The 115,343-nt window shown below is 66.0% G+C and carries 97 protein-coding genes (1 of these 97 running past the window's edge); 46 read left to right on the forward strand and 51 right to left on the reverse strand.

Annotated elements, in window-relative coordinates:
- Nucleotides 1–4: 4 nt before the first annotated feature.
- The 3 genes from LZC95_42440 to LZC95_42450 all read left to right on the forward strand — a co-directional run bounded on the left by LZC95_42440 (nucleotide 5) and on the right by LZC95_42450 (nucleotide 2,918).
- The gene (locus LZC95_42440; GenBank protein ID WXA93098.1) at nucleotides 5–1,426 is read left to right on the forward strand and encodes an MATE family efflux transporter; all 1,422 of its coding nucleotides are present in this window, start codon (nucleotides 5–7) and stop codon (nucleotides 1,424–1,426) included.
- Nucleotides 1,427–1,659: 233 nt separating this feature from the next.
- Nucleotides 1,660–2,130, forward strand: a complete 471-nt coding sequence (locus LZC95_42445; GenBank protein WXA93099.1) for a nucleotidyltransferase — start codon at nucleotides 1,660–1,662, stop codon at nucleotides 2,128–2,130.
- A gap of 68 nt (nucleotides 2,131–2,198) precedes the next feature.
- Nucleotides 2,199–2,918 (forward strand): hypothetical protein, encoded by a 720-nt coding sequence (locus tag LZC95_42450; protein WXA93100.1) that lies wholly within the window; start codon nucleotides 2,199–2,201, stop codon nucleotides 2,916–2,918.
- Nucleotides 2,919–2,951: 33 nt separating this feature from the next.
- Here the strand turns inward: LZC95_42450 and LZC95_42455 are convergent, their stop codons facing one another.
- The 5 genes from LZC95_42455 to LZC95_42475 form a co-directional block, all read right to left on the reverse strand.
- The gene (locus LZC95_42455) at nucleotides 2,952–4,688 is read right to left on the reverse strand and encodes a TRAP transporter large permease (protein ID WXA93101.1); all 1,737 of its coding nucleotides are present in this window, start codon (nucleotides 4,686–4,688) and stop codon (nucleotides 2,952–2,954) included.
- The gene (locus LZC95_42460; protein WXA93102.1) at nucleotides 4,685–6,037 is read right to left on the reverse strand and encodes a TRAP transporter small permease; all 1,353 of its coding nucleotides are present in this window, start codon (nucleotides 6,035–6,037) and stop codon (nucleotides 4,685–4,687) included. Before LZC95_42460 ends, LZC95_42455 begins: the two co-directional genes overlap by 4 nt.
- Nucleotides 6,038–6,135: 98 nt before the next feature.
- Nucleotides 6,136–7,155 carry a TRAP transporter substrate-binding protein DctP gene (dctP, locus tag LZC95_42465; protein WXA93103.1) on the reverse strand — a complete coding sequence of 340 codons (1,020 nt, stop codon included), beginning with the start codon at nucleotides 7,153–7,155 and terminating at the stop codon, nucleotides 6,136–6,138.
- A gap of 320 nt (nucleotides 7,156–7,475) precedes the next feature.
- Nucleotides 7,476–8,483: a TRAP transporter TatT component family protein gene (locus tag LZC95_42470; protein ID WXA93104.1), complete on the reverse strand. Its 1,008-nt coding sequence runs from the start codon at nucleotides 8,481–8,483 to the stop codon at nucleotides 7,476–7,478.
- A gap of 9 nt (nucleotides 8,484–8,492) precedes the next feature.
- Nucleotides 8,493–9,836 (reverse strand): HEAT repeat domain-containing protein, encoded by a 1,344-nt coding sequence (locus tag LZC95_42475; GenBank protein ID WXA93105.1) that lies wholly within the window; start codon nucleotides 9,834–9,836, stop codon nucleotides 8,493–8,495.
- A 35-nt stretch (nucleotides 9,837–9,871) separates the two neighbouring features.
- Between LZC95_42475 and LZC95_42480 the strand changes: the two genes are divergently transcribed.
- Complete coding sequence (locus LZC95_42480; GenBank protein WXA93106.1) at nucleotides 9,872–10,828, forward strand: hypothetical protein; 957 nt, start codon at nucleotides 9,872–9,874, stop codon at nucleotides 10,826–10,828.
- A gap of 14 nt (nucleotides 10,829–10,842) precedes the next feature.
- Here the strand turns inward: LZC95_42480 and LZC95_42485 are convergent, their stop codons facing one another.
- Entirely contained in the window at nucleotides 10,843–12,507 is a 1,665-nt protein-coding gene (locus LZC95_42485) for an ABC transporter ATP-binding protein/permease (protein WXA93107.1), read from the reverse strand.
- 745 nt (nucleotides 12,508–13,252) lie between these two features.
- On the opposite strand from LZC95_42485, the gene LZC95_42490 reads away from it, so the two are divergent.
- Nucleotides 13,253–14,812, forward strand: coding sequence for a sigma-70 family RNA polymerase sigma factor (locus tag LZC95_42490; protein WXA93108.1), 1,560 nt, complete (start codon nucleotides 13,253–13,255; stop codon nucleotides 14,810–14,812).
- Nucleotides 14,813–14,819: 7 nt separating this feature from the next.
- On the opposite strand, the gene dacB is transcribed toward LZC95_42490, so the two are convergent.
- Entirely contained in the window at nucleotides 14,820–16,304 is a 1,485-nt protein-coding gene (gene dacB / locus LZC95_42495; protein ID WXA93109.1) for a D-alanyl-D-alanine carboxypeptidase/D-alanyl-D-alanine-endopeptidase, read from the reverse strand.
- A gap of 15 nt (nucleotides 16,305–16,319) precedes the next feature.
- Between dacB and LZC95_42500 the strand changes: the two genes are divergently transcribed.
- Nucleotides 16,320–17,786, forward strand: coding sequence for an ABC transporter substrate-binding protein (locus LZC95_42500; GenBank protein ID WXA93110.1), 1,467 nt, complete (start codon nucleotides 16,320–16,322; stop codon nucleotides 17,784–17,786).
- An 8-nt stretch (nucleotides 17,787–17,794) separates the two neighbouring features.
- Here LZC95_42500 and LZC95_42505 read toward each other — a convergent pair whose 3' ends face one another.
- Genes LZC95_42505 through LZC95_42515 form a run of 3 tightly spaced genes read right to left on the reverse strand, consistent with a single transcriptional unit; the run spans nucleotide 17,795 to nucleotide 20,926 of the window.
- Nucleotides 17,795–18,481: a Uma2 family endonuclease gene (locus LZC95_42505; protein WXA93111.1), complete on the reverse strand. Its 687-nt coding sequence runs from the start codon at nucleotides 18,479–18,481 to the stop codon at nucleotides 17,795–17,797.
- 43 nt (nucleotides 18,482–18,524) lie between these two features.
- A complete protein-coding gene (locus LZC95_42510) occupies nucleotides 18,525–19,700 on the reverse strand; it encodes a homogentisate 1,2-dioxygenase (GenBank protein WXA93112.1) in 1,176 nt (391 codons plus the stop codon).
- A 2-nt stretch (nucleotides 19,701–19,702) separates the two neighbouring features.
- The gene (locus LZC95_42515) at nucleotides 19,703–20,926 is read right to left on the reverse strand and encodes a VOC family protein (protein ID WXA93113.1); all 1,224 of its coding nucleotides are present in this window, start codon (nucleotides 20,924–20,926) and stop codon (nucleotides 19,703–19,705) included.
- Nucleotides 20,927–21,101: 175 nt separating this feature from the next.
- On the opposite strand from LZC95_42515, the gene LZC95_42520 reads away from it, so the two are divergent.
- A complete protein-coding gene (locus LZC95_42520; GenBank protein WXA93114.1) occupies nucleotides 21,102–22,772 on the forward strand; it encodes a CTP synthase in 1,671 nt (556 codons plus the stop codon).
- Between the two features lie 9 nt (nucleotides 22,773–22,781).
- Nucleotides 22,782–23,411 (forward strand): YkgJ family cysteine cluster protein, encoded by a 630-nt coding sequence (locus tag LZC95_42525; protein ID WXA93115.1) that lies wholly within the window; start codon nucleotides 22,782–22,784, stop codon nucleotides 23,409–23,411.
- A gap of 20 nt (nucleotides 23,412–23,431) precedes the next feature.
- Here LZC95_42525 and LZC95_42530 read toward each other — a convergent pair whose 3' ends face one another.
- Together LZC95_42530 and LZC95_42535 are read right to left on the reverse strand one after the other, a co-directional pair.
- Nucleotides 23,432–25,255 (reverse strand): PQQ-binding-like beta-propeller repeat protein, encoded by a 1,824-nt coding sequence (locus LZC95_42530; GenBank protein WXA93116.1) that lies wholly within the window; start codon nucleotides 25,253–25,255, stop codon nucleotides 23,432–23,434.
- On the reverse strand, nucleotides 25,252–26,124 hold the full coding sequence (locus tag LZC95_42535) for a HEAT repeat domain-containing protein (GenBank protein ID WXA93117.1): 873 nt from the start codon (nucleotides 26,122–26,124) through the stop codon (nucleotides 25,252–25,254). The genes LZC95_42530 and LZC95_42535 overlap by 4 nt, the downstream gene beginning before the upstream one ends.
- A 106-nt stretch (nucleotides 26,125–26,230) precedes the next feature.
- Between LZC95_42535 and LZC95_42540 the strand changes: the two genes are divergently transcribed.
- The 4 genes from LZC95_42540 (at nucleotide 26,231) to LZC95_42555 (ending at nucleotide 30,141) form a co-directional block, all read left to right on the forward strand.
- Entirely contained in the window at nucleotides 26,231–26,914 is a 684-nt protein-coding gene (locus LZC95_42540) for a hypothetical protein (GenBank protein WXA93118.1), read from the forward strand.
- Nucleotides 26,911–28,677 (forward strand): DNA mismatch repair endonuclease MutL, encoded by a 1,767-nt coding sequence (gene mutL / locus LZC95_42545; GenBank protein ID WXA93119.1) that lies wholly within the window; start codon nucleotides 26,911–26,913, stop codon nucleotides 28,675–28,677. The genes LZC95_42540 and mutL overlap by 4 nt, the downstream gene beginning before the upstream one ends.
- On the forward strand, nucleotides 28,667–29,590 hold the full coding sequence (gene miaA, locus LZC95_42550; GenBank protein WXA93120.1) for a tRNA (adenosine(37)-N6)-dimethylallyltransferase MiaA: 924 nt from the start codon (nucleotides 28,667–28,669) through the stop codon (nucleotides 29,588–29,590). The genes mutL and miaA overlap by 11 nt, the downstream gene beginning before the upstream one ends.
- Before the next feature lie 68 nt (nucleotides 29,591–29,658).
- Entirely contained in the window at nucleotides 29,659–30,141 is a 483-nt protein-coding gene (locus tag LZC95_42555) for a hypothetical protein (protein ID WXA93121.1), read from the forward strand.
- 18 nt (nucleotides 30,142–30,159) lie between these two features.
- On the opposite strand, the gene LZC95_42560 is transcribed toward LZC95_42555, so the two are convergent.
- Together LZC95_42560 and LZC95_42565 are read right to left on the reverse strand one after the other, a co-directional pair.
- On the reverse strand, nucleotides 30,160–31,230 hold the full coding sequence (locus tag LZC95_42560; protein WXA93122.1) for a hypothetical protein: 1,071 nt from the start codon (nucleotides 31,228–31,230) through the stop codon (nucleotides 30,160–30,162).
- Nucleotides 31,227–31,775, reverse strand: coding sequence for a hypothetical protein (locus LZC95_42565; GenBank protein ID WXA93123.1), 549 nt, complete (start codon nucleotides 31,773–31,775; stop codon nucleotides 31,227–31,229). Before LZC95_42565 ends, LZC95_42560 begins: the two co-directional genes overlap by 4 nt.
- Nucleotides 31,776–31,855: 80 nt before the next feature.
- Here LZC95_42565 and LZC95_42570 point away from each other — a divergent pair, with 80 nt between their 5' ends.
- On the forward strand, nucleotides 31,856–33,055 hold the full coding sequence (locus tag LZC95_42570) for a hypothetical protein (GenBank protein ID WXA93124.1): 1,200 nt from the start codon (nucleotides 31,856–31,858) through the stop codon (nucleotides 33,053–33,055).
- Here LZC95_42570 and LZC95_42575 read toward each other — a convergent pair.
- Both LZC95_42575 and LZC95_42580 read right to left on the reverse strand, forming a co-directional pair.
- Nucleotides 32,982–35,483, reverse strand: a complete 2,502-nt coding sequence (locus LZC95_42575) for a S8 family serine peptidase (protein WXA93125.1) — start codon at nucleotides 35,481–35,483, stop codon at nucleotides 32,982–32,984. The genes LZC95_42570 and LZC95_42575 overlap by 74 nt on opposite strands.
- Before the next feature lie 52 nt (nucleotides 35,484–35,535).
- On the reverse strand, nucleotides 35,536–37,068 hold the full coding sequence (locus LZC95_42580) for an acyl-CoA carboxylase subunit beta (protein ID WXA93126.1): 1,533 nt from the start codon (nucleotides 37,066–37,068) through the stop codon (nucleotides 35,536–35,538).
- Nucleotides 37,069–37,195: 127 nt separating this feature from the next.
- Here LZC95_42580 and LZC95_42585 point away from each other — a divergent pair, with 127 nt between their 5' ends.
- From LZC95_42585 to LZC95_42595, 3 genes are read left to right on the forward strand one after another with little or no spacing between them, the layout of a single operon-like run.
- Nucleotides 37,196–38,149: a hypothetical protein gene (locus LZC95_42585; protein WXA93127.1), complete on the forward strand. Its 954-nt coding sequence runs from the start codon at nucleotides 37,196–37,198 to the stop codon at nucleotides 38,147–38,149.
- A 25-nt stretch (nucleotides 38,150–38,174) separates the two neighbouring features.
- Nucleotides 38,175–38,843 carry an RNA polymerase sigma factor gene (locus LZC95_42590; GenBank protein WXA93128.1) on the forward strand — a complete coding sequence of 223 codons (669 nt, stop codon included), beginning with the start codon at nucleotides 38,175–38,177 and terminating at the stop codon, nucleotides 38,841–38,843.
- Nucleotides 38,840–39,625, forward strand: coding sequence for a hypothetical protein (locus tag LZC95_42595; protein WXA93129.1), 786 nt, complete (start codon nucleotides 38,840–38,842; stop codon nucleotides 39,623–39,625). The genes LZC95_42590 and LZC95_42595 overlap by 4 nt, the downstream gene beginning before the upstream one ends.
- 145 nt (nucleotides 39,626–39,770) lie before the next feature.
- On the opposite strand, the gene LZC95_42600 is transcribed toward LZC95_42595, so the two are convergent.
- The gene (locus LZC95_42600; protein WXA93130.1) at nucleotides 39,771–40,553 is read right to left on the reverse strand and encodes an enoyl-CoA hydratase-related protein; all 783 of its coding nucleotides are present in this window, start codon (nucleotides 40,551–40,553) and stop codon (nucleotides 39,771–39,773) included.
- The gene (locus tag LZC95_42605; GenBank protein ID WXA93131.1) at nucleotides 40,550–43,282 is read right to left on the reverse strand and encodes a HEAT repeat domain-containing protein; all 2,733 of its coding nucleotides are present in this window, start codon (nucleotides 43,280–43,282) and stop codon (nucleotides 40,550–40,552) included. The genes LZC95_42600 and LZC95_42605 overlap by 4 nt, the downstream gene beginning before the upstream one ends.
- Before the next feature lie 68 nt (nucleotides 43,283–43,350).
- Between LZC95_42605 and LZC95_42610 the strand changes: the two genes are divergently transcribed.
- Together LZC95_42610 and LZC95_42615 are read left to right on the forward strand one after the other, a co-directional pair.
- The gene (locus tag LZC95_42610; protein ID WXA93132.1) at nucleotides 43,351–44,265 is read left to right on the forward strand and encodes a DUF882 domain-containing protein; all 915 of its coding nucleotides are present in this window, start codon (nucleotides 43,351–43,353) and stop codon (nucleotides 44,263–44,265) included.
- A 223-nt stretch (nucleotides 44,266–44,488) separates the two neighbouring features.
- Nucleotides 44,489–45,274 (forward strand): sigma-70 family RNA polymerase sigma factor, encoded by a 786-nt coding sequence (locus LZC95_42615; protein ID WXA93133.1) that lies wholly within the window; start codon nucleotides 44,489–44,491, stop codon nucleotides 45,272–45,274.
- A 1-nt stretch (nucleotide 45,275) separates the two neighbouring features.
- Here the strand turns inward: LZC95_42615 and LZC95_42620 are convergent, their stop codons facing one another.
- Genes LZC95_42620 through LZC95_42630 form a run of 3 tightly spaced genes read right to left on the reverse strand, consistent with a single transcriptional unit; the run spans nucleotide 45,276 to nucleotide 49,933 of the window.
- Nucleotides 45,276–47,897, reverse strand: a complete 2,622-nt coding sequence (locus LZC95_42620; protein WXA93134.1) for a phosphodiester glycosidase family protein — start codon at nucleotides 47,895–47,897, stop codon at nucleotides 45,276–45,278.
- A gap of 51 nt (nucleotides 47,898–47,948) precedes the next feature.
- A complete protein-coding gene (locus LZC95_42625) occupies nucleotides 47,949–48,917 on the reverse strand; it encodes an RluA family pseudouridine synthase (protein WXA93135.1) in 969 nt (322 codons plus the stop codon).
- Between the two features lie 23 nt (nucleotides 48,918–48,940).
- Entirely contained in the window at nucleotides 48,941–49,933 is a 993-nt protein-coding gene (locus LZC95_42630; GenBank protein WXA93136.1) for a hypothetical protein, read from the reverse strand.
- A 101-nt stretch (nucleotides 49,934–50,034) separates the two neighbouring features.
- Here LZC95_42630 and LZC95_42635 point away from each other — a divergent pair, with 101 nt between their 5' ends.
- The gene (locus LZC95_42635) at nucleotides 50,035–51,426 is read left to right on the forward strand and encodes a protein kinase (protein ID WXA93137.1); all 1,392 of its coding nucleotides are present in this window, start codon (nucleotides 50,035–50,037) and stop codon (nucleotides 51,424–51,426) included.
- Between the two features lie 5 nt (nucleotides 51,427–51,431).
- Here the strand turns inward: LZC95_42635 and LZC95_42640 are convergent, their stop codons facing one another.
- The 4 genes from LZC95_42640 to LZC95_42655 are packed head-to-tail and all read right to left on the reverse strand — an operon-like array spanning nucleotide 51,432 to nucleotide 57,183.
- The gene (locus tag LZC95_42640; protein WXA93138.1) at nucleotides 51,432–53,918 is read right to left on the reverse strand and encodes an HAD-IC family P-type ATPase; all 2,487 of its coding nucleotides are present in this window, start codon (nucleotides 53,916–53,918) and stop codon (nucleotides 51,432–51,434) included.
- Between the two features lie 10 nt (nucleotides 53,919–53,928).
- Nucleotides 53,929–55,149, reverse strand: a complete 1,221-nt coding sequence (locus LZC95_42645) for an aspartate aminotransferase family protein (GenBank protein ID WXA93139.1) — start codon at nucleotides 55,147–55,149, stop codon at nucleotides 53,929–53,931.
- Between the two features lie 10 nt (nucleotides 55,150–55,159).
- On the reverse strand, nucleotides 55,160–55,975 hold the full coding sequence (locus LZC95_42650; GenBank protein WXA93140.1) for an HAD hydrolase family protein: 816 nt from the start codon (nucleotides 55,973–55,975) through the stop codon (nucleotides 55,160–55,162).
- Complete coding sequence (locus LZC95_42655) at nucleotides 55,972–57,183, reverse strand: class I SAM-dependent rRNA methyltransferase (GenBank protein WXA93141.1); 1,212 nt, start codon at nucleotides 57,181–57,183, stop codon at nucleotides 55,972–55,974. The genes LZC95_42650 and LZC95_42655 overlap by 4 nt, the downstream gene beginning before the upstream one ends.
- Before the next feature lie 246 nt (nucleotides 57,184–57,429).
- Between LZC95_42655 and LZC95_42660 the strand changes: the two genes are divergently transcribed.
- A complete protein-coding gene (locus LZC95_42660) occupies nucleotides 57,430–58,395 on the forward strand; it encodes a porin family protein (GenBank protein WXA93142.1) in 966 nt (321 codons plus the stop codon).
- A gap of 12 nt (nucleotides 58,396–58,407) precedes the next feature.
- On the forward strand, nucleotides 58,408–59,988 hold the full coding sequence (gene lnt / locus LZC95_42665) for an apolipoprotein N-acyltransferase (protein ID WXA93143.1): 1,581 nt from the start codon (nucleotides 58,408–58,410) through the stop codon (nucleotides 59,986–59,988).
- On the opposite strand, the gene LZC95_42670 is transcribed toward lnt, so the two are convergent.
- Nucleotides 59,972–61,009: an NAD(P)-dependent alcohol dehydrogenase gene (locus LZC95_42670; protein WXA93144.1), complete on the reverse strand. Its 1,038-nt coding sequence runs from the start codon at nucleotides 61,007–61,009 to the stop codon at nucleotides 59,972–59,974. The two genes, lnt and LZC95_42670, sit on opposite strands and share 17 nt — an antisense overlap.
- 95 nt (nucleotides 61,010–61,104) lie before the next feature.
- On the opposite strand from LZC95_42670, the gene LZC95_42675 reads away from it, so the two are divergent.
- Complete coding sequence (locus LZC95_42675) at nucleotides 61,105–62,055, forward strand: LysR family transcriptional regulator (protein WXA93145.1); 951 nt, start codon at nucleotides 61,105–61,107, stop codon at nucleotides 62,053–62,055.
- Nucleotides 62,056–62,254: 199 nt separating this feature from the next.
- On the opposite strand, the gene LZC95_42680 is transcribed toward LZC95_42675, so the two are convergent.
- The 3 genes from LZC95_42680 to fsa all read right to left on the reverse strand — a co-directional run bounded on the left by LZC95_42680 (nucleotide 62,255) and on the right by fsa (nucleotide 64,273).
- Nucleotides 62,255–62,566, reverse strand: a complete 312-nt coding sequence (locus LZC95_42680) for an HU family DNA-binding protein (GenBank protein WXA93146.1) — start codon at nucleotides 62,564–62,566, stop codon at nucleotides 62,255–62,257.
- Nucleotides 62,567–62,941: 375 nt separating this feature from the next.
- Nucleotides 62,942–63,463 carry an rRNA maturation RNase YbeY gene (ybeY, locus tag LZC95_42685; protein WXA93147.1) on the reverse strand — a complete coding sequence of 174 codons (522 nt, stop codon included), beginning with the start codon at nucleotides 63,461–63,463 and terminating at the stop codon, nucleotides 62,942–62,944.
- Nucleotides 63,464–63,619: 156 nt separating this feature from the next.
- A complete protein-coding gene (gene fsa, locus LZC95_42690; protein ID WXA93148.1) occupies nucleotides 63,620–64,273 on the reverse strand; it encodes a fructose-6-phosphate aldolase in 654 nt (217 codons plus the stop codon).
- Between the two features lie 180 nt (nucleotides 64,274–64,453).
- Here fsa and LZC95_42695 point away from each other — a divergent pair, with 180 nt between their 5' ends.
- From LZC95_42695 to LZC95_42715, 5 genes are all read left to right on the forward strand, one after another.
- Nucleotides 64,454–65,179, forward strand: coding sequence for a glycosyltransferase family 2 protein (locus tag LZC95_42695; protein WXA93149.1), 726 nt, complete (start codon nucleotides 64,454–64,456; stop codon nucleotides 65,177–65,179).
- Between the two features lie 12 nt (nucleotides 65,180–65,191).
- Nucleotides 65,192–66,658, forward strand: a complete 1,467-nt coding sequence (locus LZC95_42700; protein WXA93150.1) for a C45 family peptidase — start codon at nucleotides 65,192–65,194, stop codon at nucleotides 66,656–66,658.
- On the forward strand, nucleotides 66,655–67,305 hold the full coding sequence (locus tag LZC95_42705; protein WXA93151.1) for an outer membrane lipoprotein carrier protein LolA: 651 nt from the start codon (nucleotides 66,655–66,657) through the stop codon (nucleotides 67,303–67,305). The genes LZC95_42700 and LZC95_42705 overlap by 4 nt, the downstream gene beginning before the upstream one ends.
- A gap of 85 nt (nucleotides 67,306–67,390) precedes the next feature.
- Entirely contained in the window at nucleotides 67,391–67,717 is a 327-nt protein-coding gene (locus LZC95_42710) for a hypothetical protein (GenBank protein WXA93152.1), read from the forward strand.
- Nucleotides 67,718–67,913: 196 nt separating this feature from the next.
- Nucleotides 67,914–68,426 (forward strand): GNAT family N-acetyltransferase, encoded by a 513-nt coding sequence (locus tag LZC95_42715; protein ID WXA93153.1) that lies wholly within the window; start codon nucleotides 67,914–67,916, stop codon nucleotides 68,424–68,426.
- 160 nt (nucleotides 68,427–68,586) lie between these two features.
- Here the strand turns inward: LZC95_42715 and LZC95_42720 are convergent, their stop codons facing one another.
- The 3 genes from LZC95_42720 to LZC95_42730 are packed head-to-tail and all read right to left on the reverse strand — an operon-like array spanning nucleotide 68,587 to nucleotide 71,567.
- Complete coding sequence (locus LZC95_42720; protein ID WXA93154.1) at nucleotides 68,587–69,177, reverse strand: polymer-forming cytoskeletal protein; 591 nt, start codon at nucleotides 69,175–69,177, stop codon at nucleotides 68,587–68,589.
- Nucleotides 69,177–70,526: a pentapeptide repeat-containing protein gene (locus tag LZC95_42725; protein WXA93155.1), complete on the reverse strand. Its 1,350-nt coding sequence runs from the start codon at nucleotides 70,524–70,526 to the stop codon at nucleotides 69,177–69,179. Before LZC95_42725 ends, LZC95_42720 begins: the two co-directional genes overlap by 1 nt.
- A gap of 48 nt (nucleotides 70,527–70,574) precedes the next feature.
- A complete protein-coding gene (locus LZC95_42730; GenBank protein WXA93156.1) occupies nucleotides 70,575–71,567 on the reverse strand; it encodes a helix-hairpin-helix domain-containing protein in 993 nt (330 codons plus the stop codon).
- Nucleotides 71,568–71,607: 40 nt separating this feature from the next.
- On the opposite strand from LZC95_42730, the gene LZC95_42735 reads away from it, so the two are divergent.
- Together LZC95_42735 and LZC95_42740 are read left to right on the forward strand one after the other, a co-directional pair.
- Nucleotides 71,608–72,210, forward strand: coding sequence for a hypothetical protein (locus tag LZC95_42735; protein WXA93157.1), 603 nt, complete (start codon nucleotides 71,608–71,610; stop codon nucleotides 72,208–72,210).
- 39 nt (nucleotides 72,211–72,249) lie between these two features.
- Complete coding sequence (locus LZC95_42740; GenBank protein WXA93158.1) at nucleotides 72,250–72,453, forward strand: hypothetical protein; 204 nt, start codon at nucleotides 72,250–72,252, stop codon at nucleotides 72,451–72,453.
- Between the two features lie 188 nt (nucleotides 72,454–72,641).
- On the opposite strand, the gene LZC95_42745 is transcribed toward LZC95_42740, so the two are convergent.
- Nucleotides 72,642–73,544 carry a helical backbone metal receptor gene (locus LZC95_42745; GenBank protein WXA93159.1) on the reverse strand — a complete coding sequence of 301 codons (903 nt, stop codon included), beginning with the start codon at nucleotides 73,542–73,544 and terminating at the stop codon, nucleotides 72,642–72,644.
- Between the two features lie 122 nt (nucleotides 73,545–73,666).
- On the opposite strand from LZC95_42745, the gene LZC95_42750 reads away from it, so the two are divergent.
- Genes LZC95_42750 through LZC95_42780 form a run of 7 tightly spaced genes read left to right on the forward strand, consistent with a single transcriptional unit; the run spans nucleotide 73,667 to nucleotide 83,992 of the window.
- Nucleotides 73,667–74,620, forward strand: a complete 954-nt coding sequence (locus tag LZC95_42750) for a phosphatase PAP2 family protein (GenBank protein WXA93160.1) — start codon at nucleotides 73,667–73,669, stop codon at nucleotides 74,618–74,620.
- A 3-nt stretch (nucleotides 74,621–74,623) separates the two neighbouring features.
- Complete coding sequence (locus tag LZC95_42755) at nucleotides 74,624–75,982, forward strand: hypothetical protein (protein ID WXA93161.1); 1,359 nt, start codon at nucleotides 74,624–74,626, stop codon at nucleotides 75,980–75,982.
- Entirely contained in the window at nucleotides 75,979–77,490 is a 1,512-nt protein-coding gene (locus LZC95_42760) for a BamA/TamA family outer membrane protein (protein WXA93162.1), read from the forward strand. The genes LZC95_42755 and LZC95_42760 overlap by 4 nt, the downstream gene beginning before the upstream one ends.
- A gap of 1 nt (nucleotide 77,491) precedes the next feature.
- Complete coding sequence (locus LZC95_42765; GenBank protein ID WXA93163.1) at nucleotides 77,492–79,228, forward strand: hypothetical protein; 1,737 nt, start codon at nucleotides 77,492–77,494, stop codon at nucleotides 79,226–79,228.
- A gap of 36 nt (nucleotides 79,229–79,264) precedes the next feature.
- The gene (locus tag LZC95_42770) at nucleotides 79,265–80,164 is read left to right on the forward strand and encodes a phosphatase PAP2 family protein (GenBank protein WXA93164.1); all 900 of its coding nucleotides are present in this window, start codon (nucleotides 79,265–79,267) and stop codon (nucleotides 80,162–80,164) included.
- Nucleotides 80,165–80,166: 2 nt separating this feature from the next.
- Nucleotides 80,167–83,052: an MFS transporter gene (locus LZC95_42775; GenBank protein ID WXA93165.1), complete on the forward strand. Its 2,886-nt coding sequence runs from the start codon at nucleotides 80,167–80,169 to the stop codon at nucleotides 83,050–83,052.
- Entirely contained in the window at nucleotides 83,039–83,992 is a 954-nt protein-coding gene (locus LZC95_42780) for a cyclic nucleotide-binding domain-containing protein (protein ID WXA93166.1), read from the forward strand. Before LZC95_42775 ends, LZC95_42780 begins: the two co-directional genes overlap by 14 nt.
- Nucleotides 83,993–84,607: 615 nt before the next feature.
- On the opposite strand, the gene LZC95_42785 is transcribed toward LZC95_42780, so the two are convergent.
- The 4 genes from LZC95_42785 to LZC95_42800 form a co-directional block, all read right to left on the reverse strand.
- Nucleotides 84,608–84,949, reverse strand: coding sequence for a hypothetical protein (locus LZC95_42785; GenBank protein ID WXA93167.1), 342 nt, complete (start codon nucleotides 84,947–84,949; stop codon nucleotides 84,608–84,610).
- Nucleotides 84,950–84,990: 41 nt separating this feature from the next.
- Nucleotides 84,991–86,328: a hypothetical protein gene (locus LZC95_42790; protein ID WXA93168.1), complete on the reverse strand. Its 1,338-nt coding sequence runs from the start codon at nucleotides 86,326–86,328 to the stop codon at nucleotides 84,991–84,993.
- Entirely contained in the window at nucleotides 86,325–86,933 is a 609-nt protein-coding gene (locus LZC95_42795; protein WXA93169.1) for a penicillin-binding protein activator LpoB, read from the reverse strand. The genes LZC95_42790 and LZC95_42795 overlap by 4 nt, the downstream gene beginning before the upstream one ends.
- A 321-nt stretch (nucleotides 86,934–87,254) precedes the next feature.
- Entirely contained in the window at nucleotides 87,255–88,280 is a 1,026-nt protein-coding gene (locus LZC95_42800; GenBank protein WXA93170.1) for a thioredoxin domain-containing protein, read from the reverse strand.
- Between the two features lie 89 nt (nucleotides 88,281–88,369).
- On the opposite strand from LZC95_42800, the gene rnr reads away from it, so the two are divergent.
- Genes rnr through LZC95_42820 form a run of 4 tightly spaced genes read left to right on the forward strand, consistent with a single transcriptional unit; the run spans nucleotide 88,370 to nucleotide 93,168 of the window.
- Nucleotides 88,370–90,769: a ribonuclease R gene (gene rnr, locus LZC95_42805; protein WXA93171.1), complete on the forward strand. Its 2,400-nt coding sequence runs from the start codon at nucleotides 88,370–88,372 to the stop codon at nucleotides 90,767–90,769.
- Nucleotides 90,770–90,814: 45 nt separating this feature from the next.
- A complete protein-coding gene (locus LZC95_42810; GenBank protein WXA93172.1) occupies nucleotides 90,815–91,678 on the forward strand; it encodes a hypothetical protein in 864 nt (287 codons plus the stop codon).
- 24 nt (nucleotides 91,679–91,702) lie between these two features.
- Nucleotides 91,703–92,173, forward strand: a complete 471-nt coding sequence (locus tag LZC95_42815) for a hypothetical protein (GenBank protein WXA93173.1) — start codon at nucleotides 91,703–91,705, stop codon at nucleotides 92,171–92,173.
- A gap of 23 nt (nucleotides 92,174–92,196) precedes the next feature.
- Nucleotides 92,197–93,168 (forward strand): DnaJ domain-containing protein, encoded by a 972-nt coding sequence (locus LZC95_42820; GenBank protein ID WXA93174.1) that lies wholly within the window; start codon nucleotides 92,197–92,199, stop codon nucleotides 93,166–93,168.
- 103 nt (nucleotides 93,169–93,271) lie between these two features.
- Here LZC95_42820 and LZC95_42825 read toward each other — a convergent pair whose 3' ends face one another.
- On the reverse strand, nucleotides 93,272–94,204 hold the full coding sequence (locus tag LZC95_42825) for a hypothetical protein (protein ID WXA93175.1): 933 nt from the start codon (nucleotides 94,202–94,204) through the stop codon (nucleotides 93,272–93,274).
- Nucleotides 94,205–94,309: 105 nt separating this feature from the next.
- Between LZC95_42825 and LZC95_42830 the strand changes: the two genes are divergently transcribed.
- The gene (locus LZC95_42830; GenBank protein ID WXA93176.1) at nucleotides 94,310–95,659 is read left to right on the forward strand and encodes a sigma 54-interacting transcriptional regulator; all 1,350 of its coding nucleotides are present in this window, start codon (nucleotides 94,310–94,312) and stop codon (nucleotides 95,657–95,659) included.
- Here the strand turns inward: LZC95_42830 and LZC95_42835 are convergent.
- From LZC95_42835 to LZC95_42865, 7 genes are read right to left on the reverse strand one after another with little or no spacing between them, the layout of a single operon-like run.
- Nucleotides 95,656–96,510: a hypothetical protein gene (locus LZC95_42835; GenBank protein ID WXA93177.1), complete on the reverse strand. Its 855-nt coding sequence runs from the start codon at nucleotides 96,508–96,510 to the stop codon at nucleotides 95,656–95,658. The genes LZC95_42830 and LZC95_42835 overlap by 4 nt on opposite strands.
- Nucleotides 96,511–96,526: 16 nt before the next feature.
- Nucleotides 96,527–97,870, reverse strand: coding sequence for a serine/threonine protein kinase (locus LZC95_42840; protein ID WXA93178.1), 1,344 nt, complete (start codon nucleotides 97,868–97,870; stop codon nucleotides 96,527–96,529).
- A gap of 32 nt (nucleotides 97,871–97,902) precedes the next feature.
- Nucleotides 97,903–98,643 carry a hypothetical protein gene (locus tag LZC95_42845; protein ID WXA93179.1) on the reverse strand — a complete coding sequence of 247 codons (741 nt, stop codon included), beginning with the start codon at nucleotides 98,641–98,643 and terminating at the stop codon, nucleotides 97,903–97,905.
- Nucleotides 98,643–99,605 carry a hypothetical protein gene (locus LZC95_42850; protein ID WXA93180.1) on the reverse strand — a complete coding sequence of 321 codons (963 nt, stop codon included), beginning with the start codon at nucleotides 99,603–99,605 and terminating at the stop codon, nucleotides 98,643–98,645. The genes LZC95_42845 and LZC95_42850 overlap by 1 nt, the downstream gene beginning before the upstream one ends.
- A gap of 1 nt (nucleotide 99,606) precedes the next feature.
- Nucleotides 99,607–101,022: a serine/threonine protein kinase gene (locus tag LZC95_42855; protein ID WXA93181.1), complete on the reverse strand. Its 1,416-nt coding sequence runs from the start codon at nucleotides 101,020–101,022 to the stop codon at nucleotides 99,607–99,609.
- A gap of 34 nt (nucleotides 101,023–101,056) precedes the next feature.
- Complete coding sequence (locus tag LZC95_42860; GenBank protein WXA93182.1) at nucleotides 101,057–101,617, reverse strand: MarR family transcriptional regulator; 561 nt, start codon at nucleotides 101,615–101,617, stop codon at nucleotides 101,057–101,059.
- A 7-nt stretch (nucleotides 101,618–101,624) separates the two neighbouring features.
- Nucleotides 101,625–102,548, reverse strand: coding sequence for a LysR substrate-binding domain-containing protein (locus LZC95_42865; protein ID WXA93183.1), 924 nt, complete (start codon nucleotides 102,546–102,548; stop codon nucleotides 101,625–101,627).
- A 56-nt stretch (nucleotides 102,549–102,604) separates the two neighbouring features.
- Between LZC95_42865 and LZC95_42870 the strand changes: the two genes are divergently transcribed.
- From LZC95_42870 to LZC95_42890, 5 genes are all read left to right on the forward strand, one after another.
- The gene (locus LZC95_42870) at nucleotides 102,605–103,222 is read left to right on the forward strand and encodes a LysE family translocator (protein WXA93184.1); all 618 of its coding nucleotides are present in this window, start codon (nucleotides 102,605–102,607) and stop codon (nucleotides 103,220–103,222) included.
- The gene (locus LZC95_42875; GenBank protein ID WXA93185.1) at nucleotides 103,219–103,626 is read left to right on the forward strand and encodes a DoxX family protein; all 408 of its coding nucleotides are present in this window, start codon (nucleotides 103,219–103,221) and stop codon (nucleotides 103,624–103,626) included. Before LZC95_42870 ends, LZC95_42875 begins: the two co-directional genes overlap by 4 nt.
- Nucleotides 103,627–103,636: 10 nt before the next feature.
- Nucleotides 103,637–104,053 (forward strand): hypothetical protein, encoded by a 417-nt coding sequence (locus LZC95_42880; GenBank protein WXA93186.1) that lies wholly within the window; start codon nucleotides 103,637–103,639, stop codon nucleotides 104,051–104,053.
- A gap of 64 nt (nucleotides 104,054–104,117) precedes the next feature.
- Nucleotides 104,118–105,131 (forward strand): site-specific DNA-methyltransferase, encoded by a 1,014-nt coding sequence (locus tag LZC95_42885; GenBank protein ID WXA93187.1) that lies wholly within the window; start codon nucleotides 104,118–104,120, stop codon nucleotides 105,129–105,131.
- Between the two features lie 15 nt (nucleotides 105,132–105,146).
- Nucleotides 105,147–106,766 (forward strand): methyl-accepting chemotaxis protein, encoded by a 1,620-nt coding sequence (locus tag LZC95_42890; GenBank protein WXA93188.1) that lies wholly within the window; start codon nucleotides 105,147–105,149, stop codon nucleotides 106,764–106,766.
- Between the two features lies 1 nt (nucleotide 106,767).
- Here the strand turns inward: LZC95_42890 and LZC95_42895 are convergent, their stop codons facing one another.
- From LZC95_42895 to LZC95_42920, 6 genes are all read right to left on the reverse strand, one after another.
- Nucleotides 106,768–108,279, reverse strand: a complete 1,512-nt coding sequence (locus tag LZC95_42895; GenBank protein WXA93189.1) for a M20/M25/M40 family metallo-hydrolase — start codon at nucleotides 108,277–108,279, stop codon at nucleotides 106,768–106,770.
- A gap of 41 nt (nucleotides 108,280–108,320) precedes the next feature.
- Nucleotides 108,321–110,213, reverse strand: a complete 1,893-nt coding sequence (gene glmS / locus LZC95_42900; protein WXA93190.1) for a glutamine--fructose-6-phosphate transaminase (isomerizing) — start codon at nucleotides 110,211–110,213, stop codon at nucleotides 108,321–108,323.
- A 212-nt stretch (nucleotides 110,214–110,425) separates the two neighbouring features.
- The gene (locus LZC95_42905; GenBank protein ID WXA93191.1) at nucleotides 110,426–111,235 is read right to left on the reverse strand and encodes a S1 family peptidase; all 810 of its coding nucleotides are present in this window, start codon (nucleotides 111,233–111,235) and stop codon (nucleotides 110,426–110,428) included.
- Entirely contained in the window at nucleotides 111,232–111,759 is a 528-nt protein-coding gene (locus tag LZC95_42910) for a hypothetical protein (GenBank protein WXA93192.1), read from the reverse strand. The genes LZC95_42905 and LZC95_42910 overlap by 4 nt, the downstream gene beginning before the upstream one ends.
- Nucleotides 111,760–112,074: 315 nt before the next feature.
- Entirely contained in the window at nucleotides 112,075–113,154 is a 1,080-nt protein-coding gene (locus LZC95_42915; protein WXA93193.1) for a 3-isopropylmalate dehydrogenase, read from the reverse strand.
- A 17-nt stretch (nucleotides 113,155–113,171) separates the two neighbouring features.
- Nucleotides 113,172–115,343 carry the 3' portion of a S8 family serine peptidase gene (locus tag LZC95_42920; GenBank protein WXA93194.1) on the reverse strand. It continues 1,068 nt past the right edge of the window, so the window shows 2,172 of its 3,240 coding nt (coding positions 1,069–3,240); its start codon lies beyond the right edge, outside the window — the gene reads right to left on this strand; it ends in the stop codon at nucleotides 113,172–113,174.

The following is a 115,343-nucleotide window of genomic DNA, read 5'->3' on the forward strand; positions in this document are numbered from 1 at the left end:
AGCAATGGCGACCGCCCCGATTTCGCAAGTCACCACCACCTCCATCGACTTCGATGCGAATCGGTACAAGACGATCCTTTGGCTCGCGATGCCCACGGTCTTCGCGATGCTGTCCCAGAGTTTCGTCAACGAGATCGATGTCTTCTTCTTCGCGCACCTACCGCACCCCGACAGCTCCAACGGACAAGCTGCACTTTTCCCGTCGCTCATCATCGTCTGGCTTTTCGGCGGCTCGCTGAGCGCATTGAGCGTCGGCACGCAGGCTCTGGCCGCGCGCCGCTTTGCCGAGGGTGACCACGCCGGCGCCGGCGCCGTTCTCACCAACGCCACCTTCTTTTGCGTGGTGATGGGCGCGGTCCTGTCGGTCGTCGGCTACCTCGCCGTCCCGAGCATCCTCGGGTTCATGCTGAAAAACCCGGGGGTTCTGGCCACCGCCACCGCCTATGCGCGCTGGCGCCTGCTCGGGGTCATCGGCATGGCCACGACCATGGCCGTGAAGTCGTTCTTCGATGGCATCGGCAAGACGTACGTCCACTTGGTGGCGGCGCTCATCATGAACGTGTTCAACGTTCTCTTTTGCTGGATGTTCATCTTCGGCCGCCTCGGCGCCCCCGCCATGGGCGCCCCGGGCGCTGGCCTCGGCGCCTTTCTGGCTACCTGGATCGGGCTGCTCATCATGCTCTGGTTCGCGCGCCAGGTCCGGCAGGACTTCTCGCTTTTCCGCCGTGCGCACCTCTCGGCGAAGCTGAATTGGGACATCCTCAAGCTGTCCATCCCGGCGGCGCTGGCGAACATCATCATGATGGGCGGCTTCGCGCTCTTCTCGAAGGTGGTCGGCCAGCTCGACGAAACCGCCATCACCGCCGCCGGCGGCATCGCCGAAGCGGTCAATGGCGCCGCCACGACGGACATCGTGGCCATCCTCAAGCTGACCTTCACCGCCTGCATCGCCTTTGGCACCGCGACGGCGACGCTCGTGGGGCAATCCCTCGGTGCACGCCGCCCCGACGATGCATCGGCCTTCGGCTGGGCCAGCGTCCGACTCGGCCTGGTGCTCTTTGGCCTAATCGGCCTTTGCGAAGGCCTCCTCTTCACCCCGCAGCTGCTGCACTTCCTCAGCCACTCCCCCGCCGTGCGCGAAGCCGCCTTGGTCCCCATGCGCATGATGGGCGTCATGACCCCGATCATCGCCGTCGCGATGATCCTGAGCGAGGCCTTGTTCGGCGCCGGCAACCCGAAGTTCGTTGCCGTCGCCCAGTTCCTCCTCGTCTTCTTCTGCCTCCTGCCCTTCGCCTATGTCTTGGGCATCGTGTTGAATCTAGGTCTCGTCGGCATCTGGAGCGCCGCCTGCATCTACGCCTCCCTCGCCGCCGTCGTCATGACCCTGAAATTCCGCGCCGGCGCCTGGAAGAAGATTCGGCTTTAGCAGGCCCCGCTTCGGAAGGGCCAAGCAGAAATTACGTGCTATTCTCGTGAGCATGGACGACGCGTTTCGCATGCGCGCAGAAGCTCGCCGCCAGCGTGCGATGTGGGGCGGCGTTACACAGTCCCACGACGAACTCGACGAACTCGACCTTGATTTTTGGCTGCAGGTCGAACCAACCGAACGCCTACGCGCGGCATGGCTCATTCACGAAGAGACCCACGCGTTGAAAAACGATGATTCTCCCCTCCGACTTCAGAGATCTATTGGAGGTACTCGGCGCCTCGCGCGTTAAGTACGTCATCCTGGGTGGGTATGCCGTGGTCTTTCACGGACGGCCGCGTGCAACCAAGGATATGGATCTGTTTGTTCGTCTGGATGCGGAGAATCTGCAACACCTTTCGGAGGCACTCGACCAATTCGGTGCCCCGCGTGACGTCGTCGACGCAGCGCGGTCGATGACAGCGAGCGACATCCTCTACTTCGGAGCACCGCCGCTTCGCGTCGACTTTCTGGGCTTCGCGAGCGGCATTGAGTTCGATGAAACGTACGCCCATGCGCTCGTCGTCGACGTGGACGGTGTATCCACCCGCATCATTTCGTTGGACGATCTCATCACGAACAAGCGCGCGTCCGGACGACCTCGCGACATCGAAGACGGTGCCCTTCTCGAACGCATCCGCAGCCGCAAGGCAGCTACGAAATGAGCGCTGCTCGAATCTGAGCCCAAGTCTCGGCTAGCCATGCCGCGCGATATTTGTCTCGTCAAAGTGGGATGTCGCCGAAGGCGCATTCGAACAGCTACGAGATCGTTCAAAGTTACGGTAGCCTTGTCCCCCTTTTCGATTTTTTGTTTCACAATCCAAAGCCCGACGAAATCTGCAGACGCTTGATGGTTGCCTACTACTATAAAGCGCAACTCTTTCAATGGTTTGGCGCTGCCACCGACGGCGTTATCAATGCAATGCACACAATCGTCGGCAGACCACTGGACCGGCGGTTTCCTGTAAATGCCATCAAGGCACATTTCGGCAAATCGCACGACACTGAGCTGAGTGCTGGTCACCTCATAAGCATTCGAAACCGACATATTCTACTGAACGTCGTCTACCTCGACCAATTCGGAACGAGTCCATTCCACGTCAGCTACAAAGCAAACGAACCTCACATCGACCACATCTATCCCCAAAGCGGTCTTCGGAACGACATGGGTCTCTCAGTCGATGAGATCAATCATCTCGGCAACTATCGATTCGTCGGAGCGAAAGATAATCATCGCAAACGCGCAGAGCAGCCTGCCTCCTACTTTGGGCGTCTTAAGGCCGCCGGGATTCCGATCGACAAACATCTACTTCTGACGGCAGAGTCAAACAACCCTAAGCTTCTCGCCTGGGAAGTTACAGCGTATCGCTCATTTCGAGATCGTCGCCTGGAAGCGATAGGCACGATTGCGTCGAGAGTCCTGAATGCCGAGCTGCGAGCTAAAAGCGAATAGAGGACTTCGAGACACCACCGAGTACGCATTGAGTCAGCCGGCATCACCTCCGCCGCCCTGCATTTGCTTGAGCAACTCCTCCTCGTTGATCTCGCCGCTGCCCTCCGACGACGGCGCGGACGGGGCGGGCGCCGCCCCGGCGTCGGCGCCGCGCATCAATTTGAGGAGCTCCTCGTCCTCGCTGTCGGTACCCGGCTCCGACGAGGACTCCGCACCTGCGGCCGGGGCCTGCGGGGTGGCTGCGGCGGGCTCGGGGAGCTGGCCGCCGGGCCACTTTTTGCGGTCCTCCTCCGAGCAAGGCAGAGGATTCGTGCGGTCCTCTTGGACGCACTCGAGGAGCCACGCTTCGCGCGGCGGTGAGTTGACCCGGGCGGCCGTTTCCCGCGCCTCGCGGATGTCGGTCAGAATGGTGACGTCGCTCAAATATGGAATGTAGCTCACCATCACCAGGGCCAAGGCCAGAATGCCCGCAAAGGGCAATACGATTTTGTACAAATCGACCACGGGCCGATTGAAGCGGAAACTCGATATGAACAAATTGAGGCCCAACGGCGGGCAGCAATAGGCAATCTCCAAATTGAGGAGAAAGATCATGGCCATGTGGAACGGCCCCAGAGTGAAGCGCGCCGCGAAGGGCAAAATCAGGGGAACCGCCACCAGAATGGCGCTAAAACCATCCATGAGCATGCCCAATACGAGCAAAAATACATTGAGCACAATCAGGAATTGCCACGTCTTGGTCAAACCCAACTTGACCATGAAATCGAGCACCTGATTCGGAATGTGCTCCTGAATGACATAATTGATCAACGCATTGGCCATGGCCAAAATCAGAATCACGGCCCCGGCCAGCGCCATCGACGACTTCGCAAGACGTGGAAGGTCCTTCTTCAGCGAGAGGTCCTTGTAGATGAACACCTCGATGCCCAACGTGTACAGCGCGGCAAGCCCCGCGCTCTCGTCGAGGGAGGTCAACCCCGTCCCCAGGCCACCCAGGATGATCACCGGAATGAGTAGCTCCCATTTGAGGAGCCACAACGCCGCGAGCATCTCGCGCCCGTTGATCGGCGACAACTTCACCTTTTCGCGCATGCCGACGTAGGCCGCGTAGACGCCCAGCATGACCATCACGAGCACGCCCGGCAGAAGCCCCGCCTTGAAGGTCTTGTTGAAGTCGATGCCGGCGACCAGCGAATAGACGAGAATCGGCAGCGACGGCGGAAGCAGGAGCCCCAAGGATCCGCCCGTGGTCACCAGCCCCAAGGCAAAGGCATCCGAGTACCCCTGCTTTCGCAGCGCCGGATAAAGGAGCCCGCCGATGGCCACGATGGTCACACCGCTGCCGCCCGTCAGCGTCGTGAAGAACGCGCTCGCCACGATGCAGACGATGGCAAGGCCTCCGGGCATCCACCCGAAAAACGCGCTCGACGCCCGCACGATGCGGTCCGGCGTCTTCGATTCGGCCATCACGTAGCCGACGAAGGTAAAGAGCGGAATGGTCACCAAAATGGGCGAGCCCGCGAACCGCTCGTCGAGCACCGTGGGCGCGATGTAGCGCAAATGGTGGTACGCCGCGTCGCGGTGCATGAGCCAGGCAATCTCGCTGGCGCCGCCCATGATGGCGAACAGCGGCGTACCGAGCAGCGCGAGCGCGACCACCAAGGCCGCCACCAGACCGCCGCCCCACGCCACGAGGAGCACGAAGAGCCCCACCAGCGACAAACCGACTTTCGCCCCCGCCGAGGGCTTCGCCTGCGCGACCGCACTCACGACGACACCCCTTTCTCAGCCGACGGCGGGAGGCCGTGCTTTTCGAGCTGCGTCTCCTCCACCTCTTCTTCCCCGTGCGCCGCATCGGGATCGACCCGCACATGGCCGCTCAGCGCGAGGAGCGCGCGAAGGATGAAGCGCAAACCGATCATCAAGAGCCCGAAGGGAAAGATGAAGTTGATGTCCTTCACCAAAAGATCCTGCGCACTCTCCGCCGCGCCGGGAATGCTGATGAGCGGTGCACGCGTGCCCTCCGTCATGCGCATCGTGTCGACGGCATCGGGCGGGTAGTGCTCTTTCCACGACGAGCCAGCGAGCCATTCGTTCCACTCGTTCGCGCCGAGGTAATCATTGTAGTTCTTGCCGCCGAGCACCTTGGGCAGGCTCTTGAAGTCCAGCGAGATCTGCCGCCCCAACAGGAACAAGTCCGTCCCCAGCTCCTTCTCCACGTGCGCGATGCGCTTTCCCGCGGGCACGTCGCACGTCCGCGCCGGATCCTCCGGACATGGCTCGGTCACCGGGGCGTGAAAATCCACGATGGCAATGTTGTCGAAGAACCCCCACACGCCGGCAAAGCACATGAGCGCCGCGGCCAGCCATCCCAGCACGGCCACGGGCACGCGCAGCTTCGGCGTGAGAAAGCGCATCACCACGTCCACGTTGATGTGCTTTCCCTGCGCCGTGGCGAGCGATGCGCCGAGGAGCGCAAGCCACAACGTGAGCCGCGTGGCCACGCCGCGAAGCCCGCCGATGAGCGTCAACGTCGATGCCGACTGCAACCAATTGAGCAAATTGGAGCAATACTCCGCGCCGAAATTGGCCCATGCCCGCGACACGAGCAGCCCGGCGACGACCGCCGCCGTCGTCCCCACGGAATACCGGCGAATGGCCGCCGCATCGGCCTTCAGCGAAACATCGCCCACGCCGCCCGCCGCGGCGCGGTACGGTTCGTCCTTCACCGTGCCCGAGCCCCCACCCGCGTCCTTCGGCTTGAGGGCCTTGTGCGCAATCAACCCGAAGAGAACGGCGCCGACGAGCGCACGCAGCACCAGACCCGATTTGTCCTCGCCGCCGGAATACCCTGCAGCCATCCCCTTCAGGAAGATCCAGATGCAGAGCGCAAGGATCTCCGCCACGAGCACCCATGCACAAAGGCGCGACTCGAACCGCGTCCACACCTTGTCGACCCGCACCAACGGCGCGCCCCAAGGCTGCTTCGGGAGCCCCGGCGGGGCCACGGGGTGCGAGGCTGGTGCCGGCACCATTTCGGGCCCCACGCCATTCTCGACGTGCTCGACGTGCTCCACTCGCTCGACCTCGGCCTGCGGGAGATCCTTCTTCTCGTCCATCGCGAGGAAGCGTAACGATTTCTCACGCGCGCGAACACAAAACGAAAGAGCCCCGCGCCACGAAAGCGCGAGGCTCCTTGGAGCGGGAAGGCTGAAACCTACTTCCCCGCGGCCTCCACCTGGGCCATCAGGTTCGCGTCGAAGGGATTGCCCTTCAACTTGTTCTTCGTCTCGTTGGCCAGCTTGTCCCATTCGGCCTTCTCCGCCGCGGTGGGCGAGTACGGCGTCATGCGCGGCGGGGTGTTGGCCTTCGGGTTGCCGACGGCCAGCCGCTCGTAAGCCGCCTTGTCGGCCGCACGGATGCTGTTCGTCAGTGCCTTGCCGGTGATGGCGCCCGTCTCCTGCAGCGCGGTCTGCACGTCGGCAGGCAGCGACTTCACCTTGGCCGACGAGAACACCAAGGCACCAATCGCATAACCCGACGTCATCGTATTGATGTGCGTGAGTTGCGGCGACCACTGAAGCTGCTCGGCCGCCAGCGACGGGCTCACGATGACGTTGACCGCCCCCGAGGTGAGATTGCCCGTAATTTCGGGGATCTGCACCGCCCGCGGCGTCACCTCGCCAATCAGCGAAAAGAGCATCGGCACGATGGGATCGCCCTGGATGAAACACGTGCCCCGCTTCTTCAAGTCCGCCGGCACCTTGACGGGAAAGCCCTTCGACATGATGTGGGCCACGCCGACGTCGCCCTCACCAATGTTCTTGAAGCCCGCCTTTTCGAACTCCGCATCGATGGTCGGCTTGAATTTCGCACGGGCCGCGTCGAGCTTTTCCCACGACGAAAAGAGGCCGGGGACCTGCAAGATGAGCACTTGCTTGTAAATCTGACCGAGACCGATGGCGGTGACCGCCGCCCCGTCGAGCTGCCCGGTGCGGATTTTCCCGACCATGGCCGCCTCGTCCCCCTGCGTCCCGTTGAAGAAGAATTGAATCTCGGCCGCGCCACCGGTGCGCTCCTTGAATCCCTTCTGCCAAACGGTGAAGACCTTGCCCCACGGGGACTCTTTGGGGGCCAAAGTCCCTATCTTGAGGGTTGTCCCTTCCGCTCGCGCCGAGGTCGCCGCCCCCAAAACGACGGCGAACACCGCGAGCATCACGACCAATCTACGAAGCATCCACTGCACCTCCTTCAGCCGGCACGTTTGTTCTTGGACGAGGATGAAGATCCCGTCATTCATTCGGGCCTGGGGCCCTCCTAGGCCTCATCAGCCATCGATTTTGCATTCTGCGACCGGTTCATTCGGGCCTGGGGCCCTCCTAGGCCTCATCAGCCATCGATTTTGCATTCTGCGACCGGTTCATTCGGGCCTGGGGCCCTCCTAGGCCTCATCAGCCATCGATTTTGCATTCTGCGACCGGTTCATTCGGGCCTGGGGCCCTCCTAGGCCTCATCAGCCATCGATTTTGCATTCTGCGCCGAATACCGCGCTCTGCTTCAGGTCTTCGAGGGATTCGGCTTCGCCGCGGGCGCCGACATATCGAATCCGCAATCCGACATGCGCGTTTTTCCAAGGGCCCGCTTGGCGCGGCGTTTTGCCACGGTGTTGGTCAGGCGCTGTTCCGGATCCGGATCTTCGGCCGAAAGCACTTCATTGATCAGCTTTTCATAAAGCCCCCGGTCGCCCTTCAAACAAGCATAACGCGTTGCGTAATTAAGCTGAACCACAAGCGATTTGTGCTGGGTCTTTGCGAGCACGTCCTCGAATTGCGTTTTCGCCTGGTCCAATTCCGCCACCGCGGAACGCGCGTGGTAGGCCGCAATCGCCGTTTGGGCGCCGTAATGCATGACCGTCGGATCGAGCTTGGCGCTGCGGTCGAGCAGGGCCACCCCGACGAAGAGATCGGCGACGAGCACCGGATCGTCTTTGGCGATGTTCACACGCCCGAGCCAGGCGTAGCCAATCCAAAACAGCGTTTCGGCATCGTCCTTCGAGGTGAAGTTCTTCTCGAGCCACTGGCGCAACGACGCGTCGTTCTTCTTCGCATCGTCGAAGCCGCTCGCCTTGGCTTTCAGCAGCTCGATGCCATAGAAGATGGCCCGCTCGTAGCCCATGCGCGCGCGCTTCTTGTGGTAGTCGGCCAACTCCTCATCGCCCGAGTCCGAGGCTGCCTCGAAGTCGTCCTCCGGAAACGCGAACGCGTACCCGACCCACCCTTTGGTGAGCAGAAACAGCGCATCTTCGTTGTCCGGGGCGAGGACGTGCATCCCCTCGAATTGCGTGAGCCCGGCCGATGCCGCACTCCTGGCCAATTCGTAATCGCCAATCGTGTTGAAGCTCGAAGAGGCCTGCCGGGTGGCGCTGATCTGGCCGTTGGTGAGCATCGATTTGATGCAGCCCGTGCCGAACACGCTCATGGTGGCAATGGTTGCGAGGGGGAGACAGCGCCGGAGGAACGATCGCATCGACGACGAGCTCATGAGCCCCAGGGATACGAGGGACATCGCACTTCGTCAACGATTCGTCGATTTGATTCGTGAAGCCATGATCAGGGTGCACGCGGCGCGGGTACGCACTTCCGGATCGGCATCGGCCAAGAGCGGAGCCCCACGCGCAGCCCGGCCCAGCGCCCCCAGCGAGGCCGCCGCCTGAAGCCGCACCCACGCATCTTGGGCCGTAAGGTCGCGCTCGATCCACGCTTGGATGCGCAGATGCCCGACGCTGGCCAACGCCGACCGCGCATTTACGGCCATGCGCCCGGTATCCTCACCGGCGCGGACCTCGAGCACCTGAATTGCAGCCGCCCGGTCGGGCCCACTTCCCAGTAGCCGCGACTGGGCCGCGATTTCCATTTCGCGATCGCTACCCCGGCTCCCATCCTTCGCGGCCTTTCGAAAGGCCTCCACGATGTCCGGCTCCGCCAACGGCGCGATGGACATCGCGTGAAGGCGATCGCGCCGCGAGCCGCTCACGATGGTGCGCGCCAGAAGGGCCACGGCCGAACTGCGGATGCCTGGATCGATTTCCTTGCGGCGAGCGGCCGCCGATGCCGCCTCGATGGCACCCGGGCCATGCTCCGCAGCCACCAAGAGACGCAGCGGCGCCGCACCGCCGTGCGCATAGACGCGCGGGGAACTCCACGCGACCGCAATCGCCTCGCGCACGCCGTCGTCGCCGTTGGTCCAGAGATCGCGCAGCTTGCCCACGACCTTCTCGCCGCCGATGGATGCGAGCGCCCGCACCGCGTCCGAGCGCACGATGCCCTCCGGATCGACACGGGCCACCGTCGCGAGAAGCTCCACCTCGGCGTCGGTCGCATCGTCGGGATCCGCCTCCGCCGATGCGCGCATCGCCGCACGACGCACCCGCGGGCTTCCGTCGCCCATGGCCGCGAGGCGCGCCTGCGTATCCTTCTTCCGCGAGAGACCGCGTGCCCCCACCGCGCGCCACGCGTCGGTCGTATCGCCGGTGTACGAGCGCGCGCTGCCAAGGCCGAGCTCTCCCGAGTCGATGCGCATCCATGCCGCCTCGGCCCCCGCGTCGTCGTGCGTATCCATGCGGGAGGCCAGCACGCCGTCCAGCTCGCGCGCGCACCCGCCCACGTCGCGCACGCGGGCGACCGCGCGATTCGCGGGTGCCGTCGTGATCTCGCGCCGGGCCACCTTGCGCGCGAGATCGGTCGCCTCCGCGTTGGTCAGCTTGCCCGTACGATGTGCATCCGCAATCCGCGCGCGCAGGGCCGCCCAGTCGCCATGCTCCGCGGCACGCATCGCCGGAGACCCTCCGCAGCCCGCCACGATCGCGAGCACGGCCGTCATCCCCGCGAAGTGCCACCCGGCTCGAACTTTTTCGCTCATCTTTTCCGCGCCATGCTAACGGCGAGGACGCTTTGGTGCACGTCATCGTCAATCGCCTCGCGCGGCACCTTCGGTCCGAGGGCGCGCTTTACCGCACCCTCACCCGAGCCGCCCCGGGCGGAGCGGCGCGGAAGATCTATGAAACGCGCTCTTTCGACGAACTCGACCGCGCCGCCCATGCCATCGCCGCGGCGGCCAACGGCACGGATGACCGCGTCGTCTTGGCCGGCGGCGACGGCTCGTACATGGCCGGCATCACCGCGCTGGAGCGCGCCTTCGGCGAGCGGCCCCTTCCCAGCATCGCCCTCGCGCCCGGCGGCACCGTCGCCACGGTCGCGCGCAACTGGGGCCTGTCCGGCCCCACCGAGCCGTACGCCGCGCGCCTGCTCGCCGCCGTCGACAACGGCGCCGCGCGCACCACGTTGCGTCCCACGTTGCGCGTGCGCGACGCCCAAGGCGGCAACCGCGTCGGCTTTATCTTCGGCACCGGCCTCGTGTCGCAGTTCTTCGACGTGTACTACGCCTCGCCGCAACAGGGGTACGCAGGCGCAGCGCGCATCGTGGCGCGCATCTTCGCCGGCTCGCTCACGGGTGGAAAGCTCGCACGAAAGGTGCTGACGCCGCTGCCCTGCACCTTGTCCGTCGATGGCGAAATGCAGTTGCCCAACGCCTACAGCCTCGTGGTCGCCAGCGTGGTGCGCAACCTGGGGCTATCGATGCGCGTTCTCTACCGCGCCGGCGAGGATCCGAATCGCGTGCACGTTGTCGCCAGCCCGCTGGGCGCCAAGCGCCTCGGTCCACAGATGCCCCTCGTGCTCGCCGGCAAGCCGCTGCGCGGACGCGATCACATCGATCGACTGGCCCGCTCGTTCCGCGTGACCTTCACCGGACCGGTCGATGCGTACGTTCTCGACGGCGATGTGTTGCGCGCCCCCTGGGTCGAGGTCACGGCAGGGCCGACGTTGCGGATGCTGACCGCCCCCTCCTCCTAGAGAGCATCGCGCGTCTAGTTTAGCCGGACGATTGTGTCCGCGACCGCGGTCGGTTCCGTCCGGTGTGTAACGAGAATGACCGTTCGCGTCCCCCGCAGCCGCGCGATCGCGTCGAGCACCCGCGCCTGCGCCTCACGATCGAGCCCATTGGTCGGTTCGTCGAGCAACAGCACGGGCGCTTTCGTCGCCATGGCGCGCGCCAACCCGATCCACTGACGCTCCCCACCCGACACAGGGCGCTCATCGGAGCCGAGCCGGCGCGTTCCAAGCTGCGTCACTAGATGATGCGCGCCCAGCGCATCGAGGCAGGCTTCCGCCCCGTCGGCCTCGGGTGCGACGCATACATTTGCCTCGAGCGTGTCGAGAAGCAACGGCGAGTCCTGCGGCACCCACGCAAACGGCCGCGCCGCCGGCCCGATCGGCGCATCCGTCACATCGGCGCCGCCGTAGATCACGCGACCCGTTACCGCCTTCTCGAGCCCGAGCAACGTGCGCAGCAACGTCGTCTTCCCCACGCCGGTCCTTCCCAAAAGGACGACGATCTCGCCCGCCTTCGCGCAAAACGAAATCGCGCCCGCCTCGCCGCGCCCTAGCCGAAGCCCCTCGATCTGCAGATCCCCCGGCTCGTTCCCCGCTCCCGCTCGCGATTCTTCTCGTTCTGCGCTTGGGAGCGGAGAGAGATCGCCCAGGGTTTCCATCGCGACGCGCGCACGCACCCACGCGAGCCGCGCGTCGGTCAACTCGCGCAGAGGCCGATAGGCCAGGAAAAACGCGATCGCGAATGGCAGCAAGGTCCCGCCACCCGCACCCGCCCCAAGCCAACCCGCCCGGGCGGCGAACAACGCCAGCACCAAGGCCAGCGCTCCCAGAATTTCGTTCGATCCCGACAGCGTGGCCGCGGACATCTCCATGCGCGCTGCATGATCCGTCATCTCGCGTCCCAAACGTGCCATGTGCGCCTGCACCTTCGGCACGGCACCGTACGTGGCCCAAAGATCCGCGTGCCGCACGGCCTCGTCGGCTGCCTCGAGCAGGGCCTCGCCTTGCTGCGCGCGTGTCTTCAAGCCGCGCTTGTACTTTTTGCGCACGTACCCCAGCAACGCGCCAAATGGCGCGAACACGAAGATCGAGGCCGCCGCCAGCCGCGGAGAAATCGCCACGAGCACCACCGCGAGCGGAACCAACTGGGCAATCGCGCGTACTCCACCGAGGAGGCCGAATTCCAAGCCTCGTTCCAGATCATGTACGCGCTCGGTCAACGCAGCGACATGCTGAGCCCAGGGACCACGCATCCCCACGTCGGACACGTCCGTCCCGTCTTTCCCGCCATGATCTCGCTGTCGTACCGCACGCCAACGATGATCACTCAACCACGCGTCGAGCACGCGCTGCCGCACCCAGAGGCCCACCTCTCCCGCAAGTTGCGCCTGCACATAAACCGACGCGCTCTGCCCCGCGACCTTGAGGAGCATCGCACCGAGACCGACCACAGCCGCCACGACAGCGGGATCAGTGGAGACCCAAGCAGTACATCCACGCAGAGCGGCAAAAACGTGTCCACTGGATCCCCCGCCCTCCGGGAGACCGCCCCCAAGAAGTGCCCGTGCCAGCACGCCTGCGGTGAGCGCCACGCTGGCGTGGCCGATGGCGTGCATGACGGCTGCGACGAGAAAAAGCACGACGCGCCCGGGACGCTTCAAAATGACGAGCCCCAAACGGCCATATGGAAGACGAGGGACTGTCACAACTGAAGTGACTCTCGCTTATCGCAGCACACGCCCCTAAATCCAGCGTCGGCTGGAACTCGGCACCATCGTGCATCCCGCCCACGACAGCGGCGCAAGCCGGTCTTACGTTGCCATCAACGCCTTTTGACCCGAGATGCAAACGAAGCGTACCGCCAGGTCCGAATCTCCTTCGGAGCGTGAAAAAAATCACGCAGTCGCTGCACCCAAAACCCTTGCTGCGCCCGCACGTAGCACAAGCCCTAGGGGAACGAAAGTTGCAACCAAAATTGCAAAGGACTCCCCAAAAGAACTCAATGATCTCCGCGCGTCGAGCAAGCCGAGCAAGTCAGATCGGCCGCCGCTCGCCTCAACGTCACGGTCCACTTCAACTTCACGGTCTCTAGAACCGACTTCAGGTCACTCTTCCTCTGAGCCTCGCTCATCTGCAGCCGCAGCCGATCGAGCAGGTTCAGAGGGTGCAGGTCGTCAACCACAGATAGCCGCGTCAGCCAAGAAAAAAACGAAACCGTCGCCGTCACCCCGGCATGCTTCGCGTACTTCGCAGGTTCTGACTCCCAGCAGGTCACTTGTCAAAGATTCTCGTTCGCCCACCCCCTCATCCGCATCGGTCTCGGACCCGCCCGCCGAACCGAGCCACGTCCGGGCCTCGCCCAAGGCCAGCCTCAAGGAAGCGAGCATGAGCAAAAGCAGCCGCGCCGCCGCAGTTGCCACCACCGACGAATCGCCCCCGAGTTCCGCCGCCGAATCCTCTTATGGAAGAGCTGCGACGAAGGAGCGCGTCCATAGTGTGCCGCCCCCCGGATACGGGGGTGATTACGAAACGGAAGAGGCCGAGCCCGCTTCCGAAGGCCCGGCTGCTGCCGGCGCCCTCGACGACGTCGTCGGCGAGGACGAGTTCGAGGCTGACGCCGAAGCGGTCGTCGCCGAAATCGACTCGATGGATCCCGTCAAGCCGCGCACCCCGAAGGAGTTCGAGGATGGCGGCGGCGACTCCATGCTCGCGCGTTATTTCCGCGAGATGGCCACCCACCATGTGATGGGGCCCGAGGAGGAACTCGCCACCGCCATCGAGGTCGAGGAGGCCGAGGTCGATCACTGGGTCGCCATCTTCTCGTACGTCCCCGCGGCCGAGTACACCCTCGACTCGCTCGAGAAGGATCTGCCCACGGCCGAGGACGAAAAGCTCGACCTTCCGCAGATTGCCGAGCTTCGTAAGCTCATCAAAACGTTCAAGAAGCAGCGCAACAAGCTCACGCGCGAGCAGGAAAAGAAGTGGAACGCGTTCACCACCGCGTTGGGTCGTGCCATCCGTCTGCCGGACAGCGATCGCTTGTGGATCGCGCACGCCGAGGAAATCGGCCGCAAGCTCGGAAACGAGCCCGATCCGGATGACGACGCCGTTCTCGGTGGGCCCGGCGCTTCCACCCCAGAACTGGAGCCCGAGTCGAGCGTGCAGCTTCGCGCCCCGGTGCTGCCGATTACGGCGCAGTACAAGCGCTACTGCGATCGGATGACCCAGGCGGCTTTCCACAGCAAGGCGGTGAAGAACAAGTTCGTCAAAGCGAACCTGCGCCTCGTGGTGTCGATTGCGCGCCGCTACAACCGCGGACGATTGCCGCTCATTGACCTCATTCAGGAAGGCAACATCGGCCTGATGAAGGCGGTCGAGCGCTTCGATCACACGCGAGGCTATCGCTTCTCGACCTATGCCTCGTGGTGGATCCGCCACGCCATCAGCCGAGCACTCGCCGACAAGGGTCGCGCCGTGCGCATCCCCGTGCACATGCTCGACACGCACAATCGGGTCGCACGCGCCACACAAGCGGTCATCGCCCGCACGGGCCGTGATCCGACATTGGCCGAGCTCGAGAAGGAGACGGGCATCCCGCAAGAGAAGCTCGACAAGGTGAAGGGCTCCTGGGCAGAGACACCGTTCTCCCTCGATCGCCCCGTGGGTGACGAGGACGGACGCAAGTTCATCGACTTTTTGCAGGACGAGAATTTGCTCTCGCCGTACGAGAGCCTCGTTTCGCAGAAGTGGGGCGAGGAAGTGCGCCGCCTGCTCGGCACGCTCACGCCCATCGAGTCGCGCATCATCCGATGGCGCTTCGGCCTCGACGACGAGGACGAGCTCACGCTCAAGGAGATCGGCGACAAGTACAACCTGTCGCGCGAACGCATCCGTCAATTGCAGGAGCAAGCTCTGGGTAAGATCCGCAAGCACATGCGGGACTGACGAGGACTTACTCTCCCCACTGACGACGTAAGAGGAGTTCGACCAGCTTGTCGGCGGCGGAACGGGCGACGTCTGCCTTGCCGTTCACCTGGTTGAAGAGGATCGAAAACGCGAGCGGACCTTTGCCGGGCGGGCCGAGGACGTAGCCAGAAAGGGCAATCGCGTCTTGCAGGGTGCCGGTCTTCGCGCGGATGGCACCGTGATGGCGGGTGGCGCGGAAGCGTTTGTGCAAGGTGCCGTCGACACCACCGGTTGCGAATTGGGCGACGAACTCCGGTTGGACGGCGGCATCGCGCCACATGGCGCGCAAAAAGAGGACGAGGCTGGTGGGCGTGGTGCGGTTGGCGTCGAAGAGGCCGGAGCCATTCTTGATGGCGAGGCCCGTGTCGCCTGCGCCGATTTTGGTGACCCACCGGCTCACGACCTCGGCGGCGTCGGCGCTCTTGCCAGGGCGGCCTTTGACCTCGCTGCCCATCGTTTTGAAGATCATCTCCGCGTAGAAGTTGTCGCTGTTTTTCCCGAGTGCGTAGAGCAGCTGCGAGACCGGCTCCGACTCGTGGCGGGCGAGCAAGTTCCCCTTGGTGGCGGTGCCGACTTTGACCTCGCCCGCGACCTTGATGCCGACCTTGTCGAGCATCGCGCGCAGCACGTAGCCGGGCAGGAGCGTGGGATCTTCCACGCGGCGCGTGTAGCGCACGACGCGTGCATCGCTTCCCACGGAGCCGGAAACTTTCGCAGCGAGCCGCTTGCCGTTGCCGGATAGTGCGAGAACGACCGAGTCGCGTCCCTCGGCGGTGGCCACGGTGCCGTCGACGTCGACGAAACCGGGCGGATCGAAGCTGACCACGGCGGGCGAGCCGGCCTGCGTGGGCCGCACGGAAAGGGTCACGGTGTTCTCGTTGACGGAGAGCGCGGCGATGGGGGCGCGGAAGGCGGCCCACTCGTTGGGCTGCTGCTCGAAGGCGGGCGGGGTCGTTTGCTCGTCCCAAATGTGCTGATCGACGAGGAGATCGCCCGAGACGCGGCGCACGCCCTGCGCGTGCAGCTCCTCGGCGAGGGCGTAGAGATCCGCCGTGGAGAGCGAGGGATCGCCATGGCCGCGAAGAACCAGCGGGCCTTGCACCTCGCCGTCTTTGGCGACGCCGAAGAGGGCCGTTTCGTAGCGATGGTCGGGCCCGAGCAGCGAGAGGGCAGCCCCCGCCGTGAAGACCTTGGCATTCGAAGCAGGATTGAGCGCCGTGTGCTCGTTGGCAGTGGCAAGATAGTGCCCGGTGTCGCAATCGAGAACGGCCACGGCCACCTGGGCGTCTTTGAACTTGGTATCCGCCGCCATCGCGCGCACCGCGGCCTCGAGATCGGGGACGTGGTCGTGAATCGGGCCGGTAGCCACCGCGGGCGCAGCGGCGGGTGCCGCCTGCGGCGTGGCATCGCGCGCGACGAGCATCACGGCGAACGCGGCGACGAGACAGCGGTACGGACGAAGCTCGAACATGGACTCGCTTTTATCGTGACGGCGGCCGTCGCGGCGAGCGGCCTTTGCTGCCAGGGTGCCTCGCCGAGCCCCCGGGCGGAAAAATCGGCAGATGCCGTCGAGCTCATCGTTCAAAACGATGCGGAAACACTGGATCCGCGCTACGCGGTGGACACCGTGGGTCTGCGCGCGACCCGGCTGATTCACGCCGGGCTGGTCCGGCTGGATCCCGATACCTTGGCCCCGGTGCCCTATGCCGCCGAGAGCTTTCGCTGGCAAGACGAGCGCACCCTGCGCGTCGAACTGCGCCGCGACGCCCGGTTTCACTCGGGCGCACCGCTCACGCCGGCCGACGTCGTCGCCACCTTGCGCGCCTTCGGCTCGCCCAAGGTCGCCTCCCGGCATGCGCGCGCCGTCGAGGCCATCGCGGACGCCCGCGACGACGGTGAGCACGCGGTGATCATCACGCTGAAGCGGCCCCACGGCACGCTTCTCACCGATTTGGAGCTCCCGATCCTACGCGCCGACCAGGCAGCGTCGCCGCCGCGCCCCGACGGCCAGCTCGATGGCCTGGGCCCCTATACGGTCGCCAGTGTTGCCCGCGGCGCAATCACGTTGGCGCCGGCAAACGCAGCGACGCCGCGCCATCCCGTCGTCCTCCGCACGGTCCACGACGAAAACGCGCGCGCCCTCCGCCTCACTGCGGGCCGCTCCGACGTCGCCCTCAATGTGCTCGCCCACTCGATCCTCCCCGCCCTCGCCCGCGAGCCCGACCTCAAGGTCACCTCCCGCCCCGGCGCCAACCTCACGTACCTCCTCGCGCGTGTCGATCGCGGGCCCCTCGCGGACGTCGCCGTCCGCCGGGCCCTGGCGCAGTCCATCGATCGCGACACCATCGCGCGCACCTTGCTCGGCGGCTTCGCCAAGCCCGCGAACACCCTGATCCCGCCGATGCATTGGGCCCACGCGAACCTCGCGCCGCTCGCCTACGACCCCGCCGCCGCCCGCCCCGTTCTCGCGCCGGCGAATCTACACGTCACCTTGCTCACGTCCACGGACCGCAGCCGCTTCACCCTCGGCCGCTACGTCGCCCAGCAATGGGCCGACGTCGGGGTCGCCGCCGATGTGCAGCCATTGGAACTCGGCACCATGATCGCGCGCCTCAACGCAGGCGATTTCGATCTGGCCATCCTCCAGATCCCCGAGCTCACCGAACCCAACGTGCTGCGCGTGTTCCTGCACAGCGCCTCGATCCCTCCCGCCGGCGCCAACCGCGCCCGCGTCCGCGATCCGCGCGTGGACGCACTGCTCGACGAAGGCCAGCGCCTCACCGATCGCGATGCCCGCCGCGCCGTCTACGCCGAGCTCGAGGCACGCCTGCACGAGCAGCTCTACATCGTCCCTCTCTGGAACGAGGACCAGGTCGCCGTCGTCGGCCCCCGCGCCCGCGACTTCATCCCGAGCGCCGAGGGCCGTTGGCTTTCTCTCGCGTCGCTCCCCTGAGAGCCAAATTACTTCGTGATCTCGAATCGATACGTCCAGCGGCCAATCCGGTTCTTGCTGCGATGAAGCGCCACGTTCCGCCCGAACACGATGCTGATTTGCGGCTGCTCGCGTGGAGCCGATGCAACGTACGCGCCGCTATCGAGACGTAAAATTTCGAAGCGCGCTTCCTTCTTTCGAACGTCGATGATCCAGTATTCCGGGACCCCCGCGCGCGCGTACGTTTCGCGGAGAATCGTCAGATCTTTGTGAGTCGATGACTTGCTCACGATCTCGGCGACGAGATCGGGTGTCCCCTCCAACTCGACGGAATCATCCGGATCGCCATTCCTCGGCACCTCGCGCAAACGCCCCGTTTCGAGCGTTTCCCACAGAGCAAAACAGAAGTCCGGAACCGTGCTGAGACCAGCTCGCGCATGCGTCAAGAGCACGCCGTCGGGATACGATTCGCCCAGATCGTCGGACTCAGCGAGGCTTGCTAGGGCCAGCAACATCTGTCGCTTGACGATGCTATGCGTTCGAATGGCTTCCGGACTCACCTCGAACAGAACCTCCCCCCGGGCAAACGTTGCTTTCACCCCATCCGGAAAGTCGTCCGAGAGGACCCACTCGCGAAAGCCCTCATGGGTGAACGCCGACTTCGGCATGAAAACGCCTGCGCCCTCGAAACACACGGCGTATTCCGGCTCACCCATGATTCCCAATTTTACGCTCTTGCCGCCGCCGGGCAACGCCCGACTAGCCAGACCAGCTCGAGTGATACCCCGGATCCTCGATGCTGGCCGCCTGCTGCGTCGGTTGAAGCGGCAGGTACGTGTCGACCATCACCGCCAGCTCGTCGGTGCGGGTGCTGCCGATGCTTGCTTCGTAGGCCCCCGGATGCGGGCCGTGGGCGATGCCTGCAGGATGCAACGATAGTGCGCCCGGGCCTACGCCGCGGCGGCTCGTGAAGTTGCCGCGCAAATACAGAATGACCTCGTCGCAGTCGACGCTCGAGTGCGGGTACGGACACGGAATGGCTTGCGGGTGCGTATCCGTCACGCGCGGGACGAAGGAGCACACGAGGAAGCCGTGGCCGGCGAAGGTCGTGTGGATCGTCGGCGGCAGGTGAACCAGCCCCGTCTTCGGTTGGTATTTCTCGATGTGGAAGGCCCAGGGATAGACGAAGCCGTCCCACCCCACGATGTCCATCGGAGGGTTCTCGAGGACGTAATGCGAGTAGCGCCCGTGCTTCTTCACGTACAGCTCGCGCGGGCCTTGCTGGATGCGATCCGGCGTCGAAATCGGCCCGGTGGGCCGCACGAAATCGCGATGCGTGTAGGGCGCATCCATCATGAACTGCCCCACCGGATTGCGGAACTGCGTGGGGATGTGCACCCCGCCGTGGGCCTCGAAGCAAAGCATGCGCATCGACTTGGACGAGATGTGCCAGCGATGCACCATCGACTTCGGGACCCACACGTAATCGCCGGAGCGAACGTCGAGCCAGCCGCAGGGCGACTCCAGGCGCGCGTTGCCCTCCTGCACGAACCACAGCTCGTCACCGTCGCCGTTGGCGAAGTACGCTTCGTCCGTTTCGGTGGGGCGTGCGAGGAGGATGGTCAGATCCTTGCTGAACAGGATCGGAAACCGCCGCTCGAAAAGCTGACCGCCCTGCGGGATCTTGTCGCTCAGATACAGCCGCCGCTTGAGCGGGTGCATGGCCCGCTCGTCCGCGACGGGGGGCGCATAGCCGCGATGGGTCGAGGAGACCTCGCGGTGCGCCGTGATGGGGTACCGGTGATAGAAATACGTGAAGGCGCCGCTGAACCCGTCCCGGGTGAACATCTCTTCGTAGAAGAGACCCCCGTTCGAATCGCGCAAGGCCGTGTGGGGCTTGTCCGGAAAGATGCCCGCGTGCCCTCGGTCGATCACCGCTACTGCCCTCCTTTATCCGCTTCCGCTTTCTGCGCTCGCTCGATGCTCTCGAACAGCGCGCGGAAGTTGCCGAAGCCGAAGCCTTTGTCGCCAGCCCGCTGGATGATCTCGTAGAAGAACGGACCCGCGCGGGACTCGTCGTACAACGTGGCCGCCTCTTGCATGAAGATCTGCAGCATGTAGCGGTCGTGCGAACCGTCGACGAGGATGCCGAGCCGCTCGAGCTCCGCGAGCTCCTCTTTGACGTTGTGGATGCCCAGCTTCTCCAACCGCCCCGGGAGGTCGCGATAATACGCGGGGTGCGTGGCCATGAACCGCACGCCACGTCGCTTCAGCTCTTCCACCGTCGGAATGATGCGGTCGACCGCGAACGCCACGTGCTGCACGCCATTGCCGGCGTTGTCGTCGACGAACTTGGTGATCTGCGAATCACGGAAGAAGGGACGGAGCGGTTCGTTGGTGGCGAACTTCACGCCGCTGCCCGGATCCCACATGACGATGGAGCGAAGCCCCGACCCGGTGTCGCGACCCTGGGCGACGTCGTTCGTGTGGAAGCTGATCTCCCAGAACGGGACCATGCCGAGCACGTCGCGGTACCACGCGATGATGGGCTGCATGGTGAGGCCGTTCGACGTCACGTGGTCGATGCCGGCGATGCCGAACATGTTCTCAGGGCGCACGGCGTTTCCGTGGCCACTGTCCACGAAGCCAGGCGCGAAGGCGCTGAAATCGTTGCGCTCGACGAAACGGAACGCCACGTCCCCGAGCGGGGTGGCAATTTCGATGGAGCGGTACGAACCGCCGCGATCGTCCTTTTCCTCAATGGGATCGCTGAGAAAGGTGCCGCCGCGTACCTCGAGGAACTGGATGGCCTGATCGAGGTTCTTGACGCGGAACCCCAGGCTCATCACACCGGCCGGGTGGCGCCGAAGGTAGCGTGCCGCCTTGGATTTCTGCGCCAGCGGCGTGGAAACGCACACGCGCGCCTCGCCGGCCCCGAAGACGATCGACTGCTGACCACTGCGGGTCACCAAATCGTTCCCGGCGCGTGCGACTTCCTTGAAGTCGAGGACGTCGGTATAAAAGTGCCGTGAGCGCTCGAGGTTTTCGACGACGAAGTGAAACGAGTCGAATCCGATGAGCCCCAGGCTGGAAGGCGCGGACTGTTTGGCAGACGAATCCGCCGAGCCCGTACCGTGCGAAACGTTGGATTCTTCTTTCATGGGCGTGGACCTTAGCATCTGAGATCGATGTGGTGCGGTGACAGAAGAAGCTTTATTGACGGGCAAAGTAGAAACGGAAACCCGGTTGTGGTATCGCCACGCTGCGTAAACGGGAAGTCATCGGAGGTGCTCGGCTTGCCGCGCCGCGCATCGACGTAAACAAGGAGGCAGGACGATGAGCCGAAAGCCGACCAAGTACGTATTTGTTACCGGCGGTGTCGTCTCCTCCATCGGGAAGGGACTGACGAGCGCATCCGTCGGGGCATTGTTGGAAGCGCGCGGATTGCGCGTGACCCACGTCAAGTTGGACCCTTACATCAACGTGGACCCGGGCACGATGAGCCCGTACCAACACGGCGAGGTGTTCGTCACGGACGATGGTGCCGAGACGGATCTCGACCTGGGTCACTACGAGCGCTTCACAAGTGCTCGGATGACGCGCCAAAACAACTTCACGACCGGTCGCATATATGAGGCCGTCATCTCGAAGGAACGACGCGGTGAGTACTTGGGCGCGACCGTCCAGGTCATCCCTCACATCACCGACGAGATCAAAGCGCGCGTGCGGGACGCCACCGAAGGGGTCGACGTCGCCATCATCGAGATCGGCGGCACGGTGGGTGACATCGAGTCGTTGCCGTTCCTCGAGGCGATCCGCCAGTTGAAGATCGAAGCGGGCCCCCAAAACGCGCTCAGCATGCACGTGACGTTGGTGCCGTACATCGCCACGGCCGGCGAGCTGAAGACGAAGCCGACGCAGCACTCCGTTAAAGAGATGCGTGAGATCGGCATTCAGCCGGACGTGCTCATCTGTCGCACGGCCCAGCCGCTCTCCCGCGGAACGAAGGAGAAGATTGCGCTCTTCTCCAACGTGTTCGTGGAGGCCGTCATCTCGGCGGTGGACGTGAGCTGCATTTACGAGCTGCCCGTGTGGTTCCACAAAGAGGGACTCGACGAGCTCATTTGCGAGCGCCTGAACATTTGGAGCCGCCAGCCGGATCTGTCGACGTGGCAGCGCATCGCCGAGCGCTTCACCAAGCCGACGAAGGGCACGGTGAAGATTGGCGTGGTGGGCAAGTACGTGCATTTGCGGGATGCCTACAAGTCGCTGCACGAAGCGCTGGTGCACGCGGGCATGCAGAACGACTGCCGCGTGGAGCTCGACTACATCGACTCGGAGGAACTCGAGCGCGACGCAGTGGAGCAGCGACTTTCGCAGCTCGATGCGATCCTGGTGCCGGGCGGCTTCGGCGATCGCGGGACCGAGGGCAAGATCGCGAGCATTGGCTATGCGCGCGAGAACAAGATTCCGTTCTTCGGGATCTGCTTGGGGATGCAGCTGGCCGTGGTGGAGTTTGCGCGCAGCATCGCGAAGCTTGCCGGCGCGAGCTCGGCGGAGTTCGACAAGGACGCGCCGCACTCGGTCATCGACTTGATGGGCGATCAGCGCAACGTGCGCAACAAGGGCGGGACGATGCGCCTCGGCGCGTATCCGTGCACGCTCAAGCCGGGGACGATTGCGGCGGAGGCCTACGGCACGACGGACATTTCCGAGCGGCACCGCCATCGCTACGAGTTCGCCAACGACTACCGCGATCAGCTGAGCGAGGCAGGGCTCATTCTGTCGGGTGTGTCGCCGGACAAGCGCCTGGTGGAGATGATCGAGCTGCCGGATCATCCGTACTTCGTGGGCTGCCAGTTCCATCCGGAGTTCAAGAGCCGTCCGGCCTCGCCGCACCCGCTGTTCGCGCGCTTCGTGCGCGCGGCTCTGGAGCGACAGGCGCAGCGAACGCGCCCGAGCAGCGAGGTGCGCAAGGCACCGGCTCCGCAGCGCGAGATCAACTAGGGCAGTACCGTGGTCGTTCGGCCGGTGGTGCGGCAGTACAAGGAGGCCTACGCGCGCGAGGCCGCTCGGCACGTGCGGGCGGGCGGCCATGCCGTGGTCTGGGAAAAGGGCGGGCGGGTACGCCTGGTGATTCCGGTTCCCAAGAGCGACGATCCGATGGACCTGCACTACTGGTCCCTGTTGGATCTGGGAAAGAGCCGCTGGAAGAAGATGCCCAGCGGGCCTTACCGGGGGCTGGCCATCGCGATGATTCCGCGCGACTGCCACGACATCGTGCGACGGCGCGCCGAGCGTGACGCCGTCTGGCCCGAGGCGCAGCGCACGATTTCGTTCGACTGCCTCGCGTGTGGCGCTTGTTGCCGCGACAACTACGTCGAGCTGGACCCGGACGACATCGCGCGCTTCCGCAAAGCCGGACGCGCCGATCTGCTGCGCCGCCCGTACACGCGGAAGAAGGACGGGAAGCTGGTGCTGCGGCTTTTGAAGTCGAAACGGTGCCGCCATCTCGAAGACGACAACCGCTGTACGATTTACGAACTACGGCCGTCCGCCTGCTCCGTATTCCCCGTCGGAAGCGAGTGCTGCCTGCACTCGCGCGAAATGGAATTCGAGATGTACGACGGCGACCCCCCGGGTTGACCGCCGGCCCAGCCGGCTTTCTAACGGACGACTTCGTAGAGCTCTTTGAGCTTGGCGCGGAGATCGGGGGCGGTGAGTTTGCTCGCGATGGCGCGATCCACGAGGGCGCGGCCGTCTTTGCCGCCGTGCTTCAGGAGGATCTGGCCCGTGCTGACGACGGCGGCTTTGACGGGTGCGGTGGTCGCGGAGGCGTAGTTCAGCACGAAGAATTGCTTCAAGGTGGGAACCTCCGCGGGGCCGGCCAAGGTCGTGAGGGCAGCCGCCGTCTCCTGGAGGTCTTGGTCCGGCGTGACCGGATCGAGCATGTGCGAGCTCAAAAGGGGCGCCGCGCTGGCATCGTTCATCGCGGCGAAGGACTGCGCGATCGGGCCCACGGGCGGCGGCTTGAGCACATTGTGCAAATAGTCGTAGCGGCGCTCGAGGGCCGCCAGCATGTAGCGCCCGCCCTTGCGCCGGCCCGCCAAGGCAGTGCGCACGTCCGCGGCCACGAAGGGGCTGATCGCGGGGTCGTTCATCACGTCGATGAGCGCTTTGGTCGCGACTTCGTCCTCGAGTGATGCGATCTCGCGCACGAGCAGACGCTTGCCCGTGGCCAGCTCCGGATCGGGCACGCGCAGCGCCTCCGCGAGCTCGTCGGCCAGCGAAACAGGCCGCGCGGGACGGCCCCCGCGCACCGCGAGCGCATCGACCTGCACGACGCAGCTCTTCACCGGCTCGCCGAGATCGCGTTCCCCGAGGGGATCGCCCTGGTTGGCGCTGAGGAAGACGACCTTGCCTTGTTCGTCGCAGATGAGGAAACCATCCTCGCCCGCGGCGCCGGCAATGACCTCCGTCGGATGCGTGTACACCCACGACAAACCGCCGCGCGAGGCATCGAAGCCCATGATGATGCGGAAGTAGGTCGCGTAGTAGCGCGAATTGGCCACGACGAGCCACCCCTCTTCCGGTGCGCCGCCGCCCTTGCCCGGATTGGCCGCCGTGGTCTGCACGTTGTTCGTCGGGCGCACGTAGGTGCGCACGCGATCGCGCGCGGTGGCGACCAACTTGGGCCGCTCCTCGATGGGCGGCATCAGCACCGGCGAGCCGGGAAGCTCGCGCGGGGGAAGCATCACGTGCGACGCCTTCTGCAACGACGCATCTTTGATGCGCTCGTCGAAGCGGTACACGCTGTTTTCGCCGAAATAGACGCTCCCGCCCTGCGTCCACGCGCGACTCACCTGCTCGCGGAATAGAATGCGCGCCGGCTCGTCGGCCGCAACGATGTCGAAGACGCTGACGTACTGCCGCCCCCACGGAATGAAGGCGAGGCCACCGACCACGGCGGGCACGCCCACTTCCTTGTCGGTCTCGATCTGCCGGCGCACGTCACCGTCACGCTCGACGGCAAGCAACGTGGAACCGCGCGCGCCGCCGGAGCGCCCGAAGGTGATGACCGTGTACTGCCCATCATCGCCCGCGCCGATCAGCGGAAGGCCGCCCGTGGGGCGTGCCCAGAGCTTTTTCCCAGTGCGTGCGTCGAGCGCGAAGACTTCGCCACCACCGGAGCCCACGACGACCTGCCCTGCAATCGCGGGACGCGCATCGAGCGGGTGCGCGTAGGTCCACTTCTCGCCGCTGTCGAGGAGCACCGCAACGATCTTGTCGCCGTTGCCGGCAACGCCGATCGCGATGTCCGTCCCCGGCGATGGCTTCGTGCCCGCAAGGCGGCTGCGCACGGCGTCGACGCCTTGCGCGCGATCGGCAGACCAATCGCTGGAAAAGAGATCCGCGCGGTTCAAGGCACCGCCGCACGCGGTGCATGCCGTGAGGGTCATGGCAAGCAGAAGGCTTTTTGCAATCTTCACGATCCACTCGCCCGCGTGGTGGCCTTCACGGCTTGATCGATCAGCGTCTTGAGGCGCGGTGAGCCCGTCGCCGGCCAGCGCTTCTGGATGCCCAGCAGAAACTTGTGCGCTTCGTTCGTCTTCAGCTCGCGAACGCGGCCGATGACGTTGGCCTTGGTGTCCTCGTTCACCTCGGCGGCGGGGCGAAAAAGCATCGGCTCGAGACCGCTCTCCATCAAATCGAGAGGAAGCCGGCCGAGGCGGGCGAGAAAGTCCGCGCACTCGTCGGCGTTGCAAAGCTGCCCGATGGGTGCAGCAGCCTCCACGACGCGGTGATCGAGTGCCAGCGCGAGATCGCCCACGGCTTCACGCGCCCGCAGAACACCGAGCCCGGTGGCCGCAGCGCTGCGAACGGGTGCCTCGGAATCGGACAGTGCGTGCCGCAAGGCTGCGACCGCGGCCGGGCCCTTGGTGCGCGCAAGCGCCTTGGCGGCCGCCGTTCGCACCTTCGCATCGCGATGCTGGAGGTACGCGGCCACGCTGGGCGTCGAGGCCGGCGATTCGATTTCAGCGAGTGCGTTGAGCGCGGATTCCGCCAGCGCACCATTGAGCCCGCGGTCGAGAAGCCCCGCAATTTCGGCGGCCAGCGAGCTGGCCCCCTTTCCGGCGAGGCGAGCATCCTCCAACGCGGCGGCGATTCGCTCGGGCTCGCCCGACTTCAGCTTTTCCGCAGTTCCGGGCGGTAGCGGCTTTCGCGGGGCGGCCGCGCTCGAAGGCGCGATTTTCGGTGGGGCAGCGGGCGGCTCGGCGGCGCGGGCCCCTGCGGTGATGCCTTGCGCAGCGGCGACGATGCCAACCACGGCGCAGGCGAGAGTCCAGGGTCTTCGCATGCTCACATGCTCGGGAATATCATGTGCTATTCGAGCTCTACAACCTGTGGACACGTTCGGCACATGTCGCATTCGCCGTGGCGTGTGCTATTTGCGGGCTTGAAACATGGGCCCTTCATCACCGTACCAACCCCCCGGCGCCCGCTCGAGCGACGTTCCGCCGACGGCGCAAGGCCCTCGAAGGCCTTGGTATTTGATGACGGCGCTCGTCCTCGCGTGGATCTTCGGCGCGATGGGTTTCGTACAGGGCTGTACCACCATCGTGGTGTTGCGCGGCGAGGGACCGACTCCCGAAGAACACACGGAGATGATCCAGAGCAACGAACAGCGCGCCCAGGCCTCGCGAGCGGCGGAGAATTACTACAGCACGATGAACAATGCGCGGAGCCGCTATTTTCCTCTGGCGGTGGCCGGCATGCTGCTCGGCGTGGTGATGGTGGGGTGTGCCGCACGGTGCATGTCGGGTCGCGAAGGTGCGCGCGCACCCTTGATTCAACTCGTGACCGCACAAGCCGCGTTGGTGCTGCTGGCTCATTTTCTTGCGGCGGACGTGCGGCAGGCGAGTCTGAATTTCGAAAATGCCATGACCGTCGCACGCATGCGCGATTCGACGCAGGATCAGCAGACTCTGGAGTCCATCGTGGCGAGGCTTCCGAGACTCCTTCACATGCGGGATACGGGGTGGCTGATCGTGCGCTCGATGCTGAGTGGTTTCATCGTCATCGCGCTGACCCGCTCACGGTCGCGTGAGTTTTTCGAGGCCGCGAACGGTCGCTTTTCGGAGAGATGAGCAAGATCCGTCAACTCTCCGCCGATCTCGCGAACCAAATCGCCGCGGGCGAGGTGGTGGAGCGCCCTGCGAGCGTCGTGAAGGAGCTCGTCGAAAATGCGCTCGATGCCGGCGCCACGAAGGTGCGCGTCGAGATCGAACAGGGCGGCCTCCAGCGCATTCGCGTGAGCGACGACGGCAGCGGCATGGACGCCGAAGATGCATCGCTGTGCCTCTTGCGGCATGCGACGAGCAAGATCGATCGGGTGGAGGATCTGTCGAACCTTCGCACCTTCGGCTTTCGCGGGGAGGCCCTCCCCAGCATGGCGTCGGTATCGAAACTGGTGCTGATCACGCGCGATCGCGACCAATCCGAGGGCACCGAGGTGCAGATCGACGGAGGCGGAACGCCGCGGGTGAAGCCCGCGGGGTGCGCGGTGGGGACGAGCATCGACGTGCGCGATCTGTTTTTCAACGTGCCGGCGCGAAAGAAATTCCTGAAGTCGACCGCGACGGAGAGCGCGCACGTGGGGGACGTGGTGACGACGGCGTCACTCGCGCGTCCCGATGTGTCGTTCACGCTGACACGCGATGGGCGGGTGGCGCGGGAGATGCTCCGCGTGGCAACGCGGGCGGAGCGCGTGGCGCAGGTCATGGGCTTCGGCGACGATCGGGTTGCCCACGGCAAGGGCGAGCGCGGTCCGCTGCAGATCGAGGCGTACCTGCTGGCGCCCGAGAAGGCGCGCGCAGGTGCGACAGGGCTTCACCTCTTCGTGAATGGACGGCCGGTGCGCGATCGGATGCTCGCGCGGGCGGTGGCGCAGTCCTATGGCTCGGTGCTGGAGGCGGGGCGTTTTCCGGTGGGCGTCGTCTATTTGGAGCTTCCGCCCGAGATGGTGGACGTGAATGTGCATCCGCAAAAAGCGGAGGTACGCTTCTCGGATGCGCGGGCGCTCTGCGATGCCTTGACCCGCGAGCTCTATGGGGTGACGTCGCAGGCGTTCGCCATTCCCGCGCTGGGTCCGCCGACGCGACCTTGGTTGCCGCCGCCGGCACGGACCCAGGTGCTGCCGCTCAGCGAGCCGCTGTTGCAGCCGCCGCGACCTCTTCCCGCTTGGGAGGATTCGAGCCCGAGCTCGAGTCCGTACGCCTACACGGGCACGGGCACGGGCACGGGCACGGAAGAGAATCATGATTCGCTCTTTGCCAATCGGCCGCCACTGCGGTTTTTGGCCCAAGTTCGAAAGACCTTTCTGCTCTGCGAAGGCATCGATGGGCTCTACGTCGTCGATCAGCACGCGGCGGCGGAGCGGGTAACCTTTGATCGGCTGCGCAAAGCCTTTGCCGCGCGAGATGTCGCGATGCAGCGACTCCTGGTTCCCGAGGTCGTCGAGCTCTCCCCGGTGGAGGTCGCAGCCCTCGAAGAGCGACCCGAGGACGTTGCGGCCGTTGGCCTCGAGGTCCGCGCCGTCGGCACCCATGCCGTTGCGGTACATGCTGTACCGAAATTGCTCGTACGCGCCAATCCGGAGCGCCTCGTCCGCGACCTCGTCGCCGAATTGACCCGCCAAGCCAACCGGCCCTTCGGCGGCGCCGCCGACCTCGTCCTCGCCACCATGGCCTGCCACGCCTCGGTCCGCGCTGGTGACTCGCTCTCTCCCGAGGAGGCCACCGCACTCCTCGCCTCGCTCGAAGGGATCGACTTCTCCGGGCACTGCCCGCACGGCCGGCCCATCGTCATGCACTTGACCTTCGCCGAATTGGAGCGGCGGGTTGGACGCTGAGCAGAACCTCCAGCGCTGGCTCGACCTCGCCCTCGCGACCGCTCAACCGGATCCCGAGTCGCTCCCCGTCATCGTCGGCCCCACCGCCAGCGGCAAGACCACCCTCGCCATCCGCTTGGCCGAGGCCCTCGACGGCGAGATCGTCAGCGCCGACAGCGTGCAGATCTACCGTGAGTTCGACATCGGCTCGGGCAAACCCACGGCCGAGGAACGCGCGCAGGCCCGCCACCACCTCGTCGATGTGCAGGATCCCCTCGATCCCATCGACGCCGCGCGTTTCGTGGACATGGCCGATCGCGCCATCGCCGACATCCGCGCCCGCGGCAAACGCCCCATCGTCTGCGGCGGCACCTTTCTCTGGGTGCGCGCCCTGTTGCATGGCCTCGCGCCCAGCCCCGCTCGTAACGAAGAGCTCCGCGAACGCCACCGCACGCTCGTGGAAGAGCAAGGCCGTACCGCCCTCCATGACCGCCTCAAAGAGGTCGACCCGGCCAGTGCCGCGCGCCTCCACCCGAACGATGTCGTGCGGGTCAGCCGCGCGCTCGAAGTCTTCGAGCTCACAGGCCAGCGCCTGAGCGGCCACCAAGAGTCCCATGGCTTTCTACCGCAGCGATACCGCGCACACCTCTTTGCCATCGCCTATCCACCCGACGCGCTGACCGATCGCATCACGGCCCGCGTCGAGATGTGGCTCGCGGGCGGTTGGCTCGAGGAAGTCGCCGAGCTCCTTCGGCGCGGTTACGGAGACACACGCGCCATGGGCAGCGTAGGCTACCGACAGGTCGCCATGCGCCTGACGGGGCAGCTTGCCGAAGAAGAGCTAAAAATCGCGATTGTTCGTGCAACCCGTGTTTTCGCGAGGCGTCAGCGTACGTGGTTGAACCACGCACCCGTCGTCCGTCTGGGGACGTGACTAAGGGAGCGAGCTGTGCGATAAGTTAAGGCCTCGTGTTGTAAATTTGTCATGGGGAGGCACCCTCTATGTCTCAATTTGTAGTCACCCAGCGCTTCATGTCGCTCGCGACCAACTACGACGTGACCGCACCGGGATCCGAAGACGTGCTTCTGACCATCAAGGGAACGCTCATGAGCCCCACTCCCTTGTTCTCGTTGGTCGAGGGTACGAATGGCAAAGAGCTGGCCACGCTCCGCGGAAATTTCGCCAAGACGCAGTTTCACGTTCTCGGCGCCGACGGCAAAGAGCTCGCAACGGTGGACTTCCCCGCCATCGCATTGAAAAAGAAGTTGGCCCTCAAGATCGGCGACCGCGAGTACACCGCCGACGGTGGCGTGTTTAGCGGTGTCTTTCAGTGCAAGGATGCCGGCGGCAACATCGCCATCGAGATCTCCAAAGTGCGCAGCGTCCGTGACAAATTCAGCGTCGTAACGAAGGACGATATCGGGCAAGAGGTCGGGCTCCTCGCCGCCGTGGCCATTCACTCCCGCTTTTTCGAGATGGTCTAACCGCTCGAGCTGGTCGATTCAAAGCGACATCGTGGCGTCCAGCCAGGCGCCGAACGTCTCCGGCTCCACTTGCGGCGGAGGGCTCGTCGCCTTCCAAATCTGGCGCGGAGCATCCAGATCCGATTCGTCGGCTGCGGCTTGCTGCCGCGCTTGCGGCTCGGTGGGTAGAAGCGGATCGCGCCTCGGAGACTCGATCGGCCCGACGGGGTGCAGCGTCTCCGCGGCCGGGTCTTCGAAGCTGTACTCCGCCGCGATCTGCTTGCCCGATGCCGGAGGCGGCGTCATCGGCGGCTCTTCGTAGCCCGGCACGCCCTCCTCTTCTTCGAGGATCGGACGGCGTGACGACGAGGGTGTCTCTTCGACTTCGACGGTCACCCCAACCGAGATGCGCTCGTCGGGCCCAACTACGTCCGCCTCATTGGCAAGCACCTCATCCGCCTCGGACAAGACCACCCCGCTGCCGCCGGCCAAACGCGCCCCCGAGGGAACTTCGTTCAGCTCGACCGTCGGGACTTCGACGGGCGCCATTTCCACAACCGGAACATCGGCCGCCGAAGCCTCCACCACGGGCACGTCCAACGAGGGCACGTCCAACGCGGACACCTCGACCGAGGTCCGCACCGAATCGTCGTCGGCGTCGACGTGGATCTCCACCACGTCTTCGCTCACCTCGTACTCGTCCAGCATGTTCGCCGGGAACGACTCCGGCTCGTCTTGAACCTCGTCCTGGATGTCGGCGTAGTCGTCCGAGAGGCGCTCTCGGGTGAGGTCCGAAATGCGCCCGTCCTCCACGATCTCATCCGAGAATCGCGGAGGCCCGTCTTCGTCGCCTCTCACGTCTTCTGGCAACGGCTCGTCGACCGCCGGGGCACCATCGGCGGCGACCGCGCCTGCGGTGAAGGCCACCTCGGCCGCAAACGTCTCCGGATCCTCGAAGGTCGTGCTGATGCGAATTTCCGTATCCTCGGGAGCCCACTGCGCGACGCTGCCGGCGGCCACACCGTTCATGCCGCGCGGCTGAGCGCTTCTCTCTCGGATCTTCTCGAGGAGGGCCTCGAGACGCCCGATGCGATCCCCCTTGGTGGTCATACGCCGACCCGCGCCTGGAGACGCGAAAGCGCATCCGCCCACGAGGTGCCCTCGGCCATGAAGGTTCGCACGCGATCAATCGCGTCGCGATTGGCCACCAGGATGCGCTGCACCGGACCAGCCGCGAGAACCATGCACGAGACCTCCGTCTGGGATGCCGTGGAAAGAGCGCCCTCGAGCAGCGACGCAATGAAACCGCCGCCGATGCGCGGCGCGTGTTCGACGACGAGCACCATGGCCTTGCCCCAGCGCTCGATGCCGAACACACCGAGGCCGGCCACGCTGAATTCGAGCGCGACGGCGTTGATGATCGCGTCCAGCGATGCGCCGCGCACACCGGCGATGCCACCGAATCGGGCGGCGAGCCTCTCCCCCATCGATTGACCGATGCCTCGGGCCACCGACACCACGGCCTCCGGCTCGGCCGCCGACACGAGGTCGTAGAGGGCCTCGACAGGTACGAGCACCGCTCGTTCCGCCCCCATCGCGCTCACGCTGCCTCGCGCCAAATCGAAGTCCACCACGTGGGAAAGGTCAGACGACATGGCCACCTCGATCTATAGCGCGCGTTTCATGCGCTTGGAACGCCTTGTTCAAGAGCTTTTCGCCGGGATATTCGTTACAGATGCGAAATATCGTGGCCCTGGCGACCACGCTGCTCGCCTGGCAAAATCCCGAACGGCCTGCCGTAGACGCCGCATGGCTGAAGGCTTGCTCGTTCCGGCACCCGCTTTGTGTGCACGCAAAACCGGCCACGCCGGCAAACACCGTGTTGACCGTGCTGGACGAGACGGAGCGCGCGTGGGATGGCGCCACGGGGCCACTCGCACTGCCTCCGCCCGACCCATCGCCGACCACGGGGGTGTACGACGTGTACCTCGTCGACGGAGCGTCCCATGACGCCTCGACCGTGTTGGACGAGCGCGATCCCATCGCGCGCTTCGATCGCGCCAGCGCATTCACCACGTTGGATGCGCACCTTACCGGGTGCGGGCGCACCCACGCCATTGCGCGGGGTCTTTTGCGCGCCATCACCTTTCGCGTGAGCCCCAATTTGGACACCGGAAGCGCCGAGGCGCAGACCGAGTCGCTGGCCCATGCGCTCAGCCCGTGCATCGTTCCGGAAACGACCGCGCGTGCGACGTTTCAAGCGCACCCCGAGCGCGCCCTTCCGGATACCTGGCCCGAGTTCGCCCCCACCGCGGGCATGACATACGCGCGCGGCGCCTCCCTCTTTTACGACTGGATGGACGACAGCTTCGGCCAACAACCGGGCAGCATCGTCCGCGCGATCTGGGCGTTGACCCCGGGGAAGACCGACACCTTCGAGATCCTTCGCAGCAGCTTCAAGAACGCGCTCAGCTCCGGCTCCACGTTGGACGATCTGCTGCTCGGCTTCGGCGTCGCGCGCGTTCTACCCAGTGCAGGCGTCGCACCGCGCACGGATTGGCAGATCGATTGGCCTGCCAAGCCACGACGCCTGGCCCCGCGCGATCCCACGGCCCCCACCGGCAGTGCCTACGTGGTCGTGCGCCACGCCGGTGCACCGCCAGGGGCGCGGCTGCGCGTGGAGGCCATCTGGGAGGAGCACGCGAAAATGCGCTGGAACGTCGTCAAACTCGATGCGAGCGGCCGAGAGATCGCGCGCATTCCGGTGGCCTCCGCCGAGCGGGCCACCGCGACACAGGGATCCATCGTCGATCTCGATGCGACGGACACGCTGGTGGTGGTGGGCACCAACGCCGGTGATTTCACCCCGCCGTTCGATCCGGACGATGCCGTCTGGGAGCCCCACGGTTGGCGCCTGACGCTCGCCGCAGAGTGATCCCCAGCGCCGCGAGCGCGCCTCCTGCCCACACGAGCCAGCTCGGCGCGGGCGAAGGCATGCCCGCCATGGCCACGGTGCATCCGCCCTTCGCCGACGAAGGATAGTGGGCCACCCAGAGATCCGCCGAAATGGGAACGACCTTGGGCGTGACGATGTCGGCGCCGTCGAAGGTTGCGCCGAGAAGCAGCCGCGCCCCTCCGCGCCCCGCGGGCACGTTCACCGTGTACGAGTAGAGGCCCGGCCCGCGGCGGATCACGGTGGGCAGCGTTTCCAGCCGCGTCCCGTTGATCTCCACGCGCGGCTGCAGCCGTGCGCCCTCGAATTGGTCCGCGCGGTGCTGCCCGTCGGCACTGCGCAGCTCCAGAATCGCCGTGAGCGGCGTCGAGCCATCCGCGGCGGCGTAATCCGCACTCAGCGCGATCCAGCTCGTCTCGAGCTTCGGCAGCACCAGCGACGGGTTCCTCGTTTGCTCGAGCGCATCGAGCGCGCCCACCACATCGAGCTCGCCCGGGCCGCCTTGATCCTCGAAGCGCGTGTTCGGCGTGGGCCGGAAGCGATGCGCACCGGCCTGGATCAACGCCGTGATCTTGTCCTGGGTCAGCGTCGGATCGCGCTGGAGGAGCAGCGCAATCGCGCCCGTGACCATGGGCGCCGACATCGAGGTGCCCATCGCCACCGCATGCGTCTCGTCGACCTGGAAGCATCGCGGATCGCGATCATCCTGCCCCGCGTGCACGGGAGGGCACGACGTGGTGAACATGCTGCGATCGCTGCCGGGCGTGGCGCCGCTGCTCATGGCGGCGATGATGCCCGCGCCGGGTGCGGAAATCTCCGGCTTGGCCACGCCGTTCACGTTGGGGCCCGCGCTGGAGAACCAGCATGCGTCGCCTTCGACGGGCGGCACGAGGTCTTTCGACGAGTCCACCATGCCGCCGGCCGCATCGAGCACGGGCACGCGCACACCGACCTTGCCGCCGGCGATGCTGACCCAATTCGGCCGATTGACGGTGCACCCGACGGAGAGAATCCCCGGGTGCGTCCCGGGCAAGTTGATGGTCCCTTCGCGCACGCCCGAGGCGAACATCGCCTCGTTGACGGTCTGCACGTCGCCCGTGCGCCCGAGGAACAGATCCGCCGTGCCCTCGCCGGTGAAGGTCACGTAGTACGTGCCCTTGGGCCATTTTCCGGTCCAGAGCACGACGGCGCCGCGCGACCCCGCCGGGACCGGGCTGTCCTTCGCCGTGCTGCCGTAGATGACCCCGGCCTCGTAGTCGTCGTTGTCGCCTTTTTTTCCCTTGGTTTCGCCTTCGCCGATGGGCGAGATCCACGTGCTGCTGGGGGAGTCGAGGCCAATCTTCAGACTGGCGCTGCCCCGCAACGAGACCCACACTTGCACGCCGCCGTCGCTGGCGCCTTCCGTGGAGATGGGCACGCGCACCGTCGCACCGCTGGCCACGTGAACGCTTTGATGGATCGCATCGCCGCCGATCGACCCGCTGTTGCCCGCCGCCGCCACCAGCGCACGCCCCGGGTGCGTGGGCCCCACGAAACTGGCCAGCGCTTGCTCCCAAAGCGTCGTACCGTCGTGAGGGCCGAAATCGCCGCCCAGCGAGAGGTTCACCGCCACCGGCTGCTTCTCGGCGTCGGCGCGATCGAAGACGAACGACACGCCGCGCACCAGGTCGTCGTTGCTGATGCCCGTGGCCGCTCCACCAAGCCCCGCCACGACGAGGCGGGCCTTCGGGGCGATCCCGCGGTAGGGCCCCTTCTTACCGAGATCGTCCCCATCGCCCGCCGCGATGGATGACACGTGCGTGCCGTGGCCGACGGCGTCATTCGGCAGCGTCTTCTTGTCGGCAATGAGCTTGTCGATGTCCGCCGCGGAGTACACCGCACCGGCGACGACCTTGCCGTCGGCGCTCTTGACGCCGAACTTCTCCTCGAGCTCCGGATGCAACCCGGCGGGTGCCACGGACATGTCGAGCAACCACGCGATGCGCGAATGCCCCGTCTCGTCGAGGAACTCGGGATGGCTCACGTCGATGCCGGTATCGGCCACGCCCACCAAGGTGCCCGCGCCATCGGCACCCAAGGTGTCGTACGCGCGATCGGCCTGAATGGTCCCGCGCGCGACCGACATCAATGGGTGCAGCGGCGTGTTCACCTCCAGGTGCACGCCGGGGTGCGCCTGCGAGAACGCAATGAGCCGCTCCGGCGTGCCCGACACGCGTCCGATGCCGGGCGCAAAGGCCTCGATCCCCAGCGATTCCGCCGTCTGGTTGCGCGGAATCGCCACCAGCGCTCCAAGCTGCGCGCCCCCGGGCACCGACGCGCGCGCAGGAGCCAAGGTGCGCACCGCGCGCGGGCCGAGCACCCGCAGAATCCCCGCCGCCTCCGGATGCCCCGGATCCGCGACTGCCGTCATCGGCAACAACGTGGCGACTGCGAAAGCGACAAGGAAGGAGCGCATATTTTCTCTAGACCGGCGGGACCAAGTGTTTCTTCGTCAAACGAACCTCGCGTTTGCTCCCCGCGCGTTCGAAGCGCGACAGAATCTCGTCGCGCAAAAGCTCGCCCGGCACCACCGCGTCCACCACCAACTCGGACGCGAGCTTCATCAAATCGATGTCCGCGCGATACTCTTCTTGCAGCTTGGCGACGTACGCTTTGCGTTCGTCACCCTCCGGCACTTCCTGAATCTTGTTGTAATAGACCGCGTTCACCGCCGCCTGCGGCCCCATGACGGCAATCGATGCACTCGCGAGGGCGATGCACGCGTCGGGCTCGAACGCCGGCCCGCACATCGCGTAGAGCCCCGCGCCGTACGCCTTGCGAACGACCACGCTCAACTTGGGCACCGTGGCCTCGCTCACAGCGGCAATCATCTTCGCGCCCGCGCGGATGATGCCCTGCTTCTCCACCTTGGTGCCGATCATGAAGCCGGGCACGTCGGCCAAGTAGAGAATCGGAATGTTGAACGCATCGCAAAGCCAGATGAACCGCGCCGCCTTGTCGGCCGAGTCCACGAAAAGCACGCCGCCGAGCCACTTGGGCTGATTCGCAACGATGCCCACGGTCTTGCCGCCGATGCGGGCGAGGCCCGTGATGAGCTCACGCGCGAAGAGCTTCTTGATCTCGCAGAACGAGCCCTCGTCGATGATCTCGTGGATGACGTGCATCATGTCGAACGGCTTGTTCTCGTCCACCGGCACGATCTCGCTCAGTTTCTTGCCGCTCGCCTTGGGCGCCTTCGATTCGCGCACCGGCGGCTTCTCCGAGCTCGTCGAGGGCAGGTAACCGAAGTAGTTGCGCGCCCAATCGATGGCCTCTTCCTCGGTCTTCACCAGCACGTCGCCGCAGCCGGAGACCGAACAGTGCATCTTGGCGCCGCCCATCTCCTCCAAGGTGACCTTCTCGCCAATGACCATTTCGGCCATGCGCGGGGAGCCGAGGTACATGCTCGCGTTGCCGTCGACCATCACCACCACGTCGCAGAAGGCAGGGATGTAGGCGCCACCGGCGGCGCTGGGGCCGAAGAGCAAGCAGATCTGCGGAACGTGCCCACTCATCTGTACTTCGTTGTAGAAGATGCGCCCCGCACCCCGACGGCCCGGGAACATTTCGATCTGGTCGGTGATGCGCGCCCCCGCGGAGTCGACCAAGTAGAAGAGCGGAAGCTCGAGCTTCATGGCCGTTTCCTGGATGCGCAGGATTTTTTCCACGGTGCGCCGGCCCCAGGAGCCCGCTTTGACGGTGGAGTCATTGGCCATGATGGCAACGGTGCGGCCACCGATCTTCGCAGTTCCGGTCACCACGCCATCCGCGGGCAAATCCGCCTCCACGTTGTTGGCCAGTGCGGCGTCCTCCACGAACGAGCCGGCATCGATGAGGCGCGCGATGCGATCGCGCGCGAACAGCTTGCCCGTCTCGGCGTTCTTGCGGTGGTACTTCTCGGCTCCTCCCTTTTCGACTCGGGACAGCGTTTCCTTAAGCTTCTTCTCGCGCGGCATGCGGCCGAGAGTAGTGGGCCGCCAAGCTAAGTTGAAGTGGGGAAAAAGTTATCGACGCATGACGGAGTAAAGGCTCTGCGGTCATACTATTCTTTGTCCGGTGCAGGCTCCGTTGCCCCCTCGTGTCGTGATTGAGCGCCCCGCCCCCTGTGTCGAACGGGAGGCGGCCGAAGGTCTTTTTGTCGACGCACTGAAGCAATCCAGCGCCCCCGATGCGGGCTGGACGATGCGCGTCGACGTTCGCCGCGACAAAACGACGCTTCCAGGATCGGGTTCGTCGAAGGCAATCCTCCGTGCCCGCGGTGAGCTGTCCGACCCGAGCGGCACCGTCGTGGCGAGCCGCGATTTTTCTGTGCGTGGTGAATCGTGTGCGCCGCTCGCACGGGCCATTGGCGTGTGGGCTTCGCTCGTACTCGATCAACGCGACAGCGAAGTGCGCCCCGCCCCGCCGAAGGAAGAGGCTGCGAAGCCCACGGTGGCGGAGAAGCGGGTGACGAGTTCGCCTCCGCCGCCCGATCCGGTCACCGGTCCCGTTTGGCCTACGCCGCAGCGCGCCGAAGGGCCTTACCCCGAGCAGGCGCTGTTTCTGCGACACCCGTCGGGCTCCCGCACCCTGGAACTGGGCGCGTCCACGTTCCTCATGAACGCGGGCGACAGCGGAGCGATCGCCGGCGGGTCGTTCTTCATGGTGGTGGAGTTGCCCGCGGGCGTGTTTCTCCGCCCTCGCCTCTCGTACGGCCGTAACTTTCGCCCGCTGCAAAGTGTGGGCGAAGAAAGCCGCGGCCTTGGCACCGCCCGCCTCGACCTGTGCGGGCGCATGCCCGGTTTCTACTTGGACCGCAAAGGTCTCGCCTTGGACATCTGCGGCGGCGGCGAGGGCGGATTTCTAAATGTCAGTGGGAGCGAGACGCGTGAAGCGCACACCTTGGCCTACGGTGCATTCGGTCCCGGGATCAGTTTGCGGGGCGAATTTGCCAATGATTTCGTCGCCGAGGTGCGCGCCGAAGGATTGATGCGCATTGCTGAGGGGCTACCCGTCGGCGGTCGCGCGGAGATGGCGATCGTCTGGAGGGCGCGATGACGAAAGATGGTAAAGAGGCAGGGCGATGTCAGGTTCTTTCGAGTCACAGAAGGAGGCCGATGTGAGTGGACGACTCGTTGCTCTCTCTAGCCCGCTCGCACAGGCAGAGGTGGCTGAGACCGATGATCTGCCGCCGGAGTCCAAGGTGGAAAGGCCTCGGCAATCGGGCATCGACCTGAGCTTCCGCGCGCTGTACGAGAAAGAGGTCGACTTCATCTGGCGCAACCTGCGTCGCCTCGGCGTTCCTGAAGCCGATCTCGAAGACAAGACCCAGGAGGTCTTCGTCGTCGCGCATCGCCGCTTCGCCGAGTTCGTCGATCGCGGATTCGGCGCGCGCGCATGGCTCTTTCAAATTGCATTGCGCGTAGCCGCAGACACGCGCCGTCATCGCCGTCGTCACCCCGAGGACGCGGATGGCGGAGCGGCCATGGCGCGCCAATCGATCGAAGCGGATCAAACGGGATCGATCTCGCGAAGGGAGCGTCTCGCCCGCCTCGATCGCGCACTCGCGAGCATCCAACTCGACAAGCGCGCGGTCTTGGTCCTCTACGAGATCGAGGAGCAAACGGCTCCCGAGATTGCACGCGCGCTGGGTATCTCCGTGAACACCGTCTATTCCCGGCTTCGCGTCGCACGCGCCGAGCTCGAGCTCGCGCTGAAACGCGACCTTTCCCCGCTGCGAGGTGGAGCATGAGTCGCGATTTATCTCATGAAACACGCGAGCTGCTCGTGCTCGCACGCGGCGACGCTCCCACGCCGAAAGCGCGCGACAACATGTGGGAAGGCCTGGAAAAGGCGATTCTTCCCGCCGCCGCCGTGGGCATCGGCACCGCCGCCGCCGCGGCGAAACCTGCAGCGGTCATTGCCACGAACCCCACCGCGTGGGTCCCGCAGGCTGCGGCCGCGGCCGTGAAGCCGGGCATCGGCGCGGCGATCGCATCTGCGAAGCTTGCGATCGGCGGCGCACTCCTCGGAACGGCCGTCGTGCTTTCCGTCGCGGCAGGTGTTCTGCGCCATCACATGACGCCGCCCGCGTTGCTCGAGGAGACCGATCCGCGTCCGGTCATCACCTACGACGAGGGCACGGTTTCATTCAGCGCACCGTCGTTCCCTGCCCGGTTCACCGGCACTGCGGCGCCTTCGCCTTCGACGGTGGAACTCACCGCCAAGGACGAATTGCCGGCATATCGTCCCGTGGCCCGCGCGTCGCTCACGAGCCAAGCCTCGTCCGACGACACGCTGCTGCGCGAAGCCTCGTTGGTCAGCGAAGCACGCAGCGCCTTGCTGCGCGGCGATCCGCAGACCGCGCTCGTCTCCGTCCAAGCGGCACGCCGCGAAGGGCGCAACCTCGAGCCCGAGGAGCTCTCCATCGAGGCCCGCGCATTGCGCGCCCTCGGCCGCGATCCCGAGGCTACGCAACTCGACACCACCCTGCGCAGCCGCTACCCCAACCACGCCCTGGCACGCTCGAATTAGCGAGGCGCTGAAACGGCTAGAAGAAATTCACAGGGAGGCGGGGAGTTTTTGTTGTTGGTGCAACGGTGTTCCCGCATCGGAGCCCCGTTGGACCAACCCAAAAAACTCCCCGCCTCCCGGCCTCCCTGTTCAATCTTCTGGGGGGTTATTTGCCGCGGAATTGGGGTTTTCGCTTGTTGGCAAAGGCCTCGAGGGCCTCGCGGCGGTCTTCGCTGACGAGCACCGAGTCGTAGCTCACCTTTTCGAGCTCGAGGCCTAGCTCCAACGTCGTGTCGAGGGCGCGGTCGATGGCCTGAAGAGCCGCCGCCTGCGCGAGCGGTGCGCCGTCGGAGATGGGCTCGATCCACGCGAGCACGTCGTCGATGAGGTTCGTGTCCTTCGGCACCACGCGGTTCACGAGGCCCCACTCCAGGGCCTCCTGGGCGGTCAGGCGCCGGCAGAGCAGAATCATCTCCTTGGCGCGCGCCTCGCCGATGAGGCGCGGCAGACGCTGCGTACCGCCCGCGCCGGGGATGATGCCCAGCGACGTCTCGGGCAACGACAGCGTCGCGTGCGACGAGGCCACGCGGAGATCGCACAGCAGCGCCAACTCCAGCCCTCCGCCGAGCGCCACGCCATTGATGGCGGCAATCACGGGCTTGGGCGATCGATCGAGCGGCCCCAGCTCCGAGCGATAGAGCTCGACCTGCTTGCGCACGTCGTTCTCGTCCATCTTGTGGCGCTCTTTGAGATCCGCCCCGGCGCAAAAGGCCTTGTCGCCCGCGCCGGTGATGACGATCGCGTGCACGGAATCGTCCACCGCCGCCTCGCGCGCAAGCCGCCCGAAGGCGAAGAGCGTATCGCGCGAGAGGCTATTCATGCGGTCCTGGCGGTCGATGGTGAAAATGGCGACCTTGCCGCGCCGCTCGACCCGAATGGGCTCGCTCATCGCGTCCTCCGAGCCGGCCGCGCCGCTTTCCCCTTTTTTGCGTTCTTCGCGCCGGCCTTGGCGGGCGCCTTCTTCGCGCTGACGCCATTCTTGTGGGCCTTGTCCGTCCTCGCGGCGCTCCCGTTCGAACCGTTGGTGCCCTTCGGCAAAGGCCCGCGCGTGCTCGACGCCTCGCCCAGCCTGGCCTCCAACAGCGCCAGCCGCGCCTTCAGCTCGGAGTGCTCGTTCTGCACTTTTTCGAGCTCCTCGCGCACCTGATCCAGCGCGCGCTTCGAGTCGCCCCCGAGATCGCGCAGCACCTCGCGAATGCGCCGGCGCACGCGCGGATCGAGATCCACCTCGAGGCGCGCCCGCAAAGCACCGCGTGCCTTCGTGTCGCCCAGGTCGGCGAGCGCCCGCGCCACGTCGACGCGAAGATGCGGATCGCCGTCCTCGAGCAGCTCCTCGAGTGCCTCGCGCGCCTTGCGATCGCCCGAGACCTTGGGCAGCGCAAGAATCGCCGCCCGGCGCGCCCGTGTCGCATGGCCGTAACGCGTGCGCGACATCAAGTGCGGCAACGCGCGATCGTCGCGCAAGGTCGCCAGCCCGTCGATGGCGCCCACGCGAATCACGTCCGCCCACGAGGGACGATCCAGCACGTCGAGCAAGGTCTCGTACACCGAGGGCTGCTTCGTGTGCCCCAGAGCACGCGCCGCCTCGGCCTCCACCAGGTAGCTCGCGTCGTGGAGCGCCTTGGGCCGCAGAATCGTCGCGGCCTTCGGCGTCTTGAAGCGCCCCAACGCCCGCACCACCGCGCGCCGCACCTTGTGGTGCGCCGTGTTCACGTGCTGCGAGAGCACGTCGAAGCCCTCGGTCGCACGGATGTCGCCCAGCGATTCCGCCGCCGCCGCACGCACCGCCCAGAACTCCGATTCGTCCTCCAGCCGCGCGGCCAGCGCCGTGATGGTCACGGGGTCGTCGTTCTTCGAGAGCGCATGCGCCGCAAGCCATCGCCCGCGCGCCGACTCGGCCTTCGTGAGCTGCTCGCGGAGCATGTCCTGCGGCACCTTCAAGCTCACCGAGCCCAGGACGCGCATCTCCGGATCGACCACGACGAAGCTCGGTCGCTCCTCCACCGGCAAGGTGAAGGTCTCCGTGCGCTGCGACACGCGCAGGCGCTCGCGCCGCGTCTTGCCTTCGCCGTCCACCAACGCGAGCTCCAGCGGGAACTCGAACACATTCGGCACGTCGTCGGTGGCGGCCTGCGTCTGCTTCACCGTGACCGAGAGCACCTTCTTGTCCCAGGAAATCTGCACCTCGAGCTCCGGGTGCCCCGGCCGATACACCCACTGATCGAAGAGCTGCCCGAGGCTGCGGCCGCTCACCTCTTCCAGCGCGCGCATCAAGTCGCGCGTCTCCACGACGCCGCGCCCGTGCCGGCGCAGGTAGTTGCCCACGCCGCGCCAGAAAAGCGCGTCGCCAATCTCGCGGCGCAGCAGGTGCAGCACCAGGCCGCCTTTCTCGTAGAGGTGCCGATCGAACAGATCGAGCGGTGCGTCGTACGTCTGGCACACGATGGGGCGGCGGTAGCGACCCGTGGCCTCGCCCAGGTATGCATCGAGATCGCCTTTGATGGCCACCTCGTATTCGTCACGGCCGAGGTGCTTCTCCCGCCAGACATGCTCCATGAAGGTCGCAAAGCCTTCGTTGAGCCATCCCTCGGACCAGTCGCGGCACGTCACGTAGTCGCCGAACCATTGATGCGCCAGTTCGTGCGCGATCAAATCGTCCGACGTGATGTCCAGCCGCGCCCGCTCATCCAAGAGGATGTGCTCGTACATGGTCGTGGCGGTGGTGTTCTCCATCCCGCCGAAAATGAAGTCGCTCACCACGACCTGCGCGTACTTGTTCCACGGGTACGGCACGCCGGTGAGCTCGCCGAAGTAGTTCACCATGTCGGGCGTGCGCGCGAACGTCGCCTCGCCGTCGGCCTCACGACCCTTCGGAACCAAGTACGTGAGCGGCACGTTGCCGGCGCTGTCTTTCAGCTCCGCGAACTCGCCCGCCACCAAGGTGAGAAGATAGCTCGGGTGCGGGGCGTTCATCTTCCAATGAAAACGCCAAGGCCCTTCCGCGGGCGTCTCCTTCGAGAGCAGCTCGCCATTCGAGAGGACGTCGTTGCCGTTCGGCACGGTGACGATCATCTCGGTGGTCATCTTCACGTGCGGCTTGTCGTGGCAGGGCAGGAAGTGACGCGCGTCCTCCTCCTGGCACTGGCTCCACACCTGCCGCGGACGATTGGGCACGTGCTCGTCGGGCTCGAGGAAATACAGGCCACGCCGCGGCGTCGCGCTGTACGTGACCGCGAGCTCGCCCGCTTCGAGCGACGCGGGAATGGCCACGCGCAGGATCTTGCCGTCGTAGACGAAGGACGCCGGGCGCCCTTCGACGGTGACCGTTTTCAAATCGAAGCCAATGGCATCGAGGGCGATTTCCGTCGACACGGGATCGATCCGGCGAAGGCTCAATGTGGCCGTGCCGGAAACGCTCTTGCGCGGAAAATCGAGCTCGAGTTCGAGCTTCAAGTGGTCCACGGCGAAGGGCCTATCGCGTTCGAAGTGACGCGTGGTGCCGCTCAACGCGAAGGGACGCAGCGCCCCCTTCTCGCCGAACTCCGTGGATTCAGACAGGAAATTAAGATTGCGGAAACCACACCCGCAACCAGCGTGAACGCGGTGCTCGAGGGACATCGGTTCAGGGAGCGTTCCATAGACCCGGCCCCTCGGGGAAGCCCGTTTGTGCTATGAGCCCCCGTCCCATGCGGGTTGTTGTTCGATCTGCTCTCTCCGTCGCGGTGGCGGCCCTGCTCACGGGTTTCGTGCCGGTTTTTTCGACATCGGCCCACGCCGACGTGAAGCACGTGGTTGCACGGGGGCACACGTTGGAGGCCATCGCACGCCGCTACCACGTGACGCAAAAAGCGATTTTGGAGGCGAATCACCTTCAGGACGGCCGTCATTTGCGGGTCGGAGAGACGCTGGTGATTCCCGGTGTGAGCGCACCGCAAAGCTCAACCAAAGATGGCAAGGACGGCAAGGACGGCAAAGACGCGAAGAGCAAAGGCGGAAAACCGCAGAAGCCGCCGACCTACGCCATGGCGGCACGCACGCCCGGTGTCATCCACGCGGCACGGCTCGCCACAAGCGAGGACTTTACCATCCGCGTGGCCGACCGGCGCGGTCGTGCCTCACCCACCGCTCTCAAATCGTTCGAGCGGTTGCTCCGCAGTGCGGGGGGTCAGACCCATGCGATTGACCCGCGCCTGGTCGCGCTCGTCGGCGTCGTGTCGAACCACTTCGGAAGCCGGAAAATCGAGGTCATCAGCGGCTTCCGGCCGTATTCACCGACCCAGCACACGCCCCACTCGAACCACAACGCGGGCAAGGCCATCGACTTCCGCGTGTTGGGCGTGCCCAACGAGGTCCTTCGTGACTTCTGCAAAACGTTGAAGAACGTCGGCGTCGGCTACTACCCGAACAGCACCTTCGTTCACCTCGACGTGCGATCGTCGCCGGCCTTCTGGATCGATTACTCCAAGCCGGGGGAACCCCCGCGCTACAATGCGCCTGGCGTCGATGCCGACGAGGGGACGAGCGACGTGGGCGAGGAAATCAAAGGCGCGATCGGAAACGATCCGTCGAGCCCCAGCCCGAACGGCGACAACTCGCTGTAAGAGGACATCTGCAGGCTGGTCATACGACCGACCGACCGGCGACAACTCTGCCGACCGTGAATCGGGTCATTTTTGACCCCCGTCATCTCCAAGAAATCCACCGTGGGTCAAGCGCACATGGGTATCCTGTGACCTCATCGTGCGGTCGATGGGTGGAAAAACATCGAAAAATTTCGGGTCAGCGGTGCTGGCATGGACCACGCAACAAAGCGCGGTCCCAACCATGGAACCGCTCGCGATCGCCAACACGGAACTTCCCCCGGCCGATGCCGAGGCAACGGACGTGGATGGTGTATGTGCAGGGGAGGACCTGGACGACAGCATTCCTCCGCCGCCGGCAAGCACGGACCGCGTTCGCCGAAAGCGCACGCGCCGAAAGCGCCGGCTGCGCAGCAAGAGCGCCCGCGAGCGGGCCGATCGCGCGGCCAAGGAGATCCGGCAGTACTTGCCCATCGTGCACCAGATGGTGACGCGGCTCCTCGTGAAGGTGCCGTCCAACGTGTTGCGCGAGGATCTCATTGCGGCGGGCACCTTCGGGCTTCTCGCCTCGATCCGCCGGGATGGGGCCGTGCGCAGTCCCACGTTCGAGTGGTACGCGCGGGTGCGCATCCGCGGCGCAATCATGGACGAACTGCGCAACCAGGATTGGCTCTCCCGCCGCGCCCGGCGTGAGGTGCACTCCGCCGCGGGCGATGCGCTACCGTCCGAGCGGTGCTCCTTCGTCGGATTCGACGACCTCGCCGGCGGCCTTCAGTCGGTCTTCAACGCCGAGGTGAGCCCGCCCACGCCCTTCGAGATGATGGAGGCCGATCAGCAGCGCGATGCCTTGAAAGGCGCGCTGAAGACGCTCTCCGAGCGCGAGCGGCACATTCTCTTTCTGCACTACTTCCAGGGCGAGCAATTCAAGACCATCGCCGAGACCCTCGGGGTGAGCCTGCCCCGCGTCTCGCAACTGCACTGGCGCGCCGTCTCCAAGCTGCGCGACCTGCTCTCGTCGCTGGTCGCGTAGTCTAGTTCGGCGTACGCGTCGTGACGGTGGTGCGATCGGCGACGGCGGAGGCCGCGTCGAAGCGGAAGCCGCGCGGCTTGAACGGGCGGCCCATGCCGTAGAGAACCGTGGTCTCGTAGTGGGCGCGCGGCGGTGAGGAGGTGCCGGCGCGGTCCATCGTGGGGCCCTCGTGGGTGCCGCGGTCGAGGGCGACGGCCCGGGTGCATCCGGCCTTGCGCAGGGCGTTGGCAAGCGGCGCATCGCTGGCGAAGGTGCCCTTGGCGACGACGATGCGTCCCTCGGGCGTGATGCCCAAGGCCGCACGCGGGCCGTGCACGGTATGGCGGGCGGTCACGCTGGGGAGGACCGCACCGCCATCGATGAGCAGGGGAAGCTCGGCCACGTCGGAGCCGGCAAGCTCGGAGCCCATTTCCGCGGTCTTGACGATGGAGAGCTCGCCCTCGCTGCCGGAGGCGAGGAGCACGGCGGAATCTTCCCCGCCGCGCATGGGCAGCACCATCTTGCCGGCGGTGACGAGCCCGCGCGGATGCTTCTCCAACGAGTTGCCCAGCGACAAGGCGAAGAGCACGCGCTCGGCGTCTTCCTCGCCCAGCTCCGTCGTGGGGGTTGCGCCCGTTTTGGAATCGGGCTCCTTCGTACCCGCACGGATGCGAAAGCGGGCACGCCGCGGCTCGATGTCGAGCAGCTCGACTTGGCCATCGTGCGCCTCCCACATGGCCGTGAGCCACGAGGGTGCCGGCTGCGTGCCCGCGTTCGCCTTCCACTCGACGCCCTCGAGCGAGGGCGGCGTGGGATCGCGCAGGAGCACGTAGAAGAAGTCCTTGGCGGCGTAATCGATGTAGCGGTCGTTGGAGATCTCCATTTCACTGGCGAGGATCTCCGAGCGAAACTTGTGCGCTTTGACGTCGTCGATGCGCGTGAACAAGAAGCCCGTGTGGTGCGGGTTCATGTCGAGGTGCATGCCGTACGCGCAACCGGCCATTTTCATGGCCTTGGCCAGCACCGTCGCGCTCACCTCCGCCCCCCACGCGTAGACGAGGTGTCCGGCCTCGGTGACGCAGATGCCCGAGCGCTCCGTCTGCGTGCCGTTGCCGGGCAAGGTGTAGCCCCAGAGGGCGCGCTTGGTCGGGTTGATCTCGCCGCGATCGAGCAGCGGATCCAGGTTCTGACGGAACGAGTCGATGTCGGTGTCGGGCACGCCGTGGATGCCGGTGACCTCGGTGGTGTTGCCCCAGGTGCCCATGCCCATGCGCCCGTCGTTGGTGACGACGACTGTGGCCGCGCCGGGCTGCGGCGGCAGCAGCACGCGCTTGTGCACCATCATGCCGTACATTCCGTGCTCGGTTTTGAAGGCGCCGTTGAAGGCGGCGACGACGCGCGGAGCAATCGCCGGATCGCGCGGAATTCGCCCGGGGCCGTGGCCACCGGTGAGCGGCTTCGGGTCCTCGGTGCCGGCCTCCATCTGCAGCTCGAGCTGCCGCATATCCATGGCCACGAGGATCACGGAGGCGTACGGGCGCTGTTCGTCGGGACGGACGAAGGTGCGGACGAAGGGCGCGGGGACCTCGGTGCCGGGGAGCTTTTTCATCCACGGCATCTTGGGAACCTGCCACGTGCCCTCGCCCGGCTCCGGCGTCTTCCAGATCGAGGGCATGTCGGCCGGCGGCCATTCGGCGTCGCCGTCGGCGGCCTTGGAGCTTTTGAGCACGCTGGCTTTGGCCGCGGGCGCGTCGGCAAGCACGCCGCTCGCATCGCCGGAGCCATGCAGCTTGAAGGCGAATTGCTTGAGCGCATCGCGCGCGCCGAAGACTTTGTCCTCGAGCCAGGCGATGGGTGCAGGCCCCACCCAGGAGATGGCGCGGACCGTGTCGACGGCCCAAAAGACGAACCGTTTCGGAAGGTGCGGCACCGCCTCCGCGTGGAGTGCGGGGTTCGGCGTTTCGATTTCGCCGCGCGCCAGATCGAAGCGCGTCTTCTCGGTGCCCTCGCCTTGCAGGCGCTCGATGCGGAGCGATTCACCGTCGATGGCCAACCCCACCGCGCGGGCCGGAGGATCGAGCGTGATGTCGACGCGGCCAACGCCGTCGCCTGCGCCGGTCTGCTGCACGTTGGTGAGAAACATCATCGCGCGATCGGACAGGCTCACCGGGGCGCGCGCGCCATCCTTCGCGAGATCGAGCACGCTCACACTTTGCTCCTGGCCGTAGGCCAGCGTCGCGAAGGCGGCACGCTCGCCGTGGATCACGAGCGCATGGTCATCGCCCAGCGGGGTCGACGTCAGCGCATAGGGCGTGCGCACCGCGATGGGGCGACCTTCCGGCGTGAGGCGAACACGCGCGCGGTACACGTCGCGCGGGGCGCCCGGTGCTTCACTGCCAAGGAACAGTGCCCAGCGCCCGAAAAGGTAGTCGGAGACGATGCCGTCCGATGGCTCCCAGCGCACATCGCGCGGGTCGACGTGGCCCGGCCCCGCTTGGTTTCCACGGATGGCCTCGCCCAGAACGGCGGCCAACGCCTTGGGATCGTGCTCGGTCGGACCGTCCCCCGAAAGTGCAACCCAAAGCGCAACGAAGCCTGCGCCAAAGGCGAGCCGATACGGAATTTTCGAGGTGAGCGCCCGCACGTTCGTAATGTTCCTGGAACGCTAGACGCGTAATGGGGTCTTCCCCCGGGGTCAAGTTTCGGAGGCGCCGCCTTCACTCTCCGATGTAACCAGCGCGGCCATGGCGGGCGGAAGCTTGGAGGTCACCTCGAAAGCAGCCACCCCCGGACCACCCCCGAACGAAATGAGTGAAGCGTGGAGGGCATGGCGGCCCAGGGAGCGAATCTCGGCACCGCCGTAGAGCACGTCGCCGGCGAGCGGGTGCTCGATGGCGGCGAAGTGCGCGCGGATCTGGTGGCGCAGGGCGCGCGAGACGGTGACCTCCACGAGCGCCCACGGCGTGCCGCGCTGGATCACGCGGTACGACGTGGAGGCCGGGCGCGGTGCGTAGCGCATGACGTCGCGCGGGTGGATGCACGGGTAGACGCGGCGCTGATCTTTCGGGTGGTTCGCGATGGGAAATTCGATGGAGCCCTCGTCGGGCAGATCGGCGCTCGCGCAGAGGAGCAGGTAGCGCTTGTCGATGCGATCTTCTTTGAGCGCACCTCGCAGGACGTCGAAAGCTTCCGGGCTGCGCGCCACCAGGACGAGGCCCGAAGTATCCGTGTCGAGGCGGTGCACGAGGCCGGGTTCGCGCGCGGAGTAACCCACGCCGGCGAGCTCCGGATAGCGGCCGACCAGCGCATTCGCCAGCGAGCCCACTTCGCCGGGGCGGAGCGGTGCGGTGGGCTGGCCCGCGGGCTTGTCCACGACGAGAACGCCCTCGCCCTCGAAGCAGACGACGAGCGGAGCATCCGGCGTGGGCTCGGCGGGGCTGTCGGCATCGGACACCTGGCTGGTGTCGATGGAAATGACGTCGCCCTTCGCAACGACGGCTCCCTTTGGCTTACGGCGGCCGTTCACCCGCACCGCACCGGCCTCGATGGCGCGTTTCAGGCGCGCACGCGAGAGGCCCGAGGCAAGCTGCGCGGCGGCGCGATCGAGTCGTTCGCCGTCGAGCTGTTCCGGCACGGTGTATTCGCTCTTTTCGTTGGAAGACATGGCGGGGTCGGGACCGTACCACGTCACCTCGCCCTTGCGGGATCCGCCCACGCCTGGAGCGTCACCAGGTCCGGTTCCATGAGAAATGGTGCGACCTCGTCGAGGGTGCCGATGCGGGACTGCGCGACGCCCAGGCGCTGGCACGCGGCCTTCGCAACCGCCGCCACGATGGGATGCGGCGATTGAACGAGTGCAACGAGCTCGTTGACCAGGGCTTTCGCGCCCAACTCCGCAGCCACGATGGCCGCAAACGGCCGCGGGTCGACCCGCCGATCGGTGCGATCGCGCAGGATGGTGCGCAAGGTATCCAGGGTGCGCGCACTCGGGCAACGCGAAGTGATGCGTCGGTAGCCCGCGGCCTCGAGCCCGAGTCGCGCCGACGCGGACGACGTTTGCACGTACGCGCGCGCGGCGCGAACCAGTGGCTCGCAATCGGGCTCGTAGGGACCGCGGCCCGCTTGCGAACCATCGAGGTCGAGCGCGATGGAGTGCGCCGCCTCGTTGGCGTACGCATCGAGGTGCACGGTGAGCCGCTCGAGCGGCACGGCGCCCGGCGTATGGCCTGTAAAGCGCTCGCGCGGCGTCTCGATGACGACGTAGCTCCAGAGTGTAGAATCCGTCGCTTGATCGCGCCCGAAGGTCGTTTCGATGTGCACGCGCGTGATGCCGGCCCAGCGAAGAACGCGCGGCTGCTCCTCGTGATCGACGAGCAATCCCCAAGGCACGAGGGCCATCGGCACGCTGCGTGGCGCAACGTGCGGCGTGCGTCCCCAACGCAAACGGTGCATGGAATACGCGGTGGTGGCGACGGCCACGAGGCCCGAGGCGATCGCCCCCCGCGGACCGAACGTATGCCAGATGCCTGCTCCCACCCCTGCTCCTGCAGCCACGACGCCCCCAAGGACGCCCAAACCGTGCCGCGGGCCGGGAAAGAACCCGACGTAGCGAAAATCCGGTGCGGGGGCCAGCATCTCCATATGATCCTTGATCTTAACGCTCTTGCTACCCTGGAGCACGGAGGCACCCTTTGTTCTGCACGACATGCGGCACGGACCTGAGCTCGTGGGGGGAAGCCTCGGACCAGCCGATACGGTTCTGCCCACAATGCGGCTCCAGGGTGAGCATTCCGCCGGCGCTCCATGCGGAACGGCGGGTGCCGGTCTCCACACCGGCGGTGCCCTCGTCGAACACGCCAACGGTGGCCGCAACCCCGTCGTGGCCGCACCCTCCCGTGGCTCAGGTGGTTAGCAGCGTCCCCGAGCCAGCGGCGTCGACGGGCTCCCGCGGCGGAACGAGCCAAATGGTGGCCAGTTCGCAGCCGGCACCGGTGGCCGTGGCGGTTTCGCCGTCGGCGATCGTGCCCTCGGCGGTCGCGGCCACCGTCGCCGCCCCCGCGTCCGAATTGCGCTTCGTACCCATTGCCGCGGGTGCCACGCTCGAGCGCGGCTACGGCCGCATGGTCATCGAAACGAGGGTCGGCGAGGGCGGCATGGGCATCGTCTGGCGCGGCTGGCTGTTCTATCCGCCCAGCGGACCGCGCGGGGGCGAGCCACCCGTGGCCATCGCCCTCAAAGTGCTGCGTTCCCAGATTGGCGCACGCGAGGACGTGCGCGCCTTTTTTCGCAACGAGGCCGAGGCGCTGCGCGTGCTTTCCCATCCGAACATCGTGCGCTTTTTCGATCTGTTCGAGTGGCCGCCGCAGCCGCCATCGCCACCGCCGAGCCACCCGGAGCCGCCTTCGCTGGCGCTCGCGATGGAATACGTCGACGGCGACACCTTGGAGCAAGTGATCGCGCGGCATGTGGCGCGTGCGCAACTGCGCGGGCCCGGCGCGCTGCCTGGGATGCCCTTTCGCCGCGCCTGGTACTACTTCCAGCAATTGCTCGGTGCGCTGGCCGCCACGCACGCGCTCGGCATCGTGCACCGCGACGTGAAGCCGTCGAACATTTTGATCCGCAAGGACGGGATCGTGAAGCTCACCGATTACGGCATCGCGCGAATGAATCAGCCCAACGGCCCCGACGAGAGCCACCTCGCCCCGGGCACCGGCGCGTACATGTCCCCGGAGCAGGTGCTCTCGCAGCCGGTGGATGGCCGGAGCGATCTCTATTCGGCCGCCATCGTGCTGTACGAAATGCTGAGCGGCCGCACACCCTTCAGCACCGAGAACAAGAGCGAGTTCTGGATTCGCCAGGAGCAGGTGCAGCGCTCACCGCCACCGATTCGCACGTTGGTCGCGCAGGCACCGCCGGTGCTCGATGCGCTCTTCTTCCGCGCGCTGGCCAAAGACAAGGGAATGCGCTTCGACAACGCCATCGAGATGGGCAACGCCTTTCGCGAGGCCATGGGCATTCCCGACTCGGCCGAGTGGCGCGCTCAAGCCGAAATCGCACGCGATGCCGTGCCCGCGCACGCTGCTCCGGCGGAGGCGGAGCGCCAGGCACGCCTGGGAACCTTGCGCGATTTCCTCGTGAAGAAGTACCCCACCTTGGGCATGACCGCAGCGTGAACGGCTCACGCGATGCGCGATTCGCGCGCACGGGCGTGGGCCAACGTTCCCAAGGTCGCGACGACGGCGGCGATGGGGGCGATGACGAGCGGCAAGAGGCCTGCGGCGAGGGCCAAGGTGACGGCGACCCCGGGCGCAATGCCCAAGATGAAGGCGAGGCGCGTGCGCTCGCGGGTGGTGCGCGCCAATGCAAGGGCCAGCGCGGCGTGACGGACGTCGTCGGAGGCAAGCGCCACGGACCATTCGCCCGGCGTGGCCCCCGCCGCGGAGAGCGCAACGGACACGTCGGCGGCGCCCAGCGCGGCGTCGTCGGACTGCGGATGACCGAGGACCGCCACCGCGTGACCACCTTCGCGCAGGGCCCGCACCTCGGTGCCGCGATCGGTGGGAAGGACCTCGGGGCGAATGTGATCGATGTCTAGGGCGCGCCCCAGGGTCTCACACGTGTCGCGCGCTTCGCCGCTCAGGAGCACGGGCTCGATGCGTGCATCATGCAATCGTTGCACGGCGGCGCGGGCTCCCGCGCGCAGGCCGTCTTGCAGTGCCACGAGGCCTACGAGCTTGCCGCCCAACGCCACGAGGAGCACGCTGCGGCCCTGGCCCTCGAGCTCCGACACGCGCGTATCCGCGAGTGCCACGCTCACGCGTTCCTCGAGCAAGAGGGCGCGACTTCCCACGACGAGCCGCTCGCCGCGGGCGGAAAGCGCGGTGACACCAAGGCCCGCATGCGCGGTGGCGTTGCGCACGTTTTCGATGCGGATCCCGCGCGATTGTGCCGCACGCAAAATGGCCGACGCAAAGGGATGGCTCGACGCGGTTTCCGCGCCGGCGGCCAGCGCCAGGACGCGGTTTTCCTCGAGGGAGCCGAGCGGCTCCAGGGCCACGATCTCGGGCTCGCCCATCAACACGGTGCCGCGGGAGCACACCACCGCAACGTCGGCGACACCCGCATCCTGGAAGGCACGCGCGTCCTTGAAGACGATGCCATAGCTCAGAGCCTCGGCCTGACCTTGCGCGTAGTACAGGGCCAGCGCCGCCCCCACGCCCCACACGCCCAGCGCCATGGCCGCCGCGGCGACGGCGGCCAGCACCGCGGGTCCGTGTCCATCGTTGGCGATGACCGCCACGCCCACGAGCAGCGCCGCAATGGGCACGCCGCGCTCCAAGAGCAGCCGCGTTCCGCGGGCCAGCGGTGCCGCGACGTCGATGCGAAGATCGGGATCCAGCAGAAGGCGCACCCACGCGCGCTCGTGCGCGGCCCACGTGGTCATCAAGCGAAGGGTGCCCGAAACGACTTTGGCACCCGCAACGATGGCGTCGCCCTCTTTTTTGCGCGCCTCGGCGGGGCCATCGATCCACGGAATCACCGTGGCCTCACCCGCGGCCACGATGGCGTCGACGCCGACCACCTCGCCGGCTTCGACGATGACATGTTCGCCTGGCTTCACCTGCGCGGGGTACAGCTCCAACGTCTCGGCGCCGCGCACCACGCGAACGCGCACGTCGAGCGCTTCGGCGATGCGTGCGCGATGGTGTGCCATCGGCTCGAGCGCGCGATCGACGCGAACCGCAATCACCAGCGCGGCCGCGGCACATAGCCCCGCGAACGACGCCAGCGAGCCGGCGTTTGCCTCGTGCCCCCCGGCGGCCCAAAGCGCCGCGATGAGCGCGAGAACCGGCGGAAATGCCGCAATGTAGGGGTGGGCCAGCGCCCGATCGTGTCGCGAGGTGAACACGCGGACGAGCCAAATCGCGCACGCCAGCACGGCGAGCGGCTCCCGCGCCACCTGCGCCCCTGCGAGCGCCACCACCGCAGCGAGCACACCCAAGGCCGCGCCGGCATACGCAAGGGGATCCTGCTTGGCCCGGAGAAAAGCCCGCCATCCGCGTTCCTCGGCGTGACTCTCCGCCCTCCCGATTCCGATGCCGATTTCTCGTTCCTCTTCCGCCTCGGGAGCGGGGGGGGGAGCGGGATCGGGTGCGTGAGCCGGCGCAGGCTCCTCCTCGTCCGGAGGGGGCTCTTCCACCGGCTCCTCCTCGTAGGGCGCCTCTTCGATCGCCGCCGCGCGGTGGCTCAGCGCGGGAGACTCTTCGTGCTGCAGCTCCTCGGCCGAATCGTAGGGCTCGTGCCCCGTGACCAGGGGCTCCGTCTCGGGCAGCGAGCGCGATGACAGCCGCGGCTCGTCCAAATCGGGCCACGATTCGGCGGGGGGAGGAACCGCCTCGCGCGCGCCGTTCGTGTGCGTCGTTGGTGGCGGCTTGATGATCGGCACGGCGCTGGGCGCCACCGGCGGAGGATCCGCCGTGAAGCGTTGGAGCACCGACATCGAGCCGGCGCTCGAGACATAGTCGCGCTTGCAGGTGCGATCGCAGAAATAGAAGAACTGGCCCTCGAGGATCGCCACCTCCCCCGCCCGGAGCGGGTCGATCTTCTTGCCGCACGCGGGACACGCATGCGTCGTCGAAGCAGGGGAAGGTGTGCGCCCATCCATCGAGAAATCCTCAGGCTCGCCGCTTCTTGTCCAGCTCGGCCACCACCGTACGAAGCGCCGTCACGCCGCGCGCAAGCTCGGCCTCCGTGACCACGAGCGGCGGGGCAAAGCGAATCACGCGCTCGCCGGCGGCGATGAGCAGCACGCCCTGCGCTTGAATGAGCGGCAGCACATCGCGCGCGACGAAGCCTTCGCGCAGGATCAGCCCCACGAGAAGCCCGTCACCGCGAGCGCCTTCGCACGTCTGCGGGAAGTCGCGGACCAGATCCTCGAGCATCCCAATCAGCGCCGCGCCCTTGGTGCGTGCTCCCTCGACGAGCTTCTCCTCGTCGAGAATGCGCAGCACGGTGAGCGCCGCGGTGCATGCCAGCGGGTTGCCACCGAACGTGGACCCGTGCGTGCCCGGCGGAAGCGCATCGGCCAGCTTTTCCGTGGTGAGCATGGCCCCGATGGGAAAGCCACCGCCCAGCCCTTTCGCCAAGGCGACGGCGTCAGGCATCACGTGGTCCTTTTCGAACGCGAGGAAGCGGCCGGTGCGCCCGATGCCGGTCTGCACTTCGTCGACCAAAAAGAGCGCCCCGTGCTCGTCGCACAAGGCGCGCAGGCCGGAGAAGAAGCCGGGCGGCGCGGGGAAGACGCCGCCTTCGCCTTGGACGGGCTCCGCGATGACGGCGGCCACGTCGGGCCCCATCGCCTTGCGCACGGCCTCGAGATCGCCGTACGGCACGTGGGTCACGTTGCCGGGAACACCGAACCCCTCGCGGTACTTCGGCGTGCCGGTCATCGACACCGCACCGAGCGTGCGCCCGTGGAAGGCGTTGTCGAAGGCAATGATGCGCGCACGATTCGTCTGGCCCTGGCCATAGAAATAACGGCGCGACATTTTGAGGAGCGCCTCGTTGGCCTCCGTGCCGGTGTTGCAGAAGAACGCGCGCGCGAAGCCGCTGCGGCGACAGAGCTCGTCCGCGAGGCGGATGTTCGGCTCGTTGTAGAAGTAATTCGAAACGTGCATCAAGCGCCCCGCCTGCTCGGCGATGGCGCTCGTCAGGGTCGGATGCGCATGGCCCACGCAGTCGACGGCCACACCCGCACAGAGATCCAGGTAACGATTGCCGTCGACGTCATAGAGATCGCAACCCTTGCCGCGGGTGAACACGACCTGCGCGGGGCGATAGTTTCCATAAAGGCGGCGCTTGGCAATCTCGAGCAGTTCTTCTTGGGGGGATGGCATGGTTTCCCCTTTATAGCAGTCGCCGCGTCGCGTCTCCTTTGCTGCGGCGCTCGAGCAAGATCTCCGCGATTTCGGCGAATCCTTCGCCCATGGCCTTTTGGGCGACGTAGCGGGGCGGAACCGTGAGCCGTTCCAGGTACGGGCGAACGTTGGCCACGCCAAAGGTGGTCCGAAATGCCGCAAAACACGCGGCATCGTTGCCGCTGTCGCCGGCAAAAGCGTACGCAACGAGGCTTCGCCCCGCGTCCTCGGAGAAGCGTTCGCGCAAGAAACGGACTGTGCCGGAAGCCTTGTCGTCGGTGTCGAACGTGGCATGCACGTGAACACTGGAACGCGTGGTGCGCGCTCCTTCGTCCACGATGATGGCCGCGATGGCATCGACGCGTTCGCGCGGCAGGTGCACGCGCTCGCCGATGTCCCACGTCACGTCGGAACGCCGCGCTTCGACATCGTCGGCCAAGCGGGCTTCGGGCACCTCTGCGCGAACCCGCTCGACGAGCTGCGCGAGGCGGATGCGTCGCCGCCGCCGCTCGGCCTCGTCGCACGCCTCGAGCCGCGCGATGCCGCGTCCTTCGCGCACGAGGTGCACGGCCCCATTTTCGGTGACCGCACCGTCGATGGGCCACTGCCGGACGATGATCTCGCCCCAGCCACTGGGCCGCCCGGTCACGGCCACCAGGCGAAGGCCGGCATCGTGCAGCTTCCAGAGCGCCTCGTAGGCTGCGCGGGTGAGCAGGCCGTGCGAGAGAAAGGTGTCGTCCAGATCGAACAGCAGACCGCGCAGCGAGCACGCCGTCGCGGTGTCGAGCGAAGAGAGCGGGATCATCGTTTTTCGATGCGTGCGAGAAGCGCCTTCAGGTAGAGCCCCTCGGGAAACGCCGCGCTCACGGGATGGTCGGCGCCTTGGAAGGCGCGCTCCCAGATGAACGCCTGCATGTTGGCGTGAAGTGCCCCGATGGCCAGCGAGCGCGTAAGTGCTTGCATGTCCACGGCCGACGAACACGAACACAAGATGAGGTCCCCGCCCGGCTTGGTGGCGCGGCACCCCAACTCGGCGAGCTTCGCGTATGCCATGAGCGCGCCTTCGCGCGAGCCGCGCGTCGGGGCCAGACGCGGTGGGTCGACGATGACCAGGTCATGGCCGCCCTCGTTGCCCGCATCGCGCAGCGCCTTGCGTGCATCCGCCTTCACGAAGTTGATCCGGCCCTCGAGCCCATTGTCGCGCGCACAACTTTCCGCAACTTGAATGGCCAACCCACTCTCGTCGACGGAGGTCACGCTGTTGGCCCCCCCGCGCGCCGCAGCCAGGGCAAAAGGCCCCACGAAGCTGTACGCATCGAGGACGCTGCGCCCGAGGGCCAGCTGCTCGACCCGCGCGCGAAGCCCGCGCTGGTCGAAGTAGTACCCCGTCTTTTGACCCAGCTCGAAGGGGATGCGAAACGACAGACCGCGCTCGTAAAAGGCGAAACCCGCCTCGCGATTCTGCGCGTCGGCCTCGCCGCGGACGATGCCCGCGTTGGCGGTGAAGCCTTCGTGCTTCGCGGTGGCCGCCGGTGTCCGATCGACGATGGCCCGGGGCGCGAGCAGTTGCTCCAGCGCCGAAAGCACCATGTCCTCGCGGCGCTTCATGCCCGAAGTGAGAAATTGCACCGCAAGCACGTCGTCGAAGCGATCGACGATGAGGCCCGGAAGGCCATCGCCCTCGGCGTGCACCAGGCGGTACCCGGTGGTCTTTTCACCTTCGCGGCTGGGCAAACCGAGCCTCGCGCGCCACGTGAGGGCGCGCTCGAGCTTTTCGCGAAAGAAGGCCGCATCCAGCGGAGTTTCCGCATCGCGAACCAGCAGGCGGACCGGAATGGAGGATCCAGGGGAGTAAAATCCGCGCCCCAGGAGATTGCCGCGGGGATCCAGCACGGAGACTTCGTCGCCCGCGGCGACGCCTCCGTCCATTCGATGAATGGCTTGTGCGTAAATCCAAGGGTGTCCAGCCCAGACGGGCTGAACGTGCCCAGGCTTTAGGTGCACAGTCGGCATGCGTGGTCGACTCTACTACACGACATGGGGCCGTTGCGGCTCACCCTTTGGCGTTACAGCGAAAGGAGGGAGGTGACGCCGGGCACGACGTGCGTTCCCCGTGCGACGTGAACGGCGGTCAACACCAGGCGACGGGAGCGCGGGATTCCCCGGTGCCGCGGACAGTTCTCCATGGCACTTCGGTTGCTAAGGAAGCATCCTATCTCGCCTACCATCGGCGTTAGAATACCCTCGAGGCACCCTCACATGACGAGCAACCAGAAGGCGGTCAGGACGATTTTTCTCTCGGCCCTTGGGCTCTCCCTTTCCGCGCTCTCAGGGACGGCGTTGGCCCAGCAACCTGCACCCGGTGCTTCGTCGAACTGTCCGCCCGGCAGTTGGTTCTGCAACGACGCGGCGAAGGCCAATGGGAATGCGGGCGCTGCGCCGTCGAATGGTCAACTGCAGCCGCTCCCTGGGACCGCGCCGGCACCGGCAGCTGCCAGCGTCGAAGTCGGCGCCCCCGCACCGGCCGCGGCTCCGGCAGCACCTGCGGCCCCGGCACCTGCCGGCACGCCCGTCGCGCCGCCCGTGGTGGTGTACCAGCCCGCGCCGCCGCCCGTGGTGGTCGTGCAAGGCCGGGTCGATGCGCCGCCGCCTTACCAGTACACCCCGCGCCCGAACAACCGGCTGCCGTACAACCGGCAAGAGTGGGGTTTGAACCTTCGCCTCGAGGGCGCCATCCTCGGCAGGGACAAGGCGGACAACTCCGGCATGGGCGGTGGCGGTCTCGCGCTGCGTTTCAAGCCGTCGCCGTACTTCGGCATCGAGGCGGGTGTCGACTTCCTCGGGGGCAAGGACTACTACGGCGACCGCCGCGGTGAGGTGAACTTCAGCGTCAGCGGCCTCGTTTTCGTGAACCCGCGCTCGCGCGTGCAGGTGTACTTCCCGCTCGGCGTCGACTGGGCCACCGCCAGCATCAACCGCGATGGCTCGCGGTCACCCGGCTGGTCCGACAGCCGCTACTACTACTTCGGCGGGCACGCGGGCGTCGGGCTGGAGTTCCGCGTCGCACGTCACTTCGCCTTGAACCTCGCGATGATCGGTTTCATCCGCGGCCGCACCGACGCGGGCAAAGAACGCAACCCGGAGTTCGTGGAAGCCGGCACCGGCCGCACGAGCAACACATCGGGCGGCGGTCTCTTTCAAGGCGGCATGACGATTTACTTTTAGAGCAGCCTTCGCTTGGCGCGACGCCGTCGGCTGATCCTATTTTCGCTTGCTTGTCTTAGCGGCGCGTTCTTCGCGTGCGCGTCGCCGCCGTTCGATCTGGTCAGCGCCCTTTGGTTCGGGATGGCGGCCTTCGCGTACTCGTTGCAAGAGTGCGCGGAGGCCGCCGTTCCCTTTTCGTGGTTTCGCGGTGGCCTGCTCGGACTCGGCTTCGGCATCGGCGCCAATGTGGTGGCGCTGCGCTTCGTGCCCGGTGTGATCACGCGCTTTACGCCGCTCCCGTACTCCGTCGGCATCGTGGCGCTGGTGCTGCTTGCGGCGTCGCAGGCGCTGCGCTGGGTCGTCGCAGCATGGGCGTGGAATGCCCTGACGCGGCGGCATGAGCGATGGCGGGTGCCGCGGCCCGTCGCGTTTGCGGTGGCGGTGTACATCGGCACCTGGGTGCCGGTCATCTTTCCGTGGAACCCCGCGGGCGGTGCCACATTGCATCCCGAGTTGGTCCAGCTGGCCGACACCATCGGCGAACGAGGCGTGAGCGCATTGATGGCGCTCTCCGCGGGCTTTCTCGCCGTGGCCGTGCGGCAGCGGCAACTGCGCACCGCATGGGCGGCGCTCGCATTGCCGGCGCTGATGTACCTCCACGGGCGCGTCCGCATGGGCGAGATCGACGCGCTGCGTGCCCGAGCAAAGACGGCCACGGTGGCCCTCGTGCAGCCGTCCGTCGAGGCGACGGAGCGCTGGGACCGAACGCGCGCGCGCCACATTCTCACGCTGCTGACCGAGCTCACGCAGCGCGCGGAGCGGGACGGGGCCGAGCTCACGATTTGGCACGAGTCGGCCTACCCTTACGAGATGGCTCACGCCTCACGACGCGCGCCCATGGCGTCGTGGACCATGCTGCAGCCCGGCGTGCACGGGCCCGTGCTCACGGGGCTCGTGCTGCGCGACGGAGGTCCGCCGCTCGCGGCGGCCGACTTTCAACGCAGCGAAACGGAGCGCTTCAACTCCGCCATCGTGGCCCACGGCGATGGGACCCTCTCGCAGCCGTACGACAAGCTGCACTTGCTCTGGTTCGGCGAGACGGTGCCGCTCGCCGACGCGATCCCCTGGATCCGGCGCACCTTCGCGCGCGGCCTGGGGCTGACGCCGGGCACGTCGCAGGTGGTGCTCGACGTCGGAAAGGTGCGCGCCACCGTGCTCATTTGCTTCGAGGACACCTTGCCGGCCGCCGGCCGCGAGGCCATGGCCCTCGCGCCGAATCTGCTGGTCAACGTCACCAACGACGCATGGTTCACGGCCGGTGAGGCCGAGAGCACCGAGAGCGAGCTGCACCTGCGCATGGCCGTCATGCGATCCATCGAAGGGCGCCGCGACATGGTGCGCGCGGTGAACTTCGGTCCCACGAGCTGGGTCGATGCCGCCGGGCGCGTGCGCGGCCGTTACGCGAGCATCACGCCGGGCGTGCTCCTCGCCACACCGGCGTTGCTGGAAACGCCGGCCACGCTGTACACGCGGTTCGGCGATCTGCCATTCGCGCTGGTGCTCGTCGCCGGCACCGCAGCCTTCGCCTGGGCGGCGGCTAGGCGCCCGCGATGACGATCTTGCCCACGAACTGATTGCTCCGCAGCTGCCCGAACGCCTCGCGCGCCTTCTCGAAGGGAACGACACGGTCGACCACCGGCCGCAAGCGATGCTGCGCGATCGCGCGATTCAGATCCTCGAAGTGGTCGCGGCTGCCGGTGAAAATGCCCTGAAGGCGCGCCTTCTTCGTCAAGAGCGGATAGATGTCCAACTTGGCCGTGATCCCCGCGAGCACGCCCACGACGCTCACCTGCCCGCCCGCGCGCACGGCGTGAATGGATCGTCCAAGCTCACTGCCCGTCACGTCCACGACGATGTCGACGCCCTGCCCTCCCGTAAGCTCCAGCGCCCGGACGTCCCAGTCGGGGTTCTTCTTGTAATTGATGCCCTCGTGCGCGCCGATCTCGCGGGCGCGTGCGAGTTTCTCGTCGCTGCTGGAGGTCACGATGACCCGAGCACCGGCGGCCCGCGCGAGCTGGATGGCAAAGATCGCAACGCCCCCCGTGCCTTGCACCAGCACCGTCTCGCCCGCCTTGAGCGGCGACTCGTTCAGGAACAGCGAGTGCCATGCGGTGAGGGCGGCGATCGGCAACGTCGAAGCCTCCTCGAAGGACAGGTGTTCGGGGAAGTGCACCAGCCGCTCGGCGGAAAAGGACGTGTACTCGGAGAGCACGCCTTGGTGCGGCGTACCGAATGAAAGATCGTACGAACCACCCGGGGTGGCGCCATACATGCGCGCGTGCGTCGCCCTTCCTCCGAGCCAATTCGAGAAGTGCGTGACCACACGGTCGCCGACCTTTACGCGCGTTACGCCGTCCCCGACGGCGGCAACCTCGCCGGCGGCGTCGGAAGCCGGAATCAACGGGCGCGGGTGCTGCGGGCTGGCTAGCCCCTCCACGAACGCCAGGTCGCGGTAGTTGAGCGAGACGGCACGCACGCGAAGGAGCACTTCGCCGGGGCCCGGTTTGGGGGTCTCGCGTTCCACGAGCTTCAATGCATCGATGCCGAACTTGTCCTCGATAACCCAAGCTTTCATGCGTTCCTCCAATGTGCCGCCGGACCGTAGATTCGTGCGCACATCGGTAGTAGGGGCCGCCGCGGAAGGTCACTCGTGCTAAAAAGGAACGAATCGTGGGCACCCTCGCGGGTATCGAGTTCTTCACCGCCACCGTCGAAGCGGGCAGCTTTGCCTCCGCCGCGCGCAAACTCGGCGTCACGGCCTCCGCGGTCAGCCGGCGGGTGGCCCAACTCGAACGCGAGCTCGGGGTGCCGCTCCTTTCGCGCACCACGCGCTCACTCAGCCTGACGGAAGACGGCCGCGCCTTTCATGAGCGGTGCGTGCGCATCCTCGGGGAGCTGCGCGAGGCACACGATGCGATGGCACGCGCGAGTCGAAAGCCCTCGGGGCTCTTACGCGTCGAGGTCCCTGTCGCGCTCGGGCATGCCGTCATCACGCCCAAGGTGCCGCGGTTTCTCGAAAGATACCCCGAGATCCGGCTCGAGCTCACGATGCGCGACCAATTCGTCGATCCCGTGGCGGAGGGCATCGACGTGCTCGTGCGCATTGGCCCGCCGGGGGAATCGTCGCTCATCGCGCGCCGCCTTGGCGCGAGCCAAATCGTCCCGTGCGGTGCCCCCACGTACCTCGCACGACGCGGCACGCCAAAGAGCCCCAGCGACCTCGCCGAGCACGATTGCATCGGTTACCTCCGCGATGGGCGCCCCGATCCATGGCGCTTCGAGGCAGCCGACGGCACCACCATGGCCGTCGACATCAAAGGGCCTTACCACGCCAACGATGCTGCGGCGGGCTACCTCGCCGCCCTCGAGGGACGAGGGCTCATTGCGCTGCTCGACTTCGTCGTGAAGGACGCCATCGCGCGAGGCGACCTCGTTCCCGTCCTCGAGGACTTCCCCATGCTGACGCGCCCCATTCACGCGCTCTATCCAAAGAACCGGCACCTCTTGCCCAAAGTGCGGGTTTTTCTCGATTTTATCGTCGAGCTATTCCAGAGCGCCGAACATGTTGGCGGACCGAGGATTTCAAGGAGTTCCGAGCGTCGCGAGGCGCTCCGACGATAACTGCTGTTGCCAATTTGAGGAGGAGCAACGAAGCGAGGCGAAGGAAATCCGCAGAAAGCCGACGGGAGTCAACGTGTTCGGCGCTCCAGGACCACAAAACGGCAAAGGCGTCAGCTTCAGGGCCGATTGCCCGAACTGACGCCCACACCGCCGATCTCCGCCGCACCACCCGTCGGCGCGGTTGAGGAGAGACGGGATATTACTGAATGAGGTCCTTGAGGGCCTTGAGGGCGGAAGCGCGGATCTTCTTGGAGGCCGGCTTGCCCTTGATCGTGATCGGCTGCTTCGTGAACGGGTTGATGCCGGGGCGGTCCTTCGTGGCCGGCTTCTTGACGGCCTTGAGCTTGAGCAGGCCCGGGATCACGAACTCGCCGGGACCGCGCGAGCTGAGTTGCTTCTTGATGAGTTCCGTGAGGCCATCAAACACCCGAGAGACGCTCTTCTTGTCGAGCTCCGAGAACTCGGCAATCTCGGAAATCACTTGCGCCTTGGTCATCCGCTTATTCGCCATTTGAGCTTCCTCCTGTCGAATGAAATCGACGATCGCCGGCCCACTCTAACGCTCTACCTGCGTCAATCGTTTCCCGCCAATACTGCCCCGAACACGTCCGTCCAAACGAATGTCTTCCCTCCCTCGCTTCGCCCCACGCTTGCGGGGACCGGTTCGGGGGAACAGGCAAAATCCCGGTGATGCACGGCTATACGCGACAGGTAACATCGCAAATCAGCACCCCGCAAGGGGAAAAAGCTTATTTCTTCGTCCCCACCCCTATTTTTTCCGCTCCACGTGAGCGGTAATTCCTCAAAGGTGGGGTTTCTATGGACCTCTGTGTGTCCATCCCGAACGCTTCGTCTGGGCAAAGAAGCGCCGGAAAACCCTCCATTATCAACCCTTTGGCTCTCTCCTTTGAGGGCGGCGGGCCTTGGTAACTTTGGCGGACGGAGTGGATTGGCGCCCGGCCCCGCTTGCAGCGCGCTTCTTGCCCAAGGCCCCGCTTGGGGGAGCCTTCTTACCCAAGGCCCCGCTTTGGGGGCCGTCCACGCCAGGGGCCGCGGCCGCGCAAAGCCGATCCGTTTCCTTTCGCATGGCCTTGTCGCGGACTGGGGTGTCATGGTCCCACCCCAGTAGGTGCAACAACCCATGTGCCACCAACATCGTCACCTCGGTGAGGGCGTCCACCTGGCGCGCGGCAGCCTGTCTTCTCGCGGTCTCGATGCTGACGATGACATCGCCGAGAAGCTCGCCGGCAAGATTGGAAAACTCGCCCTCACGCATCGCGAATGCCAAGACGTCTGTCGGCTTGTCTTTTCCGCGATAGACTTTGTTCAATTCGTGAATGTGATCGTCGTCTGTTAAGACGATAGAAAGCTCGGACTCTTGCAATTGAAGAAGGTCGAGCATGGCCATCGCACGGCGCTCCACTTCCCGCCGCGCGACGCCTTTCCACGGGCCGCACTCCACCACGACTCTAACGGTCATCTATTTCTCGAACCTGGCCGAGGCCACACTCTCATTCGCGGTACGCGCCAAATGAGAGCGGGCCGTTCGCCGTTGGACAGGGAACTATTTGGCCGTGGCAGCCGATTTCTTTGCATCGGCGAGGAACTTCTCGAGTCCAATATCCGTGAGCGGATGCTTGATGAGTTGCTTCAAAATGCTACCCGGAATGGTGGCGCAATGAGCACCCACCATCGCGGCCTGCGTCACGTGGTACGGGCTGCGGATGCTCGCCGCGAGCACCTGGGTGGGCAGATCGTAATTTTGATAAATGGTGACGATCTGCTCGATGAGTTCCATACCCTCGTGCGACGTGTCGTCGATGCGGCCGAGGAAGGGCGAGATGAACGTGGCGCCGGCTTTGGCCGCGAGAAGGGCCTGCGTGGCGCTGAAACACAGGGTGACGTTGGTCTTGATGCCTTCCTTGGTGAAGGTCTTCACCGCCTTGAGACCTTCGGAGATGAGCGGCACCTTCACGACGACGTTCTTGTGCAACTTGGCGAGCGCGCGACCCTCGGTGAGGATTTCCTCGTAGTTGACGGAGACGACCTCCGCCGAAACGGGACCGTCGACGATCTCGCAGATTTCGGGGATGGCGGTCTCGATCTTGCGCCCCACTTTGGCGAGCAGGCTGGGATTGGTCGTGCAGCCGTCCAAAATGCCCATCGAGGCAATTTCTTTGATCTCGCTCAGGTCGGCGCTGTCGATAAAGAGCTTCATGGCTTCCGATCTCCTCGGTCAATTATGGGTGCGAACTTAACCACCATCCACCCCGTCTGCGGTGCTATCTGTGCGGTTTTCGTAGCGCCGGTGCCCCGATGTTTCGAGAGCGCCGGTGTCTCGCTAGCTAGGAATGAGCCTTAAAATGGGGTGTTTAGCGTGCGATCGGCGTTGGGGAACATGAAGGCTTGCGTCATCATTCCCGCGTACGACGCGGCGGCGAGTTTGGCGTCGGTGCTCGAAGAGCTCAAGAGGGAACTGCCTGAAATTCCGCCGGATCGGCTCATTGTTGTCGACGACGGTTCGCGTGACGGGACGGTGACCGTGGCCCGCGAGGCTGGGGTTCGGGTCGTTTCCCATGCGAAAAATCTCGGGAAAGGCGCTGCTCTATCGACCGGATTGCGCGAGGCTCGCGACTTGGGGTGCGCCGTTGCGCTCACCGTAGACGCCGACGGGCAGCATCCGGCCGCATCGGCACGCGCGGTGCTCGAGGGTTCGGCCGATCCGCATGCGCTCGTGCTCGGCGTACGCGATTTGGTGCGCTCGGGTGCGCCTCGCGCGAACCAGTTTTCCAACGGGATCTCCAATTTTTTCCTGTCGCGGTTCGCGGGGAGGACGTTGTCGGACACGCAGTGCGGACTGCGCCGTTATCCCGTGGAGGAAACGCTTGCGCTTGGTCCGCGCTCCACGGGCTACGCGTTCGAGGCGGAGATCATTTTGCTCTTCTGCGCGGTGCGGGCGGGTGTCGTGGAGGTCCCCATCGAGGTGGTGTACCCGCCGGAGGATGAGCGCGTTACCCACTTCGACAGCGTGCGCGATCCGGCACGGATCATCGCCGTGGTGCTGCGCACCGTGTTCGCGACCCGCTTGCGGTCGCTGCGGCGGTTCACGGCCTACAATACGTGACGAGGGTTTCCCTTGTTGTGGAGGCGGCATAAAAAGAAGCTGATCGCGCTCGGCGTGCTGCTCTTGGCGGCACCGGTGGGGCATTGGGTCGTGAAGGCGGCGACCGGAATCGCGCCTCCGGCCGGCATGGCTAGCGTGCTGACGACGACCGCCGCCGAAGCCGTGCGCGAGGAGAATGGAATCCGGCGCGCCGGCAAGGCCTATGCACGGGTGCGTGCCGGCGTGCGCGAGGTGTACCTCGAGGGCGACGCCGAGAGCATCGGGCGCGATCATGCGCGGCTGCTTCGCGACCGCATGATGAACAACGAGCTCACGTTATGGGACGACTTCGAGCGAGCGGTGCCGTTCGCTCCGGCGCGAGCCCTGCTGATGGACCTGGGGCGGATTCAGTACCGCCACGTCGATCGCGGCGTTCCCGAGGCGCGTCTTCGCGAGCTGGCGGCAGAAGCCGCTGCATTCGAGCCCGAGCCTCTGTCGGGCACGATGCCGACATACCATCGCCTGCTCTTTTTGCATGCGCTCTACGACATCGCTTTGAGCTTCGAGCATTCGCCGCTCATCGGTTGCTCGAGCTTCGCGCTCGGTCCGAGCCGCACCGAAAATGGGCATGCGCTGATGGCGCGTGCCTTCGACTTCGAGGCGGGGGACGTCTTCGATCGCGACAAGTCGGTGTACTTCGTGCGCGGCCCGGGCACGATTCCATTTGCCAGCGTGGCCTGGCCGGGGCTCATCGGCGTGATGAGCGGGATGAACCTCGAGGGCGTCTCCATCGTGGTGCACGGAGGGCGCGCGCGGGAGCCGCGCACCTCGGGCATTCCCGTGGTGTTCTCGCTGCGCGAGGTGCTCGAGCGCGCGCACGACACCGACGAGGCGGTCGCGATCCTGCGCGAGCAGTCGGTCATGGTGTCGCACATCGTGATGGTCACGGACGCACGCGGTCACGCCGTCGTCGTGGAGCGCGCGCCGGGCGAGCCGGTGAGCGTGCGCGAGGGGAGCGAGGATCGCCTGGCGCTGACGAACCATTTCGAGGGCGCGCTGAAGGACGATCCGCGCGATCATCAGGTGCGCGCGGGCACGTCGACCCTGGCGCGCCGCTCGCGGTTGGACGAGATGCTCGCCGAGGTGGGACCGTCGGCGGGCAGCGTCCCGCGCATGGTGAGCATGCTGCGCGACCACCGCTGCGCCGCGAATGTGCCGGGCGCGTGCGAGCTCGGCGACCGGCGCACGATCGACGCCCTCATTGCCACGCATGGCATCGTTGCCGACGCAACGGATCGCGTGCTGTGGGTTAGCGAAGGGCCTCATTTGTCCGGCCGTTTCGTGCGCTTCGATCTGCGCACCATCTTTGGCGAAGGGCACGATCCGGCGCGCGATCCGGAGCCGGAGACGCTGCCGGCCGATCCCATCTTGCAAGATGGCCGCTACGAAGCGGGGCGCGCGCACGCGGGCGGGTGGCACGTGAAAGGAGAAGGGCGATGACAGGTTGGTCGCGAAGGCGTTTTCTCGTCGGCATCGGCGCGGCCTCGCTGGCCATGCGTCACGCGGACCTCGCCCGCGCGGCGGACGACGTGGACGCGGCGTTGGCCGAGGTGGCACGCGCGCGGGCGTCGCTGAAGACGCTCGTGGGACCGTTCACGCAGGAGCGGACCATCGGGCTCATGTCGGCGAAGGTCAAGTCGACGGGCACGCTCACCTTGGTGCGTCCGGAGCGATTGCGCTGGGAGCTCGCGGCCCCTGACTCGGTCGTCTACTGGGTCGGGCCGGAAGGTGTCGCCTACCAGAGCACGCACGGCCGCGGGCGCATGCCGGTCACGCAGGGAAAACTCGCCGTGGCGCTGGAGGACATCCGCACCTTGCTCGGCGGCGATCTGGCGCAACTGAAACAGCGCTACGAGTTGCGCGTGGTCTCGCGCAACGACGACGGCATCTCCTTCGAGGCCACGCCGCGTGCGACGGCGAACGGTGGCGGCAAGCTCGATAAAATTCTCTTCTCACTCGACCGCGAGCGCGTGCGGCCAACGCGCGCCACGCTCGTCGAAGGACCGCGCGATCGCACGGAAATTACCTTCGGTACGCTCGAGCGCGACGTGACCGTGGACGCGGCGAAAGTTCGCGCGCCATTCTAACGCCAACTCGAGGCGGCTTAAAGTTGGCCCATGGCGGCCGGTGAATCGATGCTCCGCTCCGACACTCGTTCACTCGGAGGAGCTCATGAGTCGTTTCATTGGTCCGGATCGTCGACGTCACCGCATGTACGTGACGAAGAACACCGAGTATCACTTCCGCGATGGCTTCTGCATCGCGGTGCGCGATCGCCGCACGGGCAGCTTCCTGCCCGGCCACCTCGCGCTGAAGCGACGCATCAGCGGCGGGCTGCGATTCTTTCGCAACGGAGCCATCGTGCCCAACCCGGGCGAACCGATTCTGGGCGAGGCGATGTACTTCACCTACGACGGCCGTGACCTGATCACGAGCCCCCTGGAGAGCATCGATCGCCCCGACAAGGCCACCGTCAAGGCTTATCCCACCGTTTCGTAGCCGACGTCACCAGGCGCGGCAGCGCCACCATTACGGGTCCCCCTTGCGGCGATGGCCCTCTGACCTGCGAGATCCGACGAACCGGCGGTGCAGAAACGCGCTCGCTGAATTAGAGTAACGGTCTCCCCGAATGTTGGCCGTTCCTCCGCGTGTCGAGCTCCGTCTTCGCCCACTGGAAACTCGTCGGCTCTATCTCGTGCCGATCGACTCGTCGGACGCCCACGATCTCTGGTACGCGGTCGACTCGTCGCGTCGTGAGCTGGAGCCGTGGCTTCCGTGGGTGCCCTTCAACGTCGACCCCGATGCGAGCTTCCGCTACGCCGACGCGAGCGCACTCGACTGGGACAACGCCCGCGCATGCCGCTTCGGCATCCGCGATCGCGCGTCGCGGAAGTTTCTCGGGGTGGTAGGCCTCGAGTCGTTCGCGCACCTGCACCAGAGCGTCGAGCTCGGTTATTGGCTGCGAAGCGACGTGACCGGCCGCGGCTGCATGACGGAGGCCGCGGGCATGCTCCTGACGTGGGCCTTTCGCGAGCTGAAAGCCCACCGGGTGCGCGTAGCCGCAGCAACGGACAACCACGCATCCCTGGCGGTCATCCGCCGCCTTGGATTCCGCTTCGAAGGCATCGCCCGCGAGGCCGAACGCTGCCACGGCCGCTGGCTCGATCACGCCGTCTTCGCGTTGCTGTCGTCCGACAAGCGTCCCTGACCAGGGGAGCGCTCCCAGAAAGATTTTACAGGGAGACGGGGAGGCGGGGAGTTTTTGTTGTTTGGCGCAACAGTGCTCCGATTGGGAGCACCGTTGGACCAAACCTAAAAACTCCCCGCCTCCCCGTCTCCCTGTTCAAACTCTCTAGCCGAGAACGGGACTACTTGGTGGCGTCGGCGGGGGCGCCGTTGGCGCCTTCTTCTTTGCCGTCTTTGGGGTGCACGGAAGGCTTGGTGGTGTCGCCGCCTCCCTTGTCTTTGTCCTTGCCGCCCTTCTTGTCGTCGGCCTTGGCCTCGGGGGCGGGTTCGGCGGGCTTCGCTTCCACGACGGGGGGCGCGGCGGCGGCCTTGATGACTTCCTCTTTGGTCAGGGGTTCGCCCACGTCGAGGGTGCACTCGCCGAAGACGACCTGCATCTTCCCGCTGGGCGCCGCGAGGCGCACCTCGAGGGACTTCGCGCGAAGGCGCGTGTTGTCTTTGACGACGCCGGAGAGCTGCACCGTCTCGGACTCGAAATCGCCCGAGAGTTCGCCCGCCGAACGAAGGTCGGTGACCTTCACGCTGCCGCTCACCGAGCCCGACGTGCTCACGTTGAGCGACGGCGCGGCCACGTCTCCTTCGATTCGGCCTTTGACCACGATGGGGCAGTTCGAAGTCAGAGAGCCTTTGAACGTCGTTCCCTCTTCGACGAGGGTCTGCTTCACCGCTGCTGTTCCCGGTGCGCCTGCTGCGCTGCTGCTCTTATCGATCATCAGGTCCTCCCACTCTTCGACGATTGCCCCGCCTTACCTTGTCCTGCGCCGCCGGCGCCTTTCCCGTTCGTCCCCGCCTTGCTGATCTTCATGCGAAGCTTGGAGCCGGGCTCGAACGCAAAGCGCGTTCCCTCCTCGGGCGCTTGCTCGACGGCGCCCACCAGGGTGCCGCCGGCGGTGACGATCACCTCACGCGGCCCCACGATGCCCGGGGCCGAGCGCTCGTAGTAGTGGCCGTTGATGATGATCTTGCCAAAACCGTTGATCTGACAACCGGCCAAGATTCCCGATTTGCCGATCACCAATTCGACGCCGTTGCCCAGCGTGATCGAGCACTGTTCGAAGAGGCTCTCGATCTCCACCGTTGCGCCCTCGTCGAACTCGAGGCTCGCATTGCGGAACGTGTCGCCCCGGCCGAAGTAGCGCTTTGCCGGCAGCCGGCCACCCACGGCGGCTTGCGGCGGCAACTGCGACGGCGCCACCAACGTGGGCACCTCGCCTGCGAGAATGCCGGGCATCTGCGCGGAACTCGCCCGCGTCGAACCATCGCCGGGGATGGTCACGTCGATCCACTCGCCGCGCAGGTTCTTCAGCGGCTTGCCGGTGCCCGACAGACCGCCCACCTTGAGGCCGTTCACGTTGGCGCCGTCGAGCGTCGCGCCCGTGAGGTTCGCATGCCGCGCGTCCGCCTTTTCCAGATCGGAATCGGTCAGGTTCGCGTTCGACAGGTTCACTTTGAGGAGCGAGGCCCCGATGAACTTCGCCGCACGCGCATTGACGCTCACCAGCTCCGCGTCGTTCAAACGCGCATCGGTGAAGTCAGCCTCCTCGAGGTTCGCCGAGCGAAGGTTCGCGTTCGACAGATCGGCCACGAGAAGCTTGGCCGCGCCGAGGTAAGCCTCCACCAAGTCCGCGTGGGAGAGCACGGCGCCGCTCAAATCGGCGCACCCGAGGTTGGCCGAATCGAGCTGCGCGTAGCTGAATTTCGCGCCCGTGAGATCGGCGCCGACCAAGTTGGCGCCTTCGAGGTTCGCGCGGCTCAAATTCGCGCCGGCGAGGATGGCGCCTTCGAGATTCGCGCCCTCCAAGTCGGCATTGTCGAGATTTGCCTCGCGAAGATCGGCGCTCACCAGGTACGCCTCGCGCAAGCTGGCGTTCTTCAGGTTGGCGCGGGAGAGGCGCGCGCCCTCGAGGTTCGATCCTTCCAGATCGCAACGTCGGAGATTCGCCCCCTCGAGCGGTGCGCGTGCGAGGTTCACGCCGCGCAAGTCGGCCCGCTCGAGCCTCTCGCCGCGCTTGATCTTGCTGAGGATGACGTCAGGTGTGAATTCCGGCATGTGTTGGCTCATCGGTTTTCGTTTCCGCGCCGCCGCGTATGTGTGCGCCCAAGGTCCGCGTCAGCGAGTCTTCGCGGCTTCTTCTTTCACGTAGCGTTCGATTTTTTCGAGCTTGCGTTCAAACGATAGCTTGTCGAGTTCCTGAACGAGTTTGACCGCGCCCCACCGCGCAAGAATGATTTCGACTTTGAGCAGCGCCTCGGCCCGTGCCTGTCGCACGTGACGCTTGCGCGAGCCCGATGCCGAATCCGCCCATTCTTCCGTGGCGCGTTCGTATTCCTCATGCAGTTTTCGCAGGAGCGCAGTCGTAAATGCAAGCTCTTCGCGTTCGACGTCGCGACCGCGGTCGCGCTCCGTGCGGAACGCGCTCGCCTTGGCCACGATGCGCTCGGCCACCTCGCGCGAGATGCCGGCGGCTGCGCTCAGATCTTCGGCCTTGGCCGCATACAGCGTCTCCAAAGAGGTCAGACCTGCGCCGTACAATTTGTCGATGGCTTGCCGGGTCACGCCGGGCACCTGGCGCAACACCGCGTGGACGATGAGGGCCTCACGCTGCGCTCCGGAGGACTTCTCGGGCAACGTGAAGGCTTCAGGAAGGACGGTGACCAAACCCGTATAGGCGGCGAGCACCGCTTCGCGCACCTGGCCCTCGATCACCTTCCCACCGGCGTTGATGGCGGCCGAGAGCGACGCCCCGTAGCCATCGAGCGCGTTCGCCAGATCGGGCAGATCCATGCCCTCGGCCGAACGGCGCAGCGAACGGATCGCGGGCTCACAGATCTCGAGCCACGACGTGTCGGCAGGTTGCGCGGTGAGCTCCAACATGAAATCGCGAACCGGCTGCATGTGTTGCGCAGCAAGCTCTCCGAAGAGTCCGCGAACGTCGCCCGGATCGACCTGGCTGGTCGAAGCCAGCGAAGGTGGGAACTCACTCTGCATCGAAAATGAACCTCCCAAGTCCAACGTCGTAAAAGGCGAGACGCTGGCCGAATCCGGCTGCGCGAGGGGCGCATTGGGATCGAGTGCCGGCGGTGTCGACGGCGAACCTCCCATGCGCGACGTAACGGGTGCTGGGGCTACGGCTGATACAGGGGTGGCTACGGCTACGACAGGGGTTGGGGCGGGCGCAGGTCGCACCGCATTGCGCGGCGCCGGCGAGGTTGCTCCGGCCAGCGACGCCGCGGGAATGTTCGAAGTGGAGGGCGGCGGAGCAGCTGCTGGGGCGTCCATGGGCTTTGGACGAGAAGATGGCCGACGCTTCGTCGCATTTGCGTTGCGCGACGATGCGGGACCCGACACCGTCGCCGTGCCCGAAACGAACGTGGGGCCCGACGAGACCGGCGACCGTGTTTCCACGGCGGAGGAAGACGCTGGGGCGCCCACTCCTCCTGCCCCTGCTCCTCCCGATGAAGACGAGGTGGACGGCCGTACCGCGTTAGGTGCAGCAGCTCCGCCCATCACCCGTGTCTTCATGCTGGTCTCGTTCCTCCTTGGCAGTGGTCCCGTCGTGCGAAGCGGATCTGTGCTCTTCGCCGCGGTGGAATTCGTTGGTGCCGGTGCAGGCTTCGCCCCGCGATTGGGCTCCGTCGCGTCGCCATCGACGCGCGCAGGGCCAGGGGCTGACGCCGATGAATTGCGCGGCGGCGCATTGCCTTGCGAGCCCAGCGCCATCGGCGGCGCGGCCGGGCGCTGGTAGCCTCGCTGGCCCTGCGGGGCAACAGGACTCGTCTGACTGGTGACCGACGGACGGGCCGCCGCGGTCGAGGGCTCGAACTTCACGCGGGGTGCGCCCGACAACGCGGGCGATGCTCCCGGCGGCGGCGGGGGGACCTCGGCCTCGCGACGCGCCTCGACCTTTTCGCCTTTGGCGCCGCCCGACTTAGCGACCGGCGCAGACGATTCCCTCTCGTTCGGTGCGCCTTCTTGTGCGGCGGGCTGACCGTCCTCCGGCGTTTGGCCTTTGTTGAAGAGCCTCGAAAAAATGCTCATGCAGTTGTCCCGCGCGGGCGACACCTGCCGCCGTGTTCCCCGCGTTCGTACGATGATACTCGATGACGCGCGCGCGGAAAGCCCCTACCCCAGCCAAAACGTTGCGTGAATCGTCCGCCAACTCGGGAGAATGACGGCCTACACGGACAAAGGTCGATGCATGTCGACGAGGGTGCGAACACGGGGCAGAGCTGCGGCGCTGCGTGCACCGTACCAACACAGATCCTTACCGCTCGTTCGCACCACCGCGCCGCGCTCGGCAGCCGGTGTTTTCGTTGCGCGGAAGACATCTGCATCTTCTTCCGAAAAAGGATGCGGCTCGTCCGGGAGCAGGATCAGCTCCGGAGCGCGCGCCTCCACTTCTTCCATGGTCACCCGAGGGTAGCGCACGTCGCGCCCAAGCGTCGCGCTCGCATCGAGCGGCTCGCCGCGACCGAGATCTGCAGCAAGCGGATACTTTCGTTCGCGATCGGCAAACACGTTGTCCGCACCGGCGAGGTACAGCATGTCGCTGATGAACGTGCTGCCGTGAATGGTCATCAGAGGCTTCATCCAAATAGGACAGAACGTCCGCAGCGCCGGCCGTTCCTTTTGACGAGCCTCCGCCTCACGCACGTTCTCGTAAGCTTCTTTGCAGAGTGCACGCACCTTGGGGTCGCGGTCGACCTTGAAAATGCGCGCGAGCCTGGCCATGTGGGCGATGCCGTCGGCCACACGTCGGGGGAATGCGACGTAAACGCGAATACCGCGTTGGGCGAGTTTCTCCAAATCGCTTTTCGTATTCTCTTCCTGATTGGCAATTACGAGATCGGGAGACAAATCCGCAATATCGTCCAGCCGGGGATTCTTCGTTCCGCCGATGCTGGGCACCTTCGCAACCACGTCTTCGGGCAACTCGCAATAGTCGGTGCGACCCACGAGTGCGCCTGCACATCCGAGCTCGGCTACGGTCAAGGTATCGCTCGGCACGAGCGATACGACCCGTCGCGGCGGGTTGCCGAACAATAGCTCACGCTGGCGGTCGTCTCGGATTTTGAGCATCAATCGCGTTGCTTCGCAGATTCCACCGCAAAAATCCAACCTTTCGTGGTAACTGAGGCGTCGCTTAAAATCGCGCCTTTCGCTCTTCTTGCGGTTTCCCCTCTCCCCGGACGACTCGGCCGATGAAGATTGCCTTTGCCACCCGCGCACGTCGAAGACTTCGTCTCGCTGCGATGTTCCTGACCATGGCGTGCACCTCCACGCTGGCGGAAACCGCGTCCGCGTCGGACCCGGATCACGTCGAATGGAGCCGCGATTGGCCGCGTCTCCGCGTGGTCGAAGGGCTGAACATCGTCGCCATGACCATCGGCTCGTACGCGGTCAACGAGTATTGGAAACCCGCCACGTCGGCGAGCATCCGCGGCGGTTGGCTCTTCGACGATGCCGTGCGCGATGCCCTGCGTGGCCGCACGGCCGGTGCGCAGAACTGGTTCATCGACGCCGGTGACATTCTGTACAAAGGCGCCGTCTTGTTGCCTTACATCGTCGATGTGTACGTCGTCGCGCTCGGCATTCACCAGAGCGCGGACGTGGCCATCGAGATGATGCTCATCAACCTGCAATCGCTGGGCACCACCGGCGTGGTCACCCTGTCGGTCGAACGTGGCTCGGCACGAGCGCGGCCTTATACCGATCAATGCCAACCGGATGGGACCACCCGCGATGGGTCGGGTCGCACCCTGGCCAATGGCTGCGGGAACGATGGCGATTTTCAAAGCTTCTACAGCGGCCACGCTGCCGCGGTGGCGACGATGGCGGGCCTCACGTGCGTGCACCATCAGCACCTTCCGCTCTACGGCGGCGGATTCGCGGACTTGGCTCCGTGCCTGCTCATGATGGGCGCGGCCGCCGGAACGGGTGTTTCGCGCGTCGTTGCCGATCGGCATTGGTCGACGGACGTGCTCATGGGATGGGGCGTGGGAGCCCTCTCCGGTTACGTGCTTCCTTCTCTTCTTCACTACGGATTCGGCGGGGGTCGGGCGCTGGGCGAGATCCGCACGGCAGGCATGCACATGGTTCCAGTACCGCAAGTCTACACGGGCGGTGCGGGCATGGGATTCGCGGGAGTTTTCTGAGAAATGGCCAACGCACCCAACGCGCAGACTTCGGTGGCATCACGTGTATTCGCTCGCGTTTTCCGGCCGTTCGCCAAGGTCGAGCCGGAGGAGACGTTCAGCGTCGCAGTGCTGACACTCACGATCTTCCTCATCATGATGGCGTACTACTTCCTCAAGACGGCCCGCGAGCCGCTCGTGCTCCTTTATGGAGGTGCGGAGGTCAAGTCGTACGCGTCGGCTGCGCAAGCAACCGTGCTTCTCTTGGCCTTGCCGCTCTACAACGCGCTCGTGAAGCACGTGTCGAGGATGCGGCTCCTGACCACGGTGTACCTCTTCTTCGTTTCGAACTTGATCCTCTTCACCTTGCTCCCAGCATCGACGATCGCAGTCGCGTTCTTCGTTTGGGTCGGCGTCTTCAACATGATGGCCGTCTCGCAAGCGTGGGGGTTCGCGGCGGACATCTACAAGCCGGAACAGGGCAAGCGGCTCTTTGCCATCATCGGAGTCGGTGGATCGTCCGGGGCATACGCCGGATCGCGCATCGCGAAAACGGCGGCCGCGCTCGGGCCGCAAAAGCTCATGTTGGCGGCGTCGGCCACGTTGGTGGTCGTGGTGCTGCTTTTCGCATGGGTCAATCGAAGCGTCGAGCCTGCAGAGGAGGTCCAGAAGAAGGAGGAGACGCACGCCGAAGGCGGGATTCCGGAGCAGCATGCGGCCGAAGGCACGTTCGCGCTCTTCATGCGAGACAAGTATTTGCTGCTTGCGGGCGCGTTGAGCCTGCTCGTCAATTGGGTGAACAGCAACGGTGAGTACATTCTCGACCGGACATTGCTCGCCTCGCTCGGAGACGCCCCGATGGAGCAGAAGATAACGTTCGTGGGCTCGTTCAAAGGCGACTACTTCTCGTGGGTGAACCTCGTCGGGTTCTTGCTGCAGCTCTTCGTCGTATCCCGCGTGCTGACGAAACTCGGCCCCCGCGTGGCATTGTACTTCCTGCCTGGCGTCGCGTTCATCGGCTATACGATCATGCTGACGGCGCCGATTCTTTCGCTGATTCGAATTGCGAAGATTTCGGAAAATAGCCTCGATTATTCAATCGAGAAGACATCGTTCCAGGCCCTCTTTCTGGTGGCTTCGCGCATCGAAAAGTACGTCGGCAAGATGACCGTCGAGACGTTCCTCGTGCGCATGGGCGACGTCTTCTCGGCAGGCCTCGTATGGGTGGCAAGCATGCTGGCGCTGTCGACACCGGCGATGGCCGGCATCAACATGGCGCTCATCGCCATCTGGGTCGTTGTCGTCTTCGCCATCGGAAAAGAGCACAAGCGGCGAAGTGAGGAGAGCGAGGAGATGCTTGCCTTGGAGCCGATCCGAACATGAAGCGCCTTCTTACGGCGGTTGCCATCGGCATCGCGGCGCTCGCGGCGGGGCATGGAGAGGCGGCGGCGCAAGATCCTTCCAACCCGCCCCAGACTCTCCCCACGCCTCCAACGAAACCTACGCCTCCCGACGAGGGGAAACCTGCCAAACGCGAGGAAAAAGGCGACGCCAAGGAGAAGCCCAAGGGCGACGAAAAGGGCGATGCAAAGCCCAAAGGCGACAAGAAGATCCCCGTTTCGTACCAATCGCCGAAACGGCCACTGCCCGATTACGACGGACGCGGCGACGATCCGACGACGGTGGGCGACGTGGCCATTTGGGTACCGCGCCTGATCTTTTCGCCACTGTACCTCACCAGCGAGTACCTGATTCGGCGGCCGCTCGGCGCATTGATTACGGGGGCCGAACGCGCGGGGCTGCCCGAGGCGCTGTATGACTTTTTCACCTTTGGGCCGAACCACAATGCGGGGTTTCTGCCCATTGGGTTCGTCGATTTCGGCTTCAATCCCAGCGTCGGCCTTTTCCTCTTTTGGAGAGACGCCTTCTTCAAAGGAAACGAGTTCCAGATCCACGGCACGACCTGGGGCACCGATTGGATCGCCGCGCAATTCGTCGATCGCATCACCTTCCACAACCGCGACACGCTCATCTTGCAGGCCTCGGGCATCCGCCGCCCCGACCACGCCTTCTTCGGCATCGGACCGAATTCGCTGCAAGGTGACCGAAGCCGCTATGGCCGCGACCAAGTCGACGTGAGCGCCATGGTCGACCTGCACCTGTGGCGCGCCAGCCGGCTCGAGGCGGGCATGGGCGTCAAGACGGTGGAGATCTACAACGGCCACTTCGGCGGCGATCCCAACATCGATCAAAGCGTGGCCGCGGGGCGCTTCGGCGTTCCGTATGGCTTCGATCGCGGCTACACCGCGGAGTACAACCAGCTCACCGCGGCACTCGACACGCGCCAGCCGCGCCCCGCACCGGGTTCGGGCATCCGCGTCGAACTCAACGCGCTGCAAGGCAACGACGTCCGCCGCTCGCCCGGCTCGGGCTGGGTCAAATACGGCGGCACCGTCGGAGGCTTCTACGATTTGAACGACCGCGGGCGCGTGGTGAGCCTCTCGTTCAACACGCAGTTCGCCGATCCGCTCGGTGGCAGGGACATTCCCTTTCTCGAGTTGGTCTCGCTCGGCGGGTCCAATCCGATGCGCGGATTCTTCCCCGGCCGCCTCCTCGGCCGAAGTGCCGCCGTCCTCACCGCCCGATACCGCTGGCCCATTTGGATCTGGCTCGACGGCTCGATCCAGGCGGCCGTCGGCAACGTTTTCGACGAGCACCTGAAGGACTTCAAGCCTTCCCTCCTCCGCTTCTCCGGCGCCATCGGCGTCGAGAGCGTGGGCTCGCCCGACAGCTCCTTCGAGCTTTTGGTGGGCATGGGAAGCGAGACGTTCGATCACGGTGGTCAGATCAATTCGTTCCGCCTTTCCGTGGGGTCCAACCGTGGGTTCTAGAATGCGCTCCAGCCTGAATTACCTGCTCTGTTCGGCCACGGTATTCGCGCTCGGTGCGTGTGCATCGACGCACCCGTACCCGGCGCGGCTTCCCATGATGGTCGATACCGATCTCAAGTCGGTCTACGTGCCATGCCGCATCGAGCCGACGAAAAAGGATCCGAACCACATTGCATGCGCGCCCGAGGCCTACGTGTCGCCGCTCGTATGGGACGGGGTGAACAACTCGCTCTTTCGGCCGCTCGCACGCGTTTTCGCAGTGGATCCTGCGGGCGAGGCGGTCAACGTCAACGCCTTCGACGAGGTGCCCGATTCGGCGTGGTTCACCAACCGCATCGGCACGCATCCCATCACCGTCGAGGAACTCCAGCGCGGCGCATGCGAGCCCGCGCTCATGCTCGACGATGAAAACGCGGGCGACGGCACCTGGGTCATCGACCAGGGCAAGCCCAATGGAGCGTCGCCCGGCTTCCGCGTGAACCTTCCCGGCAAAGGGAAGTACATGTTCAAGGCCGACTCCAAAGAGCAGCCGGAACGCCCCAGCGCCGCCAGCGTGATCGGCGCCGCCGTGTACCACAACGTCGGGTTCTACACGTCGTGCGAGCAGATCGTTTACTTCAAGCCGTCGATGCTCAAGCTCACACCGGGGCTGCGCTTCGAGGACAACTCGGGCATCGAGCGCGACTTCGATCAAAAGGCTTTGCAGAAGGTACTCGACGTCGCCGCCAAGAAGGGCGATCGCATCCGCATGCAAGCCTCGGCGTGGCTGCCCGGGCGGCTTCTCGGGCCGTTTCAATACGATGGAAAGCGACGCGACGATCCGAACGACGTGATCAACCACGAGGACCGGCGCGAGCTGCGCGGCGGCCGCATCTTGGCGGCGTGGCTGCACCACTTCGATGCGCGCGAGCAGAACTCGATGGACTCGTGGATTGCCGACGACAAGAAGAACCCCGACTCGTCGCCGGGCTACGTGCGCCATTATTACTTGGATACGAGCGACTGCCTCGGCTCCGAGTGGGACTGGGACGAGATTTCGCGGCGGCTCGGGCACTCGTACCTGCTCGATTGGGGCGACATCGGCAGCGATTTCATCACGTTGGGCACGCGCATTCGGCCTTGGGAACGGCTGCGTCGGTCGCCGGGGCACGAGATTTTCGGCTACTACGGCGTCGACGAATTCGTCCCCGACGAATGGAAGAACGAATACCCCAATCCGTCCTTCAGCCGCATGTCGGAGCACGATGGCGCGTGGATGGCCCGCATTCTGGCGCGATTCACCCCCGAAATGGTGCAAACCTTGGCCAAGATGGGCGAATTCAGCAAACCCGATAATACCGATTATCTCGCCCGGGTGCTCGAAGGCCGATTGGTGAAGATCCTCGAGCGGTATCTGACCCGCACCTCACCGATCTCCGATCTGCGCGTCGAGGGAACGCGCCTGTGCGGGACGGATCTGGTGGCGCGACGCGGTTTGCGGGCGCCGGCGGCCTTCCGGTACTCGGCGCACATGGCGTCGGCCAAGGGCGAGCTTCTCTCGGGGCCGGACCTGGCGGTGGAAGACCGCGGCAATGGTGACTTCTGCGTCAATTTGCCCGCGGTGCCGGAGCACTACGTGCACGTATCGCTCGCGGACGGTCTGGCGCGAGGGCGGCTCATCGCTCACCTTTACGGGCCGCAAGAAGGGCGAGGGTACCTCCTGGCGGGCATCGAGCGTCCCGATCCCGGGGCGCCCTAAGGGCATCGCGTTTTACGTAAAGAGAGAAGGAGGCGGATGCGGCACGGTTGGTTCAGGGTAAGTCTCTTCGTCTTCATGTGGCTGATGCTCGCCACCAACGCGCGTGCCGACGACGCACACCCCACGACGGCCCCTTCGCTCACCTGGAATCCGTCCTGGCCGACGTTCCGGCCGGCGGAGTACATCGCCACCGGTCTAGCGGGCGCGGCCGCTGCGAGTATATTTTTTCTCATGAAGCCGCCGAGCCAGCCGCATTGGACCGGCGGCATTCTGTTCGACGATGCCGCCCGCGATGCCTTCCGCATCGGCTCGCAGAACGGCCGTGACACGGCGCGTCGCGTGAGTGATTTCACCGCGGCGGGCACGGTGGTACTCACCCTGGGCATCGATTCGCTTTTGATTCCGATGCTGAGGAAGAGCGACAAAGTCGCGATGCAGCTCACCTTGATGAACCTCGAGGCATTTGCGTTCAGTACGCTCCTCACGAACACGCTCTTCACCGGTGTCGGGCGGGCGCGCCCCTCCTACGAGGAGTGCCAGCGCGATCCGACGAGCGATCGGCTGTGCAGCTCGGGAGCGACCGCGTCGTTTCCCAGCGGCCATGCCAACGGTGCATTCACCGCGGCGGGCCTTTCCTGTGCGCACCACGGACGGCTTCCGCTCTGGGGCGGCGGCGTGGCCGATGCGATGGCCTGCGTCGGCAGCTTGTCCCTCGCCGTGACCACGGCGAGCCTTCGCGTCGCGGGCGATCGACACTACGTGACAGACGTGTTGACGAGTGCAGGAATCGGATTTGGTTTCGGCTACGGCGTGCCGACCTTGCTTCACTACGCCGTCGGAGGCACGGTCGGCGAGACCAAGTTGGGCAGCGCAAAGTTCTCGCTCGTGCCCATGGGGGGCGATCGCTACGGGGTCATGGCGGTGGGGAGCTTCTGACGATGCGGAGCATGCGGGCGTGGATCATGCGGGCGTTCGACATCCGTTCGGGTGAAGGACGTCTTGCCGCGCTCGCGTTTGCCACGCTCCTGCTCCTCATCACGGCGCACACCATTCTGGAAACCGCGCGCGATGCGCTGCTTTTGATGCGGCTTCCGCCGCGCGAGCTCGGCATCGTCTACATCGCGGTGGCCATTTGCGCCTTGCCCGCGGCGAGCATCGGCACGCGCGCGGGGGAACGCTTCGGCCCGCGGCGCACGCTCATCGGCATGCTCATCGCGGCCGCGGCCACGGTGGTGTCGCTCTTTTCGATCCACACGAGCCGCGCGACCGTCGTCGTGACCTACGTCGCGAGTGGGCTCATCGGGTCCGTGCTCGTCCCGCAATTTTGGACCCTGGTCGGGTCGCTCTTCACGGTAGCCCAGGCGCGGCGGTTGGTGGGGCCCGTGGCCTCCGCCGGCATCGTGGGCGGTGTGCTCGGCTCCGGCGCGGCGGCGGCCGCGATCATGGCCATCCGCATCAAGGCACTGCTGCTCGTGTCGGCGGGCGTCTTTCTCGCGACGGCGGGCCTTCTCGTCTTTTTGCCCAAGGCGGAGAGGTCGAGCGCGCCCACGCAAAGACGGGGCAAGTTGCGGGAGGTGACGAACGGCTCGAACGGCTCGAGCAACGCCGGCGCGGTGTTTCGCAAGGAGCCGTTCCTCTGGCGCGTGGCGCTGGTGGTGGTGCTCTCCACGGCGACGTTGCTGGCGCTCGACTATTTCTTCAAGTGGACCGTCGCGCGCACCATTCCGAGCGCCGAGGTGGGCCCATTCGTCGCCCGGTACTACGCGGTGCTGAACGTGTTTTCGCTGGTCGTGCAGCTCTTGATCGGCAATGCCCTGGTGCGCCGTTTCGGCGTGGCGGCAGCCATCGCGCTCACGCCCTTCCTGCTGCTGCTCGGGGCGACGGGCACGCTGGTCGTGGGCGGCGCCGCACTTGCGGTGGAGCTGCTCAAGGGCGTGGATGGGAGCTTGCGCAACTCCGTGCACCGCATCACCACGGAGCTGATTTACCTGCCAGTGCCGTCGGCGGCGCGTGAGCGTGCGAAGCCGTTCATCGACGGGGCGCTGGCGCGCATCGCGCAGGGTGTGACGAGCGCGTTTTTGCTCGCGCTGGGCGGGGCCAGCTTCCTCACGCCGCGCCTGTTCGCCGCGGTGGTGGTGGTGCTCGCGTTTGCGTGGCTCGCCACCGCCATCTCGATGCGGCAGCCGTACCTCGGCCTCTTGCGGCGCGCCGTTTCCACCGGCTCGATGGGCGCGCCGGGCACGCCGGATCCCATCGATTTGGAGAGCGCCGAGGCACTGGTGACGCACCTGTCGAGCGATGACTCGGCGCAGGTGGTGGGCGCCATGCGCGTGCTGGCGCGGCGCGGGCGCGAGCGGCTCGTGTCCACGTTGATTCTGCTGCACGAGGACGAGCTGGTGCTGATGCGCGCGCTGGAGATGTTCGGCGCATCCACCCGCACCGATTGGTACGTGCGCGCGAAGCGGCTGCTTTCCCACCCGAGCGAGCCCCTGCGCATCGCAGCGGCGCGCGCGCTGGCGCTGCACAATCAGCTCGACGTCGAGCAGCTGGTGAGCGACGCCGGCTCGCGCTTGCAGGGATACGCGGCGCTGCACCTGGCGCTGCGCGATCTCTCGCCGGCGGCGCGGGCCAAGCCGAAGGCCGGGGTGAACATCAAGGACGCCGGCGCGGATCTGGTGAAGAACCCGCGCATCGCACGCTTGGTCGAGCAGACCGGCGAGGCCGGCGATGCGGCGCGTCTCGGATTGCTCGCGGCCATCGCCGATGCGACGCCATCGCAGCGGCTGTTGGCGCTTTTGCATTTGCTCGCCGAGCGGCCTGGCCCCTCCGCGGAGTGGACCGAGCTCCTCGCGCGCGCCTCGGCGCGGCAGCAGGCCACGAGCATGATTCCGCAATTGATTGCCAACTTGACCCGGCGCGACGGACGCGAGGCCATTCGCGATGCGCTCGTGGAGCTGGGCGAGCCGGTTCTCGATCAAGTGTGGGCGGTGCTCGGCGACCGCAAGCGACCGCGCAATTTGCGCATGCATCTGCCGAACACGATTTCCCGTTTCGGCACGCGCAAGGCGGCCGAGTACCTGCTGGAGAACATCGAGACCGAGCACGATGGCCTGGTGCGCTACAAGTCGATCCGTGCGCTGGGGCGCATCGTGTCGGACCATCCGATTCGCGTCGACCGCGTTCGGGTGGAGCGGCTCGCCCACGCGAACCTGGTGGAATACTTCCGCATTTTGCGGTTGCGCGTGCGTCTCGAGCGGCCGCCGTCCGATCTCGCGTCGACGCAGCCGCCGCCGTCGTCACCGCAGCTGTCCCGACAAAGTGCGACGCAGCGGCTGCTCGTGGGGCTGCTGGACGACAAGCTGCGGCAGTCGCTCGAGCGCGCGTTTCGCCTGCTGAAGGTGGCGCACATCAATGAAGACATCCACCGCGTGCACATTGCATGCATTTCCGACGACAAGCATGCGCGCGCCAACGCCGCCGAGTTCCTCGATGTTTTGCTTCGCCGCGTGGACCAGCAGCCGCTTCGCCGGTTGCTTCGCCTGGTGGCCGACGATCTGTCGATGGAGGAGCGGGTGACGCGGGCGGCACCGCTGGTGCACTTCGTGACGCCGCGCACGCGCAACGAGGCGCTGACGGCACTGGTCAACGACAGCGATCTCACGGTGGCGACGTTGGCCGCGCTGTTCGCGCTGGAGGTGGGGGACACGCCGCTCTACCTGGCGGTGCGCGATGCGCGTCGTGAACGCCCGGGCCTCGAAGTGATGGCCGCACGCGTGTTCGACGATTCGCTGACGCAGAAGGAGCGCGTGCATGGCAGCGGATAGCGCACAATCGCGGCTTTCGCGCGAATTGTTCATGGCCGCCTTCGGCGGCGGGCGTGCCGAGAGCGGCGGCGGCTGGAACCAGAATTGGGTCACCGATCGGCTGACCGCGCAGTTGGAGGAGGAAGATCTGCACGCGGGGCAGGCGCTCTTCTACGAGGGCGATCCGCCGGATTATCTGTATTTCATCCGCAATGGGCGTATCCGCATGTCGCGCCCGGGAAGCGGCTCGTGGATTTACGAGGGGCGCTGGGTGCTCGGCAGCTTCGACGTGCTGCTCGACAAGCCGCGCACGCGCACCGCGATCGCGCTCTCGGATTTTCACGTGATGCGCATCCGCGCGGAGGCGTGGATCGATCTGCTCGAGGATAGCTTCCCCATCGCGCGCATGGCCTTCATCAACATGTCGCGCAACGTGGCGCAGCTCGAAGAGACCGTGCCGCTTTCGTGGCTCGAGCCGCCGATGGAGGCTCTGTCCTTTCCGCTTCCACCAGGACGACTCAGCCTGGTGGAGCGCCTCGCCGTGCTGATGGACGCGCCCCGCCTGCGCGGAGCGGGCGTGCAGACCCTGGCCGATCTCGCGGCCATCGCCGACGAGGTGATCTTCGCCCCGGGGCAGATCATCCTGGAGAGCGGCGCGCAGCGCGATCGCATCTTTTACACGCTCGAAGGCGACGTTCTCGCCACCCGGAAGAACCCGGAAATCGAGCGCTCCTTCGGCCCCGGCACCGCCGTAACCGGTGCGGCCTGCGTCGTCGAACCCGCCTGGGAAGCCCGCGCCGTCACCCGCGTGCGCGCTCTGACGATCAAGGTCGAAGACTGGTTCGACCTCGCCGAAGAGCACTTCGACATCGTGCTTGCCTCATTGGGATCCTTGGCCGGCGACCGCCTCCGCATCATGGAGCGCATGGCCGACGAGCATGGCGATATTTTGATGAAGTAACGGGGCACGGTCGCGACGTCGCGACAAGATGCGGCTCTGTTCTCAGAACCGACCGACCATCACGGGAACTGAGAGGGAGAGCCGGGAGTGATCTTCGAACGCCACCCCCAAGCCCACGACGCCGAGGACGAAAAAGCCCGTCGAAGCGCCATCTACTCGAACTTCTTCGCGCGCCCCGCCAGACCCCTGGAGCATGAAATCCTTCGAGGAGCGGATGCTATCGCCACTCACGCGATAGTGGAAATCAGTGGACAACGACATATCGCACGGGACGAGGCACACCCGCTCCCAAGCGCCTTGTGCAAAGCCTCGAGAAGTAGTCGCGACAAGCAGTGTCGCGACCACAAGCGAAACAAACCGCCTCGAAGAGGATCTTGCCGGCCAGCCTGTTGGCTTCGTCCTACTGACCATTATGACATTCATATACTCCTGTGCGTGACCCTAATGCTCTCCTCCGACTCCCTCTCGGGAGGGAGTGACCGCGCGAGGTTGCCTCTGCGTCGAGCGTCTCGACGCGCTGTGGTCGTGGGCAAGGCTGTCGTGTGGATCGCATTGCGATTATGCGGCTCGCTTTGCGGGAGCGCGCACCAAAGATGGCGCAAGTCTTACCGAGAGCTACTCGTCCTCTTTGGGCGGCGCGGGCGCGGGCGGGCCGCCGTCGGCGTGGGGGCCGATGTGGACGGCGCAGGTGGCCCAAGCTTCGTCGTTGCAGCGGTCTTTGGGGCCGGTGGCGACGCACGCGATGACCTTGGAGCCCTCGTGCTCGATGAGGCGGTCCAGGACGAAGCGGCAGCCGCGGATGCACGCGTCCTCGTTGCAACGGGACTTCGCCTTCACCTTGCACTCCTCGACGCAGTCGGACTCGGCCCGGCCTTGCGGCGCGCTCACGCGGCAGGCCATGGCCGTGGCGAGGGTTAGCGAGAGGAGTGCGCAGGGGACGAGGCGGCGGAGGAGCACCTGCGGAGCTTTAGCATGATTGGCCGCCGCTCCGCTTTACGTCAACGCAGCGCCATGAGCGACACGACGGACCAGCCGCCTTTTTCCAGATTGACCTCGGCGGTGCGGGAGACGCCGCGAGCATCGAGGCGAACGGTGTGTTTGCCCGCGGGAACGCGCACGCGCGTCACGGCGACGCGGGCGGGCAGCGTTTCCCAGCTGCGCGTGTCGGGTGTGTCGGCGGCGGTCAGCGCGATCATGCTGCCGATGGCGGCGATGAAGCCCACCGTGCTGTCGCGCCCGGCGACGGTCTTTACGCCCTCGCCCACGCCGACGCGGGCGAGGGCGCGCGTGATGGCGCTCGCCGCGACTCGGCCCTCGATGCTGTGCCACTCGGCGCGGACTTGCTTCTCGACGTCGACGGCTTCTTCCAGCCCCACGGAGCGACCATCGACGGAGGCCACGGGGATCGCGTAGCCACCCTGGCCCGGCGCCAAGGTGGGGTAATTGATCCAGATGGCCGCGCCCTCCACCGCGAGCTTGTTCGCCGCTTCGAGATCGTGCGGATTGATCGCGCTGGAGAAGTACGTGAGCGCCAACCCGATGGGGATGCGGTTGGCGATCTTGTGCGGCACGCGGCCGTAGCCGACGACCAGGATGATCTCCGCCTCGCCCGTTTGCTCGACCGGCCTACTCGGGGCCTCCGCCGCGAGCGTATTCAGGCGCGGGCTCTTGTACGATGCACTCTGCATCAACGTTCGCGTCGGCGTCCGCAACGAGCTGAAACCCTGGAAGGCCAGAGCATCGTCGTAAAAACGAAGCGCTTCGTCCGGCTGGCCGCTCTTTTCGTACGTGAGCCCCGCCAGAAAGCCGCCCAGGCCGATGACCGGGTTGTCCTTCTGCCCGAGGTTGTCGACCACGTAACGCTGCATCACGCTCAACCGGCGCGACTCGACGCGCGCCCCGCTCAAGTCACCCCGCTCGAGGTAGTTGATCATGTTGAGCGTGTTGATGAGCAGCTTCTCGTACGGCGGTGCCTTGTAGCGCCCCGCCGAGTCGGAAAAGATGTATTGCCCGATGGTGTCGCTCGCATTGCGCGACAGATCGAGCAGGTCGATGGCTTTGTCGGCCGCCTCGAAGTCGCGCTGGCTGTTGGGGAACTGCGCGAGCGACTGCTGAATGCTTGCGCGATCCAACACCAAGAGCGCGTTGTCGCCTTGGATGTCGGCCGGCAGGTCCTTGTCCGACTTGACGTCGATTTCGTCGTTGATGGACGAAATGGCGGCCTTCGGCTGCCCCTCGTCGAGCGCGGTGCGCATCTTCAGCGTGCGCGCCTCGTGCCCTCCACACCCGACGAGTCCAGCGATGGTTGCCAGAGCAACTAGAGAAAGACGTCTCACTTCACCATCTTGGTAATGTAAGCCTTGTGCTGCCATCGGATGGCGCTCGTTTCGACCTCGATGACCTGCATGTAAAAGAAGTACTGCACGCGGCGCGCATCGTCCGTGCGCTCGTCCGAGGTGGAGACTTTGCCGGTGACGAAGTACTTGGCCCCGAGCTGGCGCCCGTACTGCGCCACGTGCGCCGGGTTGAAGACCGCATTTCGGTGGCCTTCCACCTCCGCGATCATCTGATTTTGACGCTCGCGTGAAATCATCGTGACGACGCCGGAGTCGACCAGCCAGGTCTCGGCCTCGCTCAGGATCGTGGTGAGTTGCGACTCGATGTGTTCGCTCGTCTCGTTCTGAAACGGGAAGACCGCCACGGTGTCGGCGCCACGATGAGTGCGCCAGAGGTCCATGATGGGCGCGTTGCGCAGGTTGTTCAGATTTTCCGAGAGCATCCGCTGGATGTCGTCTTTGTCGAGCCCGGTGCTCATGGCCGCGTTGTCGATGCTCGGATCGTGCGAATCGCGAACGTACTCTTTGCCACCGCAGGCCGGGGTGAACGCTCCCAGGGCAACAACGGAAGCCAGGCCAGCCATCACGGAACGAATGCTCATCATGTTTGTCCTCGGTAACACAATTCCACGGGTAGAAAATAGACGCCGGGGTGAAAGTTCAAGCGTAGCTACGCGCGACCAATGCGAAAACCGGTCCCACCCGCGGAGCCCTCCGAGAGATTTGAACAGGGAGGCGGGGAGGCGGGGAGTTTTTTTGTTTTTCAGTTGGCTCACGAAGCCAACTGAAAACCCCAAAAAGCCTAGGCACGCGGTGGGATTCGCGTCGTTTCCCTCCCCGCCTCCCCCCCTCCCTGTAAATTCTCTTGGAGGTGCCGCGGGAGAACGGGCGGTCTCGCAACGGGCGTAATCGGGAATCCACAGGGATCAGGACTGGTCGGCGATGGCGCGGGCCATGGTCGACTCGAGTTCGGCCGCGCCTTGCATGCCTTCGAGCTTGTGCTCGCCGATGAAGATGGTGGGCAGTCCGCGGGATTTGGAGGCGCGAAACTCCGCAGTCTCCTTTTGAATGCGCTCGTCGACCTTGGGGTCTCCGATGCACGAGCGGTAGGCCCCCAAATCGAGCCCCAGCGACAGGGCGAGCTTCTCGCAGCCGGCGGGCGTGAGATCCTCGGTCTGGAAGAGCGCGTTGGCCATCTCCTCGCCTTTGCCGAGCTGTTCGCCACAACAGGCGGCACGCGCCGCGTCGAGCGCGTTGGGATGGATGCGCGTGAGCGGAACCTGCTTGCGAACCAGGCGGATCTGCGAAGCATGCGACGCCAGGATCGGACCGAAAGCCTCGTGCGTGATCCGGCAAAAGGGGCACTCGAAGTCGACGAAGTCCACGACGGTGACCTTCCCCTCCGGCGTCTTGTCGATTTCGGCGGCGATGACCGGAGGCACCGTGGAGACGGAGCGCCCGATGAGGAAGGGCACCGCGACGGCGCCCGCCATCGCAGCACCGCCCAACAGGCGCGGCACCAGGGTCGCCGGCGGGTCCGACTCGTGGCGTAGGCGGAGGAGCGAACCCGCGAAGACGAGGAGCGAACACGTGTCGACGATGGTGCAATACGGGCAAAACGTCGCCAGCTTAACTTGCAGCAAGAGCAACGCCGCGCCGATCAAGCCGGAAAGGCCGGCCAGGCCCACCTCCACGCGACGGGCGACGGGGCCGCGCAAAAAGAAGGTGAGCGCGCCCAGGGCCAGGTACCCGAGCAAGCCGAACGCGGGCAACGGCACGCCGAGAAACGACGAATAATCCGTCTGCCGGATGCGGTCGCACCCGCCGCCGGACTCGCAGAACAGCGGCGCCGGACGCAGGTAATCGACCAAAAGAAGGGCGCTGACGGTCAAGCCGACGAGCACCGGGAGCACAAGGAGCAGAACGTAGGCGAGGGACGAGGTTTTTCGCATGATGGCGGACTCCGCGCGAAACACGCGGGCAAAAGGGTACCATCAGCCGTTGCACGGCGCCGAGTGAACCCGTAAGGCTGTAACCCTTCATGCTGCGTAATCTTCCCAGTCGCAATCAAGTCCTCGACACCCTCTCGCAGGAGGCTCGCCCGGTTCATGCGCGCGAGATCGCCACCCGGTTGGGCGTCGACGACGTCAGCTACCCTGGTTTCCTCCGCCTTTTGGACGATCTCGTCTACCAGGGCATCCTGACCGCGCGCGACGGGCACAAATTCAAGCTGTCGAACGCCAGCCAATCCGTCCGAGGCGAGGAGCGCGAGGGCTTCATCACCATCGCACCGCGCGGGTTCGGCTTCGTCAGCAGCGCGGGGGCGCTGAACGACGACGTGTTCATCCCGCATCCGTCGCTCGGCGGCGCCATGCACGGTGACAAGGTGAAGATCGCCATCGTCGGGCGCAGCGCCAAAGGCGCCGAGGGCTCCGTGCTCGAGGTCCTCGAGCGGCACATCAAGCGGGTCGCGGGCACGTTGCGCCGCCGCGGCAAGAGCGCATGGCTCGAGCCGGACGATACGCGCATCCGCGGCCCCATCGTGTTGCCGCGCAACATCGACCAGGTCGCCGGCGAGGGAAACAGCGGCAAGGATGGCGACGCGGCGGTGGTCACCATCGCGCGCTACCCCGAGATGCCCGACGAGAACCCCGAGGGACGCCTCGAGGCGGTGCTGGGCAAGCCGGGCGAGATCTCGGTCGAGGTAGCCAAGGTCCTGGTGCGCGAGCAAGTCGAGGAGGTGCACTCGCCCGAGGCGTTCGCCGAGGCCGAGGCTTACGGCATCGAGGTCCCCGCGGAGATGCTCGAAGGCCGCGAAGACCTGACGCACATCCCGCTGCCCACGATCGATCCCGAAGATGCGCGCGACCACGACGACGCGGTGTGGGTCGAGCGCCTGGAGCGCGGAGACGGCTACCGCGCGTGGATCGCCATCGCCGACGTGAGCTCGTACGTGCGCCCCGGCACGAAGGTCGATGCGGAGGCGCTCGGGCGCGGGTGCAGCATCTACCTGCCCGACCGCGCCATCCCCATGCTTCCGCGGCCGCTGTCGTCGAATCTGTGTTCGCTGCTGCCCGACGTGATTCGTCTTTGCCTCTGCGCCGAGATCGAACTGGATGGCGCGGGCCGCGTGAAGAAGTCGCGCTTGATCCGCGGCTTCATGCGCAGCGCGGCCAAGCTGACGTACGGCGGCGTGGCCCGCGCGCTCGGGTTGACCGACAACCCGCCGCGCGATCCCAAGGCGGAGGAGATGGTCGACGGCTTGCGCGTGGCCTACGAGCTATCGCGCAAGCTGCGCACGCAGCGTTTGAAGCGCGGCGCCGTCGACTTCGATCTGCCGGAGGCGAAGATCGTCCTCGGCGACGAGGGCGAGCCGCTCGATGTGATGCGCCGCGCGGAGGATGCGGGCGTCAAACGCGCCTACCAGCTCATCGAGGAGCTGATGCTCCTGGCCAACGAAACGGTGGCGCGATGGTTCGTGCAGCAGGAGCTACCCACCGTGTTTCGCGTGCACGCGGCGCCGGATCCGGAGAAGCTCGACCGGTTCGCGCGACTTTGCGAGCAGCTGGGCATCGAGTTCGATCTGGAGATCGCCGAGGATCCGAAGCAGCTCAGCACCTTGGTGAAGTCGTTCAGCGAGCTCGATGAAGCGCGCGTGCTGAACATGCTGCTGCTTCGCTCGATGAAGCAGGCGACGTACGACATCGTCAACGTCGGGCACTTCGGCCTCGCGTCGAAGGCGTACCTGCATTTCACCTCACCCATCCGCCGCTACCCCGACTTGATCGTGCACCGCGCGGTGCACGCGGTGCTCTTGGGCAAAGGGCGCTCGCTCGGCGAAAAGGAGCTCGCCGAGGCGGCCATCCGCTCGTCGACGGCGGAACGGCGCGCGATGGACATCGAGCGCGAGGTGGCCGATCTCTACCGCGCCGTGTTCATGCGCGACCGCGTGGGCCAGCACTTCGAAGGCAACGTGACCGCGATCGTTGGTTCGGGCGTGTTCGTGAACCTGGACGAGCCCTTCGTGGACGTGCTTGTGCGCTTCGAGGACCTCGGCGGCGGGACGTACGAGCTCGACGACGACGGCCTGCGCGCCATCTCCGAATCCGGCGACGCCGTTCAACTCGGCGATCGCATGGGCGTGGAGGTCATCGACGTGTCGCTGGTGCGCCGCGCGGTCTATGGCCGGCGCTTGTTCCGCGAGTCGGACCTCGTCGAGACGAGAAAGGCGCGGCGTCGCACCGAGAAGGGCGCGAAGAGCACCAAGAGCGCCAACGGGAAGGGCGGGAAGCGCGCCGAGCGCCGGCAGGAGAAGCCCGAGAAGAGGACCTTGCGCAAGGGCAAGCCGGCGAAGTCGAAGAAGGCGGCTCCTCCTACCAAGCGGGCGAAAGTGAAGACGAAGAAAATCGTCAAAAAGAAGGGCAAAAAGGCCCGGCGCTAAGCCCGAATGGCATGCACCTTGCGAGGCATTCCCAAGATGGGGCGCATGCTCGAACGATTTCTCCGTGGGACGCGTGCGATGGGTCCCTGCGCCATGATCGCCATGGCATGCGCATGTGGCTCATCGGACGACGGGAACGATGGAACCAAGCCCCCGCCGGATGGCGGGAACGGCAACGGCATCCTCGATTTCGACTTTCGCAGCGGAAACGATCACGGCTTCGTCCCCGTGATGCGGGACGTGCCCGTGTCCATTTTCGAGGCGTACCAGTCGCACAAGGCAAGTGGCACACTCGGGCCCGTGGCGCCGCTGACGCGCAACTTCAACGAGTACCCCGAGGAGACGTCGCACTGGCTCATGAACTCGGGCATCTACCCCATGCCGGACGGGCTCGAGGGCAGAGGCTTTCTGGTTCAAGGGAACAACCACTCCGACGACATGGATATGCACCTCGTGCGCAAGCTCGGTGCGGCCGAGGGCGTGCAGCCCAACACCGACTACGACGTGCTCGTCACCGTGGACCTCGCGGGCGCTGCCCCCACCGATGCGGTCGGGGTCGGTGGCTCGCCCAATCTGCAGGTCAAGGCGCGCGCGACGACGAAGGATCCCACGACGTACGCCTATGCCGGCAACCACGTGCGCTTCAAAGACGTCGACATGTCACCGCAAATGGGAACCGACGTCGCGGTGAACGGCGTCTGTTACACGGAGAGGCCGCAAGCCGGCGAGCCGAAATGCCCGCAAGGCCGCATCCCGTTCCATCTGAATCTGGGCAAGCCCTCGAGTCCGATCCGGGTCCGCTCCAACGAGGCCGGGGAGTTCTGGCTCACGGTCGGATCCCATTCGGGCTTCGAGAGCTTTTCGGCGATCTATTACGCGCGCATCCACGTGGAGCTGCAGCGAAAATGAGCCGCATGCGCTAGCATGCCGGCCATGCCATGGTCCCAGCGGGCCCGAGTTTTCGTAGTGGCCCTCGCGTTGGCCGCGCTGGCGGGGTGTTCGCGCTCGCCGCCGGATTCGACGCCCGATGGGGTCGTGCGACTCTGGCTCGAAAAGATGGAGACCTCGACGGCCGATCCGCGGGCGGCTCGGGAGGCGTACGCGCTTTTGGGGCCCGCCACGCGGCGCAACCTGGAGGTGCGGGCCGAGCGCGCCAGCCGGATCCAGGGCCGGCGCTTCGAGCCGCACGAGATGCTGGCCGAGGGCCGCTTCGGGCTGAAGTTCCGCCCCAAGACGATGAGCGTCGTGGGCGCAAGCGGCGACGAGGCGAAGGTGGACATCGTGGGCGCCGACCCGGCGGTGGAGCGCGCCACCGTGCGATGTGCGCGAGAAGGAGGCGTATGGCGCATCGAGCCTGAGCTTCCGGAGGTGACCGATCTTCCAAGGTGGCGTGATGGCGGGTGACGTCTTATTTTGGCGACGCCATCATGGCTGACGACCTCTATACCGTGCTGGGCGTCCCCAAAGGCGCCGACACGGAGACGATAAAAAAAGCCTACCGCAAGCTCGCGCAGAAACTGCACCCGGACAAAAACCCCGGGAACAAGCAGGTCGAGGCGCGCTTCAAAGCGGTGAACAACGCGTACAACGTCCTGTCCGACGACTCGAAGCGTAAGCTCTACGACGAGTTCGGCGAAGAAGGCCTTCGCGAAGGGTTCGATCCGAACCGGGTGCGCGCCTACAAGCAATGGGCCTCGCAGCAAGGTGCCCGCGGCGGTGGCGGCGGGCACGGCGGTGTGTGGACCAACGCAGAAGGCGTGCGCATCGAGGATCTCTTCGGTGGGATGGGCGGCAACAACGCCGCCGGCGTGGGCGACGTCTTCGGCGATCTCTTTGGCCGAGCACGCCGCCAGCGCGGCCCGATGAAAGGGCAGGACCTCGAGAGCGAGGTGACCATCGACTTTGCCTCCGCCGTCAATGGCGCCACGATGGATTTGCGCACCGACGATGGAAAATCCGTCACCGTGCGCATTCCGCCGGGCGCCGACGAGGGCAGCCGCGTGCGCATTCCCGGGCAGGGTGGCCATTCGCCCAACGGCGGCCCACCGGGCGATCTCGTGCTGGTGGTGCACGTCAAGGAGCACCCCTTCTTCAAGCGCGAGGGGGACGACCTTCACGTGAACGTGCCCATCACCTTGAAGGAGGCCTACCAGGGCGCCAAGGTTCGCGTCCCCACGCCGGACGGCTTCGTGTCGCTGCGCGTTCCCGAGGGAACACAAAGCGGCAACGTGGTGCGCGCCCGCGGCAAGGGCGTCACCCGCAAGGGTCGCACCCCGGGCGATCTCTATGTGCACTTCCTGGTGCGCATCCCGCAGGACCGCTCGCCCGAGACCGCCGCCCTGATCGACCAGCTCGCCGAAAAGGACCCCAGCGACCCGCGCGAAGAGTTGCGCTTCTAGCGGGAAGAGAAGAAGAAGCCGCCAGGACCGCCAAAAGAGAGGCGCCAGGATCGCCAGAGGAACCGACGATGAACCCCAAAGATTGGAGTTTTTCGTTGGTTCGCTAGAGCGAGCCCGCGACGACGAGGCCGGCGTGGGTCGGGGTGACGTTGGGAACGACGCGTACGGGTGCGGTGAACCAGAGAATGCCGCCGGCGACGAGGAGCGCTCCGCCGGCGGCGAAGGCGATGGTCGAGGCGGTGCCCTTCGACGTGGCGTCGTTCCATTTGGAGACGCCGTCGCGTGAGCTGCACGCGTCGCGGTTCGGGCATAGGCCCTCGGCCTCGTCGTGATCGGCGCGCGACGAAAGGCCGAAGTACGCGCCCACGCCGAGTCCAACGAAGCCTGCGCCCGCGACCACGAGCGCGATCGTGCGTTGCGCGGGCCACGATGACGACGTTGGCATTGGCGACGCAGGTGCAGCCTCCGAGGCGAGAGGCGGCGCGGCGACGTCGACGAGGCGCATCTCTTTGGTGACGTTCACCGTGGACGACCACGGGCGCTTGGCCGGGGCCGATGCGACGACGTGGTGCGCGCCCGGATCGACGAACACGGGCTCGGTGATGCTGCGAAGCCGTTCGCCGTCGAGGGTCCACTCGAGCGGTTCGCGGGAGATGAACCGCAGCTGCGGCGTGCGCGCGGTGAGGGAGGCGGCGCGTTGATGCGCGGCCTCGGCGCGCTCCGTCTTGCCGGCGGCGCGCGCAATGCGCTCCACCTCGCGAAAGAGCGAGAGCGCACGCGCGAGGCGCTCGGTCATCTCGTAGCAGTTGGCGAGATTGAACTGCGTGCCCACGCCCGGATCGAGCTCTTGGCTGCGTTCCAACTTGGGGCACGCTTCGCGGTACGCGCCGCTGGCCATGAGCCGGTTGCCCTCGTTGAAGAGCCGATCGGCCTCTTGCTCGACGCCCGCTTGGCTTGCCTGCTGCGCAAACACCGCTGCGGGCAGAAGCAACGAGCAAGCGGCCACCGAAACGGCAAGGAGGCGATGAACCTGCATCGGCGGCGCAAACGCTACCATCTTTGCGGCGTCGTCATGCGATCTCGTGGATCGCCTGGTGCGATCTACGAGATCGTGCCCAAGGCGCGTTGGCGAGGTACAGTCATGCTACCGATGGGTTCCGATTGGTGGGATATCGCCACGACGCGCTCGTCCCAGAATGAGCCGACGGCGGTCGAGGAAAACTACGCACTGCGGGTGCTCGACGGTCCGCAGGCTGGAACGCGCTTCGCGTTCGGCGGCACGCCGGGCCGGCGATGGCTCGCGGGAAAGGGGCCCGCGTGCGACTTCCAGCTGGAAGGGCCCATGGTGTCGCGGCGGCATGCGGCGTTCGAGATGGACGCCAAGGGTCTGCGCGTCACGGATCTGGACTCGACCAACGGCACGAGCATCAACGGCGTGGCCATCCGCGAGGCGTACGCCAACGACGGCGATCGCATTCGCCTGGCGGAAACCACCTTGGCACTGGAGCGCGGCGAGCCGAAGTCGGTGCCCCTCGCCGGCGACGTGCGCTTTGGGCGCATGCTGGGCGCGAGCCCGGCGATGCGGCGGCTTTATCCGCTCTGCAAGCGGTTCGCCGAGAGCGAGCTGCCCGTGCTCATCGAAGGCGAGACCGGCACCGGCAAAGAGGTGCTGGCCGAGGCCCTTCACGAGGCTAGCCCGCGGGCACGCGCGCCCTTCGTCGTGTTCGACTGCACCGCGGTGCCCCCTACCCTCGTCGAATCGACGCTGTTCGGCCACGAGCGCGGTTCGTTCACCGGTGCGGTGGCGCCGCGCAAGGGCGTCTTCGAGGAGGCCCACGGGGGGACGCTCTTCATCGACGAGCTCGGGGAGCTGGATCTATCGCTGCAGCCCAAATTGCTGCGCGCGCTCGAGCGCAGCGAGGTGCAACGCGTCGGGTCGAACCAATGGATCCGCGTGGACGTGCGCATCATCGCGGCCACGAGGCGCGATCTCGACCGCGAGGTGCAGGCCGGGCGATTCCGCGATGACTTGTTTTTCCGGCTGGCCGTGGGCCGGCTCGAGCTGCCGCCGCTCCGCGATCGCACGGGCGACGTGGGGCTGCTCGCGTGCCATTTCTGGCAGACGCTCGGCGGCGGCCGCGTACCCATGCCACGCGACTTGATCCAGCGCCTCGAGGACTACCGCTGGCCGGGCAACGTGCGCGAGCTGCACAACGCCGTGGCGCGCGCCCTCGCGCTGGGCGAAACCACCGTGACGGGCTCCGGCATCACCGAGCCACCGCCCGCACCGCGCGCGGGCAACATCATCGAGGAAGTGCTGGCCTGCGAACTGCCGCTCACCCGCGCCCGCGAGCGCGTGGTGAGCGAGTTCGAACGGCAATACGTGGAGCGCGTGCTCGCCCGCCACGACGGCAACGTCGTTCGCGCGGCCGCCGCCTCGGGCATCGCGCGGCGCTATTTCCAAATCTTGCGGGCGCGTTATTTCGGCTAGGGACAGCCGCTGGAGACTTGAAGGGCGTCGTAGGCCATCCAGCCCACACGTTTCGTGCCCGTGGCGCTGATCACGTATCCGTAGATGAACTTCATCGTGCCGTCTTGTTGGCGGTAGCGACCCGACGCATCTTGCACCCAGAGGGGAACGTCGATGGAGGGCGCGCCCGAATCGGTGGGAACGTCCACGCGCTGGAATTTCGTGCCCGCGGGGTAATGGTCCACGGCGGGTGCGCCAAGGCCCGAGCCGGGGCAGTTGAAGGCGAGGTTCACCGAGCGCCGGCCGTTCGCGCGCAGCTTCGGCAAGTAGTCGCCGGCGGCCTCGTTGCTCGAGGTGGAGTCGTAGACGACCTTTTTCGGCTCAAGATTGGGATCGCTGGCGTTTTTCACCTCGTAGCAACCCATGCGCGCGAGGCCTTCGCTCTTGGCCGAGACGTGCCCCACCTTTTGCTCGAAGCTGGTTCGGCCGAGGATGCTCGACATGGGCACCCAGCCTGCGCTGCCGTTCGAGGTGGACATGGCAAACGCGTGCGCTTCGCCCACGAAGGTGCGCACCTGGCCGTAGTTGAACTTCATCGTCGTGTTCGTCGATGTATTGAGCACATTGCCATGGCCGTCGCGAATGGCTTGCCCGGGCGTGACGCCCCAGGAATCGCTGCCATCGTTGGTGAGCACGCGGTTGCCGCCCTCGGGGCGCAGTTTGCAGTTGTAAGGGCTGTAGAGACACGCCTCACCATTGACGCCCGGTTCGAGGGCTTGCGCGACGGAGGTCGCCGAGGCGTCGTCGTCCGCCGAAGCCGCGCACCCTACGCCTGCGAGGCCCATCGCCAGGAAGATCCAAAATCGCTTCATGGCGGGCTGCTAAGCACTACTCGTGCCGGCTGGTCGCCAAGCCCGCGGGAACACGAGGCTGCGTCGGCGATGCATCCGGCACGGCATCGAGCTTCGACGGCGCGGGCGGCTCTGGAGGTTTCGGCTTTCGCGGCTTCGATGCGGAGAGCGCCCGCGATGGCGCGGCGGCATCGCTCGCAAGCTCCGGCGGCGGCGTCTCGAGAGGCATCACCGTGGGGGGCGGTGCGGCTTGCGTCGGGGTCGGACTCGCGGCGACGACCGGAGCACGCTCCGGCGCCGAACGAAATGCGACCAACGCACCGACGCCCGCCGCCACGACGAGCGCACCTGCGCCCAAGCGCCGCCACGAAAAAGGCCGGGCCGGCGGCGATGAACCGCGGGGCGACTTCAATGTGACCGAGTGCTCCGTGCCCTCCACTTGCGCGACCAGCTCCGTGCGCGCAGCCAGGGCAGGGCCCGCGATGGAGCGAACCCACTCGGCCACGCGCATCGACGATGCGACGAGCCCCGAGGCGTCGATGTCCTCCGCCATGGCGTGCGCATTCGCGTACCGCTGCGCAGGATCGCGCGCGAGCGCTTTCATGGTGATGCGATCCACCTCGGGCGGCACGCTCGGATTGAATCGACTCGGCGGCGCGACCTGTTCGGTCATGATGGCCTGCAGCAGCTGCAGCTCGTTCTCGTGGCGAAAGAGCCCGCGACAGGCCAGCGTCTCCCAGAGCACCACGCCCGCGGCGTAGACATCCGTCTGCTGCGTCGCCGCGCCCGAGATTTGCTCGGGGGCCATGTACGGCACTTTGCCTTTCAGGTGCCCATCGCGCGTCGTTCCGAACAGCCGGCCTTGGGCCTTGGCCACGCCGAAGTCGAGCACGCGCGCAATGCCGTCGGCGCCCACGAGCACGTTCTGCGGGGAGACGTCGCGGTGCACGATGTGAAGCGGCTCGCCCTTTTCGTCGCGCGCTTCGTGCGCTGCGTGCAAGCCGTTCAATGCACCAGCGAGGACGGAGAGCGCGACGCCCACCGGGATGGTCGTCCCCGCGAGCACCGATGCACGGAGCAGCCCCGCGAGCGATTCACCCTTCACGTACTCGAGGACTAGGAAGATCTCGCCGTCCTGGGCGACGACGTCGAGCGTGGGCACCACGTTGGGATGGTGCACCCGCGCAACGAGCCGCGCTTCATCGACGAAGCGCGAGACCAACTCCGGATCGCGCGCCAGGTGCGGGTGCAGCCTTTTGATGGCCACCGTGCGGCCGAACCCCACGGCGCCGCGAACGCGCCCCAGGTAGACCGTGGCCATGCCACCTGCGGCAAGCTCGCGAAAAAGCGTGTACCGGCCGAGGGTGAGAGGCTGCTGCATTCCCTACGTACGGACCAGGATACCTCGATGGGTCAGGGAAGAAAGGCGACGTCGTCGATCCAGAAATCGAAGTCGGCTTTCTTGGGGAGAACGTGGAAGTCGATCCCATAGACATGCGCGAGGTCCACCGTCTCCGTGCTACCTGCGTCCCTGTCTGGTTCGAGCTCGGAGAACGGTATCGAGCATTCCTTCCATTCGGTCGTGAGATCGCAGCCCTCGCCAAACAGATCGTTGCACGTGCCCTTCGAATCACAGACCTTACCGTCGGGGTCGCGGTTCTTGTCGCGGAGGTTCATGTACACGCGGACGGCCGCTCCTGCCTTGGCGCGGAACTTAATCCCCTTGTACTTGCTCATGTCGTAAGTGCCACGGTCGGCGCCTGGAGGCTGGTTCAATGTAAAGCGCATGCCGACCTTGCCGTCGAGGCCGTGGCCCGAGGTGTGCGCCGCGAACTTGCTGCTTACCGGCGATCCCGGTGCTTCCACGACAAACTTCTGCGCTCCTCCGGGAATGTCTACGCTGAACCCCACCCAGACGCCCTGACGTCCCTCGCACCGCGGAATGGCCAGATTGTCGTCTTCCAAATCGTCGATGAGTCCCGGAACGCAATTCTCGGGCGGTGCGTCAGCTGGAGGATTGGAGTCCGTCACCACATCGGGGCGGCCACCGTCGCCAAATGGATCCGGATCGTACTCTCCCGACGAGATGCCGAACACGAGGCCACAACCCACGGCGAACGGCACCAAGAGGAAACCTGCAAGAAAGCGGCGCATCAGAACGTACCTCGCAGGACGAAACCGTTCGGCGTCACACCGATGGACGTTTGCTTTTTCGCCCGCGGTGCGGTGAACCATAACAGGCCACCGCCCACCGTGGCCGCGAGACCGACGCCAAAGACCACGGTGGCGATCGTGGCGCGGGAGACGGCGCTGTCACGAAGATCGACGCCCTCTTGCAAGCAGCGGTCGCCGTTGCAGTACGGCGAGGCGTCGTCGTACTTCGACTTGGCCATGAACGCGAGCACGACGCCCGTCCCCATGGCCGCGATGCCCGTGCCGCCGACGATGAGGCCCAGGGTGCGCTGACCATTGCCGGTCGAGGCGTCCTGCGGCGCCGGCGCATTGTCCGGTGATGCCACCGGTATCGTACCTGCAATCGGCGCTGGAGCATCCTCCAGCGGCGGAACGGCGATGCGCGCCTTGGCGCCATTGGGAGCGACCTGGATCTCCGCGCTCCACGGCTTTTTGCCTGGCGCGGAGGCCTCTACGACGTGCGCGCCAGGGTCGACCGGCATGGCCGTGCCCCACTGCCCCGGCCCGAGCTGCGCACCATCGCGTTTGATCGCGAGCCCCTCGGTTTGCTGCTTCGTGTCGACGGCGACGGTGAGGTGCGAAACCTTGGGGGCCACCAAGGCAGCGCGTTCGCGCGCCCGTTCCACCTTCGCGGGGTCATCGCTCGCCTTGGCGGCGACCTCGAGGTAAAGCGCCCACGCCGACGCGTTGCGCCCGATGCGCTCGTAGCAGTCGGCGAGGAAGTAGCGCGTGTTGATGCTCTCGAAGAGGCGCAGGCTCTCCTCATATTTGGGGCACGCGCGGGCGGGCTGCCCTGCGTCCACCAGTTTTCCGGCTTCCGCAAACAACGCGGCGGCGCCGGCTTTGTCCTCGGCGTGCGCGACGCCGGGCAGTGCACACACCGCGACGAGCGTCGCAGTCGCAAGCTTGGAGCGTAAGTTCATTTTAGAAGATGTCGCGTTTGAAGGGGTCCGGTTTGGAGCTCGAGCCCCCCGGCTTGGCGGATCGCCCCGACGAGGTACTCGTTTTCTTTTTTGCATCCTTGGCCGCATCGTCCGACGCGGCGGCGGCCGATGCACTCGCACTCGGCACCGCGGCGGCAGCAGCCGGCTCGCTCGCGGATTTCGCCGGCTCGGGGGCCGCTCCTGACGGCGGCGGCGCAGGTTCTTCGACCTTGGGCGGGGCCGCCGCTCCTGACGACGGCGCCTCGGGGCGGTGCGCACGACTCACCAGCCCAATGAGCAGCAAGCTGCCGAGCACCAGGCCCGCCCCCGCGCCAATGACGGCTGCCAACGGACCTCGCGAGCGGGCCTTCGCGGGCTCCGCCATGGTCTGCGTGCTCGTACGGGCCGCGGCCACCGGCGTGATGGCCGCGCTGATGGTCGACACATGATGGGTGCGCGGCGGACCAGGTTGCGCGCTGGTGATGTACGCCGGTTGCGCGGCCGACACACCGAGCACGCCGCAGATGCGCTCGACCGAGGCACGCGCCTGGTTCGAACCGAAGGGCAACAGCGCCAACGCGAACTCCGCGACCGATGGATACCGGTGCCCGCGGTCGCGCGCCATCGCCGTGAGGATCACTTGGTCGAGCGCCGGCGGAATGTCCGCCCGCACACTGCGCGCCGGCGGGCGCTCTTCATTGAGCACCTTGTAGAGAAGGCGCGGCAGATCGCCCGCATTGAAGGGCCTCTGCTGCGTGAGCAGCTCGAAGAGCACCACGCCCATCGAGTACACGTCGGCACGCGCATCGACGTCGCGCGCCGATTCCAGCTGCTCGGGCGCCATGTAGAGCGGTGAGCCCAGCATGCCACCGGCGCGGGTGAGGCTTTGATCGTCCGCCTGGAGCACCTTGGAGATGCCGAAGTCGAGCACCTTGACGCACGGTGCTCCATCGGCGTGGCGCGTGAGAAACAGGTTGCCCGGCTTCACGTCGCGGTGAACGATGCCGAGCGAGTGCGCCTCGGCGAGGGCCTCGAGGGCTTGCAGCACGAAGTCGACCGCGAGATGAATCGGCATCGGCCCGTTTTGCTCGAGCACCACGGCGAGATCGCTCCCGTCGAGGTACTCCATGACCATGTAGGGGCCGCCATAGTCGAGGGTGCCGACGTCGGTCACCCGGGCCACGTGCTGGCTGCGGATGCGCACGGCCGCCCGGGCTTCCCGCAGGAATCGTTGGACGAGGTCGCTATTTTCCGCGTGCTTCGGCAGCAGCAGCTTGATCGCCACCCGATCCTCGAGCGTCAGGTGCCTCGCCGAGACGACGAGGCCCATCCCGCCATGCCCAAGCACGCGCTCGACCCGATATTTCCCGAGCAATACATGCCCCGGTCCGATGAGATGTTCGTCGGGAGTGGCCATTGCCGATGACAAAAGGATGCGAAAAGCCGAGTTGCTATTTGCCACGCCGTGGAGCTCGACGCAATTTTCCGCTGTCACGGCTCAGTTCGCTGGCGCCTCCTTGGTGGTCTCGGGGATTGCCTCGGGGAGGCCCCATGCGGCCGAATCCAGGGTGCACCCCGGGCACGAGCCCCTCGGCCTCGGCGATTTTGAGAAGAAGTGCGCCAAGCTGCTCGCGTTCGTCGTCGGTGAGCGGGGCGCACACGGCGGACTCGTGCTCGCGACCGATGCGCGCGATCGCTTCGAGGGCGGTCTGCCCCTTCGGGGTGAGGTGCAGAGCATAGACGCGGCGATCTTCGGGGCTGTCGCGGCGTTCGATGAGTCCGCGCTCTTGGAGCTCGTCGACCAAGGTCACGAGCCTGCTCGGGAGGATGTGCAAGTAGCCGCTCAGGGCCTGCTGGCTCATACCGGCATTGACCGCGATGGCGCGAAGGATCCCCGCGTGCGGCGGCGCGAGATCGAGCGGCGCGAGGCGTTCGGCGAACTTGCCCGCGGCGTGCGAGCCGACCTGCGTGAGCAAAAAGGCGATGGGCGGACGCGAAGGTCGACTTTGCACGCCCGAACTATAGACGATGGGCCTGCGCACGGACCCATGCTGCGAAGGCCCGCGCGGCGCGCGTGGTCGGTGTGCCCCGAAGCGGCGAGACCAGCCAGTACGTAGGCCCCAACGGCACGGTCGGTTCGAACGGTGTCACCAGGCGTCCATCGCGCAGGAAAGGCTCGGCAAGCTTCGCGTAGGCGAGCGCCACGCCTTGGCCCGCCACGGCGGCCTGCAAGAGCAACGCTCCGTCCGCCAGGTGCAGTCCGCGTTCGCCCCAGGCCGGGCGCCCGAGGCCCGCCGCCTCGAACCAGAGATGCCATGCGGCGCGCGGATCCGCATCGTGCAAGAGCGTGACGCGCGCCAGATCCGCCGGGCGACGCAAACGAGCCTTCATCGCGGGCGCGCAGACCGGTGCCAGATGATCGGGCATGAGCGGCTCGGCATGCACGCCGGGCCAAGGCCCCCGTCCCATGCGAAGCGCCACATCGGCCGTCCCCTCGGCGCCGAGCGAAACGAGGCCCTTTTTCTCGGAGACCCACACCTCCGCCTCGGGGTGGAGCGCCTGGAACTCGGGAAGGCGCGGCAGGAGCCACGATGCGGCAAACGCCGTCGTGGTGGTCACCCGCACCGTGGCCGCACGCCGGGCCGCCTGCGTGACCCCGCGGGTCGCAACGGCGATGGTCTCGAAAGCTTCCCCGAGCGCCGCCGCGTACTGCGCCCCCGCCCCCGTGGGGGTGAGGCGAACGCCGGTTCGATCGAAGAGCGGCACCTCGAGCCACCCTTCGAGCTGCGCGATTTGCTTGCTCACCGCGCCGTGGGTAACCCCTAGCTCCGAGGCCGCGGCTACCGTCGATCCGAGCCGCGCGGCGGCTTCGAATGCGCGCACGGCATTCAACGGGGGCAGCTGCATCGCCGGCGCGGCGGAGGACCTGTGAATTTTGCTCACAGGCTCGGAGGATAACGCGCTGGTGGCGCTGGTGCGAAGGCTCCACCTTGCATGGCATGGCTCATACGACGTGGCTCCTGTTCTTCACCGTGTCTCTGGCGGCAGTCCTCACGCCAGGACCGGCCATGCTGACGATTCTCGGTCATGCCCTCGCACGCGGCGGCAAGCCCACCGTGCCCGTGGTCCTCGGCAACGCGTTCGGTGCGTTGCTCTTGATGGCCGCGTCCATTGCCGGCCTCTCGGGCCTTCTGGCCGCGCTCCCGCATGGTTTGCAAATCATGAAATGGGCAGGTGCCGCGTACCTCTTCTGGCTTGGACTGCGCGCGATTCGGTCGAAGAGCGCGGGCACGGCACCCGCGGCCGTGCGCGAACGTGCGCCCTTCGCGCGCGGCGTCTTCATTGCGCTGTCGAACCCGAAGGCGCTCTTGTTCTACGGCGCCGTGCTTCCGCAGTTCGTCGATGGCTCGCGGCCGGTGCTTCCGCAGTTTGGCGTCATGGCCGCGACCTTCATTGGGCTGGAGCTGGCCATGACCGGTACCGTGACCTTTGCCGCCCACATCATGGCACCGCTGCTCCGCCGCACGAGCTTTCAGCAGCGCTCCGAGCGCGCCGGTGGGGCCATCATGATGGGCGCGGCCGCGCTGTTGGCCATTGCACCGGTGAAGGCACGATGAAATCGTTTTTCACGCCCGATGTCGCCGCACTCGTGCTCCGCCTCGGACTCGGTACGATGTTCCTTTTTCATGGAGGGCCGAAGTTGCTGGGCGGCCCCGAGACGTGGGCGCGATTCGGCGCGGCGATGGCCGGCCTGGGCATCACGTTCGCCCCGGCTTTTTGGGGCTTGATGGCCGGTCTCTCGGAGTTCGGCGGCGGGCTGCTTTTGCTGCTCGGTTGGTTTACGCGGCCCGCGTGCGTGTTGCTCACCTTCACGATGTTGGTCGCCACATCGAAGTTGGTATTGCGACACGACGACTTCATCGCGTGGTCACAACCGGTGGAGGACGCGATCGCATTCGTATCGTTGTGCATTCTTGGGCCGGGCAAATATCGCATTCGCACCGGGGCCCCCGCCGTATAACGTTGCGGCCATGCACCGATCGCGCTCCGTCTTTCTTGCCCTCACCTTCACGGCCCTCGCCTTGGCGCACTGCTCGCGTCCGGGCGACTCCTCGAATCCATCGTCCCCAGCGGCGTCGGATTCCATCGCCATCCCTCCCCCTCCCCCGCCGGCAGCCTCGGCCGCGCCCGCGTCGTCCGCACCGGCAGCCCCCGCCCCCACGACCACGGCCCAGTCCAAGCCATCCGCGAACTGCGGCGTCAAAATGGACGACTGGTGCCCGAGCCCCGCCGGCGATCCCTGTGGGAAACACAAGGACGCCAAGAGCTGCAAGGCCGACCCGAAGTGCAAGGGCATGCCCTTCCGCGGCGAAACCTTCGCCCCCTGCGACGACGACGGCCGCGGATTCTCCACCAACTGCCCCACGGTGGGCTGCCTCTCGCGGTAAGGGACGCCCAGGGCCAGCGCATTTCTTGGCCCAATGTAGGATTGTGACCCACACTTACCTCATCGTGAGAGAGGCCCGTGAGGTCACACTAGGTTGGCGGGGGAAGGAACGGATCTTTGGTGCGGAAAAGCCTGGATTGTCCAAGGCCATGCCCGAGCCAAAGGTTGCATATTGCACGTATGATGGGTCGGGGGAGCTCCTCTATGGAGACAACCTGGCGACCCTGAGGGCGTTGGCGGCGAAGTATGGCGAGTCGGTGACGCTGGCGTACCTCGATCCGCCGTTTCTGACCAACCGCGTCCATCATGCGAAAAAGAAGGGCAAGACCCTCGACGAAACGACGGAGTTGCCGGCGTTCGATGACCGCTGGACCGATAGGGCGGCGTACCTGGAGGCGCTCGGGGAGCGGCTCGTGGCCGTGCGCGAGTTGTTGTTGCCGCACGGCTCGGTGGTCATCCACGTCGATCCGAAGACCAGCCATTATGTAAAGGTGCTCTGCGACGAGATCTTTGGCGACGACTGCTTCGCCAGCGAAATCGTGTGGAGGTACCGGCGCTGGCCGTCGAAGACACCCAACTTTCAGCGCGTACACGACGTGCTCCTGCGCTACCGCAAGGATGCGCGCCATGCGCCGCGGTGGAATACGCTGTACGAGCCGCTCGCAGCGTCGACTTTGGCGACGTGGGGGGTCAACAAACAGCGGGCGGTGTACGCGGAGAGCGGTAGACGGGCGCGATCGTCGACGACGCGTGAGGCCACGGCCGGGGTGCCGATGGGCGACGTTTGGGACATCGGTGTCATTGCACCTGTCGCGCGGGAACGGACGGGCTATCCCTCGCAAAAACCCGAAGCGTTGCTGGAGCGCTTGCTTCAATCCTTGAGCGATCCCGGAGACTTGGTGCTCGACCCGTACGCTGGGAGCGGTACGACGCTGTCGGTCGCGGCTCGACTGGGGCGGAGGTTCGTGGGCATCGACGCGAGCGAGGTGGCCATTGCAACGGCGACGAGGAGGCTTTCGGCGCTTGAGACGCCGAGCGTCCCCGCGTACGGTAGCGCGGTTCCCTCTCCCTCGCGGTAATCGCGCTATGCCCCGATGAAGCTTACGTCTCGACAACTGGTCTATCTTCTCGTGACGGCCGGCGTCACGATTCTCGCCTTTTCTCAGAACCAGCAGCTCGGGCCATGGCTGCTCGCGGTGGGAGGCGTCGGGGCGTTCATGACTCTGATCGCCGCCGTGGAAAACCCCGGTGGAGGTGGCACCGAGCAACTCGGGCCCATCGCCGACGCGCTTCGCCAAGTGGCGAACGGGCAACGCCCGGTGCTGCCCGCAGGCGCCAACCCGCAACTTGCGCACGCGTTCGACGAGCTGGCGAAGGTCATGGACGCGCGCACGCGGGAGCTCGGCGAGCACACCGCCCGCGACACGGACCTGGCCGAGGCGGAGCGCGCCCTGGACGAAGTCGGGCGAAGGCTCGTCGAGGGTGTGAGCTTGCAGGCGTCTGCCGCCGAGGAAACGTCGAAGCTGATCCGCGAAATGACATCGGCCATCCGCGAGATGGCTGCCCACGTGGAACAACTGACGTCGAGCGCCGAAGAGTCGAGTTCGTCGATTCTGGAAATGACGGCGACGAACGACGAGGTTGCGGAGAACGTGGGCGAGCTCGCGGGCAGTGTGCGCGAGACGGTGAGCTCCATCGAGGAGATGGCCTACTCGATCAAGGAGGTCGCGAAGAACGTCGACGCGCTCTCGCTCACCGCCGAGGAGACCAGCTCCTCGATGAACGAGATGGACGTCTCCATCGACCAGGTGCAGTCGAACGCCAACGAGACGGCGCGCCTGTCGGAAGAAGTGGCCCTCGACGCCGAAAAAGGCGCGGAAGCCATTTTGAAGACGATCAGCGAGATCTACCGCATCAAGGAGAGCTCGCAGGAAGCGGTCAGCGTCATCAGCAACCTGGGTTCGCGCATCGAAGCCATCGGCCAGATCGTGAACGTCATCGATGACGTGGCCGAGCAGACGAACTTGCTGGCGCTCAACGCCGCCATCATCGCCGCGCAGGCCGGCGAGCAAGGCAAAGGCTTCGCGGTCGTGGCCGACGAGATCAAGGACTTGGCCGAGCGCGCGGGAACGAGCACGCGCGAGATCACGGACTTGATCAAGACAGTGCAGAGCGAAAGCAAGAATGCGATCGCCGCCGTGGAGCGCGGCGCACACAACGTCGACCGCGGCGTCGAGGTTTCCAACGAAGCCGAGCGGGCGCTGAAAAAGATTCTCGAGAGCAGCCAGAAGTCGACCAACATGGTGCGCGCGATCGCGCGGGCCACGGTGGAGCAGGCCAAGGGCTCGAAGCAAGTGACGGACGCCATCGGGCGCATCGCGGAGACGGTGCAGCAGATTGCGGCGGCGACGGCGCAGCAAGCACGCGGGTCGGAGCTCATCATGAAGAGCGCCGAGAAGATGCGGCTCATCACGCAACACGTGGAGCGCAGCTCGCAAGAGCAGTCGCGCGGCGGGCGGCAGATCACCAGCGCCATCGAGAACATCTCGGCGATGGTGAATCAGCTCAATGTGACGCATCGGACGCAGTCGCGCGGGAGCGAACAGGTGCTCAACGCGGCCGGACGCATCGAGGAGAGTGCGCGGCAGCAAGAGACGTCGCTGCGTCAGCTCAATGCCGCGCTGGAGCGGATGCGCAAGATCACGCCGCGCTGAGTTACTCCGTCATGAGCTCGTCGTGGACGAGCATCTCGAACAGCTTGCCCTCCTTTGCGTGGGCGACGACGGTGGCGTGGTCGAGGCGCGGCGCGATGCGCTCGGGTAGATTCGCGATCCCCAAGGCGGTGACGGCCACCACGGCTGCACCGCTGGCGAGCGACGCCGGAGAGATCTTGTCGAGGGTGTCGCCCGATTGGTGATGCACTTCGAAGTAGTGCGTCGAATCCACGTCGAGGTTGAGCGTAGGCACACCCTCGACCCAAAATGGGCAGTGGTCCGATTGGCAGCTCATCTCCGTTTGGAGCGTGTCGGCGCCGAGGCCGGACAGCCATGACTTGGCCAGCGGAGAAAGACGCTGGATCACGTCAGGCCGGCCGTCCGCGATCCATCCTTTGGGCGGGCCGGAGCCCAGATCGGTGTTGAGCACCATGACGATGCGATCGAGCTCGCCGGCGTGCGCTTTCGCGTAAGCGCGCGAGCCCAAGAGGCCCTGCTCTTCGCCGCCCCAAAGCGCGAATCGCAACGTGCGCTTGGGCGGACGCGCACCACCCGATAAAGCGCGAATGGCCCGCGCGGCCTCGAGCACCGATGCGACCCCCGTACCGTTGTCTTGTGCGCCCGTGCCGAAATCCCACGCGTCGAGATGGGCGCCCACGAGCACGATCTCGTCCGGGTGCTCGGAACCGCGGATGTCCGCCACGACGTTCGGCACCTTCACCGGTCCGAGCAGAGGACTCGGGTTGGAGAGCTCGAGGGTCACCGGCCCCTTCTCGGCTGCGCGCTCGATCGCGGCGCCGTCTTCGAGGCTGACGTCCAAAATCGGCACCGGTATGGGTTGCTCGCGCGCCTGCATCGCGTGCGCGAGCATGCCCTGATTGGGCTTGGGCAGATGATAGAGGACGGCCGCCACGCCTGCCTGGGCCAGCGTCTTGAGCGCCCGCAGGCGCGCGAGCCTTTTGTCCGGCACCATCGCGCGGGTCGAAAACACGACGATGGCGCCGCGCAACTCGCTTTCGCGCAGGCGCATCGAGTCTTCGAGGTCGAGCACCATCACGCGCCCGCGCACGCCGCCTGCGGGCATGGGCGACGACCATCCCACCGCCGAAACGTGAATCGGCCGCTCCACGGGCGAGAGCATGCGCGCCCGCGCCTCGCGCCGCTCCCACCCGTGTGGAATCGTGAATTCCTCGATGCGCGCGCCCTCGAGCCCCGCGCGCCGGAAGCTCTCCACCGCCCAACGCGCGGCCGCCGCGAGGAGCGCCGACCCCGTGAGGCGCGGGCCATAGGCGTCGGACAAGTCGCGCACGTAGTCGTAGGCGTGCCCGCCCACGACGATGCTCCCCGCGAGCCGCTGAAGCTCGGTATCGGACGCCGAAAGCGGCGCGGAGGACATCGTGGGACGCGTCGAATCGTGGCTATCGATGGAAGGCGGCCGTGAGCCAGCGGGTTGCTGCGGCCCTGCACACGCGCTGGCGAGGCACGCTGCAGCAAAGATCGAAAGAGTGCGCATCGTGCCACGGTATAGCGGCGCGAGCGCACTCGTCGAGGGCGTTACTCCACGGTAACGGTCTTGGCCAAATTGCGCGGCTGGTCGACGTCCGTGCCTTTGTAGTCGGCAATGTAGTAGGCCAGCAATTGCAACGGCACCACCGTCAGCAGCGGCAGAATCTCCGGCTCGACCTCGGGGATCTCGATGACGTCGGGCTCCGAAAGGGCGAAGTTTTGCCGCGGCGAACGCGAGGGGATCTGCGAAATGCTCGGCGTGATGAGGCGCGCCACCTCCCCGTCGCCTTGGGTGCAGACGGCGATGACGACACCTTCGCGGGCGCGCACTTCCTCGAGGTTCGAGACCGTCTTCTCGTAGTGCGCGTCCTTGGGGCAGAGCACGACGACGGGCATCTCTTCGTCGATGAGGGCGATGGGGCCGTGCTTCATCTCACCGGCGGCGTAGCCCTCCGCGTGGATGTACGAAATTTCCTTCAGCTTGAGCGCGCCCTCGAGGGCGACGGGGAAGCCGGTGCCGCGCCCCAAAAAGAGCATGTCGCGCGAGCGGTGGAACTTCTTCGCGATGAACTGAATCTTGTCCTTTTGCTCCAGCACCGTGCGCATGTCCTGCGCGCCCTTGAGCAAGCCGCCGAGCACGCGGCGCGATTCGTCCGCCGACAAGGTACCGCGGCGGCGCCCGAGGTAGACGGCCAACATGAGCAACGCGGCGAGCTGCGTGGTGAAGCACTTCGTCGAGGCCACGCCGATCTCCGGCCCGGCATGCGTGTAGAGTGCACCCTCCGACGCGCGCGGGATGGCGCTGTCGAGCACATTGGCCACCGCGAGAACGTGTGCGCCCTGCGCCTTCGCCGCCTTCACCGCGGCCAAGGTGTCCGCCGTCTCACCGCTCTGGCTCACCGCCACGACGAGATCCGTCGGCGAGAAGACCGGCTCGCGGTAGCGCACCTCGCTGCCGATTTCCACGGTGGAGGGAACCTTCGCGAGCTGCTCGACCCAATAGCGACCGGCCATCGCCGCGTGCGCGCTGGTGCCGCAGGCCACGAAGTACACGCGGGTGATGCTCTTGGCCAGCGCCACGGAGATGCCGATTTCCTCGGGCACCACGTCGGCCTCACTCACGTTGATGCGCCCGCGGATGGTGTCCTCGATGGCGCGGGGCTGCTCCATGATCTCCTTGAGCATGAAGTGCTTGTACCCGCCCTTTTCGGCCTGCGAGGCGGACCACTCGATGTGCCGCGCCTTGCGCGTGACGAGCGTGCCATCGAGCTTCGAGATGGTCGCCCCCGATTTGCGGAGCACGGCCATCTCGCCGTCCTCGAGGAAGATGACGTCGCGCGTGTGCGCGAGCAGCGCGGGGATGTCGCTCGCGGCGAGCATCTCGTTTTGGCCCACGCCGATGACCAGCGGCGAGGAGTCTTTGGCCACCACGATCTCGTCGGGTGCATCTCCACTGACGGCGGCAATGCCATAAGCGCCCTTCACGCGTCCGAGCGCACGACGCACCGCTTCGCCGAAGGAAGGCGCGCCGTCGGTCATGGCCTCTTGAATGAGGTGGGCGACGATCTCCGTATCGGTGTCGCTGCTGAAACGCGTGCCCTTCGCCTCGAGCTCCTGGCGCAGGGCTCCATGGTTCTCGATGATGCCGTTGTGAACGACCGCGACCTTGCCTGCGACGTGCGGGTGTGCGTTCGCCTCGTTGGGGCGGCCATGGGTGGCCCATCGCGTGTGGCCAATGCCGATGCGCCCGGCGAGCGGATTCTTGGCGAGCGCTTGATCGAGGTTGGTCAGCTTGCCGACGGCGCGAACGATTTCGACGCCGCGTCCCGTGTGAAGGGCGAGCCCGGCCGAGTCATAGCCGCGGTATTCGAGCATCCGCAGTCCTTCGACCAGAATGCCTGCACACTCGCGTTCGCCAACGTAAGCCACGATTCCGCACATGTTCGTCGTTCTCCTGTTGCCTAGCTTGGATTGAAGGCGGGCAAGATGGACTCTAGCCCGGATGACGCGCCGTGGTGGCCCGTCATCCGGGCTAGGGCCGGTTTTGCCACAGTCGGGAGAGGAGAGCCCGCTTGTGTCGTGTCATGAACGCCTGAACTGCACTCTGCGATCGTCTCGTAGGATGAGGAAACCGGGAGACGCGTGGCGCTGCGCTACTTTTCGCACGTGAGCGGAGGCACTTCGCTCGGGGACATGCCGTCGGCGATGAGGCGGGCATTCGAGAACACCATGCGGAAGCGATCGAGGCGCGTGGCAATGGAATCGCTGCTCGTGCGCTCGTCGCCGTCCATGGCGCTTTGGCTCACCACGCCGACGACCTCGTGGCCGCCGCGCGCGAGGAGTGGGCCGCCGGAATCGCCCGGGCAAATGGAGGCGTCGAGCGAAAGGGTGCCCGCGCCGATGGATGCGACGGTGCCGCCCCGGCGCACGGAGCGGTGGATGCCATCGGCCGAAAGCGCGCAGCGGCCAAAGCCCACGGGATCGACCGGCTCACCTATTTTCGGGGGACCGTCGAGGCGCGCGCTCATGGTGCCGAGGCCCACGAGCTTGCGTTGCAGGACGAGGATGGCGAGGTCGCCGGCACCGCCCGATTCGCCGCAGGGCGGCGCGACCACGTGCGTGACGCCGACGTAGCCCCACGCGAGGTAGTCACCCCCCAGCTCGATGCGGATGTCCTTTCCCGGGAGCGCTTTGCCGGTGAAGCTCCCCGATGGACCGCGCTCGACCACGCAATGGTGGGCGGTGAGGACCAGATCGTCTTCTACCAGGGTGCCGGAACAGGTGACGTGCCGGCCGACGACGCGCACGACGGCGTCTTCGGGCGTGGCAATCGCGAGGGGCGGCGGAAAGAAGCGCGGCGGCTTGTCCTCTTTGACACGGGCGGCCGCCACGAATGACACGGAGGGCGCCGCGCAAGCTGCAGTGCATGCGGTCAACAGCGCCGCGAGTGCGGTTCGAGTCATTGCAGGGCGAGCCGCGCCTCTCGGGTAGCATTGTGGTAAGCAACCGCGCTCGCCTCGGGGTGCGCGGGGGCGTCCTCCACGCCAAGGGCGACCAGCTCGTGAAGGATGGCCGCCCGGCGCGAGGCCGATGCAAGAAGCGACATGGAGCATTCCCCGACGCTGCAGGCATCGAGCACGCGATGCTCGGCGGCCAAGGCATCGGCCGAGCGGCCCTGATCGAGCAGGGCGCGCGCATACACGTGCTCGAGCTCCGGGTTGGAGCGAACGGCGCGGGGTGCGAACTCGATGGTGCGAAGGGCGAGGCCGGAGGCGCGAACGTCCAGGTACGACTGAGCCAACAGGCGGCGCGCCACCGCGTCGTCCGGGTGGAGCGCCACCTCCGACTCGAGCGCACGCAGCGCAAGCCGGTCATCGGCGACGACGGGCTTTTCGCGCTGAACGCCGCACGCGAGCCAGAGCACACCGATTGCCGTGAGAAGAACCAGGTTCCAACCCCGCACGTCCATGACGTCGCTCCTGAGCATGACACACCCTCGAAAGGCTGACAGCCATGGATGCTCGAAGTTCCCGCGAGGAAGGCAACTTTTGAATGGGACGTGCCGGTCCTCGAGTCTTCGCTCTGCTAGCACGGCGGCAGCGGGACGAAACCGGCGAGACCGGCGCGATGTAGGTTCCGGGAGTGAGGATCGCCCTAACGTCAGACGATTTTCGCACGAAGACGGGCAAACGCGGCGGCCTCGCCGCGCTTATTCCGCTGCCGCTGCTCGACTGTAAGAACATGCAGGGACCGTCGCCCATCGCTCGATTGGTACGTCCGCATGGAAACCTACATCAGCTCTTCACGCTTGCTCGAGCTCGCGCAGGAGCTCGGCGAGGAACCAGTCGCCCACGGCCCGGGTTCCGAGCTCGCCTCCGACGTCGCGGGTGCAGCGGCGCTCGCGGATGCCGCGCGCCACGAGGGCTTCGATACGCGCCATTTCGGCGGGGTGCCCGAGGTGCTCGAGGAGCATGCCCACGGTGAGGAAGGAGGCAAACGGATTGGCCAGGTCCTTCCCCGCGAGCGGCGGCGCCGAGCCATGCACCGGCTCGAACAGCCCTACCCGCTTCGGATCGGACGCGTGCAGGCTGGCGCTGCCGGCCATTCCCAGACCGCCCTGCAGCCCCGCCCCCAGATCGGTGACAATGTCGCCAAACAGGTTGTTCGTGACGACGACCTCGAAGGACGACGGGTCCTGGACGAGGTAAAGGCACAGTGCGTCGATGAAGACGTGCTGCGGTTTGATCTCCGGGTAGCGCTTGGCCACCTCGAAGAAGCAGCGGTACCAGAGCTCGTGTGCGTGCTGCATCGCGTTCGACTTGTCGGCGAGGTGCACCGTCTTGGCGCCGTGCGCTCGAGCGTACTCGAAGCCTGCGACGATGAGGCGCTCGACGCCTTTGCGCGTGTTCAAGTCCTCGTTGATGGCAATTTCGTCGGGGGTGCCGCGTTTGAACTGGCCGCCGACGTTGACGTAGATGCCCTCGGTGTTTTCGCGGAACACGACGAAGTTCACGTCCTTCGCGCCGCGATTTTTCAGCGGCACGAGCCGATCGTCGAGCGCTTTGACGGGGCGGATGTTCGCATAAAGATCGAGCCCGAAACGAAGGCCAAAGAGGATGTCGCGCGCATAATCGAGATTGCCCACGCGCGGATCGCCCAGCGCCCCGAGCAACACCGCGCGCGCTTCCTTGGCGATGCGGTCGGCGATGTCCTTGGGGAAGGTCGTCTTGTCGCGCAAATAGCGCTCGGCGCCGAGATCGAGCTCCCAGAGCTCGACGTCGACGCCGGCCTTGTCGCGGTAAAGTTCCAGCACGCGACGCGCTTGGTGAATGACCTCGGGTCCGATTCCATCTCCCGGCAGCAGCGCAATGAGCTCTGACATGCCGGGAGACGCTAGCGTTACTTCACGGAGACGTCATCTACGCGGAACGACGTCACGAGCGACGAATCGGTGGTGGCGCGGAACTGCAGCCGTACCGTTTGGCCTGCGTACGCCGAAAGGCTGTACGGTCCGCGCTGCGTGTAGGCGCCCGCGGTGGCAACCTTGTTCAGATTGCTGAACGTGGCCAAGGTCCCCAGCACGGTGCCCGAGGTGTTGAGAACCTCGACGTACAAGTTGTCGTACTTCGTCGAGGTGGTCGTTTCGGACGACGTGATGTTGAGCCAGAAGGTGAGGCTCGGCGCACCGCCGCTCGGGATGGAAATCGCCTGGTATTCGCTGCCAGCCGCCGAGTTGTAGGCGCCGAGGATGCTGTAACCCGTGCCGCCGTGCGGGTAGGCGCCGGTGGAGTGGTACGCATCGCCGGAGAGCGTCCACGGGCTCGCGCTTCCTTCGAAGCCGCCGTTGGTGACGAGCTCACCGCCGCCTCCACCACCGGTGAGCGTAAGGGTCACGGGCACGTTCACCGGCGTGTTGCTCGCGCCGGTGGCCGCGACGGAGATGGTCCCGTTGTACGTTCCCGCGGCGAGGCCGGCGATGTCGACCGACGCGCCCGCGGTGGAGGGCGCCGTGCCGGAGGCCGGCGCGACGGTGAGCCACGTGGCATTGTCCGACGCGCTCCAATTGAGGGTGCCGCCTCCCGTGTTGCTGATGGAGAGGTTCTGATTGGCCGGATTCGCCCCGCCGACGGTGCCCGAGAAGGAGAGGCTCGAGGGGCTGACGCCGATGGTCGGCTCGGTGGGCGTGCCCGCCGTCGCGTTGTAGATGACTAGCGCGAAGTCTTGATCCGTCGTGTCGGCGTTGCCGGTGACACCGTCGCCCGCGATGTTCGTGGCGCGCACCGTGATCGTGAAGTTGCCCGAGGTTCCGGCGGGCAAATACACGCCCTCGACGTTGTTCTTCCCATCGGCGGTGCCACCCGAGGTGGAGTTGCCGCCGCTGAAGACGTTGCCCTTGTAGGTGGTGCCTCCGACGGTGACCTCGAGGTCCAGGTTGTTGACCCAGGGCGCGCCGGTGGTGGGCCCTGCGGCGTCGGTCCATGCGAGGGTGACGCGGAAAGGCTCCGTCGAGGTGGGGATGGATCCCGTGACCGTGTACGTCTCGCCGGTGGCACCGAGCACCTGCGTCTGATCGACGAGGATGCGCGAGACACCGTCGAAGGCGCGGTTCAAGTTGACCCTACCCCAGCCCTGGCTGTTCGAGGGCAAGGTGTCGTTCGCACCGGCGCCGGTCATGCGCGTGGCGCTGTTGAGGAGGTACGCCTTCGCCATGGCGGGCGAAGGTGCAGGGCGGCCTTTGTTCAAGAAGTCCTGGTAGACGAGCGTGGCCGCGCCGGCGGTGCCGGGCGTGGAGTGCGACGTGCCGCTCGACCATCCGTACAGCGTTTGCCCGGCCGGGTAGTACTTGTCGCAAACGGAGCTGCCGTCGTAGTTCGACTGCGGAATGCCCGCGATGACGTGGGTGCCCGGCGCGACGATGTCCGGTTTGATGCGGCCGTCGCCGCCCGCGCTGTTCACCGGCCCGCGCGAGGAGAAGCTGATGATGTCGTCCGCGCTATCCGCACCCGAGGCCGCGATGGCGCAACCATCGGTTGCGGAGGGGCGGACGTTTTCGCTGGCGCCGACGGTGATGACGTTCTTCGCGGTCGAAGGGCTGGAGACGGTGTTGGCGCCCGAGCCGCTGTTGCCGGCGGCAAAGACGACGATGTACTGCTGCAATCCGGCCGCACTCGATTGCGCATCGCGCACGATGGCGTCGAACTCTTGCGCCGCGGCGTCGTATTTGCGGGCGGCCGTTCCGGTGTAGCCCCACGAATTGGTCGAAACGCGCGCGCCCAGTCCATAAGCGCTGCTCTCGTATGCGGTGGGATTCATGGTGCCGTTGCCGAAGATCGCGGTGACGCCCACCTTGGCATAGGGCGCGATGCCCAAGCCGTAGTGGAAGCCATTGGCATCGGTGAAGGCGCTGCCCGTGCCATTGTTGAAGCCCGCGACGATGTGCGAGTTGAGGAAGCCGTGGCCGCCTTGAACACCGGTCTGGCTCGTCGGGTTTTGCTCGAAGGCGATGCGTCCGTCGGGAAGGTCCGGATGGCCGTTCAAGTCATAGGCGTCGTCCGCCACGTTGACCGAAAA

The organism is Sorangiineae bacterium MSr12523, from assembly GCA_037157775.1.
Lineage (GTDB): Bacteria > Myxococcota_A > Polyangia > Polyangiales > Polyangiaceae > Pendulispora > Pendulispora brunnea.

Coding starts and splice junctions, on each gene's coding strand:
- LZC95_42775 (WXA93165.1), top strand. CDS start 80,167: ATGCGGAGCATGCGGGCGTGGATCATGCGGGCGTTCGACATCCGTTCG.
- LZC95_42450 (WXA93100.1), top strand. CDS start 2,199: ATGTCGCCGAAGGCGCATTCGAACAGCTACGAGATCGTTCAAAGTTAC.
- LZC95_42475 (WXA93105.1), bottom strand. CDS start 9,836: ATGAGCGAAAAAGTTCGAGCCGGGTGGCACTTCGCGGGGATGACGGCC.
- LZC95_42460 (WXA93102.1), bottom strand. CDS start 6,037: ATGGACGAGAAGAAGGATCTCCCGCAGGCCGAGGTCGAGCGAGTGGAG.
- glmS (WXA93190.1), bottom strand. CDS start 110,213: ATGTGCGGAATCGTGGCTTACGTTGGCGAACGCGAGTGTGCAGGCATT.
- LZC95_42705 (WXA93151.1), top strand. CDS start 66,655: ATGACAGGTTGGTCGCGAAGGCGTTTTCTCGTCGGCATCGGCGCGGCC.
- LZC95_42745 (WXA93159.1), bottom strand. CDS start 73,544: ATGCTCAAAATCCGAGACGACCGCCAGCGTGAGCTATTGTTCGGCAAC.
- LZC95_42905 (WXA93191.1), bottom strand. CDS start 111,235: ATGACTCGAACCGCACTCGCGGCGCTGTTGACCGCATGCACTGCAGCT.
- LZC95_42710 (WXA93152.1), top strand. CDS start 67,391: ATGAGTCGTTTCATTGGTCCGGATCGTCGACGTCACCGCATGTACGTG.
- LZC95_42640 (WXA93138.1), bottom strand. CDS start 53,918: ATGGATGGGCGCACACCTTCCCCTGCTTCGACGACGCATGCGTGTCCC.
- LZC95_42670 (WXA93144.1), bottom strand. CDS start 61,009: ATGAAAGCTTGGGTTATCGAGGACAAGTTCGGCATCGATGCATTGAAG.
- LZC95_42835 (WXA93177.1), bottom strand. CDS start 96,510: ATGAAGCGATTTTGGATCTTCCTGGCGATGGGCCTCGCAGGCGTAGGG.
- LZC95_42590 (WXA93128.1), top strand. CDS start 38,175: ATGTCAGGTTCTTTCGAGTCACAGAAGGAGGCCGATGTGAGTGGACGA.
- LZC95_42895 (WXA93189.1), bottom strand. CDS start 108,279: ATGCGCACTCTTTCGATCTTTGCTGCAGCGTGCCTCGCCAGCGCGTGT.
- LZC95_42910 (WXA93192.1), bottom strand. CDS start 111,759: ATGCTCAGGAGCGACGTCATGGACGTGCGGGGTTGGAACCTGGTTCTT.
- LZC95_42470 (WXA93104.1), bottom strand. CDS start 8,483: ATGTCCCTCGTATCCCTGGGGCTCATGAGCTCGTCGTCGATGCGATCG.
- rnr (WXA93171.1), top strand. CDS start 88,370: ATGCTGCGTAATCTTCCCAGTCGCAATCAAGTCCTCGACACCCTCTCG.
- LZC95_42825 (WXA93175.1), bottom strand. CDS start 94,204: ATGCAGGTTCATCGCCTCCTTGCCGTTTCGGTGGCCGCTTGCTCGTTG.
- LZC95_42695 (WXA93149.1), top strand. CDS start 64,454: ATGAAGGCTTGCGTCATCATTCCCGCGTACGACGCGGCGGCGAGTTTG.
- LZC95_42890 (WXA93188.1), top strand. CDS start 105,147: ATGAAGCTTACGTCTCGACAACTGGTCTATCTTCTCGTGACGGCCGGC.
- LZC95_42850 (WXA93180.1), bottom strand. CDS start 99,605: ATGAACTTACGCTCCAAGCTTGCGACTGCGACGCTCGTCGCGGTGTGT.
- LZC95_42855 (WXA93181.1), bottom strand. CDS start 101,022: ATGGCCACTCCCGACGAACATCTCATCGGACCGGGGCATGTATTGCTC.
- LZC95_42600 (WXA93130.1), bottom strand. CDS start 40,553: ATGAGCGAGCCCATTCGGGTCGAGCGGCGCGGCAAGGTCGCCATTTTC.
- LZC95_42555 (WXA93121.1), top strand. CDS start 29,659: ATGTCTCAATTTGTAGTCACCCAGCGCTTCATGTCGCTCGCGACCAAC.
- LZC95_42645 (WXA93139.1), bottom strand. CDS start 55,149: ATGCCATCCCCCCAAGAAGAACTGCTCGAGATTGCCAAGCGCCGCCTT.
- LZC95_42610 (WXA93132.1), top strand. CDS start 43,351: ATGCGGGTTGTTGTTCGATCTGCTCTCTCCGTCGCGGTGGCGGCCCTG.
- LZC95_42505 (WXA93111.1), bottom strand. CDS start 18,481: ATGGGTGAGCCGGAATACGCCGTGTGTTTCGAGGGCGCAGGCGTTTTC.
- LZC95_42815 (WXA93173.1), top strand. CDS start 91,703: ATGCCATGGTCCCAGCGGGCCCGAGTTTTCGTAGTGGCCCTCGCGTTG.
- LZC95_42440 (WXA93098.1), top strand. CDS start 5: ATGGCGACCGCCCCGATTTCGCAAGTCACCACCACCTCCATCGACTTC.
- LZC95_42570 (WXA93124.1), top strand. CDS start 31,856: ATGCGAAATATCGTGGCCCTGGCGACCACGCTGCTCGCCTGGCAAAAT.
- LZC95_42750 (WXA93160.1), top strand. CDS start 73,667: ATGAAGATTGCCTTTGCCACCCGCGCACGTCGAAGACTTCGTCTCGCT.
- LZC95_42535 (WXA93117.1), bottom strand. CDS start 26,124: ATGCGAAGACCCTGGACTCTCGCCTGCGCCGTGGTTGGCATCGTCGCC.
- LZC95_42595 (WXA93129.1), top strand. CDS start 38,840: ATGAGTCGCGATTTATCTCATGAAACACGCGAGCTGCTCGTGCTCGCA.
- LZC95_42625 (WXA93135.1), bottom strand. CDS start 48,917: ATGTCTTCCAACGAAAAGAGCGAATACACCGTGCCGGAACAGCTCGAC.
- LZC95_42605 (WXA93131.1), bottom strand. CDS start 43,282: ATGTCCCTCGAGCACCGCGTTCACGCTGGTTGCGGGTGTGGTTTCCGC.
- LZC95_42870 (WXA93184.1), top strand. CDS start 102,605: ATGGCTCATACGACGTGGCTCCTGTTCTTCACCGTGTCTCTGGCGGCA.
- LZC95_42875 (WXA93185.1), top strand. CDS start 103,219: ATGAAATCGTTTTTCACGCCCGATGTCGCCGCACTCGTGCTCCGCCTC.
- LZC95_42780 (WXA93166.1), top strand. CDS start 83,039: ATGGCAGCGGATAGCGCACAATCGCGGCTTTCGCGCGAATTGTTCATG.
- LZC95_42810 (WXA93172.1), top strand. CDS start 90,815: ATGCTCGAACGATTTCTCCGTGGGACGCGTGCGATGGGTCCCTGCGCC.
- dacB (WXA93109.1), bottom strand. CDS start 16,304: ATGTTCGAGCTTCGTCCGTACCGCTGTCTCGTCGCCGCGTTCGCCGTG.
- LZC95_42540 (WXA93118.1), top strand. CDS start 26,231: ATGGGCCCTTCATCACCGTACCAACCCCCCGGCGCCCGCTCGAGCGAC.
- LZC95_42650 (WXA93140.1), bottom strand. CDS start 55,975: ATGATCCCGCTCTCTTCGCTCGACACCGCGACGGCGTGCTCGCTGCGC.
- LZC95_42800 (WXA93170.1), bottom strand. CDS start 88,280: ATGCGAAAAACCTCGTCCCTCGCCTACGTTCTGCTCCTTGTGCTCCCG.
- LZC95_42795 (WXA93169.1), bottom strand. CDS start 86,933: ATGATGAGCATTCGTTCCGTGATGGCTGGCCTGGCTTCCGTTGTTGCC.
- LZC95_42565 (WXA93123.1), bottom strand. CDS start 31,775: ATGTCGTCTGACCTTTCCCACGTGGTGGACTTCGATTTGGCGCGAGGC.
- LZC95_42720 (WXA93154.1), bottom strand. CDS start 69,177: ATGATCGATAAGAGCAGCAGCGCAGCAGGCGCACCGGGAACAGCAGCG.
- mutL (WXA93119.1), top strand. CDS start 26,911: ATGAGCAAGATCCGTCAACTCTCCGCCGATCTCGCGAACCAAATCGCC.
- dctP (WXA93103.1), bottom strand. CDS start 7,155: ATGCTTCGTAGATTGGTCGTGATGCTCGCGGTGTTCGCCGTCGTTTTG.
- LZC95_42515 (WXA93113.1), bottom strand. CDS start 20,926: ATGAAAGAAGAATCCAACGTTTCGCACGGTACGGGCTCGGCGGATTCG.
- LZC95_42915 (WXA93193.1), bottom strand. CDS start 113,154: ATGTCAGAGCTCATTGCGCTGCTGCCGGGAGATGGAATCGGACCCGAG.
- LZC95_42830 (WXA93176.1), top strand. CDS start 94,310: ATGCTACCGATGGGTTCCGATTGGTGGGATATCGCCACGACGCGCTCG.
- LZC95_42575 (WXA93125.1), bottom strand. CDS start 35,483: ATGACGGCAGTCGCGGATCCGGGGCATCCGGAGGCGGCGGGGATTCTG.
- ybeY (WXA93147.1), bottom strand. CDS start 63,463: ATGGCCATGCTCGACCTTCTTCAATTGCAAGAGTCCGAGCTTTCTATC.
- LZC95_42765 (WXA93163.1), top strand. CDS start 77,492: ATGCGCTCCAGCCTGAATTACCTGCTCTGTTCGGCCACGGTATTCGCG.
- LZC95_42755 (WXA93161.1), top strand. CDS start 74,624: ATGGCCAACGCACCCAACGCGCAGACTTCGGTGGCATCACGTGTATTC.
- LZC95_42880 (WXA93186.1), top strand. CDS start 103,637: ATGCACCGATCGCGCTCCGTCTTTCTTGCCCTCACCTTCACGGCCCTC.
- LZC95_42730 (WXA93156.1), bottom strand. CDS start 71,567: ATGGGAGGTTCGCCGTCGACACCGCCGGCACTCGATCCCAATGCGCCC.
- LZC95_42580 (WXA93126.1), bottom strand. CDS start 37,068: ATGCCGCGCGAGAAGAAGCTTAAGGAAACGCTGTCCCGAGTCGAAAAG.
- LZC95_42655 (WXA93141.1), bottom strand. CDS start 57,183: ATGCCGACTGTGCACCTAAAGCCTGGGCACGTTCAGCCCGTCTGGGCT.
- LZC95_42840 (WXA93178.1), bottom strand. CDS start 97,870: ATGCAGCAGCCTCTCACCCTCGGCCGGTACACGCTTTTTCGCGAGCTT.
- LZC95_42560 (WXA93122.1), bottom strand. CDS start 31,230: ATGACCACCAAGGGGGATCGCATCGGGCGTCTCGAGGCCCTCCTCGAG.
- LZC95_42820 (WXA93174.1), top strand. CDS start 92,197: ATGGCTGACGACCTCTATACCGTGCTGGGCGTCCCCAAAGGCGCCGAC.
- LZC95_42760 (WXA93162.1), top strand. CDS start 75,979: ATGAAGCGCCTTCTTACGGCGGTTGCCATCGGCATCGCGGCGCTCGCG.
- LZC95_42615 (WXA93133.1), top strand. CDS start 44,489: ATGGAACCGCTCGCGATCGCCAACACGGAACTTCCCCCGGCCGATGCC.
- LZC95_42445 (WXA93099.1), top strand. CDS start 1,660: ATGATTCTCCCCTCCGACTTCAGAGATCTATTGGAGGTACTCGGCGCC.
- LZC95_42770 (WXA93164.1), top strand. CDS start 79,265: ATGCGGCACGGTTGGTTCAGGGTAAGTCTCTTCGTCTTCATGTGGCTG.
- LZC95_42680 (WXA93146.1), bottom strand. CDS start 62,566: ATGGCGAATAAGCGGATGACCAAGGCGCAAGTGATTTCCGAGATTGCC.
- LZC95_42725 (WXA93155.1), bottom strand. CDS start 70,526: ATGAGCCAACACATGCCGGAATTCACACCTGACGTCATCCTCAGCAAG.
- fsa (WXA93148.1), bottom strand. CDS start 64,273: ATGAAGCTCTTTATCGACAGCGCCGACCTGAGCGAGATCAAAGAAATT.
- LZC95_42490 (WXA93108.1), top strand. CDS start 13,253: ATGAGCAAAAGCAGCCGCGCCGCCGCAGTTGCCACCACCGACGAATCG.
- LZC95_42520 (WXA93114.1), top strand. CDS start 21,102: ATGAGCCGAAAGCCGACCAAGTACGTATTTGTTACCGGCGGTGTCGTC.
- LZC95_42660 (WXA93142.1), top strand. CDS start 57,430: ATGACGAGCAACCAGAAGGCGGTCAGGACGATTTTTCTCTCGGCCCTT.
- LZC95_42845 (WXA93179.1), bottom strand. CDS start 98,643: ATGCGCCGCTTTCTTGCAGGTTTCCTCTTGGTGCCGTTCGCCGTGGGT.